Source organism: Kitasatospora sp. GP30 (genome assembly GCF_029892145.1).
GTDB classification, from domain to species: Bacteria; Actinomycetota; Actinomycetes; order Streptomycetales; family Streptomycetaceae; genus Kitasatospora; species Kitasatospora acidiphila.
Map to the genome: position 1 here is coordinate 1 of NZ_JARZAH010000024.1, position 113,004 is coordinate 113,004.

A 113,004-nucleotide genomic window follows, 5' to 3' on the forward strand; every position below is an offset into this window, starting at 1 on the left:
ACCTGACCGGTCAGATTCGACGCCATCACATTGACGTTGTCGGTGAGATCCTTCCACGTACCCGACACGCCGCGCACCGTCGCCTGCCCACCCAGATTGCCCTCGGTGCCGACGTCCCGCGCCACCCGGGTCACCTCGTCGGCGAACGCCGACAGCTGGTCGACCATCGTGTTGATGGTCTCCTTCAGCCGCAGGATCTCGCCACGGGCGTCCACCGTGATCTTCTGCGACAGGTCGCCCTCCGCGACCGCGGTGGCCACCTGGGCGATCGACCGCACCTGACCGGTCAGATTCGACGCCATCACATTGACGTTGTCGGTGAGATCCTTCCACGTACCCGACACGCCGCGCACCGTCGCCTGCCCACCCAGGATGCCGTCGCTGCCGACCTCGCGGGCCACCCGGGTCACCTCGTCGGCGAACGCCGACAACTGGTCGACCATCGTGTTGATGGTCTCCTTGAGCTCCAGGATCTCGCCGCGCGCGGCCACGGTGATCTTCTGCGACAGGTCGCCCTCCGCGACCGCCGTGGTGACCTGGGCGATGTTGCGCACCTGGTCGGTGAGGCGGCCGGCCATCGCGTTCACCCCGCGAGCCAGCTCAGCCCAAGCGCCCCGCACGCCGGGCACCTCGGCCTGGCCGCCGAGCCGGCCCTCGGTGCCGACCTCGCGGGAGACCCGGGTCACCTCGGCCGCGATCAGCGCCAGTTGCTCCACCATGCCGTTGAAGACCCGGTCGATCTCGCCCAGCAGCCCGTCGGCACTCTCCGGCAGCCGGACCGACATGTCGCCGTCGCGCACGGCCGTCAGGCCGGCCAGCAGCCTGCGCAGCGCCTCCTCGCCCCCCGGTCCGCCTGTCACTGCCGCTCGGGTCATCGGCCCCACCTCACTGCCGCTCAGCACTCCGCTTCACTCTCGAACAGCACCGCGCGGGGCACGTTCCGGCCTGGTCCACGGCGGTGGTCGACTGACGGGTGGTCATGTGCTGCTCCGTTCGTCAGGCGCGATCAGGGGTGGTGGCCTCGGCCTGCGCCACGCTGGCATGCACCTGGAAGACCTCCTCCGTGCCGGTCAGGGCCAGCAGCCGCAGCAGCCCGGACGCGGCGCCACCAGGTCGAGCCCGCCCCCGGCGGCCTGCGCGGCCGTGCGGGCCCTGAGGATCACGCTCAGGCCGGTGGAGTCGCAGAACCGCAGCCCGGCGCAGTCCACCAGGATGTACGGCCGCCGGCTGCGCACCTGCCGCTCCAGGGCGTCGCGCAGCAGTCCCGCGGTGTCCAGGTCCAGCTCGCCCTCCGGCGCCACCACGGCACCGTGTGCCCACGGCCGCACCGAGACGGTCATCGCCGGCTCGGTCTGCTCGTTCCGCGCGTCCATCAGAGCGCACCTCCGGTGCTTCCGGCGGGGCGTTTGCCCGGCGACCATCAGGACAAACGCCCTGCTGTGAGAATGCCGGAACGGGCTGGGCAGCCCCCCGAGGAGGGGCGCCATGAGACGCCCTTCGAGCGCGCGGACCGACGCTGGTCGGAGACCCTGCAGGAGGTCCGGGTAGCGCAGACCGGTGCCCAGATCCTGCACCGGCACTGAGCCCGGCGTCTCCGCTGCGTCGGCACCGGCACTGGGCCCGACATCCGGATCAGGCTGAGCCCGGGCGTCCGGATCAGTCGGTCAACTAGTCAACTGGTCAGTCGGATGGTCAGTCGGAGTCGAGGCGCTCACGCAGCTCCTTCAGGGTGGCCGCCAGCAACCGGGAGACGTGCATCTGGGATATCCCGACGCGGTCGGCGATCTGACTCTGCGTCAGATCGTCCCAGAAGCGCAGCACCAGGATACGCCGCTCGCGGTACGGCAGAGCCGCCAGCAGCGGTCTCACCGCCTCGCGGAAGTCGACCAGTTCGAGTTCCGCGTCCCGGTCGCCGAGTCGGTCGAGCAGCGAACTGCCCACCGGGTCCTCGCCATCGTGCGGGGCGTCCAACGAATCCGCGCGGCAGACCCGCCCGGCCGCCTGCCCCTCGGCCACCTGCGTCTCGTCCAGGCCCAGATCGGCGGCGATCTCCTCGGTGCGGGGCTCCCGGCCCAGGCGCTGCTGCAGGCGGTCGGAGCCGCGCACCACCGCCAGGTACAGCTCCTGCACGCTGCGTGGCACCCGCACCGGCCAGGAGGTGTCCCGGAAGTATCGCTTGATCTCGCCGGAGATGGTCGGGATCGCGTAGGTCACGAACTCCACGCCGCGGTCGAGGTCGTAGCCGTCGACGGCCTTGATCAGCCCGACCGTGCCGACCTGCAGCACGTCCTGCATCTCCTCCGGGCGGTGCCGGAAGCGGCCGGCCACGAAGCGCACCAGGGGCATGTTCAACTCGATGATGGTGCCGCGGACATAGCTGTAGGCCGCGGACTCGCGCTCCAGCCCGGCCAGCCGGGCGAACAGCGAGTCGCTCAGTTCACGGGCCTCGTCCTTGCCCATCGTGCGCAGCCGGGCCTGGCTGGGGCGCGGCGGCATCGGCGTGGTCGCGGGCCTCAGGGCAGTGGTCTCGGCGACGGCAGTCGCCGAAGCCGGCATGGCACTCATCTCCCGGGCATGGCAGGCGATACGCCCCGGGGCCGGCCGCTTGCGCACCGCTGCCCGTGGGGGATATCGAGAGTCGCCACCCGACTTCTGCAGGCGGCGACGAGTCGCGGTCGATCCGCGATCACTGAGTCCCCTACCCAGGCCCGCCACCCCCAATCAGCAGGGGCCGGCGTCGCGGGCCGCGAAGGTGTGCCCCCGTCACCGCCCGAGGGCGAGCAGTAGCAGGGTGACGCCGGCGTCCTGGGCGGCAACGATGATGGTTCACCGGCGCTCGGGCGGTCGGGTTGAGCGGTGCGAGCTGGTGCCGTCCGCCGATCTCCCCCACGCCCGGACTCTTCGGCTCATGGAGCTTGCCTAAAGGCTTTAGGCATGCACATAATCGCTTTCGTCAGATTGGAGAATGGTGATGGCACGGGCCGGACTGAGTGCGGATCGTTTGATCCAGGCGGGCGCGGAACTGGCCGACGAGGTCGGCTTCGAGCAGGTGACGGTCTCCGCGCTGGCACGCCGGTTCGATGTCAAGGTCGCGAGCTTGTACTCGCACCTGCGGAACTCCCAGGACCTGAAGACCGGGATCGCCCTGCTCGCCCTGGAGGAACTCGCCGACCGAGCGGCCACCGCGCTGGCCGGCCGGTCCGGCAAGGACGCCCTGTCCGCCCTCGCCAACGTCTACCGCGACTACGCCAGGGAGCATCCCGGCCGCTATGCCGCCGCCCAGCTCCGCCTGGACCCGCAGACCGCGGCCGCCAGCGCGGGCGTACGGAACGCGCAGCTGACCCGGGCGGTGCTGCGCGGCTACCACCTCTGCGAGCCGGACCAGACGCACGCCGTGCGGCTACTGGGCAGCACCTTCCACGGCTACGTCAGCCTTGAGCTGGGCGGCGGCTTCAGCCACAGTGCCCCCGACACCGAGGAGACCTGGACGCGGATCCTGGACGCCCTCGACGCCCTGCTCCGCAACTGGCCTACTTCATCGTCGAGTTGAGCGAGGTCGCCAAGTCACTGAGGCACTGAGTTGCCGAGTTGGCAGACCTCCCTCCCCCGACCCAGGACAGGCATTCGCCGATGAGCACCCCGACCCAGCTGACCACCACCCCCATCACCGCCGAACTGCTGCGCGGTGCCCTCGACTTGGAGCACACCGCGCACGGCGTGCTCCCGCACCGCCTGCCCGCCCGGGCTCGCGCGCAGTGTGCGGACCCGCAGTTGGCCATGGCGGAGTCCCAGCCGTCCGGCGTGCGGCTGGCCTTCCGCACCGGCGCCAGCGTCATCGAGCTCGACGCCCTGGCCACCAAGCGGGTCTACCCGGGTGCCCCGCCCCGGCCGGACGGCGTCTACGACCTGCGCATCGACGGCCAGTTGGCCGGGCAGGCCAGCCTGACCACCGGCAACACCCTGACCATCGACATGGCCGCCGGCACCGCCACTTCGCAACCCGGCCCGGTCGGTACCCTCCGCTTCGCCGACCTGCCGGCGGGCGAGAAGGATGTCGAGATCTGGCTGCCGCACAACGAGACCACCGAGCTCGTCGCCCTGCGCACCGACGGCCCGGTGGCGCCACTGTCCGACGGTGAGCGCACCGTGTGGCTGCACCACGGCAGTTCGATCAGCCATGGCTCCGAGGCCGCCAGCCCCAGCACCACCTGGCCCGCGCTGGCCGCGGCGGCCGGGCGGGCGCAGCTCATCAACCTGGGCCTGGCTGGCAGCGCCCTGCTCGACCCGTTCACCGCCCGGGCGCTGCGCGACACCCCGGCGGATCTGATCAGCGTCAAGCTGGGCATCAACGTGGTCAACTCCGACCTGATGCGCCTGCGTGCCTTCACCCCAGCCGTCCACGGCTTCCTGGACACCATCCGTGAGGGCCATCCGAACACCCCGCTGCTGGTCGTCTCCCCCATCCTGTGCCCGATGCACGAGGACACCCCCGGCCCCACCGGTTACGACTTCGCCGCCCTGAGCTCCGGCGAGCTGCGCTTCTGCGCCACGGGCGACCCCGCCGAGACCGCGACCGGGAAGCTCACGCTGCGCGTCATCCGTGCCGAGCTCGCCCGCATCGTCGAGCAGCGCGCCACCGAGGACCCCCACCTCCACCACCTCGACGGCCGCGAGTTGTACGGCGAGGCCGACGCCGCCCGGCTGCCGCTCCCCGACGGCCTGCACCCGGACGCCGCCACCCACCGCCACATCGCCGAGCGGTTCTCCGAACTCGCCTTCGGCGCCACCGGGCCGTTCGGGCGACCGGTGACGAGCTGAGCCCTCCGCGGCGGCGCTGCCCGGTGTGCTGGGCGTGCCCGCTCTGCACTGCGAACGCCCGCCGAACGCTCAGCAGTGCCGCCCACCGTGCTGGACACGCCCGCTCCGCACGGCGATCGCCCGCCAGAGCAGGAGCAGCACGGCAGCCCCGAGCAGGCCGCGTTTGAGCAGGTCCGGGTGCGGCAACCCGGCGCCGAGGGTGAGCGGTTCGGGCGTCGCTGCCACGGCGGCGTCGGCCTCGTTCGCGCGAAGAGTGCCCAGGTCGGTGCCGACCGAGGCGGCCAGCACGCCGAGTGCCGATTCGGGGTCGGCCGGGAAGCGGGCGATTGCGTCGCGCCGCAGCCCGTCCAGCTCGCTCCTGCTCAACACGGCGGAGGAGAGCCAGAGTTGCTGGTCGGCCAGGATGACGCAGGTGGGGCTGGGATCGTATCCGGTCAGGGCGAGGTCATGGCAGAGCCGGTCGGCCAGTTGCTGGGCTCCTCCGGCGAACTGTGCTGAGGGCGCCGGGAGTTGGGCCACGTAGAGGCCGCCGCCGGCGTCCTGCACAACGGTCTCCATCGCGGACGCGTCGGCGGAGTCGATGGCCTGCGGCAGGTAGACGGGGTCGTCCCTGAGGTCATCCTCGGCGCTCCGGAGCGCACCATCGCGCGGTGGTGGCAGCACCGACGGGGTGGCGGCAGGCGTCACCCGCAGGGCCGGCAGGACGAGTGGTGGGGCAGCGAGCTGGAACACGGACCGCACCGGTCTTCGCACCAGGGACAGCACTACCCCGGCCGCCCCCGCGACCGAGAGGGCCAACGCCGCCACGGCCAGCAGGCTGGCGAGTCGCAACGGTCTGCGCGATCTTCGACGCGGCATGGGCGATCACCCCTCCGCCATCGTCCTGCCGAGTCAACTGCTAAGCAAGAGGCAGGAGTTGTCGCAGTGGCGTCAATTCGCACACGGCCGCCGGCATGCCTCACGGGATGGCCCAGGAGAGCGGGACCCATGGGCGCGAAGCTGACCCCTTCACCGACCGACCCCGTCGCGAGCCAGCGGGGTCGGCGCCGTCCCAAGCCATGCCAACCCGTCCTCACCCGCACGGACCAGGCGAGTACCGGACCTCTCGACCGGCCGGGCGGCTACCATGAGGCCGTGCTCTCGGTGGTGGTGGCGCCCTGGCGGCGTGATCCGTTGGTCCTGCGCAACGCGCGGGTGCCGCACGAGGCTGCCAGCACCATGAAGATGGCCGTACTGGCGGCCCTGTACCGCAGCGGCCTCGACTGGGAGCTGCCGGTGCCGGTGGTGAACCGGCACCGCTCGGTGACCGGCGGCGAGTACGCCAACACCCGGGACTGGGACGGCGATCCGCTGCCGTGGCAGCGCCTCGGCGAGCGGGTGCCGCTGCGCTGGCTGGCCGAGCGGATGGTGCGGCACTCCTCCAATCTGGCGACCAATCTGTGCCTGAGTCAGGTCGGGGCGGCCGCCGTCGCACAGGTGTGGCAGCGGGCCGGGGCGGTGAGCCGGACGCCGCGGGGCATCGAGGACAAGGCCGCCCGCGAGGCCGGGGTGCACAACCGGGTGAGTGCGCTCGATCTGGTCCTGCTGCTGGAGTCGCTGGAGCCCGCGGTGCTGGCCATGCTGGAGCACAACGCGCACGGGGTGGACCTCGCGGCCGGCCTGCCGTCCGGCACCCGCCTGGCCGGGAAGAACGGCTGGCTTCCCGGGGCGCGGCACAGTGCCGCGGTGATCCACCCGCCCGACGCGCCGCCCTATGCGCTCGCCGTCTGCTACACCGGCCCGCTGGCCAACGGCGAGGACGTGCACGATCCCGCCGCCCGCCTGCTGGCCCGCATCTCGGCGGGGGTGTGGCAGCGGCGGCATGCCATTGCCACTGCTGCTTCCTGACGACTGGTCGGCACCACCGCTTGCCGTCAATGCGAGATTCGCCCGGGTTTCCGCATCGCGCCTTCGCTGAATTTCACGTGCCCGCCGGGAGACGTTCAAAGCGCTGTTGCGTTTGGTTGCGTGCCCCGATTTCCCCGCTACCTATGGTTTTCGCCGCGCCGCTGGGCGACCATGTCGCCGGAGCGCTGCGGGCCTGCCCTACCCGGGGCTGCCCCTCGATCCCCCTGCCTCACACCCCACCCCTGGAGACACCTACCGTGACTTCCGCCAGCCCGGCTCGCGCGACCCGAGCACTGCGCCGCCACCTGATCGTGGCGGCCGCCACAGCCGTGGCCCTGCTGGGCGGTCCGGCCGGCATCGCCGCCGCACCCGCCTCCGCCACCACCGTCACCAGCGCACCGGCCACTGCGGTGCTGACCGGTGCCCAGCTGTCCGCGTCCTGGACCGGCCCACTCAGTACCCGGGGCCGCTACATCGTGGACGCGGGCGGCAACCGGTTCAAGCTCAAGGCCGGCAACTGGTCGGGCGCCCAGGGCACTTGGGAGGGAAGCGGGGACGTCAACGACCCGGCGAACAACCAGGCCGGACAGGTGTCGCACAACATACCGCTCGGCCTGGACCGCGCGCCGATGGGCGAGATCCTGGCGGGCTTCCACAGCCTCGGCCTGAACGCCATCCGGCTGCCGTTCGCCAATGCGCTGATCCACGACACCAGCACCGTGCCGGACTCCGCCGTCGCCGCCAACCCGCAGTTGAAGGGCCTGACGCCGCTCCAGGTCTATGACGCCGTGGTGGCCGCGCTGACCGGTGACGGCTTCGCGGTGATCCTCAACAACCACACCACCAGTTACCGGTTCTGCTGCGGGCTGGACGGCAACGAGCGCTGGAACAGCGGCCAGACCACCCAGCAGTGGGAGGCCGACTGGCTGTTCATGGTGAACCGCTACAAGGCCAACAAGCGGGTGGTGGGCGCCGATCTGCGCAACGAGGTGCGTCGCGACACCTGGGACGACCCCAACTGGGGCATGGGTGACAGCCATGACGAGTACTCGGCGTTCGAGGAGGCGGGCAATCAGATCCTCCAGGCCGACCCGGACATGCTGGTCATCATGGAGGGCATCAACTGGCAGGGCATCCCGACCGCCATCACCGCCCACGGCCGACCCATGCTCACCCCGGTCGCGAACCTCTCCAACACCCTGATCAACTCGGGCAAGTTGGTCTACTCGGCGCACTTCTACGCCTACACCGGCCCCGCCAACACCGGTGCCAGCAGCGGCCTGGGCGCCACCAGCGACCCGCGCTACGAAGACTTCACCCCCGACCAGCTCGCCCAAGTGGTCAACCAGGAAGCCCTGTTCGTCACCCAGTCCGGCCAGCACTTCACCGCCCCGGTGTGGGTGAGCGAGTTCGGCGCGGCCGGGCGCGGCTCCACCGACACCAAGGAGCAGGCCTGGTTCGACAGTTTCACCGACATCCTGGTGAAGAACGACACCGATTTCGCCGTCTGGCCGCTGGTCGGCTGGACCGATGCCAACGGCAACCCGCAGGACAACTGGGCGCTGCTCGACTACACCAGCAGCGGCACCCAGCTCAGCCTCAACGACCCCGGCGACTGGCGGGCCGCCGACTGGAACAAGCTCGTCAACGCACCCTCGTACGGCGGCCAGGTGCCGCAGGTGAACCACTGGAACATGCTCGATCTCGACCACGGCGACCAGGACGTCTCGGCCACCATGCTGGCGCAGGGCGACTGGAGTTACGGCAACCGCAAGGGCAACTGCCCCGACACCGAGCGCCTGGTGGGCCTCGGCCGCAGCGACAGCCGCGGCCTCTGCACGGACGCCGGCCAACCGGCCACCACCGGGGGCCAGTTCACCACCGTCACCGACGAGCGCTATGTCACCGAGGGCGACTGGGCCTCCGGCTACAACAAACTCCAGTGCCCCGACAACACCTTCGCGGTCGGCTACAGCGTCAACAAGAACGCCATGTCGGCACTGCTCTGCGCGCCGTCCAGCCGCCCGCTGCCCACCGGCGGCCATGACGTCTGGTTCGACCACGGCGACAACCGGCCGACCAGCGGCGGCTCGACCGCCAGCGACTGGGCTCCCGGGTACTACAAGGGCCAGTGCGCCGACAACGAGTACGTCGCCGGTGTCGCCTACACCTGGCAGTGGCTGCAGTACGGCGTCCCGGACGCGCTGCTCTGCCGTCCGCTGAGCTGACATCGCACCAGCAGAAGGCGCCTGCGGCCCCTCAGAACGGCCGCAGGTCCGCCGGGCCAGTAGGCCATCACCGACAGCCTGGTGGGCATCCACTGCGCCGCACTGGCTCCGGGCGACTTCCAGATCCTGGCCGGGCACGGCGGCTCGATGGTGTGGTCGCCGCTGTCGAACCTGCTGCTCTACGGCCAGACCGCGACATCGCCGCCGCCAAGCAGGCCGGCAACTGGCGCTGGACGAGATCCGCCCCGCTGGCATGACCCTGCGCCCCCGACTGCCGCTACACACCACCCCGCCCCAGCCGCCCGCACCCACCACGCCCACCGCTCCCCCGGACCACCTGATCGCCCTCGACCTGGACGAACTCACCGCCACCCTCGACACCGGCTTCATCCAGCGACTCGGCAGCGGGGCCAATCTGCCCATCCCGTACCGCACAGCCCTTGCGGCGCTGGTGAGTTGACGATCAGCGCCGGGGCTTCACCGCATGTTCGAGTCGTACCCCTGATCCTGACAGGCCATCAGGAGGGTTCGCAAGAAGCCGCAAGCACTTGCGTGCGCGTCAACCGCCAACCTTGGGGGAAAGCCTTGATGACTGGGCGTCAGCTTGTGACGGGGATGCAAGGTGCCCCTGCACGTGCCATTGACATGTACGTGCAACCCTGCCTTAACCTGGCTGGCGCTACCAGTGGGTAGCGTCGGATTCGAACCGGGGCGCGGATTTTCGCGAACACCCTCCGCACAGCCTGTGAGGGTATCTTGCCGCGCCTGAATCCGGGAGTCGCCCCTGCCCCCAACTGCGCCGTGACTCAGCATCGGAGAGAGCCTGATGAGGCCGACGAGGCCCGCGTTGCCGCTGCCCGACGTCATCGTCGGGATCACCCCGTTCCATGAACCCGACGCCGGGCTCGCCGAGGCCGTGTGCCGCGCGGGTGGCCTCGGCGTGCTCGACCTCGGCCGGGGCGACCGCCGGGCCCGGGAGGAGCTCACCGCGCTGCGGGAACGCGCACCCGGGCGCTTCGGGGTCCGGATCGGACCGCAATGCCGGCTCACCCCCGAGGAGTTGCGCGGCGACGGCGCCGACCAGCCGGAGATCCTGGTGCTGCCCGCCGGGCTGCCCGGCTGGGAGCTCGCGGAACTCGCCACCGAGTACCGGCTGCTGGTGGAGGTGACCGACCTGGCGCAGGCGCTGTCCGCCGCCCGGGCGGGTGCTGCCGGGCTGATCGCACGGGGTTGCGAAAGTGGCGGCAGAGTCGGAGAGTTAAGCGCCTTCGTGCTGCTCCAGGAGCTGCTCGCGGAGCCGCTACTCGGGCTACCAGTGTGGGCCTGCGGTGGCATCGGCCCGTCCACCGCGGCCGCCGCCGTGGCCGGCGGGGCAGCCGGCGTGGTGCTGGACACCCAACTCGCGCTGCTCGCCGAGTCGGCCGCGCCGGACGAGGCGGTGGCCGCCCTGCGGGGCATGGACGGCTCGGAGACCGTCGTGGTCGACGGGGTCCGGCTGCTGCGGCGCGGTGGCACGGAGTTGATGGTGGGTCAGGAAGGCTTCCTGGCCGCTCGGTTCGCCGAGCAGTACGGCACGGTGGAGCGAGCGGTGCGCGCCGTGCGGGAGGCGGTGGCCGGGGTGCTGCGGGCGGTGGCCGAACCCGGCGCAGCCGATGCCCTGCTAGGGCCCGATGCGCCGCTCAGCCGGGCGCTCGGCACCCGGCTGCCGGTGGCGCAGGGGCCGATGACGCGGGTGAGCGATGAGCCCGGGTTCGCGGCCGCGGTGGCCAAGGCCGGTGCGCTGCCGTTCGTGGCGCTGGCACTGGCAGGCCCGGAGCAGACCCGAGAGCTGCTCGCCCGGACCGCCGCCGAGATCGGTGGACTCCCCTGGGGTGTCGGGGTGCTGGGCTTCGCGCCGGAGGAGGTGCGCAGCGCCCAGCTGGCCGAGGTGCTGGCCGCGCGGCCCAGCCATGCGGTGATCGCGGGTGGCCGCCCCTCGCAGGCCCGGGCATTGGAGCAGGCCGGGATCCGCACCTTCCTGCACGTGCCCTCCCCCGGGTTGCTGCGGCAGTTCCTGGAGGACGGCGCGCGCCGGTTCGTCTTCGAGGGTTCCGAGTGCGGCGGCCATGTCGGGCCGCGGCACAGCTTTCCGCTCTGGGAGGCGCAACTGGCCGTGCTGGCCGACTTCCTGAAGACGGCGAAGGAGCCGCAGTCGATCGAGGTGCTGTTCGCGGGCGGGGTGCATGACGAGCGGTCGGCGGCCATGGTGGCGGCGCTGGCCGCGCCGCTCGCCCAACAAGGGGTGGCAGCCGGGCTGTTGATGGGCACCGCGTACCTGTTCACCGAGGAGGCGGTGGCACACGGGGCGGTGCGGCCGGCCTTCCAGCGCCAGGTCTGCCGGGCGCGCGGCACCGAGCTGCTGCAGACCGCCCCCGGGCATGCCACGCGGTGCGTGCCGAGCCCGTTCACCGCGGAGTTCGCGCGCCTGAGCGCCCGGTTGCGGGACCAGGGCGTGCCGGACCGCGAGGCCTGGGAGCGGTTGGAGCGGCTGAACGTCGGCCGGCTGCGGATCGCCAGCAAGGGTGTGGACCGGGTCGACGGCGAACTGGCCCAAGTGGACGAGCCCGGGCAGCTGGCGCAGGGGATGTTCATGGCCGGGCAGGTGGCCGTGCTGCGTTCCCGGACCACCACGCTGGCCGAGCTGCACACCGCCGTCAGCAGCGGCGCGGCCGAGTACCTGACCGACCGGGCACGGCAGTTGACACAGGGCCGGTGGGAGGCGGAGAAGCCGGCTGCGGCGCCGCTGGAGATCGCGGTGGTCGGCATGGCGGGCATGTTCCCGCAGGCGCCGGACCTGCCCGCGTTCTGGGCCAACATCCTGGCGGGGGTTGACACGGTCACCGAGGTTCCCGCCGAGCGATGGGACCCGGCGCTCTACCACTCACCGGACGGCGGGCCCGGCACCACCCCGTCCAAGTGGGGCGGCTTCCTGCCGCGGATCCCGTTCGACCCGCTCAGCTACGGCATCCCCCCGGCCGCACTGGGCAGCATCGAGCCGGTGCAGCTGCTGGCCCTGGAGGCGGCCCGGCGGGCGCTGCTGGACGCCGGGTACGACGGCGGCGACGGCTCGGGCGGCCGGCCGTTCGACCGGTCCCGCACCAGCGTGGTGTTCGGCGCGGAGGCGGGCAGCGACCTGTCGAACGCGGGTGTGCTGGGCGCGGTGCTGCCGGGGTACCTGGGCGGCGCCGTGCCGCCCGCGATCGCCGAGCAACTGCCCCAGGTCACCGAGGACTCGTTCCCGGGCATGCTGGCCAATGTGATCTCCGGCCGGATCGCCAACCGGCTCGACCTCGGCGGCGGCAACTTCACCGTGGACGCGGCCTGCGCCTCCTCGCTCGCCGCCCTGGACGTGGCCTGCAAGGAACTGGTTGCCGGGACGGCGGACTTGGCGCTGTGCGGCGGTGCCGACCTGCACAACGGGATCAACGACTACCTGCTTTTCGCGTCGGTGCACGCCCTCTCGCCGACCGGGCGCTCCCGCCCGTTCGATGCCACCGCCGACGGCATCGCCCTCGGTGAGGGGGTGGGCTGCCTGGTGCTCAAGCGGCTGGCCGACGCGGAGCGGGACGGCGACCGGGTGTACGCGGTGATCCAGGGCATCGGCAGCGCCAGTGACGGCCGTTCGCTGGGCCTGACCGCGCCGCGCCCCGAGGGGCAGCGCGCCGCGCTGGAGCGCGCCTACCGCCAGGCGGGGTTCGGCCCGGCCGAGGTGGGCCTGGTGGAGGCGCACGGCACCGGGACGGTGGTCGGCGACCGTACCGAACTGGCCACGCTGACCCAGGTGTTCACGGAGGCGGGTGCGGCGCCTGGCAGTTGTGCGCTGGGGTCGGTGAAATCGCAGATCGGGCACACCAAGTGCGCGGCCGGGCTGGCCGGCCTGATCAAGGCAGCGCTGGCACTGCACACCGGCGTCAAGCCTCCGACCCTGCACCTGAGCCGGCCGAACCCGGCTTGGGAGGCAGAGCAGAGCCCGTTCGGCTTCCACGCCGAGGCCCGGCCGTGGGCGGTGCCGGCGGCCCAACGGGTGGCCGGGGTCAGCGCGTTCGGCTTCGGTGGCACCAACTTCCATGCGGTGCTGCGTGGTTACCAAGGCGCCACGCCGACTCACGGTCTGCAGGAGTGGCCGGCCGAGCTGTTCCTGTTCCGGGGCCCCGATCAGGCGCGTGCGCTACGCACGGTGACCGAGGTGCTGCGGCCGGCCGAGGCGCCGGGCGCACCGTGGCGGCTGCGCGACCTGGCGCTGGTCGCCGCCCGGCTGGCGGAGTCCGCACATGGACCGGTGCGGGTGGCGGTGGTGGCGGGCACGGTCGAGGAGCTGTGCGGGCTGCTGCGGCGGGCGCTGGCCGGGGAGAGCGACCCGGCGGCCGGGCTGCACGTGGCCGATGGGGAGAATCCCGGGCAGGTGGCCTTCCTCTTTCCCGGCCAGGGCAGTCAACGGCCTGGTATGTTCGCCGAGTTGTTCGCCGCCTTCCCGGGCCTGCAGCGGTATCTGCGGCACGGCGAGGGGTATGCGGAGGTGCTCTATCCGCCGACCGCGTTCACCGCCGAGGGTCGGGAGCGGCAGCGCGCCGCGCTCACCGACACCCGGGTGGCGCAGCCGGTGCTGGGCATGACGGGCTTGGCGGCCCATGAGCTGCTGGCGCTGGCCGGGGTCCGCCCCGACCTGGCCGGCGGGCACAGCTACGGCGAGTTGGTCGCGCTCTGCGCCGCGGGGGCGCTGGCCGCGCAGGAGCTGCCCGCGCTGAGCGCCGAGCGGGCGCGGGCCATCCTGGACGCGGTGGGCGCGGGGGCCGACCCCGGAGCGATGGCGGCAGTGACGGCCGGGGCCGAGCAGGTCCAACGAGTACTCACAGCGGGCGGCTTGGCGGGCCGGGTGGTGACCGCCAACCACAACGCACCCCAGCAGACGGTGATTTCCGGGCCGACGGCCGAACTGACCGCCGCGATGGAGCTGTTGCGAGAGGCGGGGTGCGGAGTCAAGCGGTTGCCGGTGGCCTGTGCGTTCCACAGTCCGCTGGTGGCCGGCGCGGGTCGGCGGTTTGCGGGCGCGCTGGCCGAACGGGTGGTGCGGGTACCGGAGTTCCCGGTCTACGGCAACCGTTCCGCGAGCCCGTACCCGGCGGAGCCGGACGGCGTTCGGGCGGAGTTGGCGGAGCAGATCGGCGCCGAGGTGCGGTTCACCGACCAGGTGGCGGCGATGTACGCGGCCGGCGCCCGGATATTCGTGGAGGCCGGGCCCGGTTCGGTGCTGACCCGGCTGGTGAAGGCCGTGCTCGGCGACCGGCCGCACCGCGCGATCTCCCTGGAGGCCCGGCGCGGCGGCCTGCCCGGGTTCCTCGACGCGCTGGCCGAACTGGCCGTCGCGGGCGTTCCGGTGCACACCGGCCGCCTGCTGCGCGGCCGCGATGCGGTGGACCCCGGGCGGGTGAAGGCCGCACGCCGCCCCGGCTGGACGGTGGACGGACAGCTGGTCCGCACCGCCGACGGCGAACTCCTGCCCGGTGCGCTCGCACCGGCCCGACCCGTACCGGAGGCCCTGATGGCACCGCAGCAGGCCGGCGGCAGACCGTCCGCCGGCGATGAGCTGATCGCGGATTTCCTGCGCAGCAGCCGGGAGTTGATCCAGGCGCAGCGGGATGTGCTGCTCACCTACTTCGGTGGGGCGCAGGGCGTGCCCGCGGTGGCTGCCGTCGCGGTCCCGGCGCCCGTCGCGATGCCCGTGGCGGCGTCCGTCGCAGTCCCGGTGGCGGCCACTGCCGTTGAGCCTCCGACCGCGGGGGCCACGGACCTGCTGGGCGTGGTGATCGAGGTGATCAGCGAACGCACCGGCTACCCCGCCGACATGATCGAGCCCGACCTCGACCTCGAAGCCGACCTCAGCATCGACTCCATCAAACGCGCCGAAATCGTCGGCCAACTCGGAAAGCGCCTCGGCACCGAACTCGGCGAACTGACCGACGACGAAATCGACGAACTCGCCCGCGCCCGCACCACCGCCGCCATCACCACCTGGCTCACCACCAGAACCGCCCAACCCCCGGCACCGGCCGCCAAGGCAGGAGCGATCACCGCATCCACCGTCGCCGGCCACGAACCCGCCCGGCTGCTGTTCCAGCCGGCACCCCTCGCCGCCCCGGACCCCGCGACCGCCCCGCCCCTGGCCGGCCAGCGGGTCGCACTGCTCGGCACCGGCCCCGGCGGCGCGGCGCAGGCCCTCGCGGCCCGTCTGACGGCCGCCGGTGCGCAGCCGCTCCTGGTGGACGGCGACCACCTGCTGTCGGACGCCGATGGCGCAGTCGACGCGGTCGTCATGCTGGACCCGCTCAGCGGGCAGGGCGCGCCCGTGCTGCCCGGCGCGGTGCCCGCCTTGCAGGCCGCGCTGGCCCGCGCGCCACGGCAGTTGCTCGCCGCCCGCCGCGCCGCGCCCGCCGACCACGCTCGGGCGGACGGCCTGCGCGGCCTGTTCCGCACCCTGGCCCGCGAGTACCCCGACCTGACCGCCCGACTCGTCGAGCTCGACCCGGCAGCGGACCCGGAGGCAGCGGACCCCGAGGCCGTGGCTCAGGCCCTGCTCGGCGAGCTGCTCGCCCCCGACCGCGAGCCGGTGGTGCTGCACACCCCAGCCGGCCGTCAGGCCCTCACCCTGGTGCCGGCACCGCTGGGCCTGCTGGGCAGCACGGGCGCCGGGCCGGCTGGTGACGGCGTGGCGGAGGCCGCCGCGCTGGGCCTGGACCGCGAGGCCGTGGTGCTGCTGGTCGGCGGCGCCCGCGGGATCACCGCGCGGTTCGCGGCCACCCTCGCCGCGGCGGCGCGCTGCCGCCTGGAGTTGCTCGGTCGCACCGCGCTCCCGGAGGGCCCCGAGGATCCGGCGACGGCGACCGCCCTGGACCGCACGGCGCTGCGGGCCGCGCTCGCCCGCCAGGGTGTGCCGCTGCCCGAGGTGGAGCGGACCGCTGCCCGGCTGCTGGCCGGCCGCGAGGTCACCGCGACCCTGGACGAGCTGGCCGCGCTCGGCGCGCAGGCCCGCTACCAGTCCGTGGACGCCGCCGACCCGGCCGCGTTGCGACAGGCGGTCAAGGAGGTCTACGCCGCGCATGGCCGGCTCGACGGCGTGGTCTACGCGGCGGGCGTGATCGAGGACAAGGTGCTGGCGGAGAAGGACCTGGAGTCGTTCCGGCGGGTGTTCGCCACCAAGGCCGAGGGGGCGCGGACCCTGCTCGACGCGCTCGCCGAACTCCCGGGCAGCGGGCCGCGGTTCACCGTGCTGTTCGGCAGCATCGCGGCCGCGCTGGGCAATCGCGGCCAGGCCGATTATGCGGCGGCGAACGACGCGCTGGAGGAGTTGGGTGCCCGCTGGGCGGCGCGGACGGGCCGCCGGGCGCTGACCGTGCACTGGGGCCCGTGGGCGCCGGACGGTGCGCACGGCGGCATGGTCTCCCCGGAGCTGGCGCGGGACTACGAGCGGCGCGGGGTACGGCTGATCGACCCGGCGGCGGGCAGCCTGGCGCTGTTGCGTGAGCTGGCCTGGGGTGAGGAGTCGGTCCGGTCCGTGGTCTACACGGCGTCGGGCTGGTGACCCCGGTGACGTCTGCGACGGAGCCACGTCCCCCCGTGGCCGTGATCGGCATGGCGGTGCTGTTCCCGGGCGCGCCCGATCTCGCGAGCTACTGGCGCAACCTGGTCGGCGGGGTGGATGCGATCACCGAAGTCCCGGCCGGGCGCTGGGATCCGGAGTACTACGACCCCTCGGGCGGCTCCGCTCCCGATCGCCTGTACTGCCGGCGCGGCGGCTTCGTGGACGGCCTGGCCGAGGTGCAGCCGACCAGGTTCGGACTGATGCCGAGCTCACTGCCCGGCACCGAACCGGACCAGCTGATCGCACTCCAGGTGGCCGCCGCGGCCCTCGCGGACGCCGGCGGCCCGGACCGGTTGCCCGATCGCAACCGGGTCGGCGTGGTGCTCGGCCGTGGCGGCTATCTGACTCCCGGCCTGGTGCGGCTCGACCAACGGGTGCGCAGCGCCCGCCAGTTGGTGCGCACCCTGAGCGAGCTGCTGCCGGATCTCACGCATAGTCAACTCGCGCGGGTGCACCAGGCGTTCGTCGACCGGCTGGGTCCGGACCGCCCGGAGTCGGCGATCGGGCTGGTGCCCAACCTGGCCGCCTCCCGGGTGGCCAACCGGCTCGACCTGCGCGGCCCGGCCTACACCGTGGACGCCGCCTGCGCCTCCTCGCTGGTCGCCGTCGACCAGGCGGTGGGCGAACTGGCCACCGGCCGCTGCGATGTGGTGCTGGCCGGCGGGGTGCACCACTGCCACGACGTGACGCTGTGGAGTGTCTTCGCCCAGCTGCGGGCGCTCTCCCCGAGCGAGCGGATCCGACCGTTCCACCGTGACGCGGACGGCATCCTGATCGGCGAGGGCACCGGTGTCGTGGTGCTCAAGCGGCTGGCCGACGCCGAACGGGACGGGGACCGGGTGTACGCGGTGATCCGCGGCACCGGTGTGGCCGGCGACGGCCGCACGGCCGGGCTGGCCAACCCCGATCCGGGCGGTCAGGCCCGCGCGGTACGGGCGGCCTGGCGGGCGGCCGGGCTGGACCCGAGGGCGCCGGGCTCGCTCGGGCTGCTGGAGGCGCACGGCACCGCCACGCCCGCCGGTGACTCCGCCGAACTCGCCACTCTGGCCGAGGTGTTCGGGCCAGCCACAAGCGACGATAAGTGTGCCGTGCTGGGCTCGGTGAAGTCGATGATCGGCCACACCATGCCGGCCGCCGGCGTGGCCGGGCTGGTGAAGGCGGCGCTGGCCGTGCACCACGGCGTGCTGCTGCCCACCCTGCACTGCGAGGATCCGCACCCCTCGCTCGCCGAAACCCGGTTCCGCACCATCGACGCGGCGCGCCCTTGGGAGACCACGGCGGGCGTGCCGCGCCGGGCGGCGGTCAACGCCTTTGGGTTCGGCGGGATCAACGCGCATGTGGTGCTGGAGCAGGCGCCCGACGCTCCGGTGCGCCGGTCCGCCGTGGTCGTGAGCGAGCCGGAGCGCGTGCTCCGGCTGGCCGCCGAAAGCCCTGAGCAGCTGGCCGAGTTGCTCGCGGGTGACGATGCGGCGGTACTGGCCGCTGCGCAAGGCCCGCTCAGTGGGCCCGCACCGCGCTGCCGCTTGGCGATCGCCGACCCGACCGCCAAGCGCCTGGCGCTGGCCCGCCGGGCCGTCGCCCGTGGCCGGGGCTGGCGCGGGCGCGGCGATGTGTGGTTCGCCCCGCGCCCGTTGCTCCGCGGCGCCGCCGGCGGTCGGCTGGCCTTCCTCTTCCCAGGCCTGGAGGGCGAGTTCACGCCCAGGGTGGACGAGGTCGCCGATCACTTCGGCCTCCCCCGGCCCACCGGCGATGCCCGAAGCGCCGCGGTGGCGGATGTGGGCCGGCATGGCGTCGGCGTGGTCGCGGTGGGGCGGTTGCTGGACAGGGTGCTGCGCCGGATCGGCGTGCGGCCGGACGCGGTGGCCGGTCACAGCGTCGGCGAGTGGACCGCGATGATCACCGGCGGGCTGTACTCCGGAGCCTCGGTGGACGCCTTCCTGGCCGCCTTCGATCCCGACTCGCTGCAGGTCCCCGGGCTGGCCTTTGCCGCACTCGGCGCCTCCGCCGAGCGGGTGCGGCAGGCGCTGGACACGGTCGAGGGCATGGCGGAGGTGGTGCTCTCGCACGACAACGCGCCGCAGCAGTCGATCGTCTGCGGACCCGAGCGGCCGGTCACCGAGCTGGTCCACTGGTTCCGTGCCCAAGGAGTGCTCGGCCAGCTGCTGCCGTTCCGGTCCGGCTTCCACACTCCCATGCTGGCACCGTACTTGGCGCCGATCCGGGCGGCGGCCGAGCGGTTCGAACTGCACCGGCCGAGCGTGCCGGTCTGGTCGGGCACCACCGCCGCGCCGTTCCCGGACACCGAGGCCGAGGTCCGCGCGCTGTTCCTGCGCCACCTGCTGGAGCCGGTGCGGTTCCGGCCGCTGATCGAGGCCATGTACGCGGCCGGGTTCCGGGCGTTCGTCCAGCTGGGCCCCGGGCAGCTGGGCTCGCTGGTGGGCGACACCCTCGGCGACCGCGAGCACCTGGTGGTCGCCGCCAACTCCGCGCAGCGCGACGGGCTGGCGCAGCTGCGCCGGCTGGCCGCCGCGCTCTGGGTGGACGGCGCGGAGCCGGACGCGGCGGCGCTGGAGCGGCGTTCCTCGGCACGCCTGACCGAGCGGACGCACCCGGCGGTGCGCCTGGACCTCGGCGGCGCACTGATATCCCTCGACGGGGCGGCGCTCGGCGAGCTGCGAGCAGAGTTGACGCAACATCAGCGGCCGTCCCTGCTGTGCGACTTCCCGCTGAGCGACTCTCCGCTGGCCGCCGAACTCGGCGCGCTGCTGAGGGAGACCGAACGCACAGCGGCCGAACTGATCCAAGCGGGGCGAACACCCCGACTTCCCCGGCCTGGGCGCCCATCCGAACCGGTCAGGGCAGGTCGGCCCCCCGAACCCGGCACGGCAGGCCGGCCCTCCGAACCCGTCACGGCAGGCCGGCCCTCCGAGCTGCCCTCAACCCCCGTGGCCACCACGCTGGCCGTCTCCACGACCGCGATGCCGTATCTGCTCGACCACTGCTTCTTCCGGCAGCGCCCGGAGTGGCCCGACCTGGTCGACCGCTGGCCCGTGGTCCCGGCCACCACCATCGTCCAGCACCTGATGGACGCCGCCGAGCGGGCCGTGCCGGGCGGGTTGGCGGCGCGCCTGCACGACCTGCGGTTCGAGCAGTGGGTCCCGGCCGCGTCCCCGCTGGAGGTGCCGATCACCTTGCGCCCGACCGGTCCGGCACAACTGGCCGCCGACTTCGGTGGGTTCGCGCGCGGAGTCATCGACCTGACAGACCGCCATGACGATCCGCCCGCTGCCTGGCCGGTTGCACCCGCCGGCGAGCGGACTCCCGAGTTGACCGCCGCCGGGCTCTACCAGGAGCGGTGGATGTTCCACGGTCCCGCCTTCCAGGGCCTGACCGAGCTCACCGCACTCGGCGAGCGGCACGTGCGCGGCGTGATCACCGCGCCGGCCGCTCCCGGGGCACTGCTGGACAACGTCGGTCAGCTGCTCGGCTTCTGGATCATGGCCACCCGCACCGATCGAACCGTGGTCTTCCCGGTCGGCATGCGGCGGCTCGCCTTCTTCGGTCCGCCACCGCCGCCCGGCACCCGACTGCACTGCCACATCCGGATCACCGCGCTCACCGACACCGTACTGGAGGCGGATGTACAGCTGCGGATCGGCGACCGGGTCTGGGCCGAGGTGCGCGGCTGGCAGGACCGCCGCTTCGACAGCCACCCCGATACTCGGCCGGTGGAGCGGTTCGTCGACCGCAACACCCTCGCCGGCCCGCGCCCCGGCGGCTGGGTGCTGGTCCATGAGCGCTGGCCCGACCTGGCCTCGCGCGACCTGATCATGCGCAACCACCTGGGCGCCGCCGAGCGCGCCCGCTACGAGCAGCAACCGCCGCGCGGTCGGCGGGCCTGGTTGCTGGGCCGGATCGCGGTCAAGGACGCGGTCCGCCGGCTGCTCTGGGCGCAGGGCGAGGGCCCGGTGTTCCCGGCCGAGATCGCCGTGGTCAACTCCCCTTCGGGGCAGCCGCAGGTGATCGGTGTGCACGGTCGCGTGCTCCCGCCGCTGGCGGTCTCGCTCGCGCATCGCGGTGAGGCGGCCGTGGCCCTGGTCCGCCCGGCCGAGGCCGGCCCGGTCGGCATCGACCTGGAGGAAGTCGCTGAGCGCACACCCGAGTTGCCGAAGGTCGCCCTGGGCGAGGCCGAGCAAGCGATCCTGATGGACCGTCAACTCACCACGACGGACTCAGCAGAGCTCTGGTTCACCCGCTTCTGGGCCGCCAAGGAGGCCGTCGCCAAGGCCGAGGGCACCGGACTGCGGGGCCGCCCGCGCGACTTCGCCGTCATCGCCGCCGAGCCGACCTCCCTGCTGGTCGCGGTCGCCGGCCCGGACGGCCCGCGCCGCTACACCGTGCACTGCGCCGAGCTGCACAACCCGCCCGGCCTGCCGCCGCGCCACTACGTGGTGGCCTGGACCGAGACGGTCAGCGCCCGCAAGGACGAGACCGTCGCCGCCCGCAATGAGAGGACTCCCCGCACGTGACCGGCACTGCGCAGACCATGGACCGGCAACCTCCCGGCGAGCAGGAGGTATTGGCCGAGATCACCCGGATGCTTGCCGCGATCCTGTCGGAGTACGGGCTGGACGAGTCCGAGGTCACCATGGACTCCCGGTTCACCGACGACCTCGAACTGGAGAGCATCGACCTGGTGACGCTGGCCGCGCGGCTCCAGGAACGCTGGGGCGAGCGGATCAACTTCGCCGAGTTCCTGGCGGGCATGGAGCTCGACGAGATCATCGGCATGACGGTGGGCCGGCTGGTCGCGTACGTGGTGGCGCGCCTGCGGCCCGAGACCGCCGAACGGAGCTGACCGGTGGCCGTGTTGGAGATCGACGGACTGCCGTTCCACGTGCAGCGGCTCAGCCCGGCCGACGGCCGACCACCGGCCGCCACTCTGGTCCTGGTGCACGGGCTGCTCACCGACAGCCTGGCCAGCTACTACTTCACCGTGGGGCCCGCCCTCGCCGCCGCCGGCGTCGAGGTGCTGATGTACGACCAGCGCGGCCACGGCCGCAGCGGACGCCCGCGCACCGGCTACCAGTTGGAGCGTTTCGTGGCGGACCTGGCCACCCTGCTGGACCGGTCGGTCCCAGTCGGCCCGGTGCACCTGGTGGGCAACTCGTTCGGCGGCACGGTGGCGTACGGCCTCGCCGAGCAGCGGCCCGACCGGGTGGCGAGCATCCTGGCGATCGAGTCCGAGCCCGCCTCCCCGGCCTGGGCGACCAAGCTGGACGGCATTCTGCGGCGGGCCGAGACCGAGCTGGTGAAGGCCGGCACGCTCGCCTGGGTGGCCGCCAAGCGCGGCGCGCACACGGCCCGGCTGGCCCGCTCGGCCGGCCGGCTGCTGGCGGCCACCTCGCTGGCCCGGGACATCCCGGCCAGCCGACTGCCCGGCGATGAGCGGCTCGCGGCGATCAGCTGCCCGGTGCTCGCCGTGTACGGGGCGGACTCGGACCTGGCCGAGCAGGCGGTCTGGCTGGCCGGGCTGCTGCCGTACTGCCGCACCGCCTTCGTCCCCGGGCAGGAGCACTCGGTGCTGGTGGAGGCTCCGGAGACGGTGCTGGAGCTCACCGTCGACTGGCTGCGCGAGCAGGGTGTGGTGCTGCGCGGCGCGGCCGCCTGCGGTCTGCAGCGGAGCGCGCGATGAGCAGGTTCCTGTTCGTCGTCCCACCGCTGGTCGGGCACGTCAACCCGGCCGTCGGGGTGGCGGCCGAGCTGGCGGCGCGCGGGCACCGGATCGCCTGGGCCGGGCTGCCTGAGGTGATCGGGCCGCTGGCCGGCCCGACCGCCGAGGTCTTCCGCTGCTCGGCGGGTCCGGACGGGCAGACTGCGGTGCGGCCGCCGGATCTGCGGGGCCCGGCGGCGCTGAAGTTCCTCTGGGACGGCTTTCTGGCCCCGCTGGCCGAGGCGATGGCGCCCGGGGTCGCGACCGCGGTGCAGCGGTTCGCCCCCGACCTGCTGGTGGTCGATCAGCAGGCGGTGGCCGGTGCCCTGGTCGCCGAGCGGCTCGGGCTGCCCTGGGCCACCTCGGCGACCACCTCCGCCGAGTTCACCGGCGCGCTGGACGGCATGCCGCTGGTGGCGGCCTGGATCCGCGACCGGCTGGCCGAGCTGCGCGACCGGGTCGGCGATCCGGGGGCCACCGGCGACCCGCGGTTCTCGCCGCACCTGGTGCTCGCCTTCACCACTCCGGAGCTGGCCGGCGGCTCGGTCGCGGGGCCGGTCCGGTTCGTCGGGCCGTCGATCACGGCGCGCCCCACCACCGCGCCGTTCCCCTGGGATTGGCTGGATCCGGCCCGCGCCACCGTGCTGGTCACGCTGGGCACGGCCAACACCGATGCGGGCAGCGCGTTCCTGACGGCCGCTCGGCAGGCGCTGCGGGAGCGGGCGGACCACCTGCAGGGCGTGCTGGTCGACCCGGGCGGGGTGCTGGGCGATCCGGCGCCGGACCGCGACCTGCTGGTGGCACGCGCCGTACCGCAGCTGGAGCTGCTGGCCCGCACCGCGCTGGTGGTCTGCCACGCCGGCCACAACACGGTCTGCGAGGCGCTGTGGCACGGCGTTCCGCTGGTGGTGGCGCCGATCCGGGACGACCAGCCGGTGGTGGCCGCCCAGGTGGCCGCGGCCGGTGCGGGCCTGCGGGTGCGGTTCGGCCGCACCGACGCCGCCCGGCTCGGCCAGGCCCTGGACACGGTGCTCGGCCATCCCGCCTACCGCACCGCGGCCCACCGGATCGGCGACTCGTTCCGGGCGGCCGGCGGCGCCGCGGCGGCCGCCACCCAGCTCGAACAGCTCCTCATCCCAGCCCGGCAGGAGGCCCCATGACCAGCACCGAGCCCCTGATCGCCGCCCTGCGCCCGGGCTACCAGGCCGAACTGGCTGACGGCACCGACCAGTTCTTCCACCCGAGGCGCACCGACTGCCCGTGGTGCGGCGCCACCCGGCTGCGGGTCCGGCTGCGCACCACCGACCTGCTCCAGCACAAGCCCGGCCGGTTCGTGCTCGACCAGTGCCAGGAGTGCGCGCACGTCTTCCAGAACCCCCGACTCAACGACACCGGACTGGCGTTCTACTACCGCGACTTCTACGACGGCCTCGGCGAGCAGCGGCTGGCCGGCCTGTTCGGCACCCGGGCGGCGGTCTACCGGGGCCGGGCCCGCAGCGTGCTGCCGTTCGCCGCCGCACCCGGCCGCTGGCTGGACGTCGGCACCGGGCACGGCCACTTCTGCGGCACCGCGCGGGAGTTGTTCAAGGACACCGAGTTCGACGGCCTGGATCTCAGTGCGGGCGTCGAACTGGGTGAGCGCGAGGGACGGTTGGCGCACGGCTACCGCGGTTCGTTCCCCGAGCTGGCGCCTGAGCTGGCCGGGCGCTACGACGTGCTGAGCATGTTCCACTACCTGGAGCACAGCGCTGACCCGGCCCGTGAACTGGCGGCCGCCCGGCAGGCATTGCGCCCCGGCGGCCTGCTGCTGATCGAGGTGCCCGACCCGCAGAGCCGCTACGCCCGGTTGCTCGGCCGCTGGTGGCTCCCCTGGCTGCAGCCGCAGCACCTGCATCTGGCGCCGCCGGCCAATCTGCGGGCCAGGCTCGGCGAGTTGGGCTTCACGGTGGTGCTGGAGCAGCACCGCGAACCGCATGACCCGCTCGATCTGCTGGCCGCCGGCTGGCTGGCGCTGGACGCGCTGGCCCCGCGCGAGAACGCCCCCTGGCTGCCCGGCACCCCGCCCGGCCGCCTGCGCCGCCTGCTGCGCACCGCGGTCTTCCTGGCGGGCGCGCCGGCCCTGCTGGTCGCCGCGCTGCTGGACCGCCTGCTGGCGCGCGGCGCGGGGCGGTTCGGGTTCTCCAACGCGTACCGGGTGCTGGCGCGGAAGGAGGCGTAGCGGGCGGCCGGGCTACGGAAACCCGACAGAGCGGGCGGCCGCGCTACGGAAGCCCGACGGAGCGGGCGGCCGGGCTGTGGAAGCTCAACGGAGCGGGCAACCCACGCACGGTGTCACTGCGCCGGGATCGTGCGCACCGGGTGCTTGCTGAGGATGGAGACCCGGTTGAAGGCGTTGATGGTGATGGCCACCCAGATCACCGCGGAGATCTGGTCGTCCGTCAGGACCTCGCGGGCGGCACGATAGGCGTCCTCCTGCAGGGCGGCGTCCGCAGGGTTGGTGGTCGCCTCCGCCAGGGCGAGCGCGGCGCGTTCCTGCGGGGTGAACAGTTCGGTGTCGCGCCATGCCGGGAGCGTGCCCAGTCGCTGCGCGGTGTCGCCCGCCTGTAGGGCGGCCCTGGTGTGCACGTTGAGGCAGTAGGCGCAGCCGTTGATCTGGGAGACGCGCAGGTTGACCAGTTCCACGAGCTTCCGGTCCAGCCCGGCGTCCGCCGCGCCCGTGCGGGCCGATTCGGCCGTGGCGCGCAGCGCGCGGTAGGCCTCGGGGCTCTGCTTGTCGATGAACACCCGCCGGTGCGTCGAGGTCGCGGTCACAAGGCTGGTCGCATCACTCACGGGAACTCCTCTTGCAGATCACTGTCGGACGGCGCTTCGCCATGGCATAGTAGTTGAATATAAAACCATTTTGAAGTGGGAGGGCGCACACCGTGACCACCGTCGAGACCGACCCCGTGGAGCCCCGCGGCGAAGCCCCGGACCGGAAGGCCTGCCCCCGAGTGGAAGTACTGCCCGCCAGGGACGTACCGCTGGGCGGACCCCGGGCGATGACGGTCCGGCGTACGCTGCCGCAGCGGACCCGAACGCTGATCGGCGCCTGGTGCTTCGTGGACCACTACGGCCCCGACGACGTCGCCGAGACCGGCGGGATGGAGGTCGCCCCGCACCCCCACACCGGACTGCAGACGGTCAGCTGGCTGTTCAGCGGCGAGATCGAGCACCGCGACAGCCTCGGCATCCATGCCTTCGTCCGGCCCGGCGAGCTGAACCTCATGACGGGCGGCCACGGCATCAGCCACTCCGAGGTGTCCACCCCCGCCACCACCACCCTGCACGGCGTCCAACTGTGGGTGGCCCTGCCGGAACGGCACCGCCACACCGCCCGCGACTTCCACCACCACGCACCCCGGCCCGTCCCCCTCGACGGCGGCGAGGCACGCGTCTTCCTCGGCACCCTGGCCGGCGACACCTCCCCCGTCCCAACCTTCACCCCGCTGCTCGGCGCCGAACTCACGCTCCACCCGCACGCGACCGTCACCCTCGCCGTGGACCCCGCCTTCGAGCACGGCCTGCTCGTCGACCACGGCGACATCCAGCTGGCGGACACCCCGCTGCACCCGGCCGAACTCGGCTACCTCGCCCCCGGAGCCACCATCCTCACCCTCACCAACACCAGCGACGAGCCGGCCCGGGCGGTCCTGATCGGCGGCCCGCCCTTCGAGGAGCAGATCGTGATGTGGTGGAACTTCATCGCATCCTCCGGCGAGGAGATCGCCCAGGCACGAGAGGACTGGGAGAACGGGGACCGCTTCGGCGAGGTGCAGGGGTATCCCGGGGAGCGCCTGCCCGCTCCGGCACTGCCGTCAACACCGCTGAAGCCTCGGGGAAATGCACGCTGACCTGGAGAAACGTCACGTCCGACGGACACACTGACGCAGCGCGTGGCCGACGCGGCGGCTGTCATCCAGGGCTGGTGGAGACCGCGAATGGCGCTCCGCGACGGGTCAGCGGACAGTCGCACTGAAAGCTGAATCATTCTCAGGTTTACGCGCGTATAACAGGGTCTGCTCGTACTGATGCTGACTTTTTTGCTGCGCCCACAGCCCAGTCGTGCAACGCCTCGATTGCCTGAGCTGACTCGCCGTCTTGGCGCTCCCAAGCCTCTGCCGCGACCACCGTCCCGAAGCAGCCCGCCGCCTCGCCGACGACCTCAAGAACGAGTAGTCACCCGCCTACCCATTCTGAGGCGCGCCGGCGCAGCCGTGTCCCCGCCGGCGGCGGATCCACCACCGGCCCCGGCCCGGCCACCTGCGAAGATCGCTGTCCGATGACCGGAGCGCGGTGATAGAAATCCGGCGTGCAAAAGACTCTTGAGCTCTACGACCTGCTGCGACTGATCGACGAGCGGTCGGCCACCTTCAGGACAAGTCCGCAGCTGTCCACCAGCAGGTGCCGCTTGCGGCCCCGCACCCGCTTGCCCGCGTCGTAGCCGCCAGGCGCAGCCGCTGACCAGGGCGTACAGCACGGTGTCGACGATCAGGCGACGCACGACTCAGACCCGGACCCTGCACGCCTACCTGCGCTGGCGCAACGCCAACGCACGCCACCGCGACGTCCTGGCCGCCGGGCGCAAGGAACGCGCCCGCATCCGCAGCGAGAAGAGCATCCGCTGGGGCGGACGCCCCCTCGCCACCGCGGCCTGAACGGCCCGGCGAACTGCGGTCAGAGCACCTAGAGTTGTGAAGCCCCTCCGTCGACAGGGAACTCCGCTCCCGTCGAGAAGGTCGCACCGAACGCCAAGTACGCCACCGCGGCGGCCACTTCCTCGGACGCCCCCAGCCGCTGCATCGGGTTCGTGCTCCGGTAGGTGTCCTTCATCATCTCGACGACGTCGGCAGGCAAGGAGCGGTCCAGGATGCCCGAGTCGATCGGCCCGGGGCTCACGGCATTGACGCGCACCTTGCGCGGCAGCAGCTCGCGGGCCAGGGTGCGCGTCATCGACCGCAGGGCTGCCTTGCTCGCCGAGTAGACACTGAGCGCGTCGAGGCCCAGGACGTTCACCACCGACGTGGTGAGGACCACGCCGCTTCCCTCGCGCAACAGCGGCGCCAACGCCTGCACCGTGAAGTACGGGCCCTTGGCGTTGACGCGGAACAGCGCGTCGTACATCTCCTCCGTCGTCGAGTCGAGCGGCGCGGACGCAGTGACGCCGGCGTTGACGAACAGCGCGTCCACCACGCCGAACCGCTGCTGGACCGTGCCGGCCAGCTCCTTGATGTCCTTCAGGGACGCGGCATCGCTGCGGACGGCGATCGCCCTGTCCCCCAACTGCTCCAGCGCGGCGTCCAGGGTGGATCGGGTACGGCCGGTGATCAGTACGTGCGCCCCACCGTCCGCGAACAACCGGGCCGTGGCCAGGCCAATACCGCTGCTCCCGCCCGTGATCACGATCTTCTTGCCGTCATAAGTGGTCATGCCCTCAAGCCAAATGCCCACCCGCACACCCTGTCCAAGACCTGTTCCGCATGCCGTCATGTCCCAGGCGCATGACGGCGCGCGACGTACCCTTGGCGAATGGACCTCGACCTGCGACTCGTGCGCTACTTCACGGTCGTGGCGGAGTACGGCAACTTCGGCCGGGCCGCCACCAGGCTCCACCTGGCGCAACCGTCGCTGAGCCGTCAGATCCAGCGACTGGAGGCTCAGCTCGGCGTCCGGCTGTTCGACCGCTCGCCGCAGGGCAGCAGCCTCACCGATGCCGGTCAGGCCTTCCTTCCCAGGGCCCGGATACTGCTCCAAGAGGCCGAGCAAGCCGCTCACACGGCCAGAGCCGCCGTCCAGCCCCGTACCATCACCGTCGGCTGCGCCGAGGGACTGGTCATCACCGTCTGCGTGCAGGAACTGCGCCGCCGGCACCCTGAGGGCCAGGTCCGCACCAGGCACCTCGACTGGCGGGACACACGCGCCCTCGCCGAGGGGCGGGTCGACGCCCTCGTCGCGTACAGGCCCCTGCCCTTGCCCACGGACGGCTTGCGGGTGACCAAACTCCATGAGGAGTCACGGGTACTGGTCACGTCGGCAAGTCATCATCTGGCGAACGAGAAAACCGTCAGCCTGCGGGCTCTGTCGGACGAGGAACTGGTCGGCTGCGTCAGCACTCCGGTCCTCTGGAGCACGCCCAAGCCCGTCGGCAACCGCCCGGCACCACCCCCGCCCGCGATCGACGACGCTTACGAGGACAAGCTGGAACTCATCGCCACCGGTCACTGTGTCGCGATCTTCCCTGCCGGCGATCGACGCGCTGCTGTGCGCGAGGACATCGCCCTGGTGCCCGTCATCGACATCGATCCCTGCGAGGTCGTGCTCGTCACGCGCGCTGACGACCCCAACCCGCTGCTCGGATCGCTGGAAGACGTCGCACGTACATTGCTCGGCACAGCCTCCCGACGGGAGAACGACGAACTGCCGGTCCACTGAACCCATTGCCTCTGCGCGGTGTTCCAGATGGCTGTCGCCGCGCTGCACAGTCAGCAGGCCTCGGGGGTGCGGGCGGGACTGGTGGCGGGGCGGGAGGAGTGGTCGAGCAGGCCGTTTTCGCCGTACGCGCGCCAGCGGGCGACCACTTGGCCAGGCAGCGGCGGGAGATCCCGGCTCCCGCAGCGACGTGCGCGATCGGACGTCCGGCGTCAACCCGCAGGCACAAGCGCAGACGTCCTTCGGGGGTCAGCGGTGCGTTCCGATGTCCCCTGCTGGTGGCAGTCCTGGACTCGGCGGCCGCGTTCACCGGGAGCCCTGGGATCTCAGGGCTCCCGGATGAACGGCTGTGCGTGGCGTCAGCGTGCGAACTTTGCGATGGCCGCCGGGGTGACGGGGGTGAAGAAGTTGACGAGGTTGCCGTCGGGGTCGCGGAACAGCAGCGACCGGTTGCCCCAGGGCATCGTGGTGGGCTCGGTGACGAACTCCGTCACGAAGCCGGTCAGGTTCTGGTGAACGCGGTCCACATCGTCGACGAGGAACTCGGTGATCACGCTGTGGTTGTCCGCCGGGCGGGCAGAGCCCGCGGCGAACAGCGGGACCGTGCGGATGCCGGCGATCGCAAGGGTGGCGCCCGCGCTCTTGAGTTCGGCGAAGTCCTCGGTGGCCCACGTCGCCGGCACCCCGGTGGCTCGCTCGTAGAACTCGACGAGGCGCGCGACGTCGCTGGTGATGATGCGGATCGAGACGAAGTCCATGGAGATCTCCTTGGCTCTGGTGAAAGCGTGCACGTCGCAGGCTAGGAGAAATAGTGGACAGAAACGGTCCTGTATTCGCCTAGGCTGTGAACATGCCTCGACCCACCGGCCGCGTGCTGACACTCCTGGAGCTGTTGCAGTCGGGCGGCACCCGGACTGTTGCCGAACTCGCCGACCGGCTCGGCGTCGAAGGGCGCACCGTGCGGCGGTACGTGGACCAGCTGATCGACCTCGACGTGCCCGTGGAGTCAGTGCGCGGCCGCTACGGCGGGTACCGGCTCGCGCCCGGCTACCGCTTGCCTCCGCTCATGCTCAGCGACGACGAGGCGCTGGCCGTACTGCTCGGCCTGGTCGCCGGCCGCCGAGCAGGGCTGACGACGACGGAGCACACGGCAAACGAGACGGCATCGGCCAAGATCCGGCGGGTGCTGCCCAAGCACACCGCCCGCCGACTCGACACACTCCTGGAAGCTCTCGCCTTCACGGATCAGCCCGGCGAGTTCGACACCCCGGACGCCGGGGTCTTGCTCACGATCGCCGATGCGGTGCGCCACCACCGACCGGTCTCGATCCGCTACACCGACCGCGACGGACGGCGCAGCGAACGCACACTGCACGCGTACGGGATCGTCGCCCATTCGGGCCGGTGGTACGTCACGGGCAAGGACGCCCAGATCAGCGAGGACCGAACCTTCCGGCTCGATCGCATCGCAGACGCGCGGACCCTGCCCGGCTCATTCGAAATGCCCGTGGGTCCCGGTCCGGCGCAGCGCGTATTGTCAGGATTCGCCACAGCCGAGTACCGGCACGAGGTCACCTTGCGGATCCACGGGACAGTTGAGCAAATCCGCGCCCACCTTCCCATCAGCGTCGCGGACCTGGAGGAGCACGAGCCCGCAGCCGGCGAGGACCGCGCGACCGAGCGCTGGCTGCGCGTCGAGCTACGGGCGGAGCGACTCGACTGGTTGCCTCCAGTACTCGCCTCACTCAACCGGCCGTTCGTCATCGAGCGCCCCGATGAACTCCGCGACCTCGTCATCGCGCTCGCCGATCGCCTGACGGCCTACGCCGCCGAGCATGACCGCGAGGAGCCAATGTCATGAGATGGCACACCTAGAGCCTCGCCGGCGCCGGGGTGGGGGTCGGCAGGTGCGGCAGGTGCGTGGTGGTCTGATTGTGTCGCAGGTCTGGACAGTGAGGGGGCGGTGGGTCAGTCTTCACCAGCATGACTCTCCCGTTCCCTCAGCATCCTTCCAGTGCCGTGCGCACCGCACTCTTCGAGGCGCTCACCGCAGTCGGTGGCGAGGCCGTCGCCCTGCTCACCGGCTGTCGCGGCGACACGCCGATTCCCGGCGCCGAGTGGACGGTTGCCGAGGCCGCGGCCCACCTGGCGATGGCCAACGAGCTGATGGCCGCATTGGCAGCCGGGGAGGAACGGCCGTACGGGGACGGCACTCCGGGCTCGCTGGCTGAGGCGAACGCGGTGTCGCTGGCCCAGCGACCCGAGCGGGACCCAGTCGTACTCGCGGAGGAGATCGCCCAGTGGGCACGGGAGTTCACGGTGGCAGCCGGTTCGCGTGCCGGTACCGAGCCGGTGGTGACCCCGCTGGGCCGGATGGACCTGGACACCCTGGGCGCTTACCTGTTGACCCACATGCTGGGCCATCTCTACGACATCGCCGTCGCCCTTCGGCGGCCGCATCCGATCGACCGGCAGCGCGTGGCGCTGACAATTCCGTTCCTGCGCGCGGCCATGCCGCTGGTGACGGATGCGCGCGCTGCGGCCGGCCACAATGCCTGCTACCGCCTGAAGGTGCGGGGCCTGTGCGGGTTCGCGGTGACGTTCACAGATGGTGTCACCGTAGTGAACGACGAGCCGCCGCGTCGCCCGGACTGCACCATCCTCACCGAGCCGGTGGCGTTCCTCCTGATCGCGTTGGGCCGTTACAGCGCCGCCGGCGCGTTCGCCCGCGGCAAGGTGTTCGCCTGGGGCCGCCGACCGTGGCTGGCCCTGGCCTTCCCCGGGCTGTTCGCCGCCCCCTGAGCCCCCCGGGCCTCGGCGGCCCATGTTGTCCTGATCGCTTCTGGTGCCTCGCCTGGCGATGGCGCGGTGGTGCGGCAGGCCGGTTCCCCGCTCGCCGTGGCTGGGGCGGCCATGGCACGTACCGCTGGTATCGACCCATGAACCCGTTGTTCGCGGCTATCACGGTTCCCGGCACCGCCAAGGAGGCAAATCTCATCGAAGATCTCGGGCACCCCACCAGCGCCAAGGAGGCCAACGCTTCGACGAGGTGCAGGGGTATCCCGGGGAGCGCCTGCCTGCTCCGGAGCTGCCGAAGGTGGTGCTGAAGCCCCGCGGAAGTGGGCGCTGACCCGCAGAAACGCCACGCCCGGCGGCGCGGATGACGAGGCGCGCTGGGCCCGATCGCCGGCCGGACCCAGCGCGCTGGCGGTACCGCTACTGAACGTCCACCCGGCCGACCTGGCCCAGTCGTCGGCCGGCCGGGACTCCCTCAAGCCTGCCGTCTCATAGCGATGACCGCGGCCCCCAGCACACACGCGACGGCGGCCGCGAGGTAGGCGAGGTGGTAGCCGACGAGTTGGTCCCCACTGCTCGCCGCGACCAGGACCATCACCGCCACTCCGACACTTGCGCCGATCTGCTGCGCCACGACATTCACCGCCCCCGCAACGGCATGCTGCTGCACGGGGACGCCGGTGAGCGCGGCGGACGTCATCGAGGGGAAGTTCAGCCCTTGGCCGATGCCGCTCAGCACCAGACCGGGCAGCACCTGCTGCACATAGCTGCCGTCGTGCGGTGTGCTCAGCCACAGCGCGGTACCGACCCCGATCAGGACGAGGCCGACAGCCATCAGCGTTCGCGGAGCGTGTCTGGCCAGCAGGCGTCCGGTGGCGAAGTTGGCGGTGAGGAACACGGCCAGAGACATCGGCACCAGCGCAAGACCGGACTCGAAGGGAGAGTAGTGCAGCATCCCCTGCAGATACAGCGGCGCGAAGAACAGCAGCCCGACCGATCCCGTGTACTGGAGGAACGCCGCCAGACTCGCGGCCCGCACCGATGTGATCCGGAAGAGGCCGAGCGGAAGCACCGGGTCGGCAGTGCGGTGCTCACGCACGACGAACAGCACCAGGAAGACCCCCGCCGCAGCGAGTACGCTCCAAGCCAACGTGCCGCCACTGCTCACGCCGACGATGAGCAGGGTGAGGCCGAGTGTTCCCGATATCGCGCCGGGCAGGTCCAGCCGACCGCTGTGCCCGGCGCTACCAGGTAGTCCGGCCCGCATCGCGGCCAGCACGGCGAGTCCCAGCAACACCGAGAACCACAGCACCGAACGCCAGCCGAGGAACTGGGTCAGTACGCCGCCCAGCAGCACCCCGCCGCTGAAGCTCGCGGCGCCGACCGCCGCGTACACACTGAGTGCTCGGTTACGCGCCGGACCGGCCGGAAACGCCTCGGTGAGCAGAGCCAGCGCGGCCGGCCCCGACAGGGCGGCGCCGATGCCTTGGGCGGCGCGCGCACCCAGCAGCACCATGATGTCGGGAGCCAGCCCCCCAACCAGCGCGGACACGGTGAACAAGGCGACACCGACGCCGAACACCCGCCGTCGTCCGAGTACGTCGGCCAGTCGGCCACCCACCAGCAGGAAGCCGGCGAACGTGACGGCGTAGGCAGTCATGACCCACTGGAGCGTGGTGTCGTCCAAGCGAAAGCGCGCTCCGATGGACGGTAGGGCGGCGTTGAGCACCCCAAGACCGCTCACGTCCAGTGCGAGCGCCCCTGCCAGCACTCCGAGTGCCAGTCCCGGCCGACGCAGCGGCTTGTCCGTGGTGTCGGTCATCTTGTCCGTGGTATCGGTCATACGAGCCTGCCGGCGCAGTCGTGGCGGGTGAGTACCCAACCGGGATGGTCGCTGCGCTGCGAGGAACGTCCGGCTAAGGAGCTGATCGTGCCGGCTGACGCCGTCTCAAGATTCTCAACGTCCATGCGGATCAGCTTGCATTGGTCACTCATCTGCTGTCTACCCTCACCCGCACGTATGTGGAGCCGCCCTCCATGGGGTCATGCGCCTACCATCGACCGAGGCGCGCGACACGACGGGGGGACCGCTGAGCCAAGGCACGTTCCCGAACTGCCGGCAGCTCCAATTCAGGTTGCGTGACGCCGGGTTGAATCAGTCGATTCATGCCACCAGCCGCTATGAGCAGGCCAGGAGGGCCAGGCAGAGCCTGACTTCACGTCGTGTGCGGTGCGTTCGGCAGTTGCGCGCGAACTCGCCGCGGCTGCCCTCCGGTCGCTCTCCAAGGTGTGGCAAGCCCGGTAGTGGGCGTAGGGCGAAGCCGCCGGATCTCAGCCCGGCCCGCCACGCCGATCACGCTCTTTGGACCGCAAGCGGGCGGCACTCCGCCCTCGGTCACCGCAGCTTGGTCGATGACAAAGACCGCACGCCACGGGCACCACCGCCCTAGAGCCGGTCGCATAGCAGGCGAGTGTCTACGAAATGGGGCAAAGCTCGGACGGCCCGCTTTGTCTGGTTGTGGCCCGAGAAAACCCGAGTAGGGCCTCCGAATCGAGTTGCCCTTCCGCCACGCCGGTCAGCAAGAACGCTCGACACCGCAACCGGTCGGCACTTGAACAATCCTCTGTTGAACCATGCCGGAAGAGACTGAACCGGCCACTTCCGGGTCAGATCTGGCCAGTACTCCTTCTGCTCACGGATCATAACTTGTCCCACCGCTCACAGTATGGCAGCCTGACGTTCACTGATCGAGCACCGCATGATTGGTGAACTACCGGCAGTGATACCGAATCAGATCCCGACCTGATTCGGCCAGGCTGATTCATCGGGGGTAGGTTCGCGGTGAACGTACCGTTTTTCGACAGCCACGCCTTTGTGTCCGGAGTGGGACGGGCTGTCCGGCACCACACGGATCTCACTGCCCTGACTGGGATTCCTCGTTCTTCTCGGGCTCGCCGTGTTCCCGTTCGACCGATGGGGCCATCACATCGCCGTGTGCAGCCGGGCACGGTCCAGTAAGCGCATTCATACCGAGAGCAACGGCGCAGACTCGCTACCAGCGAAAGCAACCGAAGAGCTGTCCGGTGAGGACTGGGAGCCCGTTGCGCTCGACACGGCGGAGCTGAACCTGCCGTGTCATGAATCATGCCCATGGCCGGCTGCCCAGGCCCTGGTCGGCCATGTCGAGAACCGCCGGCCCGGCCGTGTGCGCCGGCACGGCCAAGCCGCGGTCATCTCAATCCGCTATTGCGTGGCTGACGGACTCTCGCGCCATCAATCCGCCGACGGAAACCTCTACCAGCTCATTCCATCCGCCCCGCCGAGGAGCCGACATGCCCCAAGACCGCGGAGCGCGTGATTTACGCGCCGTAGTAGACTTCCTGATTTCTCGCGTCGTCGAACTGCTGGACGTATCCGAAGACGCAGTGGATCGTTGGACGCCGATGCACCAGTACGGACTGGACTCGGCGAAGTCGATGGCTCTTGCCGCCGCATTGTCTGAATTCCTCGACTGGCGGGTTCCGATCACCTGGATGTGGCAGTACCCGACCGTCGACGCGCTGTCCCGTGCGCTCGTTGATGGTCCACGGGTCGCCGAGCCCGCCCCGAGCACCGACCGCGGTACGGCACCGCGTGAGCCGGTCGCGATCGTCGGCATCGGCTGCCGGTTCCCTGGAGGACCGGACCCGTCCTCGTTCTGGCGGCTGCTGGTCGAGGGCGGCGACGCCGTTGGGCCGGTACCGGCTGGGCGGCGCGAGCTCCTGGGCGACGCAGTGCGCTGGGGCGGGTTCATCGACGGCATCGACCGGTTCGATCCGCTGTTCTTCGGCATCTCACCCCGCGAAGCCGTCCAGATGGACCCTCAGCAGCGCCTGGTGCTGGAGCTGGCTTGGGAGGCGCTGGAGGACGCGGGTATCGCGCCGCACAGCCTGGTCGGCAGCGACACCGGCGTGTTCATGGCCTCCTGCTGGGGCGACTACGCCGCTCTGGCGCACTACCGCGGCCCCGACAGCCAGATCACCCCGCACACCGCGACCGGCATGCACGACGGCATCATCGCCAACCGCGTCTCCTATGTCCTCGGCCTGCAGGGCCCGAGCATGGCGATCGACGCCGCATGCGCCGGATCGCTGGTCTCGGTGCACGTGGGATGCCAGTCGATCTGGCTGGGCGAGAGCGAGCTGGTGCTGGCCGGTGGCGTGAACCTGAGCTTCGTCTCCGACTACTACACCGCCATGGACCAGATGGGCGCGCTCGCCCCGGACGGCCGCTGCAAGTCGTTCGACGCCCGCGCCAACGGCTACGTCCGCGGTGAGGGCGCCGGCGTCGTCGTGCTCGCCCCGCTGAGCGTGGCGCTCGAGCGCGATCTGCCGGTGTACTGCCTGATCAAGGGCAGCTCCTCAAACAACGACGGTCTGAGCAACGGCATGACGGCGCCGAACCCCCAGGCGCAGCAGAAGATGCTCCGCACCGCCTACCAACGGGCGGGCATCGCACCGCACTTGGTGGACTACATCGAGTGCCACGGCTCCGCGACACCGCTGGGCGACCCGATCGAGGCCAACGCCATTGGCGCGGTCCTGGGCGGCGACCGCGCGGAACCGCTGCGGCTCGGTTCCGTCAAGTCCAACGTCGGGCACCTGGAGGCCGCCGCCGGCATCGTCGGCCTGGTCAAGCTCGCGATGTCGATGCGCAACGGCGTGCTGCCGCCGAGCCTGCACTACAGCGCGCCGAACCCGCAGATCATGTTCGACGAATACCGCCTCACCGTCCAGGACCGGCTGACACCGTGGCCGAGACGGTCCGACGCCCGCCGGGGCGGCGTCAGTTCGTTCGGCTTCGGCGGCGCGATCTGCCATGTCGCCGTCGAGGAACTGCCGCGCCCCGAGAACGGGCTCCTGCTGCTGGCCGCGGACTCCCGGGAGGCGCTGGCCGAGCGGGCCCGGGCGCTGCGTGACGAGACCGACCTGCGCGACCTCTGCAGCCGGATGCCCGGCGACGGCCCGTTCCGGCTCGCGGCCACCGCCCGCGACATGGCCGAACTCAGGGCCCAGCTCGACGCCTTCGGCAGTGGGACCACGGCCGCCGGACTGAGCACCGGGGAGCAGGCCGGGCGCAAGCCGCGGGTGGCGTTCCTGTTCTCGGGCAACGGGTCGCAGTGGGTGGGCATGGGCCGGCAACTGCTCGCCGGGATGCCGGTGTTCCGCCGGTCCATGATGAAGTCCGCCCAGCGGATGCGGGAGTTGCTGGGCTTCTCGCTCGTCGACCAACTGCTGGCCCCGGACGGCCGCCTCGACGACATGGACGTCTTCCAGCCGCTGCTGTTCTCCATGCAGGTGGCCCTGGCCGAGGCCTGGCGCTCGCTGGGGGTGGAGCCGGACGTCGTCGTGGGGCAGAGCGTCGGCGAGTTCGCCGCCTCCCACATCGCCGGTGCACTCGACTTCGACGACGCCTCCCGGCTGGCCGCCCAGCACGGCCGGCTCCTCCAGCAACTGGCCGTGGGGCGCGGCGAGGGCATCGTGGTCATGACCGCCGCGGACGAGGTGGAGCCGCAGCTGACCGGCCGGCTCACCGTCTCCGGCCGCAACGGCCTGCGCTCCACCCTGGTCACCGGCACACCGCAGGAGATCGACGGCCTCGTCCAGCGGCTGACCGACCAGGGCGTCACCACCCACCGGGTGCGGATGGGCCACGCCCCGCACTCACCGCTGGTCGACCACGTGCTCGCCCCGCTGAAGGTCGAACTCGACGGCATCAAGCCCAGGACCGCCCGGATCCCGATGATCTCGACGGTCACCGGCGGACTCGTCGACGGCGCGGAGCTCGGTCCTGACTACTGGGCGGCCAACCTGCGCCAGGAGATCCGGGTGGTCGACGCCCTGACGGTCCTGCGCGACCACGACATCGACGCGGTGATCGAACTCAGCCCGCACCCCCTCTTGCTCAAGTCGGTGTCGGAGATCCTGCCGGCGGCGGCCACCCTGCCCTCGCTCCGGCGCGGTGCCGACGAAGCCTCGACCCTGCTCGGCTCGCTCGGTGCCCTGTACACCGCCGGACTTCCGGTCACGGCCCACCCGTTCCTGGCCGGCGACCGGGGACGTCACACCGCCCCGCGCCTGCGCGACGCCGCGGCCGGTGAGCAGGTGCACCTGGTCACCGTCACGGCACGGACGGCGGGCGCGCTGACCGACACCTGCCGCGAGCTGTCCAACCACGTCGAACGCGACCCGGGCCTGCGGGTCAGCGACCTCGCCTACACGCTCGCCGCCAGGCGCACCCACTACAGCCACCGGATCGCCCTGTTCGCCCGCACCCGGCAGGACGTCCTGGACGGACTCGCCCGGATCGCCGCCGGCGAGCCGCACCCCGACCTCGTCACGGGCCAGGTCTCCGGCAGCGTCGACCGGCGGGTGGCGCTGGTGTTCTCCGGCGGCGGCACCCAATGGGTCGGTATGGGCCGCGAGTTGCTGCGCTCGAACACCGTCTTCCGCAGCTGGATGAGCGCCTGCGACGCCGCGGTGCGCGCGGCCGGCGGCTGCTCGGTGCTCGACCAGCTCGCCGCCCCGGCCGCCCAGGCCAGGTACGAGGAGATGGACTTCCAGCAGCCCGTGCTGTTCGCCCTACAGGTCTCGCTGGCGAAGGTCTGGCTCGACCTGGGCATCGAGCCGGCCGCCGTCGTCGGGCACAGCCTGGGCGAGGTCGCGGCCGCCTGCGTCGCCGGCGCGCTGTCGTTGGACGACGCCGCCCGCGTCGTGGTCGCCCGGTCGCACCTGCTCGAGCGCGAGGCCGCCGCGGGCGCCATGATCTCGGTCGACCTGCCGGAGGCGGAGCTGCTGCCCCGGCTCGCCCGCTACGCCGAGCACGCGGCCATCGCCGTGGTCAACAGCCCCACCAGCGCGGCGGTCTCCGGCTCGCCGGAGGCCGTCGACGCCCTGGAGGCCGACCTCAAGCGGGACGGGATCTCCACCAGGAGGATCCGGGTCGAGCGGCCGGTGCACAGCCCCGGCATGGACCCGCTGATCGAGCCGCTGCGCGAACGCATCGACGGCATCACCCCGCTGCCGCACCGCATCGACTTCCATTCCACGGCGCTGGCCGACACGGTGAACCCGGCCGCCGACGTCGACTACTGGGTGCACAATCTGCGCAACCAGGTCCGGTTCGCCGAGACCATCGGTGCGCTGGTCGACCAGGGCATCGGCACCTTCGTCGAGATCGGCCCGCACGAGACGCTGCGCGGTGCGGTCGAGGAGATCGCGCTGACCCGCGGTGCCCGGGTGCACGCGATCAACTCCCTGCGGCGCGACGGGAGCGATGTCCGCTCCCTGCTGGGCGCCGCCGCGTCGTTGTACGTCAGGGGCCTACCGCTCACCTTCGACTCGCTGTTCGGCGACGATGTCGAGGTCGTGGAAACCCCGCTCGTCCAGTGGCAGAAGGACCGCTACTGGATCGACACCGAGCCCCGCCGGGCGCTCGTCCCGGCACTGGCGCCGACCCCGGCCGGCGACACCGCGGCCACAGCCGAGGCCGGTCCGATGGATCACCAGCCGAAGGCGGAGCGGCCGGTGACGGAGCGGCCGGTGGCGGACGTCGTCCTCGCCGAGCTCGCCGAGGCGCTGGGCGTGCCGGTGAGCAGGCTCGACGTGCACGCCGGCCTGCGCGACTTCGGCCTCGACTCGATGCTGGCGATCCGCCTCGTCAACAGGATGCAGGCGCTGTTCGGGCACCGGGTGTCGCCGGTGGTGTTCCTGGACGGCCGGACCATCTCCGAGGTCGTCGGCCACTTGACCGAGACCCTCGCTGGACCGGCCGCGCCCGCGGCTCCGCCGCCCGCACCGCTTCCGCTCCAGGCCCCGCCCCGCGTGCCCGAGCCGGACCGGACGTTCCTCGAGGAGCTGTCCGAGCTGGACGCCGAGGAGCTGCTGGAAGAGCTGGACGCCCGCGGGCTGCTGGAGGCCACCGACGCACCGGCGTTGGAGCAGCTGCGCGCCGACGGCCTCGGCCTCGAACTGGCGCCGGCGTCGCACGGCCAGGCCTCGCTGTGGTTCATGCAGATGGTCGCGCCGGACGCCGTGCCCTACAACTTCATGGTGACCGCCCGGATCCGGGCCGCGGTCGACGAGAAGGCGCTGGATCGTGCCGTGCGGGCCGTGCTGGAGCGGCATCCCGCGCTGCGCACCCTCTTCGTGGAGGCGGGCGGCCGCCTGTACCAGGTCATCCTGGACGAGCCGGTGTACGAGTTCGTCGTGGTGGACAGCTCCGGCCTGGACGACGAAGAGGCCCGCGAGGAGCTGGCCTGGCACGGGCACCAGCCGCTCGACCTGGACAACGGGCCGCTCGTGCGGATCGTCCTGATGGCGCGCGGGCCGGCCGATCACTACCTGCTGGTACTCGTCCACCACATCGCCTCGGACGCGGCGTCGGCCGACGTCATGATCCGCGAACTCCAGGAGCACTACCAGGGCGCCGATCTCGCCGACCGCGCGCCGGCTGCCCCGTACACGGAGTTCGTCGCGTGGGAGCGGCGGTGGCTGGCCGGGCCTGCGGCGGGCGCGGCGCTGGACTGGTGGTCCGGGGTGCTGGCCGATCCGCCCGCCCACCTCGACCTGTCCGCCAAGGAGCGGCCGGCGGGCGTCACCTATGAGGGCCGCGACCTCGCGTTCCGCTGGAGCGCCGAGGAGACGCGCCTGCTGCGGGAGTTCGCGGTGCGGGAAGGCGTGTCGATCAGCACCGTGGTGCTGGCCGGGTTCTTCGCCACGCTCCACCGTGCGGTCGGGGCCGAGGATTCGGTGCTGGCCACCGCCATCGCCCAACGGGCCGAACCGGGTTGGGAGTCCGCCATCGGCTACTACCTCAACACGGTGCTGGTCCGTGCGAAGCCTGCCGGCGACCGCAGCTTCCGCGACCTGCTGCGCGAGGTCCACGCTTTCTCGCTCGGCCTCCTGGAGCACATGAACTATCCCCTCGACCTGTTGGCGTCCCAGCTGAAGCCGCCGCGGGCCGAGGGCCGCTCCCCGTGGTTCGACGTGGTGGTCAACTGGCTGTCCTCGGAGGCGTTCCCCCGGTCCGTCAAGCTCTTCCACGGCGTCGGTGACACCCTCACACCCGACGGCGCGCTGCCGCTCGAGCCGCTTCAAGTGCGCAGGCACTTGGCCAAGTTCGACCTCGAGATCTCGATGGCCGACATCGACGGCGAGGTGGCGGGCCACGTCCAGTTCAAACCGAGCTACCTGGAAAGGCAGACCGTGACGGCACTGCTCGCGCTGTACCGCACCGTGCTCTTCGACTCGATCGCCCAACCCGACCTGGCCCTCGGCGACATCGCGCCGACCGGCCTCCCCGAGGAGACGGACCAGTGACCGAAGCCCTGCACTGCGCGTTCGTCGAGCTGGCGGCCAAGACCCCCGAGGCGATCGCGGTCTACTCCGATGCGGGCGTCCTGACCTACGGCGAACTGAACGAGCGGTCCCGGGTGTTGGCCGAGCGGCTCACTGCCGACGGCGCGGGACCGGGCGTCCCGGTCGGCATCTGCGTCGAGCGCGCCCCCGACCTGCTCGTCGGCATCCTGGCGGCTCTGCGCACCGGTTCCTGCTACCTGCCGCTGGACCCGAACTACCCCGCCGACCGGCTGGCCTTCATGGTCCAGGACAGCGGGACCCGCCTGCTGCTCACCACGCCCGCGTCCCGGGCGAGTTGCCCGCCCGGCCCGACCGTGGTCGTGCTGGGCGAGACCGTGGTGACCGAGCCCGGCACGAAGCCCGTGGCAGTGGTGCCGGGCGACACCGCGTACGTCATCTACACGTCGGGCTCCACCGGTACGCCCAAGGGCGTGGCCGTCCGGCACAGCGGGTGCGTGGCGATGCTCGCCGAAATGGACCGGGTCCTCGAGGGCTGCGACCTGAGCGGCGTCTCGGCGGCCAGCTCGGTCTGCTTCGACCTGTCCGTGATGGAGATCTTCAACGCGCTGTGCCGCGGCGGTGCCGTCGTGCTCGTCGAGAGCGCGGTGCACCTGTCGGAGAGCCGGTACGCCGACCGGATCACCCACCTGAACGTCGTCCCGTCGGTGATGAACGGCCTGCTCGATGCCGGAGCCGTGCCTGCGAACGTGCGCACGGTGGTGTTCGGCGGCGAGGCCCTGCGCCGCAAGCTGGTGGACCGGACCTACCGGGAGACCGGCGCCGACCGGGTGTTCAACGCCTACGGCCCCACCGAGGGAACCGTCTTCTGCTCGTTCGGGCCGGTGTCCGAGGACGGCACCGGCGAACCGACGATCGGCCCGCCGACGGCCACCGACCGGGTCTACGTGCTCGACGGGAACCTGGAGCGGCTCCCGGCCGGCGAGTCCGGCGAGCTCTACCTCGGCGGCGCCGGCCTCGCGCACGGCTATGTCAGCCGGGCGAGCACCACGGCCGAGCGCTTCGTACCCGACCCGTTCCGCCGCGGCGAGCGCATGTACCGCACCGGAGACGTCGTCAAGTTCACCGACGGCGGCGAACTCCAGTTCCTCGGCCGCACCGACCACCAGGTCAAGTTGCGCGGCTACCGCATCGAGCTGGAGGAGGTCGAGGCCCGGCTGACCGGCTGCCCCGAGGTCCGGGAGGCCGCCGCCGTCGTCCGTGGCAGCCGGCTCGTCGGTTACGTGGTGCCCGCGGGCGACGGCGCCGCACCGGACGGCCCCCGGCTGGACACCGGCCTGCAGAGCGCCATCACCGGCAGGCTCGCCGTCGAACTGCCCGACTACATGGTGCCCGCGACGCTGGTGTTCCTGACCGCCCTTCCGCTGGGGCCGGGCGGGAAGCTCGACCGCAACGCGCTCCCCGAGCCGCCGGCCGCCGACCCCGGCGGGCCCCTGACGGCCGCCGGCTCGCCCACCGAGGTGGCGCTGTCGGAGATCTGGGGCCAGTTGCTGGGCCTCGAGCCGTCGGGCATCGACGTGCACGCCGCCTTCTACGACCTCGGCGGCGATTCGCTGCTGCTCGTCCGTCTGGCCCGGCTGATGACCCGGCGCTTCGACCGCCGGGTCCGGGTGCCCGACCTCTTCAGCTTCCGCGACATCTCCTCCCTCGCCCGTTGGCTCGACGACGAGAGCGGCGCCGCCCCCGAGGTGGTCCAGTCGGCCCGCCTGCGCGCCAGCGCCCGCCGTGCCGCGTTGCGCGGCCGCGGCGCCGCCGGCCGCTGAGTCACCCCCACTCGATACGAAGCAGGAGCCTTCCCATGACCGACAGCCCCGAGCAGGACTACGACCCGGGCGATGTGGCCGTCATCGGCATGTCCCTGCGGGCGCCCGGAGCCCGCACCAAGGAACAGTTCTGGGACAACCTGGTGCACGGCAGGGAGTCCGTGTCGTTCCTGGCCGAGGAGGACATCCATGTCGACGAGACGCTGATCCACAGCCCGTTCTACGTGCGGGCCTGCGGCGTGCTCGACACGTACGACAAGTTCGACCCGTCGGTGTTCGGCATCAGCGACCGGATGGCGGCCGCGATGATGCCCGAGAACCGGCTGTTCCTGGAGAGCGCGTGGGAGGCGCTCGAGGACGGCGGCTACGACCCGGACCGGCTCAAGGCCGAGATCGGCATGTACGGCGCCAACAACCCGCAGACCGCCGCGCTCTACAGCTCCCCGCCGGACCGGGTGTCGGTCGGCCCCGAGGCGATCGAGGCCAGCCTGGCGTGGTCGCCGGACACCATGACCTCCAACGCGCTGTACTACATGGGGCTCACCGGCGAGGCCGTCACCGTCGCCGCCGTCTGCGCGGGCTTCCACTACGCGGTGCACCTGGCCTGCCAGTCGCTGCTGCTCGGCCAGACCGACATGGCGATCGCCGGCGGCTCGATGGTCCGCCTGCCGCACCCCCGGGGCCACCTGTGGGAGGAGAACCGGGTCCTGTCGAAGGACGGCCACTGCCGCCCGTTCGACGCCAACGGCACCGGCACCGCGCTGTCCAGTGGTGTCGTCACCGTGCTGCTGAAGCCGCTGGGCCGGGCCGTCGCCGACCGCGACCACATCTACGCCGTGGTCAAGGGCTCGTCCGTCAACAACAACGGTGTCAGCGCGATGGCGTACGGCCTGGCCCAGCCCGAGCGGCTGAGTGCGTGCATCGCGGGCGCCATGGAGGTGGGCGGCGTCACCCCGGACACCGTGTCCATGTACGAGGCCAACGGTCTCGGCCTGCCGATGACCGACGAGCTCGAAGTGCACGCGGCGAGCATGGCGTTCGGGAAGCAGACCGCGACCACCTCGATCGGCGGAGTCAAGGGCAACGTGGGCCACGGCGGCGTGGTGTCGGGCGGCTTCGGTGCGATCAAGGCCGCGCTGGCGCTCTACCACAAGCAGCTCCCGATGACGATCAACCTGACCGAGGTCAATCAGGACATCGACTTCCCCAGCACCCCCTTCGTACCGCAGCTCGAAGGAGCGGACTGGGAGCCGGAGGCCGGCATCCGCCGCGCGGGCATCACCTCGATCGGCGGCGGCGGCTACAACGCGCACCTGCTGCTGGAGGAGGCGCCGACGGCCACCGGGCGCGCCCCCGAGCACGAGGGCAGGGCCCGGCTGGCCACCCTGTCCGCCATGGACGACGACGCGCTGGCCCGGCAGCGCGCGCGGCTGCGGGCCTGGTTGGAGGCCAACCCCGAACTCCGCCTGGACGACGTCTGCTTCAGCCTCAACCTCGGCCGCAAGGTGATGGCGCGGCGGTGGGCGGTCGTGGTCCGCAGCCGCGCGGAGCTGATCGCGGCGCTGTCCGAGGACGCCGCACGCGGCCCGGCCACCACGACCGCCGCCGCCCCGCAGGCGGACCCCGGTTCCTTCTCGCTGGGCGACAACGGGATCGTGCCGTCGGGCACGGACGCGCAGGCGCTGTCCGACCTGGCCGCCGCCTGGGTGACCGGCCGACAGGTGGACTTCGACGCCCTGCACCTGGGGGAGGCCAGCCACCGGGTGCCGCTGCCCACCTACCCGTTCCTGCCGCGCCGGTTCTGGCGTACGGACTGGTGACCGTGAGCACACCGGCACTGGACACCTTGGACCTGGGCGACCCGGCCACCTTCGCGGGCCGTGACCTCGACGGGTTCTGGCGCACCCTGCGGGACACCGCCCCGCTGCACTGGAACCCTCCGGTGGACGGCCGTCGGGGATTCTGGGTGCTCTCCCGCCACGACGACATCCTGGCCACCTACCGGGACGACGTGAACTTCACGTCGGAGCGCGGCAATGTGCTGGTCACCCTCCTGGAGGGCGGCGACGCCGGGGCCGGCCGGATGCTGGCCGTCACCGACGGGCACCGGCACCACGAGCTGCGCAAGATCCTCCAGCGGGTGCTCTCGCCGAGGGTGCTCGACGAGGTCGCGCTGACGGTCCGGACCAACACCCGGCAGTGGATCCGCGAGGCGGTCGAGGCCGGCAGCTGCGACTTCGCGGAGCAGATCGCCGGCCGGATCCCGATGACCACGATCTCGAACCTGCTCGGCCTGCCCGAGCAGGACCGGGACTACCTGCTCAGCCTGACCAGGACGGCGTTGTCGGCCGATGACGAGGACGTCGACGAGGTCGACTCCGAGGTCGACTCCGAGATGGCCCGCAACGAGATCCTGATGTACTTCATGGACATCGTCGAGGAGCGGCGCGGGTCGCCGGGCGACAATGTGATCAGCAGACTGATCGGCAGCTCCATCGACGGTGTTCCGCTGTCCGACGAGGACATCGTGCTCAACTGCTACAGCCTGATCATCGGGGGCGACGAAACCAGCCGGCTCACGATGATCGACTGTGTTCACACGCTCGCAGCCCAGCTCGAACAGTGGCGGCGGCTCAAGCACGGCGAGGTCGCGGTCGAGACAGCCGTGGACGAGGTGCTGCGCTGGGCCTCGCCCACGATGCACTTCGGGCGCAGCGTCGTACGGGAGACCGAACTGCACGGCGTACGACTGCGGCCGGGCGAGATCGTCACGCTTTGGCACGCCTCCGGCAACCGGGACGAACGGGCCTTCGCGCGGCCCGAGGTGTTCGATCTCGGCCGTACCCCCAACAAGCACCTGGCCTTCGGCTACGGCCCGCACTTCTGCGTCGGCTCGTACCTGGCCAAGGTGGAGATCGCCGAACTACTCAAGGCCCTGCGGGACTTCACCACCGGATTCGAGCTGACCGATGAGGCGCTGCGTATCCGGTCCAACTTCCTGACCGGGTTCTCCACGATGCCGGTGCGGTTCAAGCCCGATCACTGCGGACTGAAAGAAGTCGACTGATGAACGGGACGGCTTGACACCGACAACACCTGACCAGCGATCACAGGAGTGCGGATGAACATCTACGTTTCGGGACAAGGGGCATTCGCGGTACAGGTCGCGGAAGCCCTGCTGGACGAGGGATACAAGATCGTCGGCGTAGCCGCCCCCCGGCTGCGCAAGGGGCGGTCCGACGAGAGCAACGCGATGTCCTGGGACCGCCTGCGCTCCTGGGCGTACCCCAGGGACATCCCGTGGACGGACTCGGCCGAACTGCGCGCGATGCACGTCCCGGACGGAGTGGACATCATCGTCGCGGCGCATTCACACGCTTTCCTCGGCCGCCACACGCGCGCCAGAGCCGCTGTCGCCACCATCGGGTACCACCCCAGCTTGCTGCCCTTGCACCGCGGCCGGGACGCGATCCGATGGACGATCCGCGACGGCGACAAGGTGACGGGCGGGAGCGTCTACCATCTCACCGAACGCACCGACGCCGGCCCGCTCGCCGCCCAGGAGTTCCTGTTCGTGCCCCCGGGGTCGACCGCGCAGAGCCTGTGGCGCGATCACCTGGCGCCACTCGGTGTGCGATTGCTTTCGAAGGTGGTCGCCGACCTCGCTGCGGACCGGCGGATCGAGGTCCCCCAGGACGAGAAGCTGGCGACCTGGGAGCCCGCGATGGGCGCGCCACCACTGTTCAAGCCCGAACTCATCGCGCTGCCCGGAACAGCACAGGTCGACGGCAGCAAGCGGGCACTTCACGACCGGTGAGGGCCGTGTGCCACTCGAAGCCGCAGCCCTGCGCGCAACTGAGTACTTTTCAATCTGGAGTTGCGGCTCACGGGGCTGACTCGGCTACGGCTTGCGGGCGAGGGCCCCGTGCATCTGGACGTGCTCGTCGGGCAGCGCGGCGGACTCCTCGTCCGGCTGCCAGCGGTGCACCAACTGCACGCCGGGGTCGAGGAGTTCCAGCCCGGCGGAGGTGAGGAGCGCCGCCACCTCGGCCCGGGTGCGGGCCCGCGCCGGGATGCCGCGCGCGGCGTAGACGGCCAGCCCCTCGGTGACCTCCGTCGGGTTGCTGTCCGCCGTGACGGTGGACAGCGCCAGCAGGCTCCCCGAGGCAAGCGGAGCCATCAGCTCCCGGATGACGGCACGGGCCGCGTCCTCGTCGGTGACGAACTGCAGGATGGCGAAGAGACTGACCACCACCGGCTGTTCCACGTCGAGGATCTGACGCACCTGCGACGAGGCGGCGATGGCCCGGGCGTCGTGCAGGTCCGCGTCGACGTAGCTGGTCCGGCCCTCGGGTGAGCTGGTGAGCAGCGCCCGGGCGTGCACGAGTACCAGCGGGTCGTTGTCCACGTACACCACTCGGGCGTCCGGGTGCACAGCCTGCGCGACCTGATGGAGGTTCGGCTCCGTGGGCAGTCCCGTTCCGAGATCCAGGAACTGGCGAATGCCGTGCTCGGCAGCCAGGTGGTGGGTCATGCGCCGCATGAACTGCCGGTTGGCGCGCATGGAGACGGGCAGGCTCGGCCACACCTTGACGATCTCCGCTGCGGCTTCTCGGTCTGCCGGGAAGTTGTCCTTGCCGCCCAGGAAGAAGTCGTAGATGCGTGCGGAGTGCGCCACATCCGGGCGCAGCGCCGATATCGACTGCCCTTCCGGCTCGCTGGTCCGCATCCAGTCCTCACTCCGTGCCATCATCCACCCCTGGTCCACCATCAAATCGATCACGCGTGCCGCCCGCACACACGCAGCACGCATCATGGCACGCCGCCGCGTTCACCGCACGAGACACCCCGGAAACGTCTTTCACCCGCCGCACCCTTACAGCCCCGACTCGCCGACGGCCAGCCAGTCCTCGACGGCGGCGACGTGCACCATGGCAACGCTGGAGGCGAGTTGGGCGTCTCGTTGGACGAGTGCGCGCCAGATGGCCTCGTGCTCGCGGTGGGCCTGTTCGCGGGCGGGTGCGTGGTGGGTGCCGCGCACGATCCGCAGCCGCTGGGTGTGGGTGGAGAGAATGCCCAGCAGTGTCGAGAGGACCGGGTTGCCGAGGGAGTCGGCGATGGCACGGTGGAACTCGATGTCCAGTCTGATGAATTCCTGGATGCGGATGGCTGCCGCGCTCCGGTCGAGGATCGCCCGCAGCTCGGCGAGCTGGTCATCGGTCAGCATGCCTGCCGCGAGGGCGGTGACCTGTGGTTCCAGCAGCCGCCGGACCTGGAGGAGTTGCTGCGCGGTGTGGCCGTGGGACACGTCGGCTGCGAATGCCATGCTCTCCAGGAGCAGGTGCGGTTCGAGTCCGGAGACGTAGGTGCCGTCGCCCTGTCTGGGAACGAGGATCCGCAGTGCCGTCAGCGCCCGGACGGCTTCGCGCAGGGAGTTGCGGGACAGACCCAGTTCGTCGGCGAGGTCGGCCTCGTTGGGTAGCCGGGATCCGGGCTTGAGGATGCCGGAGACGATCATTTCCTTGATCTTCTCGATGGCTTGGTCCGTTACCGCCATGATGTCGTTCCCTTCGCTGTTCCTCGTGCGGGCAGTGTCGGGCGCCTCCCCGCGGTGTCCGTCGGGGCCGGGGCGGTACGGCCGAGTCCTCTCCCAAGTGGCCCGCACGCCCCGGTGGCTGTCAGGCCGGCAGGTCCGTCACTCCTGCTGCTCACCGGAGGCGAAGCGGGAGATGATCAGGGCGACGATGATGATCGCGCCGTTGAGGAACTGGTTCCACAGCGGCGGCACGCCGGCGAGCGTCATGACGTTGACCACGAGCTGGAGGGTCAGCACGCCGGTGAGGGCGCCGAAGAGGGTGCCGCGTCCGCCGTTGAGGCTGACGCCGCCGATGACCGTGGCGGCGAAGACCTGGAAGATCCAGCCGTTGCCCTGGTCGGCGGAGATGGAGCCGTAGTGGCCGGTGTAGAGGATGCCGGCGAATGCGGCGAGCAGGCTGCCGAGGATCAGGACGATCCAGGTGATCCGGTCGACGCGGATGCCGGCCGCACGGGCGGCCTCGGCGTTGCCGCCGATCGCGTACAGGGCGCGGCCGTGGCGCAGCCAGGCGAGGGCGCAGCCGCCGATCAGGAAGAGGAGGGCGCAGGTCCAGATGGCGGCCGGGGCGCCGAGCCAGCTGGTGCGGCCGAGGTAGGTGAAGGATCCGGGCACGTTGACGATGGACTGCCCTTGGGAGATGGCGACCTGCAGGCCACGCAGCAGGGTGAGGGCGCCGAGGGTGACGATGAAGCCGTTGAGGCGCAGTTTGAGGATGAGGAAGCCGTTGACGGCTCCGATGAGGGCGCCGATCAGCAGGCAGAGTGGGATGGCGGCCCAACTGGGGAAGAGTCCGATGCCGTTGAACCGGGCTCCGTGGTCGGGCAGGACGAGCCAGACGGCGATGACCGGGGCGACGCCGATGGTGGACTCCAGGGAGAGGTCCATCTTGCCGGTGATGAGGATCAGGGCCTCGGCGAGCACGAGCAGGCTCAGCTCGGTGGCTTGCTGTCCGACGCCGAGGAGGTTGTCCGAGGTGAGGAAGGCGGGCGAGACCGCGAAGCCGATGATCCCGAGGACGAGCAGGACCGGGAGGAGGGAGAGGTCGCGGTAGCGGGCGAGGTCGAAGCTGCGACCCGCGGGGGCGGGGACGGCGGGTGCGGTGTGCTCGCGGGTCTCAGTGCTGGGTGACATGGCTTTCCTTGGTGGTGGTCGGGCCGGTGGTGGTCGGGCCGGCCATGCCCTCCATGGCTGCGACCAGTTGTTCGTCGCTCCAGCCGTGGGCGAACTCGGCGACGACCCGGCCCTGGAACATGGCCACGACCCGGTCGCAGGCCCGCAGGTCGTCGAGTTCGTCGGACACGATCAGGGCGGTCTTCCCGTCGTCGGCGACGCCGCGGATGGTGCCGAGCAGGGATTCCTTGGACTTGATGTCGACGCCGTTGGTCGGCCGGATGGCGACCAGGACCTGCGGCTCGGTGGCCAGCGCGCGGGCGATGACGACCTTCTGCTGGTTGCCGCCGGAGAGGGCGGAGACGGGGGTGGCTGGTCCGGGCGTCTTGATGTCGAGAGCGCTGATCATGCGCTGCGCGAAGGCCCGGGTGCGCGAGGGAAGGACGGTTCCGCACGGTCCGAGCTGGTCGGTGACGGTGAGGGTGGCGTTCTCGGCGACGCTGCGCTGCGGGACCAGGCCCTGGATGTGACGGTCCTCGGGGACGAACCCGATGCCGGCGGCGAGCGCGGCGGGGACCCGGCCGGTGCGCACCGGGCGGCCGGCGACGGTGACCGTTCCGTGCTGCGGGCGGTGCAGGCCCGCGAGGGACTCGCCGAGCTGCACGTTGCCGCTGGCGGCGGCCCCGGCGAGGCCGACGACCTCTCCGGCCTGTGCCGTGAGGGTGAAGTCCTGGTAGGCGCCGGCCAGGGTCAGTCCTGCGACGTCGAGCAGGGTATCGCCCCCGGTGCGCGCCTCGCTTCGGACGGTCCAGCCGGGTTCGGTGCCGCGTCCTCGCTCGCCGGTCATCGCCTCCACCAGGGCCTGCCGGCCGAGTTCGGCGACCGGGGCGGTGACGATGTGCCGGGCGTCGCGGTAGACGGTGACGGTGGCGCAGAGGTCGTAGACCTCCTGCAGGTGGTGCGAGATGAACAGGAAGGCGACGCCCTGCTGTTGGAGCAAGCGCAGCTTGTCGAACAGTCGCTCGATGCCGCGGGCGTCGAGCTTCGCGGTGGGCTCGTCGAGGATGATGAAGCGGGCGCCGAACGACAGGGCCCGCGCGATCTCGACGAACTGGCGCTGTTCGACGGTCAGTTCCTCGGCGCGTGCGGTCGGGTCGACGTCCACGCCGTAGTCGGCGAGGAGCTCCGCGGCGCGGCTGCGCAGCTGCTTCCAGTTGATCGGGCGGAATGCGCCGCCGCCCTGGCGGTCCGAGCTGTGTCTGTTCAAGAAGAGATTCTCGGCGACGGTCAGCGCGGGGATGATGGTCGAGCGCTGGTAGACACAGGCGACCCTGGAGCGCCAGGCTTCGGTGTCACCGGGGGCCGGGGCCGACTCGCCGTTGAAGCGCAGCGTACCTGCGTCGGGGCTCTGCAGGCCGGTGAGGATCGAGACGAGGGTGGACTTGCCCGCGCCGTTGCGGCCGACCAGGGCGTGCGATTCGCCGGGAGCCACCGAGATGCGGGCGTCGCTGAGCGCGACCGTGGCCCCGAAGCGCTTGCTGATTCCGTCGGCCTCGACGACGGGGCCCCGGGTGGGGCTGGGGTCCGCCATGGTGGCGTGTCCTTTCCGCGGGGTTCCGTGAGCGGCGGTCCTGCCGGAGCTCTGCCGCTGCTCACGGCTGGTCATGGGGACTACTTGCTGACGTTGTTGCCCCAGAGGGCCTTGTCGTCGACGTTGTCCTTGGTGACCAGCGGCGCGGGGAGCTGGTCCTCCAGGCCGTTCGGCAGCTGGATGATGGTCGACTGGTGGTCGGTGGGGCCGGGCTGGAAGGTCTTGCCCTCGGCCGCCGCCTCGGCGTAGAAGAGCGCGTACTTCGCGTAGAGGTCGGCGGGCTGCGAGACGGTGGCATCGATCTCGCCCTTGCGGATGGCGTCGAACTCGGCCGGGATGCCGTCGTTGGAGATGATGGCGATGTGGCCGGGCTGTCCCGCGGGCTTGAGCAGGCCCTTCTGCTGGAGCAGGGCGAGGGTCGGCTGCAGGAAGACGCCGCCAGCCTGCATGTAGATGCCGTTCAGATCCGGATTGGCGGCCAGGGTGGACTGGAGCTTGGCGGAGGCGACGTCGCCCTTCCAGTCGGTGGCCAGCTCGATGACCTGGATGCCGGGGAACTCGCTCTTCATGCAAGCGGCGAACGCCTCGGAGCGCTCGCGCCCGTTGATGGAGTCGAGCGCGCCCTGGAGCTCCGCGACCTTGCCCTTGCCGCCCAGTTGCTTGCCCAGGAACTCACAGGCCTTGGTGCCGTACGCCTTGTTGTCGGCACGCACGACCATGTAGACGTTCCCCTTGTCGGGGCGGGTGTCGACGCTGACCACCGGGATCTTCTTCGCCGACAGCGCGTCCAGTGTGGAGGCGATCGCGCCGGTGTCCTGAGGGGCCATCACGATCGCCTTGGCGCCGGTGTTCTCGAAGACCTGGACGTTGGCGACCAGCTTGGTCACGTCGTTGTTCGAGTTGCTCACCGGCAGCGCGTTGAGGCCCTGGGAGGAGACGTCCTGCTTGACGTACTGCGCATAGGAGTTCCAGAAGTCGGAGTCCGCACGGGGCAGGTCGATGCCGATCGCGGGCTTGCCGCCCGCGGAGCCGGACCCGCCGGAGCGGTTGCACGCTGTGGCGAACCCCGCGAGGACGACCGCTGCGGCCGCTGCGGCCGCGATTCTCGAGGAGCGAGGCTTCATGGTGCTATCTCCTTGGCTGGTATGGCCGGTGCCCTGCGGAGGCGGTGGGGGGTGGGTACGGCACGCTGGGACGAGGCGTCTGGCCGGTTCCGACGAGGCGGCCCGGGACATGGTGGAGCCCGTGGAACAGCCGTGGTGAAGCCACAATCATCGGAGCAGTTGCGGCACGAGGACCATACGAGCTGCAAAACCAGGCTGACAAGAGAAGACCTCGGATGATTCCCAACTGTGACTTTTTGGTCTCAAAACCACTCCACGGCAGTCAACTTGGCCACATCAGCTGCGCCGCCAGGGCAACGACAGGGCGGTAACAGCAAACATCGGATGACTACCTTGCGGTTTGCCATGGCCGCTCGTATGGTCATCGCACTGCACATTCATCCGATGTGTCGGCCGTCGAGGGCGTTCGCCTTCCAGCCGACGGGAGGTCAGCCATGAAGCTACTGCGGATCGGAGCGCCCGGAGCGGAGACTCCGGCGGTCCGCACCGACGACGGTCAGACGTTCGACCTCTCGGGCCTGACCGGCGACATCGACGGAGAGTTCTTCGCGGCCGGCGGCATCGGCAAGGTCCAGGCGGCGCTGGCCGAGGGCTCGCTGCCCCTCCTGGAGACGTCCGGCCTGCGCATCGGCGCTCCCGTCGCCCGTCCGGGCAAGGTGGTGTGCGTCGGCCTCAACTACCGTGACCACGCCGAGGAGACCGGTGCCGCCGTGCCCGAGCGGCCGGTGGTCTTCATGAAGGACCCCGCCACCGTGTCGGGGCCGTACGACCGGGTGCCGATCCCGCGCCGCTCGGTGAAGACGGACTGGGAGGTCGAGCTCGCCGCGGTCATCGGCCGCAAGGCCCGCTACCTGGCCGACCCGTCCGAGGCCGCCGCCCACATCGCCGGCTACGCGATCAGCAACGACGTCTCGGAGCGGGAGTTCCAGCTCGAGTACTCCGCACAGTGGGACCTCGGCAAGTCGTGCGAGGGGTTCAATCCGCTGGGCCCCTGGCTGGTGACCGCGGACGAGGTCGGGGACCCCCGGACGCTGCGTCTGCACCTCGCCGTCAATGGCAAGGTGCGGCAGGACGGCGACACCAAGAACATGATCTTCGATGTGGCCTACCTGGTCTGGTACTTGAGTCAGTACATGGTGCTGTACCCCGGCGACGTCATCAACACCGGCACTCCGGCCGGTGTGGCCCTCGGCCTGCCCGGCAACCCGTACCTGCGGTCAGGCGATGTCGTCGAGCTGTCGATCGACGGCCTCGGCTCCCAGCGTCAGACCTTCGTGAGCGCGTGAAAGGCACCCCATTGTCCGCAACCACGGCGCGGATCACCGCCGTTGACACCTACGACATCCGCTTCCCGACCTCGCGGGAGCTGGACGGCTCCGACGCGATGAACCCCGACCCGGACTACTCCGCCGCCTACGTGATCCTGCGCACCTCGTCGGACGGCCCCGAGGGCCACGGCTTCACCTTCACCATCGGCCGCGGCAACGACGTCCAGGTCGCCGCCATCGACGCGCTGCGCGACCACATCCTCGGCCGCCCCGTCGCCGAGCTGTGCGACGACCCCGGCTCGCTCTCCCGCGCCCTGATCGGCGACAGCCAACTGCGCTGGCTCGGACCGGAGAAGGGCGTGATGCACATGGCGATCGGCGCCGTGATCAACGCCGTCTGGGACCTGGCGGCCAAGCGCGAGGGCAAGCCGTTGTGGCAGCTCCTCGCCGACGCCGACCCCGCATGGCTGGTGGGCCAGATCGACTTCCGCTACATCAGCGACGCCCTGACCCCCGACGAGGCGCTCGACCTTCTCCGCAACGGCAAGGAGGGCGCCGCCGACCGCGCCGCCGAGCTGCTGCGGCGCGGCTACCCGGCGTACACCACCTCCCCCGGCTGGCTCGGCTACTCCGACGAGAAGCTCACCCGCCTCGCCAGACAGGCAGTCGCGGACGGCTTCACCCAGATCAAGCTCAAGGTGGGAGCCGACCTCGAGGACGACATCCGCCGCTGCCGTGCCGCGCGAGCGGCCGTCGGCCCGGACATCCGCGTGGCGATCGACGCCAACCAGCGCTGGAACGTCGCCGAGGCGATCGAATGGACGAAGGCGCTGGCGGAGTTCGACCCGTACTGGATCGAGGAGCCCACCAGCCCGGACGACGTCCTCGGCCACGCCACCGTCCGACGCGGCGTCCACCCCGTCAAAGTCGCCACCGGCGAACACGTGCAGAACCGCATCGTCTTCAAGCAGCTGCTCCAGGCCGACGCCATCGACATCCTCCAGCTGGACTCGGCCCGGGTCGCCGGTGTCAACGAGAACCTCGCCATCCTGCTGCTCGCCGCCAAGTTCGGCGTCCCGGTCTGCCCGCACGCGGGCGGCGTCGGCCTGTGCGAGCTGGTCCAACACCTGTCGATGTTCGACTACGTCGCCCTGTCCGGAACCACCGAGGACCGCGTCATCGAATTCGTCGACCACCTCCACCAGCACTTCCTCGACCCGGTGGTGATGGACAACGGCCACTACCAGGTGCCCAGTCGGCCCGGCTTCTCCGCCACCATGCACCAGGCCACCATCGACACCTACACCTACCCCGGCGGCTCGTTCTGGGCGGCCGACCTGGCGACCGACACGACGGAGGCACACGCGTGACGACCGATCTCGACGGGCTCACCGCCCTGGTCACCGGAGGCGCCTCCGGCATCGGCCTGGCCACCGCCCACCTGCTCAGCGAGCGCGGTGCCCAGGTCGCCGTCCTCGACCTCGACCCGAGCGGCGCCCTTCCCCCGCTGCGCCGCTTCAACGCCGACGTCTGCGACGACCGCGCCGTCCGCGCAGCCGTCCAAGGGGCGGCAGAGGCACTCGGCGGAATCGACATCCTGGTCAACAACGCCGGCATCGGTGCCGCCGGTACGGTCGAGGACAACCCGGACGAGCAGTGGCACCGCGTCCTGGACGTCAACGTCCTCGGAATCGTCCGCACCACCCGGGCCGCCCTGCCGTACCTGCGCGACTCCGCGTCCGCCTCGGTGATCAACACCTGCTCGATCGCCGCCACCGCGGGCCTGCCGCAGCGCGCGCTGTACTCAGCCAGCAAGGGCGCCGTCCTCTCGCTGACCCTGGCCATGGCCGCCGACCACGTCCGCGAGGGCATCCGCGTGAACTGCGTCAACCCCGGTACGGTGGACACCCCGTGGGTCGGGCGCCTGCTCGACGCCGCCGCGGACCCGGCTGCCGAGCGTGCCGCGCTGGGCGCCCGCCAGCCCACCGGGCGCCTGGTCACCGCCCAGGAGGTGGCCGCCGCCATCGCCTACCTCGCCTCCCCCGCCTCCGGATCGGTCACGGGCACCGCGCTCGCCGTCGACGGCGGCATGGCCGGCCTGCGACTGCGCCCGGCCGAACGGTGAACACCATGGACGCGCCCCGGGTCAGGCTCGGCCGCAGCACGGTGACCACCACCCGTCTGGCCCTGGGCGGCGCGGCACTCGGCAACCTCTTCTCCCCGATCGGCGATGCCGCGGCCACCGCCGCCGTCGACGCCGCCTGGCAGGCCGGCCTCCGCTCCTTCGACACCGCGCCGCACTACGGCCTGGGCCTGTCCGAGCGCCGACTCGGCGCCGCGCTGCGCGGGCGGCCGCGCGCCGAGTACAGCATCTCCACCAAGGTCGGACGGATCCTCGAACCGCTCCCCCACCCGGCCGGCGACGACCTGGCGAACGGCTTCGCCGTCCCGGCGACCCATCGGCGACGCTGGGACTTCACCGCCGACGGCGTACGGCGCAGCCTGGAGGAGAGCCTGACCCGCCTCGGGCTCGACCGCGTCGACGTGGTGTACCTGCACGACCCGGACGACCACCTCGCGCAGGCCCTGAACGAGGCCTACCCCGCCCTGGAGCGGCTGCGTTCGGAGGGGCTGGTCGGGGCGATCGGCGCGGGCATGAACCACTCGGCGCCGCTCGCCCGCTTCGCACGGGAGACCGACGTGGACGTGGTGCTGCTGGCCGGCCGTTACACGCTCCTTGACCAGTCGGCGCTGACCGACCTGCTGCCGGCGGCTGCCGCGCGCGGGGTGTCGGTGGTCGTGGGCGGGGTGTTCAACTCCGGCCTGCTCGCCGATCCGGGGCCCGGAGCGACGTTCGACTACGCGCAGGCGCCGCCGCCGCTGCTGGCCCGTGCGTTGGAGCTGCAGCAGGTGTGCGAGCGACACGGCGTACCGCTGCGCGCCGCCGCGGTGCGCTTCGCCTTCGGGCACCCGGCGGTGGCCGGCGTCCTGGTCGGGGCGCGCAGCGCCGGGGAGATCACCGACGCAACCGAGCAGTTGGCCGCGCCGATCCCCGCCGCGCTGTGGGAGGAGCTGCGCGCCAGCGGCCTGCTGCCCGCAGGCGTCCCCGTCCCCGAAGCCCGCGGGGAGGCAGCATGAGAGTCGCTCTGCACACCCGCATCAGGCCCGACCGGGTCAAGGAGTACGAGAGCGCGCACCGGGCCGTGCCGGACGAGCTGACTTCCGCCATCCGCGCCGCCGGGGTCAGCACCTGGACGATCTGGCGCAGCGGGTGCGAGCTGTTCCACCTGCTGGAATGCGAGGACTACGGGCGGCTGCTCGCCGAACTGGAGCACCTGCCGGTCAACATCGCGTGGCAGGCCCGGATGGCCGACCTGCTCGACGTCGTGCACGACTACTCCGCGGACGGGGCCGGGGCCGGGTTGCCGGTGGTGTGGCAGCTGTGAGCGGACTTCCGATCGTCGACGCGCACCATCACGTCTGGGACCTGACGGTCCGGGACCAGCCGTGGATCAGCGGCGCGGCACTCGCCCCGCTGCGCCGCTCCTTCTGCCTGGACGACCTGCGCCCTGCCGCCGAGGCAGCCGGCGTGACCGCCACCGTGCTGGTGCAGACCATCACGGTCGCCGAGGAGACGCCGGAGTTCCTCGCCTTGGCCGACGGTGACCCACTGGTCGCCGGCGTGGTCGGCTGGACCGACCTGACGGCACCGGATGTCGCCGACGCCCTCGCCCGACTGCGCGAACTCCCCGGCGGGGACCGGCTGGTGGGCATCCGCCACCAGGTGCAGGAGGAGCCCGACCGCAACTGGCTGCTGCGTCCCGACGTCCGCCGGGGCCTGCTGGCGGTGGCCGGGGCCGGCCTCGTGTACGACCTTGTCGTCAAGCCGCACCAGCTTCCGGCGGCGATCGGCGCGGCCGCCGGCCTGGCCGGGCTCACCTTCGTCCTCGACCACCTCGGCAAGCCGCCGATCGCCTCGGGAGAGCTCGAGCCGTGGGCCGATCGGGTCCGCCGTCTGGCGGCTCTGCCCAACACGGTCGCCAAATTCTCCGGGCTGCTCACCGAGGCCGCGCCCGGGGCAGGTGTCGACGACCTGCGGCCGTATGTCGACGTGGCCATGGAGGCGTTCGGACCGCACCGGCTGATGTTCGGCTCGGACTGGCCGGTGAGCACCCTGGCCGCCGACTACGGGCAGACGGTCGACGCCACCAAGGAGCTGCTCCGGCTCGCCCGGCTCAGCACCAGCGAGCAGGCCGCTGTCCTCTCCGGAACCGCGACCGGGGTGTACGGGCTCGGTCGATAGCGCAGGCTTCGGGGGCGGCACCCGAGCAGCAGCCCGCGAAGGTCAGGCGGAGGGGCCGGTGCCAACGGGTTCGGGCGGCCCCGGTGACAGGACCGCACCCGAACCCAGCACCTCGCGCAGCCACTCCTCCACCCCGGCGACGTGCACCGTGGTCCAGGCGTGCGCCAGGTCGGGCCGGTGGGCGGCGATGGCGTCCAGGATGGCCCGGTGCTGCTCCCGGGTCCGCTGCACCGAGCCTTCCTCCGTGACGCCGCGCCAGATCCTCGCGCGGGTGGTGGGGCCCGAGAGCCCGTCCACCAGCGAGCACAGCACCTGGTTGCCCGAGCCGGCAGCGATCAGCCGGTGGAACTCGAGGTCGTTGGCGATCAGTTCTTCCAGCGTGGCGTCATCGCCCAACCGGTCGAGGACGGAACGGAGTTCCGCGATCGCCTCGTCCGACATCACCCGTGCGGCCATCGCCGCGGCGGCCGGCTCCAGGATGCGGCGCACCTCCAGGAACTGCAGCACGGTGTCGTCCTGGTGGAAGTCGACCACGAAGGCCAGCGCGTCCAGCAGCAGGTCCGGCTCCAGGCTGGTCACGTAGGTGCCGTCGCCCTGCCGCACGTCCAGGACCCGGATCAGCGACAGCGCCTTGACCGCCTCCCGAAGCGAGTTGCGGGACAGGCCCAGCCTGGCCGCGAGGTCGGCTTCCTTCGGCAGGCGCGAACCCGGGCTCAGCTCGCCGCTGACGATCATCGCCTTGATCTTGTCGATCGCCTCATCGGTGACTGGCACACGCCCCGCCTCTCATGGCAGCCGAACATCGGAGCTCTCCATGATAGGCGGGTCGACCTGTCGTCCCGAGGGGGCCGATGACCGCGATCGGCACCCTTCGCCCGGCCGTTTCCCTCCGGATCATCGGATGGCTGGTGGCGTCCCATCGGACGGTCGTTCCGGGGGAAGTCGCGCTGTCGCACGGACAGGCGCCCGGGTCGCCCGCCGTGGGGGTGGCGGGCGACCCGGGCCGTCGGTCGGGTGAGCGATCAGGGCAGGTGCCAGATCTGGTTGGCGGAGGCGGTGCAGTCCCAGAGGATGAGCTGGGTACCCGCCGGCCCGGAACCGGCGTCGTCCAGGCACCTGCCGGACTGCGGGTTCTTCAGTGTGCCGTCGGTCTGAGGCTGCCAGACCTGGTTGCCGCCGCCGTCGCAGTCCCACAGCTCGATCTTGGTGCCGTCAGCCGTACCACCGCCGGTGCTGTCCATGCACTTGCCCATGGTGCGCAGGGTGCCATCGCTGGAGACGGTCCACTGCTGGTTCGCGGCGCCGGTGGTGCTGCAGCCCCAGACGATGATCGGGTTGCCGTTGGTGGTGGAGGCGCCGGAGTCGTCCGCGCAGAGCCCGTTGACCCCGGTGATCCGGCCGGCGTGGTCAAGGCCGATCTGGACCTTGCCCAGGTGGCTGACCGCCGTGGCCGGGGTGCCGGTCACCTGACCGAACGTCATGCCCGAGACGGGAGCGGAGACCTGCTGGACCAGGTAGGACTTCCCGGCCGTGGTGGGGATGGAGAACTGGCCCGCGGTGGTCGGGCCGACCACGACCGTCGACTCGTCGGTGCCGTCGACGACCTCGATGCTCTGGCCCGGCCACGGGTTGCGCATGGTGATGCTGCTGGTGGAGCCGGCGTGGATGCCCACCGTGCCGATGACGCCGCTGTGGACCTGGACCGAGACGGTGCTCCCGCCGTGGATGTACTGGGTGCCATCCGCGTCCCAGCCCGCGGGCAGCGCGGGGGCGATCCGCAGCAGGCCGTCGTAGTCCTGGACCAGCGACTCGTTGACGGCGAGCGCGACGTTGGCGGCCTGCTCGATGTAGGGCTCGGTGCCGCCGGACTGGCCCCACAGATTCGCCATGCCGTCGGGGTAGGTCTGGTACTGCTGGGTCAGCGCGGTCAGATCGGAGGCGACCTGCGAACCGAGGCCCAGACGGGCGGCGTCCACCGCGTCGAAGCTCCAGTCGTTCGCGTGGACGTTGACCCGGCTGTCGTAGGTGCGCTGCGCCAGGGAGAGCAGCGGCGAGTTGTCACCGACCAGGCCGTAGGGCCAGACGGCGTCGAGGTCGTCGTTCTCGGAGTTGTGGACGGTCGCGGTGGGCTGGGAGGACTGGCCGAGCACGTCGGTGCCGGAGGCGTCGGCGGAGGCGGTGAGGTTCTGCTGGTGGGTGGCGGCGTCGGTGCGCGGGTAATCGGGGATCTGCCCGATCGCCGTCTGCAGCCGGGAGACCAGCGACCTGTCGGTGTTCAGGGTCTGGGCGGCGGCGATGGTGGCGGGGAACAGCGCCTTCATCGCGTCGATCATGTTGACCGGATCCTGCACGTTCCACTGGTTCTCATGGGCGTTGGCGACCGCGTGGCGCTTGCCGTCGCTTCCGACGGTGGTGTAGCCGAGCAGGAACTCGCTCGCCTGCTGCATCAGCGGGTAGTTCGCGGTCAGGAAGCTCCGGTCGTTGGTGGTGAGGTACTGCTGCCAGACCCACAGGGCGACCTCGGCGCCGGAGGAGACGGTCCGGCCGTTCCATGTGCTCAGGGCTTGGTCACAGGAGGTGTCACCGAACGGGTTGCCGTCGTTCTGGAAGCCGTTGCCGTTGAAGCGCATCGTCTCCGGCACGCAGATGCCCGGCAGGCTGCTGCCCATGTAAGTCCTGGTCCACGCTTGGATGTTGGCCAGGTTCGAGGTGTAGAGGTCGAACACGCCGGAGTTGAGCGAGGACGCGCCGGCGCCGATGTTCGCGGCGACCTGGCCGCGCAGGTTCCAGAACCAGTACGCGGCCGGGTACCAGTTCTGGGTGTCCTGGGAGAAGTTGAACAGGTCGCCGACGCCGGCCTGGGAACCCGGGAGCGGGCCGCGGGATTCCTCGGCGGTGGTGAAGTAGTAGAGGGTCCGCAGCTTCTCCAGGTAGTTGGCGGTGCCGTCGGCCGAGGAGAGCTTCACCAGGCCGAGGTTGGCCCAGTAGGTGTGCCACCAGGACAGGTGCCCGGCCTGCAATGCGCCGGCGGTTGCCGACGCATCGGTGCCCAGCACGGTGGCGGCGGTCGAGGCGGCGTCGCCGCCGGTCCACTGCGGGCTGCCGACCAGGACGCGGAAGCTGCCGTCGGCGTTGGGGGTGAAGTCGACCTTGACGGTCTGCGGGTCGGCGACCGTCGCGGTGACGTTGCGTCCGCCGGCGGTCAGCGCGGCCAGCGAGCCGAACGTCCGGCCCGAGCCGGTGGTCGCGGTGTTGTCCACCCAGGTCTCGGCGAGCGTCGCGACGCTGCCGGAGGCCGCGGCGGTGGGCGTGCGCCCGGACCAGAGGTTGACCGTCGCCGACTGCGTCGAGTTCGGGTCCGCACCGGTCACGTCCACGACCAGTTCGTCCTTGTCGGCGCGGACGTAGACCGTCGCGGTCATGCCGCCGCCGGACTCGCGCAGCATGCCGTCGTACGGGTCCACGGTGGCCGAGAAGTCGGAGGCGCCGGTGATCCGCGACAAGCCGGGAATCTGCAGCCAGCCGGGAGACTTGCGGCCGGGCAGGGTGTCGGCGCGGTTCAGCTGGGCGGTGAAGCCGCCCGCGGCCCAGACCGCGGCGCCGAGGGTGCCGTTGCCGAGCGGCATCGACTGGCTCGCCGCCGTGTTCGGGCTGCCCAGGACGATGTCGGCCTCACGGACCAGGTTGGGGGTGTCAACGGAGAAAGCGCCGTTGGACCAGGCCGTCGTCGAGGCCACTGCGGTCGCCGAGGCGGGCGCCAGCGCTACTGCCGCGCTGGCGAGCGCCAGGGCGACAACGGCCCTTGCTATGCGTGCACTTCGCATCGTTGCGGTCCTTCTGTGGGTGGGAACCCGGCCGGGGTGGGCAGACCGACTGCTCGCGTGTCACAGCGGAAGCGCCTACGACCGGCGGGGGATGCCGATCTGCAATCCGCCGGGCTGCGGCACGCAGGACCTTACAAGTCCGACTCCTCAGCCGACAAGAGGAAGGATCGGATGAATTTTACTGGGACGCCGACCGTCATGAGGCCGTCGAAGTCCACCCCGGCAGCTCAACAGCCAAGTCATTCCCTACGAGTAGAGCACTTGAAGGCTTCTTCGGCCTTTCTCGCACCCATGGACGCCAGCCAAGCGCACAGCAACACATCGGATGTCTAGAAGCAGAATATCCGCCTACGCGATCAGGAGCGGAGCGCTCCCTTCATCACCCGCCCCGTACCCGGAGCTCGGCGAGCGAGAGGCAGTTCGTCCCGGCGGCGAGCCTCCTTGGGCATCTGTTGATTTTTCAACTACAGTTCTCTTGCGGCCCCCACCCGGGACCCACCCCGAGGCAGGACAGACGCGCTCAGCGGAGGAACCAATGGAGCAGATCGTCAGCGACAACGCCGAGAAGTCCCGGTTCGAGATCCACGACGACGGGGAACTCGCCGGCTTCGCCGAGTACCACCGCTTCGGCGAGGAGATCGCCTTCATCCACACCGAGATCGACCCCCGGTTCGAAGGCCGCGGGCTGGGCAGCCGACTGGCGCGTGCCGCGCTGGACGCGGCACGCGAGCAGGGGCTTGCCGTCCTGCCCTACTGTCCTTTCATCCGCGGCTGGATCACCAAGCACCCCGAGTACGCCGACCTGATCCCCACCTCCCACCGCGCCCGCTTCGGCCTGTGAACCACCGCCCGGCGGCGCACCGCTGCCCCCAGAGGCCGGCCACCGTCGGATCGGCGTCCGCCGGGCTCGCCATGCAGTGGTCCGGCAGGACGGTGCCATCGTCGGGCAGGGCGACCACCCCCAGCTGACCGCCGCCGGCGGCGCCCATGCGCGGCTGCGCGGGGCCCCCATCGGACCGGATGGGCGTGGCGGCACCCTGATGGTCCGTCGCCTGGCGGCGTGACGGCTGCCGGCGCGCAACTCCCGGGCTACGGCAGCTCGAAGGCGCCGGGAGGCCTCCCGCGTCAGCGCCTGCCCCGCCCGCGGCGGAACAGGCCGAGCAGGCGGCGTAGCGGTCGGCGGGAATCAGCCAGGGACAGTCGGGCGGCGATGAGGTTGATCTCGCTGGTGACGGCCTCATCGCTGCGGCGGCCCAGGGTTTTCACGGATGCGTCGAAGTTGGCTTCGTACAGCTGGACGGCGCGGCTCAGGTCGCCCGCCCGATAGCACGCGCCCGCCAGGTAGCCGCGAGCGATGATCGTCTGGTGGTCCGCTTCCCCCAGTGTCTGCTCGTAGTCGGTGAGCGCCGTGTCGAGCAGTTGGACGGTTTGCAGGACATCTCCCGCCTCCTCGTAGCACAAGGCAAGAAGCATGCGGCTGATCAGGGTGCTCGGGTGGGCGGCGCCGGCCGCCTCTTCGCGGCGCGCGACGTTGATGTGCAGCAGCGCTATCGCTTGCCGGGGATCGCCGGCCTGCTGGTGGACGACCGCCAGGTTGTCACGGCTGGTCAGGGTGGCCCAATGGGTGGCGCCGAGCGAGTGTTCGCACCCGGCAAGTGTCCTCTCGAAGAACTCCCTCGCAGCCGAGAGGTTCCCAGCCTGAAGGTATGCGCTGGCCAGATACTGACAGCTGCCCAACGTGTCCATGTGGAACTCGCCGAGCAGCATGATGCGTTGCGTGAGGTTGATCTCGAACATCTCGATCGCTGTGCGGATCCTCCCGGCGAACTGGTAGGCAAGGGCGAGGTCGGCCCAGGAGAACAGGGTGTAGGTGTCCGCCGGACCGAGCACCTCCATGCACTGTTCGAGCGCGGTCTCCAGCAGTGGGACGGCGCGCTGGAGGTCGCCCGCGTCGCGGTACACGGTGCCGATGTTGCGGCGGTTGACCACGGTCGCCGGATCCATGGGGCCGAGTAGGCTCTCACGCAGCCGGAGGTTCTCTTCGAGCAGGGCGGTGGCACGGGGCAGATCCGTGGATCTACAGCTGACCGCGACCGCGTCACGGCTGGCGATCGTGTCGGCGTGGGCGGTGCCGAGCACCAACTCGCGATGAGCGAGGACTGCTTGGTGCAGCGGCAGGGCACGGCCGCCCTCGCCCTGCTGGTTCAGGTGCTCGGCGGCGTCCGTGTACAGCTGGATCTGGACGGCGGAGTGGCTACCCGGGGGCGTCGCGGCGGCAAGTGCGAAGACGTGCGGCAGGAGAACCCGTAACTGCGCGTCCTGCGGGTCGTGCTGGCGGCCTTCTGGGTACACCGCGTGCACCAGCACCTGTTCAGCCGTACCCCGCCCCCGGGGATCGGTGCGAAGCACCATCTGGACCAAGCGGTGCACGGTCACGGCCGCCCCGTCGAACGCGACCATGCTGTAGGCGTTCAGCAGGCCCAACGCGCCCTCCAGGTCCATGGAGTGCGTGGTGAGCGGGGCCAGCAGGGTGCTGGGGAAGCCATTGGGGTCGAGCCAGGCCAGGGTGTGCAGGACGGTGACGGCCAGTTCGCTGCGGTCGGCGATGGCCTGGAACGTCACGTCCCAGATGCGGGCAATGGTCCGCTGCGGGTCTGAACCCTCTGCGGCTTGATCCAGCCTCAGGCCGAGGCTGTCGCGGTAGCCGGCGACGGCGCCGCCGCTGTGGCGAAGATAGGCGCCTGCCTGCTCCAGGGCCAGCGGCAGGTAGCCGAGGTCGGCGGCGAGAGCTTCCGCGTCATGACGTTGCCGATCGGTGGGCGCCTGTCCTTCGAAGGCCCGGCCGCACAGCAGGTCGGCGGCGGCCTGTGGGGCGAGGAGGCCCAACGTCAGGCTGGGAGCGACGTTGTGCCAGCCGGCGGCTTTGCGGCTGGTGGCCAGGTGGTGTCCGCCGGTCAGCGCCCCGAGATAGCCGAGCAGGTGGTGCGGCTCCTCGACGTTGTCGTAGATCAGCAGCCAGCCGGGGTGCCACTGGAGCCAGCTGGTGGCCCATATCGTGCGTTGGTCGGGCCGTGTGGTGGTCGCCAGCGTCGGGTGGAGGTGAACGGCCAGGTCTGCCAGGGCCGCGTCGATGCGACTTGGCGAGGTGGCATTGATCCACCACACCACGGTGTAGTCGTTCCGGTAGGTGTGGGCGTAGTGCAATGCGAGCGTCGACTTGCCGACCCCGCCCATCCCGTGCACCGCCTGCCGCGGCGTGACGGCGGCCCCGCGCTGCCCGGTGAGCAGTTCCCGCAGCCGTCTCAGTTCCTCGGAGCGCCCGACGACCCGGTCAGGAGGGGGACCGGGCAGGTTCCCGGCGCCCGGTGGGGCCGGGACGTCCCGCGCGGACCGGATCTCCGGAAGGTTCAGCACCGTCACGGAGGAGTCGTCGCCGGTGATGGCCAAGCCGATGTGCCCGTTGGCGGCGAGGGAGCGCTGTCCCGATGCGCTGGTCACTTCTCGACGTGGCTGTTGTCACCGGTGATGGCGGTGCCGATGGATCCGCCGGCGGCGACGGATCTCTCCCCGGATGCGGTGACGTCGCCCCTTGGGGCGGGCATCGCCGCCATCACCTCCCGCAGTAACGCGGCGTCATCCCTCAGCGCGCGCCGGATCTGCTGGCGCAGCGCGCCGGCGGCGTCCGCGTTGCCGGGCTCGTCGGCCGCCTTGCGCACTGCCGTTTCAAGCTCCGCTTGGCCCTGCGCGTCGCGGCGGTGCCAGACAGCGCGCAGGAGCCGTCGCCCCACGTTGGCGGTGGCGTCCGCGGCCGCGTTCTCGGCCCGGGTCAGCACCGCGCTCCCGTACGCTCCCAACGCGGCGGTGACGTAGGGACCTGCCTGCTCCACCACTTGCACGATCTCGGCGCTCATGCCGTGCCTCCCCCACCGGATGACACCAACCAGATGACACCACCCTAATACGCCACTTGCCGGGGTGGTGAGGTCACTCCTGCTGCGAACGTTCCAAGGAGGACTGACGCGCTCTTGACGGAGATCCGATGGAGTCTCAGGTTACTTTCAGGTAGCTTTCAGTTTCGATCAGTTGAACAGCCATCAAACTCCCTGAAGGAACCCTGTGCTCCGTCAGCAGCCCCACCGCCTGGGCCGCGCCGCGTCCGTCGCCCTGGCCACCGCCGTCCTCGCCGCCGTCCCGGCCGCCCCCGCCTTCGCCAACTCCCCTGCCGCGCCCGGCCCGCAGGGCACCGTCCAGGCCGACGCCCCGACCCCGCACCTGGACGCCGTCGAGCAGACGCTGCGTCAGCTCTCCCCCAGCTTGGAGGGCACCGTCTGGCAGCGCACCGCCGGCAACGCCCTTGACGCGCCCGCGGGCGACCCGGCCGGCTGGCTGCTCCAGACGCCCGGCTGCTGGGGCGACCCGGCCTGCACCGACCGGCCCGGCACCCAGCAGTTGCTGGCCCGGATGACCAGCACGATCGCCTCCGCCACCCGCACCGTCGACATATCCTCGCTCGCACCGTTCCCGAACGGCGGCTTCGAGGACGCCATCGTGGCCGGCCTCAAGTCGGCCGTGGGAGGAGGCAACAAGCTGCAGGTGCGGATCCTGGTCGGCGCGGCCCCGCTCTACAACATCACCGCGCTGCCCACCCGGTACCGCGATGAACTGGTGAGCAAGCTCGGCGACGCGGCCGGCAGCATCACCCTCACCGTCGCCTCGATGACCACCGCCAAGACGGCGTTCTCCTGGAACCACTCCAAGTTGCTGGTGGTGGACGGGCAGCGGGTGATCACCGGCGGCATCAACGGCTGGAAGGACGACTACCTCGACACCACCCACCCGGTCTCCGACGTCGACCTCGCACTGAGCGGCCCGGCAGCCGGCACGGCCGGCCGCTACCTGGACACCCTGTGGGACTGGACCTGCCGCAACACCGGCCTGCTCTCCGCCGCCTGGTTCGCCGCCTCCAACGGCGCCTCCTGCGACCCGACGCTGGAGCACGACGCCAACCCGGCGCCCGCCGCCGCGACCGGCAGCACCCCGGTCATCGCGATCGGCGGCCTCGGCGTCGGCATCCGGAACGCGGACCCGGCCTCGACGGCCCCGTTCAACGCCGCCACCGCCCCGGACGTCAGCTGCGGCCCGATCGGCGTGCACGACTACACCAACGCCGACCGCGACTACGCGACCGTCAACCCGGAGGAGAGCGCGCTGCGCACCCTGGTCGCGAGCGCCACCAGCCACATCGAGATCTCCCAGCAGGACCTGAACGGCACCTGCCCGCCGATGCCGCGCTACGACGTCGCGCTGTACGACACCCTGGCGGCCAAGCTCGCGGCCGGCGTCAAGGTGCGGATCGTGGTCAGCGACCCCGCCAACCGCGGCCTGGTCGGCAGCGGCGGCTACTCGCAGATCAAGTCACTCAACGAGGTCAGCGACACCCTGCTGAACCACCTGGCCGCCCTGACCGGCAGCAGCCAGAGCGCGCACACCGCGATGTGCCAGAACCTGCAGCTCGCCACCTTCCGCGCCGCCGCCACCCCGACCTGGGCCGACGGCCACCCGTACGCACTGCACCACAAGCTGGTCTCGGTCGACGGCTCGGCCTTCTACACCGGCTCCAAGAACCTCTACCCGGCCTACCTCCAGGACTTCGGCTACATCGTCGAAGACCCCACCGCCGCAAGCCAGTTGGACGCCAACCTGCTCACCCCTGAGTGGCAGTACTCGCAGGCTGCGGCGACCTTCGACTACACCCGCGGCGTGTGCGGCTGAGCACTTCCCCGAGCACGGCCCTCGCGCCCTCGGGCCGGTCGATGGACGGACGTCACGACCACAGCTCCGCAACCTCCTGCCGCAGCGCCTCACATGCCTTACGCTCGGAGAGGCGCCGCGCCACGCTGCGGCGGGAGGGCCTGATCGATATGACAACTCCGGGGGAACAACCGGCGTTTGCGGCAGGTGGCGTGCCTGCGTGGCCGTGGGCCGCGCCCGGCTGGGTGGTCGCGCCGCCTGCGCCGAAGCCGGGGACGGTACCGCTGCGCCCGCTGGATCTGGGGGACATCGTCAGCGGGGTGCTCGCCACCGTCCGACGCTATCCGGGCTCCCTCTACTACCCGTTGCTGGTCGTGGCGCTCGGCTGCGCCGGGTTGTTCAGCGGTTGTGCCGGCCTCGCCTACGCCGAGGTCGGTCCGCTGCCGGCGTCGCACCGGATGACCGACCATCAACTGGTCGGTCTGACAGTGGCATCGGCCGTGCTCGTCGTGCTCTTCATGCTCTTGGCCGTCATCGCCTCGGCCATCACCTCGGCGGTCGGCACCGTCGTCGTGGGCCACGCGGTGCTGGGCCACCCGCTGACGGCCCGGCAGGCCTGGAGCCGGGCCCGAGGCCATGTCTGGCGGGTGGTCGGCGTCCAACTCCTGGCCGCCATCGCAGCCCTCGGGATCCTGGTCGGCTCCTTGCTCCCGAGCGTCCTGCTCTACTTCGTCGCCAGTCCCATCGCAGCCGCCTACGGTCTGCTGCTGCTGGTCCCCGGCCTGGGCGGCGCCGTCTACGTAGGGGTGCGGCTGGTTCTCGCGGTGCCGGTGCTGGTGTTGGAGGAGCAGCGCCCGGTCGCCGCGCTCCGGCGCGCCTGGCAGCTCAACCGCGGTGCCTGGTGGCGCAGTCTGGGCATCCCGTACCTGGTCAGGATGATCGGCGATCTGGCCGTTCGGGTGGCGATGACCGTACTGGCGATGGCGGTGTCCCGGTTGCTGGCCTCCGATTCCCTGGACGGCGCGCAGGCCGGTCTTTCCATCTGGCTGTCCGAGGCCGGCTTCACGATGCTGGTCCTGGTCGTCTGCCTGGCCGTCGCCCTCCTCATGGCGGTCCGGGCGCCGCTGGCTCCCCTGAGCTACGGGCTGCTGTACCTCGACCGGCGGCTGCGGCTGGAGGACCTCGGTCCCACCCTGGCCGCCGCCGCGGGCACCGGAAGGACGTTCGGGCACGGCTGGTGAGCCGCGGCTCACCGCCCGGCCTGACGGGAGTTGATGAGCAGGCTGGGGCAGTGTCGGCGCATCGCGTCGGTGACGGACTCGGGTTGCCGGCGCAGGTCGGAGAGCATGATGACCGGCACGACCAGCGGGCTCGGCTGGCCGCTCGACAGCTGCTGCTTGCGGCGCAGCATGACGGTCACCCAGGGATGCCCCGGCGCGCTGGGCCAGACGCCCGCGATGTCCGGCCAGGGGAGGTATCCGAACCGGACGTACTCGATGCCGTCGTCGGTGATCCGCAGCGGCGGCTTCCGGCGGAGGTAGGTCCGGCGGGCGTAGTGGAAGAGTAGGCCGCCGGTCATGGGTCCCAGAAGGCTGCCCCAATGGCCGACGGGTAGTGGCGGAAGCAGGACTGGGAGCGCGATGAGCGCCACGACCAGTCCGACGCCGAGCAGCACCAGCCACCAGGTGACCAGCAGTCTGCTCACGGACGGGCGGAAGACCGTGACCGGGCCGGTGGGCTCGGGAGGCAACGGGCGCATCGCGGTGGGTCGTTGGGTGCGCAGCTCGGCGTCGGCCTGCGCGTCGCATGGCGCTGCCTCGGTGACAACGACGAGGAGGTCACCGCGTCCGTCCGCCTGGTCGACGCCGTGGTGCGGCACGGTGACGACGGTGCCGTACGGGGTGTCCGGCGGGATCTGGACGGCGACCCACTCGTCGGTGGGCGCCCGCAGCGAGACGGTGGTGCCGTACAGCCGCTCGGTATGACTGATCGGCAGCTCGACCGTGAGGTGGTCGTCGCAGCGGCCGAAGACCGGGTCGGGCTGGACGTGGACCGTCACCAGCAGATCGCCGGCCGGGCCGTTGCCGGGGCCGGCGAAGCCCTGCCCGGCCAGGCGGATGCGCCGGCCATCGGCGACACCACGCGGCAGCACGGTGTCGACCGTGCGGTGCTGCGGCCCGCAGCCGCTCCCCTGGCAGCTGTCGCACGGCTGGGCGCCGATCCGTCCGGTGCCGTCGCAGCCGTCGCAGCGGGTCGGGACCCGGAGCAGGACGGGAGTGTCGCGCAAGGACTCCCGGAAGGTGACGGTGGTGTCGGCGGTGAGGTCACGGCCGCGCAGGCCGACCGCGCTGTTCCGGGCGATCACGAAGTCGCCGGCCTGATCGCCGGCGCGGGAGCCCGGCTCGGGTTTGCCGTCCCGGAGCAGCCGCTCGGCGACCACCTGGAAGAGCGGGCCCAGCCGGATGCCCTCGCCCTCACCGGGGATCCCGCGCTCGACCGCGTCGATCAGGTACTTGGTCAGATAGGTCTGCGGGGTGGCCGCCTCGCTCTCCAGCTGGTGCCACGCCTGGACGTGCGGGCCACTGGCCATGATCAGGTAGAAGCCCTTGGCGGCGGGCAGTGTCGGGCCGGCCGAGAGCCGGCCGCCCGTCTCGGCGGCGAGGCCGGCGAAGCAGCAGTCGAGAACGGCGATCTTGGTCTTCGCGCGGCTGATCTGCAAGGCGTTGCGGACCTGTTCGAAGGTCAGGCTCGTGGTGTTGCGGAACCGGGCCTCCGTGCTGGAGTCCCCCAGAGCCAGGCAGAGCTGGTCGTTGAAGTCGTACTGGCCGTGGCCGACGAAGTAGAAGAGGGCGACATCGGTCGCGTCGGCGAACTCCTTGACCAGCTGGTGCGGCAGGGCGCCCAGGGACGGCCGGTTGGGGAACGCCGTGATCCGGTCTTCGGGCCAGTTGCACAGCGGTCCCGTGAGCATCGTCCTGAAGCGGTCGAAGCTGTTCTCGGCGGCCGGTACGCACAGGAGTTCGGCGTAGTCCCAGGCCCCGATCAGCACGGCCCGGGAGTTGGCGAACTCGCCATCGAGAGCGTCAGCCATTCAGCGCCTTGTCGACGAGCCGCAGCGCGTCCTCCGCGTTGCTGGCGTTGACCTCGACCTCAAGGTCTTCCCGCTTGATCGTGACCGTGACGTCCGTGCGGCGGGAGCGGATGAACTCGGGGATCGTGCCGACGGCGGCCGCCAGCACACCCCCGCTGGCGGCCGCCACCTGCAGGAAGTCCCAGACGCCCAGCTCACCTTGAACCGGTGCGCCCGCCTGCTGCACCACCTCCAGGCCCGGCATCCGAACCAGCAGGGTGCGCAGGGCCCGCAGCTCGGCCGGGTCCGACACCCGCAGCTCGATGGTGACCATGCCGTGCTCCCCCGGATGCCGTGTACGCGATGACAGGAGAAAGCAGTACCACAACGCGCCGACGGCGGAAACCCTTCGTACGTAGGCTTATTGAGGCTCCAGCGATCCTGGGCACGCGCCGTCACGCCGGCGGGGTCGCGGCGGTAGGGTCGGCCCGGTGCCACCCGCCGGGGAAGAGGTTCGCAGCGAGGAGTCGGCCAGTGTCGGTGTACGGGATCATCAGCGTCTACCGCGCCGTGGAGTACGAGTACTCGGCAGGCAGTTACAAGGTGCTGATCGACGGCGTGGTCGCGGGCACGGTCCGCATCGGCCGCACCGTGGAGCTCCCGGTCACTCCCGGGAGCCACCAGGTGCGACTTGCCCAAGGCCTGGTCGCCAGTCTCCCGCTGGTCCTCGATGTCGAGCCCGGCGGCCGCCACCACCTGCTGGCGCGGAGCAACGGCAGCTGGCCGGGCTCGCTCCGCCCGAAGCGCGCTCTCAAGCTCACCACACTCTCCGCGCCGGGCGCTTGACGATCGGCCCGGCCGCTCCGTGTTGGCCCGCCCACGAAGCCCGGCGCGGCACGGGCCTCGATGCGGTCGCCGCCGCCCTCGGCCTCGACGAGGACGGCGCGCGCCGCGTGCCGGCCCGCTTCGGCCGCCGGGGCCCTTACAGCTGAGACCCGGCCGAGCCGCCATCACCCCGGTTCCGTGGTGGCATACCCGGAAGCCCAGCCCGGCGCATGACCGTCGATCCGGCTGCCTCTTCGGGCGTTCCCGGCCCGGCTTGCGACCTTCCGGGCCGGGCGGGAAAGCGCCTCCTGGCCCGGCGCATGACCGCCGGCTCGGTGCGCCGCAGCAGCCAGTAGACCAGCAGGCCGTAGGCCAAGCTGAGCACCAGCAGCATCCCGGTACTCAGCCACCAGGCCCCCGCGCTGTGCCGGAACAGCGGATCGGCGGCCAGGCTGTTGCCGGGCGCGATGGCCCGCAGATCGACGGTGGCTGCCATCGCCGCCATCGCCCAGCGGGACGGCACCAACCAGGAGAGCTGTTCGAGTCCCGGCACCCCGTGCAGGCGCAGCTGGGTGCCGGTGAAGACGACCTGCACGATGGCCAGCAGCACCAGCAGCGGCATGGTGGCCTCCTCCTTGCCGACCAGCGCGGAGACCAGCAGGCCCAGCATCATTCCGGCGAAGGAGAGCAATGCCATCACGATGACGATCTCGGCGAGCGGCGGCATCAGGACCCCGCTGCCGCCCTGGGGTTTGAGCCGCACTCCGGCCAACGCGACCATGGTGAGCACCACGGCCTGAACCACCGTGACCGTGCCGAGCACCACCACCTTCGAGCAGAGGTAGGCCGATCGGGAGAGCCCGACGGCGCGCTCCCGCCGGTAGATCACCCGCTCCTTGACCAGCTCGCGGACCGCGTTGGCGGCGCCGGTGAGCACCCCGCCGACGCAGAGGATCAGGAGCGCGCTGAACGCACTGCTCTGGGTGAGTTTGCCGCCGGCCAACGCCCGGGCCAGCACGCCCATCACGAACGGCAGCGCGATCATGATCACCACGAAGGTGCGGTCGGCGGCCAGCGCGGCGGTGTAGCGGCGCACCAGGGTGCCCAACTGACGGTCCCAGCGCTGCGGTTGCGGGGGTGGCATGGCTGGTACGACGGGACGCGCCCGGCGTCGCGCGGGCAGCGTGGACCTCAGGCTGCGCTGCCCGGGCGGTACAGACGGCACGCTGGGCTGCTCGGCCGGCCCTGCCGGCGCCACCCCGACCGGCCCGGACGGCGGCACCCCGCCGTCCTCGGCCGACCCCGACGGCTCCGCCCCGGCCGGCGCCGACGGCGGCAGTTCGGCCGGCCCGGACGGCACGGCCGAGGCTTCGGGCCGCTCCATGGGCGCGATGTACCGGCGGTACGCGGGCGAAGCGCGGTACTCGTCCTCCCAGTCGCGGTCCTCCTGGGTCTCGAAGTTCTCGAACGCCTCCGGCCACTGCGAGCAGCCGAAGTACTCCAGGGCGTCGCCGGGCGGTCCGTAGTAGGCGGTGCGACCGCCCGGGGCGAGCATCAGCAGACGGTCGCAGAGGTCGAGGCTCAGCACGCTGTGCGTCACCACGACGACGGTGCGGCCGTCGTCCGCCAGGGCCCGCAGCATCTGCATCACCGAGCGGTCCATGCCCGGGTCCAGCCCGGAGGTCGGCTCGTCCAGGAAGAGCAGCGACGGCTTGGTGAGCAGTTCCAAGGCCACGCTCACCCGTTTGCGCTGGCCGCCGGAGAGGCTGGAGACCACCAGGTCGGCCCGCTTGTCCAGGCCCAGTTCGGCGATCACCTCGTCGACCCGGGCGGTCCGCTCGGCCGCCCCGGTGTCGCCGGGGAACCGCAGCTCGGCGGCGTAGCCGAGGGCGCGCCGAACGGTCAGCTGGGTGTGCAGGATGTCGTCCTGCGGCACCAGCCCGATCCGGTGGCGCAGTTCGGCGTAGTCGCGGTAGAGGTCACGACCGTCGTAGCGCACCGTGCCGCCGTCGGCGGGGCGCAGCCCGGTGAGCGCGTTCAGCAGGGTGGACTTGCCCGAGCCGCTCGGTCCGGTGACCGCCAGCAGGCAGTCCTGGCCGACCGGGAAGCTGATCCCGTCGAGCAGCCGGCGGTCATCGTCGACCGTGACCACCAGGTCGGCCACATCGAGGGTGATGTCGCCGGTGTCGACGAACTCCTGGAGTTCGCCGTCGACCAGGCAGAACTCGGAGTGGCCGATGCCCAGCAGGTCCCTCGGGCCGATCACGGCCTGCATCACCGGTTGACCGTTGAGGTAGGTGCCGTTGTGGCTGTGCAGGTCGGTGATCGCGTACCGGCCGTCGCCGGTGGTGTGCAGTTCGGCGTGGTGGCGGGAGACCTCGAGGTCGGTCAGGACCAGGTCGTTGTCGGGTGCGCGACCGATCCGCAGGGTGCGGGCGACCAGCGGATGGATGCTGGTGGGCGGCCGGTAGGAGCCGGTGATGGCGGTCAGTGCGGTGGGGCGCGGGACGGCAGGCTGCTGTGCGGGTGCCACGGTGAGCTCCACCTCGGGGCCGTCGCCCGGGCTGCCGAACCGGATGACGCTGTCGGCGCCCAGATCGAGGCGCGAGATCCGGCGGCCCTCGGACCAGGTGCCGTTGGCGCTGCCCAGATCGTCCAGCATCCAGTGTCCGTCGCCGAGGTGCAGCACCGCGTGATGCCATGACACCCGGGGGTCACTGAGCGGGATCTCGCTGACCGGGTCGCGGCCGACGTGGTAGGAGCGGCTCGGGGTGAGGACCCGCGAGCCGCCGGCGCTCGTCAGTACCAGGTCCGGCGCGATGGGCGCGACCTGTCGCTCTCCCATGTCTTCGACCATAAACCCTCCGGCACACCGGGGCTTCCAGTGCTCAAGTGGAAGGCTGCGGGGCCTGGTGCTGCCAGACGTGGGCCGGGGGCAACGGCACCGCGGCCCTCGCCGTCTTAAGAACCCAGCGGGCCCGCCGGGCTCGCCGTCGTGCTCGACACCCGGCTGAGCTCCACCAACCCGATCGCCGCCAAGGCCGCCGCCGCCCTGCACGCCACCGAGGCCGCCGCGGCGACTTGAGCAGGGTAGCGGCGTGGCGGGGCGGTACGGATCGGCTGATCCGTACCGCCCTTTCCGCATCGGCTGCGGGCGCGTAGGGATCGGGGCTTGCCACCGGCCGGCCCCTTGCCGGAGAACTCCCAGACGGTGCTGTCGGATGCACCGTCGGGGGACAGACAGCCAGCGGCCGGTTCCGTCGAAGGCAAGCCGGGTGATCGCCGCGCCGCAGGTGCGTGGCACGGGAGGTGGCGGTGCGTCAGCCGACCGTCGTGACGGCTCTGAGGCAGGTGGCGCAGATGCCGGTGAGTTCGACGGTGTGGTGGACGTCGGCGAAACCGGACAGCTCGGCGACTCGGTCGGCCCAGGCCTCGACTGCGGTGGAGTCGACGGGTTCGCTCAGGCCGCACCGGCGGCAGATCAGATAGTGCTGGTGATCGGTGCCCGGCCGGTAGCGGAAGAGCCGCTCGCCGTTGGTGTCACGCACGACATCGGCGCGGCCGGCGGCGGCGAGCGCGGTCAGTGCCCGGTAGACGGTGCTCAGGCCCACCCGGGATCCGGAGGCGCGCAGGCCGGCGTGCAGTAGTTGGGCGCTGACGAAGTCCTCGCAGGCGGCCAGGGCCCGCAGGATCTCGGTGCGCCGAGGGGTCAGCCGGCCGAAGCCGTTCTCGTCTGCCCCGGGCCGCTCGGTCACGTTCTGCCGCCGTTCGCCGGCCCTGCTGAAGGCCGTCGTCGGCACGCTGATCTTCGCCTCGGTCACGGATCTTCTCCCCGGTGTCGCGACACGGCTCAGGCGGGCGCCAGGACGGCTGTCATAACGCGGTTACTCCTCGCACTGCGGGCCTACCCGCGGCAGGGCCCGACTCCGGTGGGCGAGTTCCACGCTAGTTGGAAACGGTTTTCATAGCCAGCCACTATTGACATGAGATGAAAACCATTACCAAATCTTGACCGGCATCGCGGCGGCACCGCAACGCAATGAGATCAACCGGGCATGATCCGCTGCACGCCCATGCCGGCCCTCGATCCACCGAGGCCCCGCCGGGCCGACTTGACACGACGTCAGGATACAAACCACAGTCGGATTCGTAAATGGTTTTCATCTTCGATAGACATGGCAGCGACAGCAGCACACCTCAGTCAGCCCGCCGTTCGCCCCTCTCCGGGCAACGAACAGGGCGACCATGAACATCGAGGAAGGCCGGCAGAGATGGCAGACGCGACAGCACTCGGCGTGCCCGTGAGTGCGGAACTCGCCGAGGACTGGGTGGACCGCTGGGAGCGGCAGCAGGAACGCTACGCGGTCGAGCGCGAGGAGCGGTTCACCGTCATCACCGACGCCGTCGAGCAGGTCGTCGGATCACGCGAGAGGCCGCTCATCGTGGACCTCGGGAGCGGGCCCGGTTCGCTCGCCGCACGCATCTCGGCGCGGCTGAAGCATGCCGAGATCGTCGCGGTCGACATCGATCCACTCCTGCTCGCACTGGGCCGCGTCCACCACCGGGAGGCCGCCCGCTACGTCGAGGTGGTCATCGGGCAGGCGGACTGGCTCAAAGCACTGGCACTGGACCGCCCCGTGGATGCGGTGGTGTCCACGACGGCGCTGCACTACCCGTCGGCCGGGGCGTTGCTCGGGATCTACCGCGATCTGGCAGGCGCACTGCGGCCCGGCGGCATCCTGGTCAACGGAGACCATCTGGTCCCCGAGGAGCCCGAGCTCGCGGCGCTCGCGACCGCGGTCGGCCGACGGCGCGCCGGGCGGCGAGGCGTCGACGAGATCGAGGACTGGTCGGCCTGGTGGACCGCGATCGGACGGATCCCCGAGTTCACCCACCTGCTCGCGGCCCGGGAACGGCAGCTGCCGCCCTGCGAGGGCGATGGAAACGGCTTGTCGGCGGCCCAGCATGGCGAGTTGCTGCGCGAGGCCGGCTTCCGCCAGGTCGGTTCGGTGTGGCAGTACGGCATCAGTTCGGTGCTCGTGGCCCTCCGCTGATCGAGCCGCGCATCCGATCGCCCCGCCCCTGACGGCGGTGCCCTTGAAGGTGGCGACCGGCTGTGCGTGACTGGAGGGAGCAGCAGTGGCCTGGTCGACATCGAGGTGCCCCGGATGGGATTCATCGGCACAGTGGGGCTGGTACTCCACCCCGAGCGGACCTGCGCGCCCACCGTGGAGGCCGTGACCCGTTGGAGCCGGGCCCGGGGGACGAAGGTCCTGGGGCTGGCGGCGGAGGTGGGACGGATCGGCTGCGAGGCCATTCCGGTCGAGGCCGAGGAGATGGTCACCAGCGCCGACCTGATGATCAGCCTCGGCGGGGACGGCACCATGCTGCGCGCCATGCGGCTCGCGACCGGGGGCCACGCGCCGGTCCTGGGCGTCAACGTCGGGCGCCTGGGCTTCCTCGCCGAGGTCGACATACCGGAACTCCCGGCCGCGCTGGACGCCATCGACGCCCACCGTTTCACCGTGGAAGACCGCTCCGGCGTCCACGCCCGCTTCGGGGCTGCCCAGGAGACGGCACTCAATGACGTCGTGCTCCTGCGCAGCCCGGGACACAAGTCCGCGGCGGTCGCCGTCCGGGTCCAGGGCGAGCCCTTCGTGGCCTACACCGCCGACGCGGTCGTGGTCGCCACGCCGACCGGCTCCACCGCGTACAGCTTCTCCGCCGGCGGCCCGATCGTCTCCCCCAACGCGGAGGGGCTGCTGATCACCCCCGTGGCTCCACACGCCGCGTTCAACCGCTCCGTCTTCCTCTCCAGCGGCGAGCGACTCGCCCTGGAGGTCTTGCCGCACAGCGGCGACCTCGCCGTCGAGGCCGACGGCCGCCTGGTCGGCCACATCTCGCCGGGCGGCGTCGTCGAGGTGACCATGCTGCCCGCCGCCGCCCGCGTCGTGCGACTCGGTCAGACCACCTTCTACCAGCGGGCCCAGCGCAAACTCCGGCTCACCGGCTCGGCGGAACACGGCTGATCCTCCGACCCGGCGGACTGTGTGACGCACATCACATCGCATGGTGCGAACTTCGGCGCGCGCCGCGCATCCAGTACGTGTCGTCCATCATTCACCGAGGATCGCTGAGGACTGTTCACGATGGGTTATCTGCGCGGCTTCGTCCCCTGGATCGTCTCCGCCGCCGTCTCTGGCTCCGACTGGCGCTGGGGCGCGACCGGCGGGCTCCTCTCGGGGCTGCTGCTCCTGCTGCAGGACCGCCGACGCGGCGTCGGTCTCGACGCGCTGATCCTGGAGATCAGCACGGTCGTCTACTTCGCCGCCGTCGGCGCGGTCGCCGTGGCCGCACCGCACTCGGCGCTGTCGAACCACACCGACGTCGTCTCGTTCGCCTGGCTCGCCCTCACGGCCTGGGGAACGCTGGCGATCCGCCGCCCCTTCACCCTCGGCATCGCCAAGCGGCAGACGCCGCAGGCGTATTGGGACCAGCCGGGGTTCCTGCGGGTCAACGACCACATCACCGCCGCCTGGGGTGCGGGCTTCACCTTCATCGCCGTCACCTTGGCCGTCTGCGGCGCGGTGCACGCCCCGGGCTGGGTGGGCATCGCCGCACATGTCGTCGGCCTGCTGGCCCCGGCCGTGTTCACCAAGGCCTACCCGGCCCGCGTGCAGGCCCGGCTCCAGGCCCACGGTCAGAGCCAGGGTCAGGCACCGGTCACGGCGTCGGCGCCCGGCCCGGCCCGATGAGGCGGGGAGGCGACATGACCGACACGGACACCCCGCCGCACTACCTCCGCGGCCGCTTCGCGCCGGTGCCGGAGGAGCACAGCGCCGTCGACCTCACCGTCCGGGGCACCCTGCCGCCCGAGCTGAACGGCCGCTACCTGCGCAACGGCCCCAATCCGCGGCCCGGCGAGGACAACGGCCACTGGTTCACCGGCCCCGGCATGCTGCACGGCATCCGGCTGCGCGACGGGCGCGCCGAGTGGTACCGGAACCGGTGGATCCGGACCCGGGAGCTGGCCGGCCATCCGTTCCTGCACCGGGACGGCAGTCTCGACCTGGCCGCCACCCCCGCCAACACCCACGTGATCCGCCACGCCGGCACCGTGCTGGCGCTGTGCGAGGTGGGGCTGCCCTACTGGGTCACCGCGGAGCTGGAGACCGTCGGCCCGTACGACTTCGGGGGGCGGCTCACGACGGCGATGACCGCCCACCCCAAGGAGGATCCGGTCACGGGCGAACTGCACCTGTTCGGTGCGGGGTTCACCCCGCCGTACCTGACCTACCACCGGGTCACCGCCGAGGGGCTGCTGCTCGACAGCCGCCCGGTCGAGGTGCCGGGGCCGACGATGATGCACGACTTCGCCGTCACCGAGCACCACGTCATCTGGCTGGACCTCCCCGTCGTCTTCGACCACTCCCTCGTCGGAAGCCGGCGCATGCCCTACCGCTGGGACGACGGCTACGGCGCGCGCCTCGGCGTCATGTCGCGCGCGCCTGGCGACGGCGCGGTGCGCTGGTTCGAGGTGGACCCCTGCTACGTCTTCCATGTGGGCAACGCCTACGAGGACGCGCGGGGCCGGATCGTGCTGGACGCCGTGCGCTACGACCGCACCGGCTTCCAGCGGACCTGGTCGCGGATCGGCGGGCCGGGCCGACCCGCCGGGCTCGCCGCGTCCGCCCGGCCCGCGTCCGTCCTGCACCGCTGGGCGCTGGATCCGGCCACCGGCCGCGTCGCCGAAGCCCGACTGGACGACCGTGAGGCCGAGTTCCCCACCCGCAACGAGACCCGCACCGGCCGCCCGAACCGCTACCTCTACACCGTCTCGGGTGGTGGCGTCGTCAAACACGACCTGGCCCACGACGCCACCCGCGTCCACGCGACGCCCGCCGGCCGCCACGCCGGCGAGGCGGTCTTCGTGCCGGCGGCGGACGGCGGCGACGAGGACGCGGGCTGGCTCCTGTCGCTGGTCTCGGACGACAATGGCGGGGCGGGGGAACTACTCGTCCTGGACGCGGCGGAGCTGACCGTCCAGGCCGTCGTGGAACTCCCCCACCCGGTCCCGGCCGGCTTCCACGGGAGCTGGCTGCCCGAGGACGTCGGACGGCCTTGATCCCCGTTCGATGTTCCGATGGTTCGTGACCCGTCGCCACGGAGGCACCCAGGCATGGCACCGCTCACCTCGCCCACGGACGAGCAACTCACCCGCAGGGCCCAGGCCGGCGAGACCGGTGCCCTCGGCCTGCTGCTGGCCCGCCATCAGGCGCCGATGCGCGCGGTCGCGCTGAGCCTGCTGGGCTACGGCCCCGACGCGGAGGACGCGATGCAGGACGCGGCGCTGACCGCGCTGCGCCGCATCGGCGACGTGCGGGACCCCGCAGCCGTCGGCCCGTGGCTGCGGGCGATCGTGCGCAACGCCTGCCGGATGCGCCTGCGCGCCTCCCGGGAGACGCCGGGCCTGGAGGGGCTGGAGGGCCTGGCGGGGCTGGACGGTCTGGACCGCCTGGCCCTTCCGGGCCGCGAGCAGGCGCTCCCCGAGCGCGTTGTCGAGCAGCACGCGATGCGCGACTGGATCTGGGGCGCGGTGGAGGAGTTGCCGCAGCAGCTGCAACTGGTGCTGATGCTGCGGCACTTCAGCGGCGTCAGCACCTACCAGGAGATCGCGGCCGCCTGCGAGGTGCCGGTCGGCACGGTGCGCAGCCGGCTCAGCCAGGCCCGCTCGAAGCTGGCCCAGGTGCTCGTCGCGACCGCGGCGCAGTCGCACGACGACACCTCGGCCCGGGTCGAGGAGAGCCGGCACGAGGCCGTGGCGACCCTGGCGGCCGCCGAGAGCGGCACCCTGCCCCGGGAGATCGCCGAGCGGTGGCCGACGCAGTCGCAGATGATCGGCAGGTTCGCCCAGCCCGGCGAGCGGATCCACCCCGGCCCGGTGCTGTGCCAGGTGCTGGAGAAGGGCGTGCGCCAGCAGGTGCGCCACGTCGTGGCCAGCCGGGACATCACCATCTGGGAGATGGACGTGGTCAACCCGGCCGACCTCGAGGACCCCTGCCCGCCGAGCCTGGTCTGGCTGATGTTCCGCCGCGACGGCCGCGTCCAGAAGCTCTCCGTGGTCTTCCCCGCCCCGCCGCGCTGAGCGCGGCCTTGCGCCTTGACCCGTTGCGTGCGGTCAAGCCGCCGTCGGGAGGGCCGGACGACGACGGGGGCGGATCAGGAAGGTCGCGGCGTAGACCGCGGTGGCGGTGGCCATGATGGCGAAGCTCGGCGGGAGCTCGGGGGCTTCGGCGCTGAGCAGCAGGCCGCCCCACATCTCGGCGACCGCGAGGCCGGCGGAGAGCGCGAGGGCGTGGAAGGGGCGGTCGGTCAGGCGGATCGCGGCGCCGGCCGGTGCGGCGAGCAGGCCGAGGAGCAGTAGGGAGCCGACCGCCTGGGTGGCTTCGCCGGCAGTGGCGCCGACCAGGGCGAGGAAGCCGAAGCCGAGCAGCCGTACGGGCACGCCGCGGGCGGTTGCGACGGCTTCGTCCACGGTGGCGAAGAGCAGCGGGCGGGCGATCAGCAGCAGCACGGCGCTGATCGCGGCGGCGATCAGCACGGCGAGCTGGGTCTGGCTGGTGCTCAGGCCGAAGATCGAGCCGAACAGGACGCTGGTTCCGGCACCGCCCTGGGCTCCGCTGCGAGAGGTGGTGTAGATGGTGAGGAAGAAGGCGCCGAGGCCCAGGATCCAGGCGAAGGCACTGCCGATCACCACGTCGTCGGGCCGGCCGCGCCGCCCGAGCCCGCCGAGCAGCAGGCCGACGCCGATGGTGGCGGCGAACAGCCCGAGCCGCAGGTCGTAGCCGCCGGCCAAGGCCGCCATCGCGCCGGTGAACGCGACATGGCTGAGTGCGTCGCCGGTGAAGATCTGGGCACGCAGGACGAGGAAGTAGCCGACCAGGCCCGCCGCGAGCGCGATCGCGGTGCCGGCCAGCAGCGCGTGCTGGAAGAAGGGCTGGGTGAGCATGTTCATGCCGCACCGCCGATCGAGAGCGGGGTCCGGCCGCGGTGGCGGGAGCGGCTGAGCGCCTCGTGCGCGGCGCGGCCGAGGTGGGCCAGGACGTAGCCGGTGAAGGCGATGGTGGTCACGAAGAATCCGAGCGGATAGGGCTGGTAGTAAGCGGCGATCAGACCCAGCCAGCAGGAGGCGAAGCCGATCAGCACGGCGAGCGCCAAGCTGCGGCCCGGTCGGGAGGTGAGCTGCTGGGCGGTGGCGGCGGGTATCACCATCAGCGCGAAGACCAGCAGCGTTCCGGTGATCTGGCTCGCTTCGGCGGTCGCCGCGCCGAGTAGGACGAGGAACACGGTGGACAGCAGGCGCACGGGCACGCCGCGCCCGGCGGCCACCTCGGGGTCGATGGTGGCGAAGAGCAGCGGCCGTCCGATCACCGCCAGGACGGCGAGGACGACCGCGCCGACGACCGCCAGCAGGGTCACCTGGCCGGTGGTGATGCCGAGGAAGCTGCCGAAGAGCAGCGCGGTGGGCCCTTCCAGCAGGCCCTTGTAGAGACTGATGAACAGGTAGCCGCAGGCGAGTGCGAAGGCTTGCACGGTCCCGGTGACGGCGGACTCCTCCGCTCCGGCGTCGCGGCCCTTGCGCCCGAGTGCGGCGATCACCAGCGCGGCGGCCACGCAGAAGCCGAAGTAGCCCAGGCTGGTGCTCACGCCGAGCAGGATCGCCAGCGAGGCGCCCGGGAACGCGGCGACGGACAGCGTGTGTCCGGCGAAGGTCTGCCGGCGCAGCACCATGAACCAGCCGACCGCCGCGCAGACCACCGAGACGATCGCACCGGCACGGAAGGCGTTGACCATGAAGGGGTACGCCCACATCTCCTGGAAGTCGGCAAGGAGGTTCCAGGAGAAGACGGGTGACGTCGCGTCAGAGGCCAGCAGCATGGCCACCTCCCGTGCCGGGCTCCGAATGGCGGTCACCGTGGCGGTCGCTGTGCAGCGCGGGAGCCTCGGGCTGGCCGACCACCACCAGGCGACCGTCCGAGGTGCGCAGCACCTCGACCGGCGTGCGGTAGAGGCGGGTCAGCGTCTCCGAGGTGATCACCTCGGCCGGAGTGCCGGCGACGGCGCCGCCCTCGGCGATGTACACCACCCGGTCCAGGTGGTGGAGTATCGGGTTCACGTCGTGCGCGACCATCACCACCGACACCTGCTCCTGGTGGCAGATCCGGCCCAGCAGTGCGGCGATCGCGCTCTGGTTGGGCAGGTCCAGGCTGTCCAACGGCTCGTCCAGCAGCAGCACTTGGGGGCGCCGTATCAGGGCCTGCGCGATCAGCAGCCGCTGCTGCTCACCGCCCGAACACTGCCCGATCGGCCGGTGCGCGTACGCCGAGGCGCCGACCAGTTCGACGACCTCCTGGACGCGTTCACGGGCCGCGCGGCGTTTGGCGCGGCCCAGGCCCGGGACGGGGATCCCCCACCGGTCCCCGTCCAGGCCCAGGCGCACCACGTCCACCCCTCGGATGCGCACGCTCGCGTCGAAGCTGCGCCGCTGCGGCAGGTATCCCACGGCCGCGTTGCGGGCGCCCGGCGCGCCGCCGAGGACCCGCACCTCGCCGGCTGCCGCCGGAAGCACGCCGAGCAGCACCTTGACCAGGGTGGACTTGCCCACTCCGTTGGGGCCGAGAACTGCGGTGAACTCCCCCGCCCCCACAGTCAGATCGACACCCGACCACAGGGTCCGCCCGCCAACGCGCACGGCTGCGCCGCGCAGCGAGAGCACCGGCTCGGTGCCTGACGCGGGCCCTGTTGATCGAGCGCTGGGGCCCATGGCCGTACGGACCTCTTCGGTCGGGTGGAGACTCACTTGCCCGTCGCCGCCTTCAGCGCGTCCGCGATGCCCTGCAACTCGCCGGTCTGCCAGTCCTGGAAGGTGGCGGAGGCCGGCGCGAGGGTCTCGGTGACCTGGGCGACCGGGATGCCCTGCGCCTTGGCCGCGTTGACCTGGGCCACCACGTCGGGGTTGGAGTTCTGGGTGTTGTAGACGTAGATCTTGATCTGCTTGCCGCTGATCTGCTGGTCGATGGTCGCCTTGTCGGCAGCGGTCGGGTCGGTGCCCTCGCTCTCCGCGTCCAGGAACGTCTCCGGAGTCAGCATCTTCAGCCCCATACTCTCGGCGAGCGGGGTGACGATCGACTCCGAGGCGCCGATCGGGGTGTCCGCGTACTTCGCCTTGATGTCCGACTCCAGTTGGTTGTACTTGGCCAGCGTCTGGGTCTCGAAGGACTGCTTCTGGGAGTCGAAGTAGGCCGCGTCGGCCGGGTCTATCTTCTTGTAGTCGGCGGTGATCTGGTCGATCACCTTGTACACGCTGTCGTGCGAGTACCACTGGTGCGGGTTGTCGCCCTCCTTCTTCCCCACCAGATCACCGACCTTCAGCACGGTGCGTCCGGAGGCCGGGTTCGAGGCCAGCAGCTTGTCGGACCAGGCGTCGTAGCCGATGCCGTTGGTGATCGCGTAGTCCGCACCCGCGACCGTGCGGCCGTCCGCGGCAGTCGGCTCGTAGGAGTGCGGATCGGTGTCCGGGTTGGTGATGATGCTCGTCACCTTGGCGTGCTCGCCACCGAGCTGGGTGGCGATGCTGCCCCAGAAGTTCTCCGCCGCCACCACCTGGATGGTCTTGGAGCCGCCCGTGCCGGAGGAGCTCGTCTTCGCCGGCGAGGAGGTCGAACAAGCGCTGGTGGCCGCGAGGGCGGCGACAGCGGCGGCGCTCAGCAGCAGGCGGGCGGGGTGTCTGCGGACGGAGCGGGGCAGGACGACGCGCATGGCGTGGGTACTCCTCGGGGCTGTTGCTCATCACGAGCATCCGGACCCCGTGTGGAGGGGCCCGTCTCGGCTGGACGACACCCACGCTAGTCGGAAACGATTTTCAAAACCAGGCTGATTGACGTTGAGATGAAAATCATTACCGAACCTTGACTTGGGTCGGCCCCCAGAGTCCAGGGAGCCGTGAGGCTCGCACCCGCCCGGACGCCAACGACCAGGAGTGCTGCTGACACCCACCCCGGCTCGGCCCGGACTCCGTCGCCGAGGTCTCCTCGGCCGACTCCCCGGGCTTCTGATTGTCCGATAGAGGGGGTCGCTATCGAAGATGAAAACCGTTACGGTCGTTCACGCTGCCGCAACACTCCATGGCGGGCAGCACGTGCACCGGCCACCACCCGGCCGGCGCAGGCGCCGACGCGCCTGCCACCGATTCCACGGGGGGATCAGATCCATCGATGAACGAAGCCCTTTTTCTTGAGCCACGGCTGGAGCCGCGTCTCGCGGACCTGATCCGCACTCCAGGACTGCTGCACAGCCTGGTCAGCGCGCTCGGTTCGCCGCTCAACGTGCTGCTGCCGGAGCAGATGGCCGACAACCTCCAGCGCTTCCGGGACACTTACCGACGCCACCACCTCTCGGGCGAGGTGTACTTCGCGCACAAGGCCAACCGTTCAAGCGCCTTGGTGCGCCACCTGGCCGCCACCGACGCGCGCCTGGACGTCGCCTCGCTCGGGGAGCTCCAGCACGTCCTGGGCTCCGGCTTCACCCCGGAGCGGGTGATGGCCACCGGACCGAAGAATCCCGAACTCCTCTGGCTGGCCGCCCGCACCGGGATCACCGTCAACGTCGACTCGCACGCCGAACTGCGCGGCCTCGCGCGACTGGTGGCCAAGCACGCGCTGCCCCGGGTCAAGGTCCTGCTGCGCTTGTCCTCCTTCGAGGCCGCCGGGACCAGGCAGCTCTCCCGGCCGAGCCGGTTCGGCTCGCCGGTGCGCGAGCTGGACGCGCTGCTCGACCTCGTCGAACTGCACCGCGACTGTGTGGAACTCATCGGTGTGGCCTACCACTTGGACACCATCGGGCTGCCGGAGAAGGCCGTCGCGCTGGAGGGGTGCGTCACCGTCCTGAACGAGTGCCGCCGTCGCGGGATGTCACCCGGGATCATCGACATCGGCGGCGGCTTCGGCGTCAACTACCTGGCCGACGGCGACCAGTGGGACCGCTACACGAGCGAGCTGACCAACGCCGTCCTCGGCCGCCGGCCCCCGCTCACCTGGCAGCGGCACGGCTACGGCCTGCGCAGCGAGAACGGCACGCTGCGCGGCACCCTCGGCCTGTACCCGGCGTACCGTCCGGTCGCGGGCGACCGGTATCTCGACGCCCTGCTGTCGCAGCCGGCTCCCTCGCTGGGACGGCCGCTGGCGACCCTGCTCCTGGAGAACCTCTTCGACCTGTGGACCGAACCGGGCCGCGCCCTGGTCGACCAGTGCGGCCTCGCCGCCGCCCGCGTCCTGGAGGTCAGGGGCACTGGTGACGGCGGCCACCTGGTCCGCCTCGACATGAACGCCTCCGACGTCAGCCTGGAGGAGCACGGGGTCCTGATGGACCCGATCGTCGTGCCGTCCGGCCCGCGCCCGGCGGATCCTGCGGGCGCCCCGGTCGGCGTGCACCTGATCGGCAACCTCTGCCTGGAAGCCGACCTGATCACCCGCCGGACCGTGTTCCTGCCCGCGCTGCCCGAGCCCGGCGACCTGATGGTCTTCGCCAACACAGCCGGCTACTTCATGGACTTCAGCGCCGATCACGCCCTGCACCAACCCATCGCCCGCAAGGTCGCCGCCTGGCAGCAGGACGGCAGCTGGCAGTGGTGCCTCGACGAGCAGTACTGGCCCATCCGTACGGGGGAGAACGCATGAGGTACGACAGCATCACGGAGGTCATCGGCGACACGCCGCTGGTCCGCATCGATCCGGCCGTGCACGGCCTGCGCAACATCGACCTCTACGCCAAGTTGGAGATGCTCAACCCGTTCGGCTCGGTGAAGGACCGCGCCGCCTGGCACATGGCCCAGCCCGGCCTGGCCGAGGCGGTCGCCGAGGGCCGCACCGTGGTCGAACTCTCCAGCGGCAACACCGCCAAGGCGCTGGCCGTCATCGCCGGCATGCACGGTCTGCCGTTCAAGAGCGTCACCAACCGGATGAAGGTCCCGGAGGTCAAGGACCTGCTGCTGCTCCTCGGCGCGCAGATCGAGGAACTCCCGGGCCAGGCCGAGTGCCTGGACCCGACGGACACCGAGGACCCGCTGACCCGGATCCACCGGATGCTCTCGGACGGTGAGGGCGCCACCGAGGAGACCGGCGGATTCCTGCACACCGACCAGTACTTCAACACCCGCAACATCGAGGCGCACGCCACCGGAACCGGTCCGGAGATCCTGCGCGACCTGGACGGCCGGGCACCCGACTGGTTCATCGCCTGCGTGGGCACCGCCGGCTCCTCCACCGGCGTCGCCCGGGTGCTGCGCGAGCACGATCCCGCGGTCGGGGTGATCGGGCTGGTCGCCCACAAGTCCGACTTCATCCCGGGCATCCGCAACATCGATGAGGTGCACGAGGTCGGCCTCTTCGACCCGGCCACCTACGACACGCTGGAATCCGTCACGGCCGATGAGGCGATCGACGGCATGCTCACCCTGGTTCGCCGCTGCGGCATGCTCGCCGGCCCGACCGGCGGTGCCGCGTACTTCGGCGCCGTCCGCCACCTGCGGCCGCTGGACGAGGAGTTGACGGAGCGTAAGACGGCGGTCTTCATCGCCTGCGACCGCGTCGAGAGCTACATGAGCTACGTCCGCCAGCGCCGACCCGAGCTGCTGAACCAGCCGCCGCACAAGAACTCCGTGGCCGGCGTCACCCAGGACGAGCTCCGGGCCGTGCGGACCATGGAGATCGATGAGGCCCAGAAGTGGATCGCCGAGCAGCGCCCGCTGATCCTCGACCTGCGCGGCCCTTACGCCTACGCCGCGCTGCACATCGAGAACTCGGTCAACATCGTCGACGAGCTCTTCGACACCCTGCTCCAGGGCGGTTTGCCGGTCGGCACCGGACAGCCCGTCCTGCTCGCCTGCCCGGTCGGCGAGAAGTCCACCCGCTACGCCGCGCTGCTCACCCGGATGGGCCACCCGGACGTCCGCAGCCTGGCCGGTGGCATCGTCGCCTGGCGCGATGCCGGCGCACCGCTGGTGAGGCACTGAGATGGCCCGCACCCCGCTTGACCGGCTGGGCGGCATCCTGATCGACCCGGACCTCCTCGACTGGCAGCGCGGCCTGCGCGCCCAGTTCCCCCTGATCGCCGGCCGCCCCGATGTCGCCTACCTCGACAGTGCGGCCACCTCGCAGAAGCCGCAGGCGGTGCTCGACGCCGTCCACCACTACCTCACCACCGGCAACGCCAACGCCGGGCGCGGCACCTACACCTGGGCCAACGAGACCACCGCGATGGTGGAGCGCACCCGGGACCGGATCAAGCGCTTCCTCGGCGACCCGGAGCCCGCGGCTTCGGGTGTCCACTTCACCAGCGGCACCTCCCAGGGCCTGCGCGTCGTGGCCCTCGACTGGCTGCCGGAGCTGCTCCGGGACGGCGACGAGATCATCGTCCCGTTCGCCGACCACCGGGCCAACGCCGACCCCTGGCTGGAGGCCCAGCAGTTGCTGGCCCGCCAGGGCGTCACCATCCGCGTCCACCCGCTGCCCTACGAGGCCGACTCGCACGACTACGACCAGGCCGCACTCGCCCGGCTGGTCAACGAGCGCACCCGCTTCGTCGCCGCCACCCACGTGCACCACGTGTACGGCAACGACATGAACGTGCACCGCATCCGGGAGGTGGTCGGGCCCGCCGTGCCGATCTGCCTGGACGCCGCCCAGAGCATCGGCCACCTGCCCGTCTCGGTGGCCGACCTCGACGTGGACTTCGTGGTCTTCTCCGGCCACAAGGCGCTCGCCCTCCCCGGCACCGGCGCGGTCTGGTCGCGCGACCTGCGCGGGCCGCGGCTGCGCCCGGGCGGCTGGGCGGGCACCCCGAACACCGCCGGCATCGCCAGCCTGCACGCGGCTCTGGACTGGCTGGACAACGCCGGACTGGACCGGATCGAGCAGTGGACCCTCGCCCTCTCGGCCCGCCTCACCGACGGTCTGAGCCGGCTGGAACCGTACGAGGTGCTGGGATGCCAGGCCAGCCTCACCGCGGATTCCCAAGTCCAGCGCCGGCACAGCCTGGTGACCTTCCGCCACCGCTCGATCAGCTCCAACGACCTCGGCTTCATCCTCGACAGCCACGGCGTGATGGTCCGGGCCGACGGCCACTGCCAGGGCGGTCAGGGCGAACAGGAGACTTCGGTGCGCGCGAGCCTGCACGTCTACAACACCCCGGCCGAGATCGACCGGCTGCTGACCGCTCTCGCGGAGCTGCGATGACCCCGCCTGCGAAGGACCGTGACATGGATCAACCCGCCCAGAACCCGAGCACGTTCGACCACGTCGTGGTGATGGTCGACGTCTATGCCCCCACCATGCGCCTGGCCCAGGGGTTCCTGGACGCCGGAGCGGTGTGCGTGCGGGTGCAGAGCACTCCCGAGGCGCCGCCGGTCTACCGCGCGCCGTTCCCCGTCGGACAGTTCCGCGACAACATCGTCCACCACGGCGACTTCGAGGCGACCCTGCGTGCCGTGGCCGCCCACGACCCCGCCGTGGTGATCACCGGTGGCGAGTCCGGGGTGGAACTCGCCGACCGGCTCTCCGAGGCGCTCGGCCTGGCGACCAACGGCACGGCGCTCAGCACCGCCCGGCGCGACAAGTACCTGCAGATCGAGGCGGTCAAGGCGGCCGGCTTGCGCGGGGCCCGCCAGCTGCTGGCCACCGATGCCGACCAACTGGCCGACTGGCACCGGCAGATCGGCGGCCAGGTCGTGGTCAAGCCGATCCGCAGCGCCGGCAACGACGGCGTCACCTTCTGCACCACGCCCAACCGGTCGGCAGCGGCCTTCGGCACCGTTGCGGCAGCCACCAACATCTTCGCCCACCGCAACGAGGCCGTGGTGGCCCAGGAGTTCCTGCACGGCACCGAGTACGTCGTCAACACGGTCAGCCGGGACGGCCGGCACCGGGCCACCGACGTCTGGCGGTACACCAAGCTCTCCGCCAACGGCGTCAGCGAACGGATCAGCGGAGCCGTCTCGGTCCCGCCCGACGACCGGCACCGGGACGAGCTGGTCGCCTACGGCTTCGCCGTACTGGACGCCCTCGGCGTGCGGCACGGACCCGCCCACCTGGAGATCATGCTGACCCCCGACGGGCCCTGCCTGGTCGAGGCCGGGATCCGGCTGTGCGGCGCCGACACCGCGTACTACGCCGAACTGGTCACCGGGGAATCGCAGGTGCTGCGCACCGTCCAGGCCTACCTGCGCCCCGAGGAGTTCCTCGCCACCCACGACGAGCCGCACCACGTCGAGCGGCACGCCGCGATGGCCTTCCTCACCTCTCCGGTCGAGGGCATCCTGCGCTCGTACCCGCTGTTGAAGCACGTCGAGGCACTGCCGAGCTTCCACAATCTCCAGTTCGCGGTGAAGCCAGGGCAGTTCCTGCCCCGCACCGTGGACGACAGCTCCGAGCCGATGCTGATCGGCCTCACCCACCGGGTGGCCGCAGTCGTCGCCAGGGACCTGAACACCGTCAACTACCTGGACGGCCACGGCTTCTACGACCTCGAACCCGACCGGAGCAGCACATGACCGGTCGGCCGCACATCGCCGTTCTGCACCGCTGGCGGGACCGCTACGCCGAGTACGAGCGCTACCTGGACCACGACCGGTACGCCGTCAGCTACCTCACGACCGAGGTCGGCGCTCCCGCCGTACCCCGTGGCGCGGCCGAGGTCGTCATCGTGCCCGCCACCGACGAACTGCCGTTGGTCCGAAAGGAGCTGGAACGCCTCGCCGCACGCCACGGCCCGTTGCGGGCGGTGGTCGCGCTCAAGGAGGACGACCTGCTCGTCGCGGCCGAACTGGCGGCCGGACTCGGCGCACCGGGGCGCAGCATAGGTCAACTGCTGCCGTTCCGCGACAAGTTGCTGATGGCCCGACAGGTGGCTGACGCGGGTCTGACGGTTCCCCCCTTCGCCCCGGCGCCCGACCCGCAGGCCGTGGCGGGCTTCGCCGCCCGGCACGGCTGGCCGGTGGTCCTCAAGCCCCGGACCGGAAGCTCCAGTGCGGGTGTGCGGATCCTGCGCGGACCGGAGGACCTGGCTGCTGCCGACTGGTCTGGGGTACCGGCGCTCGTCCAGGCGTTCAATCCGCACCCGATCCACCACGTCGACGGCGTCTTCGACGGCCGGCGGCTCGGCCCGTGGCGTGCCTCCCGCTACCTCGACACCTGCCTCGACTTCCGGACCGGCACCCCGCTGGGCTCCGTGGAGGTGGACGACCCACGGACCCTGCGGGCCATCGAGGAGTTCACCACCGCCGTGCTGCGGGCACTGACCGACGCCCCGACCGTCCTGCACCTGGAGCTCTTCCTCCAGGGCGACCGCTGTTCCTTCCTGGAGGTCGGCGCCCGCGTCGGAGGTGCGGAGATCCCGTTCCTCTGGCGGGAGTTGCACGGCTACGACCTGATGGAGGCGGCCTTTCGGATCGCGGTCGGCGAGCGGCCGCGGGCAGCGGCCGACCCGGCCCTCGGGTCCCGGGTCGGCGGGTGGCTGCTCGCCCCGCTGCCGGCCGCCCGACCGTGCGTGATCGAGCAGGCGACCCCGATGGTCGGCCGCTCCCCGGGCCCGTACGCCGAGTCGGTGCCCCGCCCCGGCGAGCTGGTGCCGGCCGCGGACGCCTACTACGAGCACGTCGGCGGCCGCTTCCGCTTCGCCGGTCCGAGCAGCGCCGCCGTCAAGGAGGCGATCACCGCCACCGCCCGTGACTTCCGGGTGACCGCCCGGCCGGTCGCACCACCTGAGTTGACCGACCATCACGCAGAGAGGAGCCGCCGGTGACAGCGTTCGCGCAGTACGGCCGGATCTGGCGAGTCCCCGGCGCCCCACTCCTCCTGGTCGGCGGAGTGGTCGCCCGGCTGGGCCAGGGCGTCACGGTCATCGCCTGGCTGCTGGTGATCCAGCAGACCACCGGCAGCTTCGGCCGCGCCGCCCTGGTCGCCGCCATGACCTCGCTGGCCACCGCCGCAGCGGCCCCCGTCGGAGGCCGGCTCGCCGACCGGTTCGGGCCCGGTCGGATCCTGCCGGTCTTCGCCGTCGGCTACGCGGCCACCCAGCTGGCCCTGCTGACGGCCGTGCTGATGCGCGCACCACTGCCGGTGCTGTGCGTGGCGGCTCTGCTGTCCGGCGCGGCCTTCCCCTCCATCTCGCCCGCGCTGCGCGCCTCCTGGGCCAAGCTGACCGGCCCCGGAAGCGGACGGGAGGAGGCGCGCACCGCCGCCATGGCCGCCGAGTCGGCGCTCTTCGAGCTGGTCTTCGTGGTCGGCCCGCTGCTGCTGTCCGGTTTCATGCTGGTGGCCGGTCCGTTGGGCCGGGCCTGCCACAGCTCGGCCGGCGTCACCGGCCCCGCCGCCGCGCTGGTCGCCGCGGCGCTCTGCACCGGTGTCGGCACGGTCGTGGTCGCCCGGGGCGCCGCCATGAGGGGGCTGCGGCCGAGCGGGACCCGCGCCCGGACCCGTGGGCTCGGCCCGCTGCGTGCCCCCGGATTCCCGGCCCTGCTGTTGTGCGCGGCGGGAATCGCCTTCTCCTTCGGCGCATCGCCGGTGGCCATCGCGGCCTTCACCAAGCAGCACGACGGCGCGGCCGCCGACAGTTCCGCCGGTGTGCTGATCGCGGTCTGGAGCATCGGCAGCGCAGTGGCGGGCCTCTGGTACGGCACCCGGCAGTTCCGCACCCCGCCGGTGCGGCAGTTCGTGCTGCTGCTGATCGGGCTCGCGGCCGGCTACGCGCTCTGGGCGTTGATGCCCGGCTCCCCCGCGCTCGGCGGACTGCTCCTACTCAGTGGAGCGGTGATCGCCCCGGCCCTCACCGTCGAGGCCAACCTGGTGGCCAGGCTCGCCCCGCCCGAGATGCTCAACGAGGCCTACACCTGGCTCACCACCACGAACCTCTCCATCGCCGCGCTCGGCTCCGCCGTCACCGGTGCGGTCGTCGACCAGCCGTCGGGGCCCGTCTGGGGCTTCCTGGCTGCTGCGGGCGCCGCTGCCTTCGCCGCCGCGGTCGCGGCCTGGCCGGGCGCTCTCGCCGCAGCACGGCAGCCGGCGGAACCGCCGGAAACCGCACCTGGTCCGGGCGCGCTGGCCGGCGCCACGGAGAGCTGACCGCAACGACGGCCAAGCCCTGACCGCGCTGCGAACGCCGCCCGCAGCACTACTTGTGGTCCGGGCCGATAGCCGTTCAGCTGTCGGCCCGGACCACGAGGTTGCTCGGCGCTTCGCCCTAGGCGTGGGAGTGGTCGTGGTCCTGCAGGAGCTCGTACTCGTCCCACGCGGTTGGGGGCACCTCCCGGCCGAAGGCTGGGGGATGGTCCTCGAACGCCATCCAGGCGTGCGGCCCGGCCGCGTGCTCGGCGTCGTCCAGCAGGCAGTGGGTGAGCGCGGCCCGCAACTCGCCCTTGCGCAGGCCGGTGCCGATGAAGACCAGCTCCTGGCCGCTCTGCACCTGCTCCGCGCCGAGGCCGGTCAGCGCTGTCGCATCGGTGAGACCGGCCAGGTCTACCGCCGGCCCCAAGGTCGAGCGCATGCCGGAGGGTTCGAAGCGGGCGACCGAACCCGCCTGGGACCACAGGCCGGTGACGGCTGGTCGGGAGGCCAGCCAGAAAGAAGCCCTTCGAGCGCAGCACCATGCCGAACTCCCCCGTGTCCGGCCGGCGGCTCACCACGCCGGACACCGAGGGCCCTGGCCGCTCAACGCGCCGCCGCATGTGCCAGGATGACGCCAGTGTCGATGCTGATCTTGAAGCTGTTCCTCGCACCCGGGCTGGTGGTCGCGTCGTCTCTGGCCGGACGCCGATGGGGGCCTTCACTGGCGGGCACCCTGGTAGCCATGCCGATCGTGGCCGGGCCGATCCTTGGCATCACCTGCCTGGAGCACGGCCCGTCCTTCGCCGCCCGCGCGGCCGGGGCTTCACTGTTGGGCCTGGTGTCGCTGGCCCTTTTCACGGTCGTCTTCGCCAAGCTGTCCCAGGCGTCGCGGACCCGACACTGGGCGGTCACCCTGCTGGTGGCCTGGGCGGGATGCCTCGCCGCGGACCTCGTGCTCTCGCTCCTCGCGGTGCCGCCGCTCGTCGCTCTGTGCCTGTCACTGACAGCAACCGCCGTCGGCGTGAAGGCGCTTGCCCGGATCCGCACCGAGGCGCTACCGCCGGCACCGGCGCCACCGCGATGGGACCTGCCGGCCCGCGGCGCCGCCACCGCGCTGCTGGTGACCGCTCTGACCACTGCCGCCTCCCAGCTCGGACCCGACCTGACGGGCGTGCTCGCCCCCTTCCCCATCGGCACCAGCGTGGTCGCGACCTTCGCACTCGCGCAGGGCGGCCCTGCCGTGGCAGTGGCGACACTGCGCGGTGTGCTTCGCGGCCTCTGCGGCTTCGCCGCTTTCTGCTTCCTGGTCGCGGCCCTGGCCAAGCCCCTGGGCGGCGCTGCCGCCTTCGGCATCGCCGCAGCCGGCACCCTCGTCCTCCAACTCGGCCTCGGCCGACTGCGGACGGCGCTGACGGCCCGCCGAAGCACCCTCTCCCCTCGCGCAGGCCGGCTTCTGCCTCGTCGGCCGGCTGCGGGTCCGGGCGAGGATGACCACGAGGTGAGTGCGGCCGGGTAGGCGATGGCGAGTCGGTCGGCGCGCTGGGCCGGGCCGCGCCACAGTCCGAAGCCGCCTCCCGCGCAGCCCCCGCAGCATCGAGACCGCGCGGGAGGCGGCTGCCAAGGGGGTGGGGCCAGATCTAGCCGGTACGAGGGATGTTCTGCGGCGCGTGATCGGCGCGGCTAGCGTGGCCTGGCGGCCCGAAAGCCGCGCTTTCCACGACTGACCCGAGTGAGGCGTACGTCCATGAGCCTGAGCATCCGCAACCGGATCCCCGGCACCGTCACCTCCGTCACGGCCGGCGAGGCCATGTCCACGGTGAAGGTCCGCCTGGCCGGCGGTCAGGACATCACCGCAGCGATCACCACCGACGCCGTGACGGACCTCGGCATCGCCGAGGGCACTGCCGTCAAGGCGCTCGTGAAGTCCACCGAGGTATCGCTCGCGACCGCCCCGGTCGAGGGCATCTCGATCCGCAACCAGATCGCGGGCACCGTCACCGACGTCGCCACCGACGTCGCCACCGGCGGCGCCATGGGCTCCGTCAAGGTCGACGTCGAGGGCGGCGAGCTGACCGCCGCCATCACCAAGGAAGCCGTCGAGGCCCTCGGCCTGACCGCCGGCACCTCCGTCGTGGCTCTGATCAAGTCGACCGAAGTCTCACTCGCCACGGCCTGAGCCACTCCCCCGCCGGCGTCCGCACCGGCCCGATGAACACCGGGCCGCAAGTGTCCCCAGGTGACCCGGCCCCGGCTGCCGCGTACGGCTGCACCGGAAGCCGGCACCCGCGGCCACGGCCGCAGGCCCGGTCCCCGCCGCCGGCTGCGCGAGACGGCCGCCGCCGGCAGCTCGGGGTCAGTAGACGTCGCGGACGTAGCGCTTGTCGCTCGCGAGTTGGCGGACGTACGTGGCAGCGGCCTCCTCGTCCATGCCGCCATGGGCCGCGACGATCTCCCGCAGGGCCTGGTCGACGTCCTTGGCCATCCGACCGGCGTCGCCGCAGACGTAGAAGTGGGCGCCGTCCTGGAGCCAGCGCCACAGGCGCGGGCCGTGCTCGCGCATCCGGTCCTGGACGTAGATCTTGTTGCGCTGGTCGCGCGAGAAGGCGACATCGAGGCGGTCCAGGTGGCCGCAGGCACGGTACGCCTCCAGCTCGTCGCGGTGGTAGAAGTCGGTGGCCTCGCACTGTTCACCGAAGAACAGCCAGTTCGGGCCGGTGTGGCCGCGGGCCTGACGGTCCTCCAGGAAGCCGATGAACGGCGCGACGCCGGTACCCGGGCCCACCATGATCATCGGCGTGGCGGGGGCGGCGGGCGGCCGGAAGTGCGGGGAACGCTGGACGAACACCGGTACCGGGCCGTCGTCGGCGCAGTCCGCGAGGTACGTGGAGCAGACGCCCTTGCGGTCCCGGCCGAGGTCGTTGGTGTAGCGGACCACGGACACCGTGAGGCGCACCTCGCTCGGGTGTGCCAGCGGGCTGGAGGCGATGGAGTAGCGGCGGGGCTGGAGCCGCTTGAGGACTCCGACCCATTCTGCGGCGCGGGCCCGGACGGGGAACGCGCCGATGACGTCTGCGGCCTGCCGACCCCAGCTCCACTTCGCCAGTTCGCCCTTGTTGCCGGGTCGCAGCAGGCGCTTGAGGTCGCGGTCTCCGGTGCGCTCGGCCGTGAACCTGAGCAGTTCCGGAGTGATGCGGGCGATGTCGAGGCGGGTCCGCAGGGCCTCGCCGAGGGGCAGGTCGCCGCTGTCGGGCAGCGAGACGGTCTCGTCGGGGTCGAGGCCGGTGAGGGTCAGCCACTCAGCGACGAGTGCGGACCCGTTGGCGGGCCACACGCCGAGAGCATCGCCGGCCTCGTACGCGAGTTCGCCTCCGCGGGTGTCGAAGGCGAACTGCCGGACTTCCTTCAGCGATCCCGGCAGGCTGAGCACGCGGTTACCGATCAGGAGAGTTGCGAAGGGAGCGGCCTTCGAATAGGTGGCGGGCCGGCTCGCGGGGACTGCGGCCGGCGCCGTGGTGACAGCGGGAGCAGGCGTGACGAAGGGGGCTGCGGCGGCCGCCGCCCCCGCGTTCGCCGTGGCTGCCGGACCCGGCGCCGGCTGCCGCTCGGCTGACCTGGCGAGCGCGGCGGTGACCTGGTCGAGCCACCGAGCGGCGGCCTCGTCGTCGTCCGGTTCGCAGTCGGTGCGAGGGTGCAGGCGGGTGGCACCGAGTTCGGCGAGACGCTCGTCGAGGCGGCGGCCATGGCCGCAGAAGTCGTCGTAGCCGGAGTCGCCGAACGCCAGGACGGAGTACCGCACACCCTCCAACCGCGGGGCGTTCGCGGCGCTGAGGCCCTGCCAGAAGTCGGCACCGTTGTCAGGGGCGTCGCCGTCGCCGAACGTGCTGGTGACGATCAGCAGGTCGGTGTCGCAGGTGAGTTGCTCGGGGGTGGCGTCGGCCATGGCGAGCAGGGTCGGGGCGCGGCCGGCCTCGGCCAGGCGGGCGGCGGCGGTGGCGGCGTACTCCTCGGCGTTGCCGGTCTGCGAGGCCCACAGGACGAGCAGGTTCCGTGCCGGGGCGGCGGCGACGGGAGCGGCGGTCGGGCTCGGGGAGAGCGGCGTCACGGTTGCGGGGGTGAGCGAGGCCGGGGCGGCGGTCCGGGAGAACATGCCGGCCAGCACGCCGTCGACCCACAGCGCCGTCCCCGGGTCGAAGGGTGCGTTCGCGGGCAGCACCGGGACCCCGCCGGGCGGGGCGAGTACGACTCCGGAGAGGTACCCGGACAGGTAGCGGCGCTCCGGCTCGTCAAGGGCCGGCGGGGTGAGGTCGGCGATGCCGAGCAGCGCGGCGAGGGCAGGGACGGCAGCAGACAGGCCGCCGGTCGCAGCCGGAGCAGGGGCCGCGGCGGCGGCCTGCGGCAGGGCGGGCGGGCTCTGCGGCTGCTGCGCCGGGGTGGCCGGGTCGGCGGTGGCCGGCACCGGCGCGGTCTCCTCGGGTACGGGGGCGGGAACGACGCGCATCGCCACGGCGCAGACCTTGTACTCCGGCTGGAAGGAGATCGGGTCGATGGCGTCGTTGGTGACGGCGTTGATGCTGAGGTACTCGCCGAAGAGGTCGTTCCAGTGGAAGGGGGCGAAGCAGTTCCCGGGGCGGACGCGGTCGGTGACGACGGCGGGCAGGACGGCGCGGCCGCGGCGGGAGACGACCTCGATGTGGTCGCCGTCCCGGGCGTCCATCGCGGCGGCGTCCTCGGGGTGGACTTCGACGAACGGGCCGGGGTTGAGCTTGTTGAGCTTGGCGACCTTGCCGGTCTTGGTGAGGGTGTGCCACTGGTGCTGGAGGCGGCCGGTGTTGAGGGCGAACGGGTAGTCGTCGTCGGGAAGTTCGGCGGCCGGCAGGTGCGGGCGGGGGAAGAACTGGGCGCGCCCGTTCGCGGTCGGGAAGACGAGCCGCGGCCGGGTGCCGTCCTCGCGCTCCAGCAGGGTCTGGCTGACGCCGTCGTTGAGGTAGCGGATCGGGTTGCGGTCGCTTCCGTCCGGGGTCGGTGCCGGCCACTGCACCGGGGTCTCGCGCAGGCGCTGGTAGCTGACGCCGCGCAGGTCCCAGCCGGTCTTCGGGTTCCAGGCCCGCTTGAGCTCCTCGAAGACGTCCTCGGCGCTCGCGTAGCTGAAGGCCGCGGCGAAGCCCATCTCGCAGGCGACCCGGGCGATCAACTGCCAGTCGGGCAGCGCCTGCCCGGGCGGGTCGACGACGCCCTGGACGAGGGTGAGGTTCCGCTCCGAGTTGATCATGATGCCGTCGGACTCCGCCCACAGCGTCGCGGGCAACACGACGTCCGCGTACGCGTTGGACTCGGTGTCGGCGAACACGTCCTGGGTGACGACCAGTTCGGCGGCCTCCAGACCGGCGATGACGGTCCTGCGGTTGGCGACCGAGGCGACCGGGTTGGTGCACATGATCCAGCAGGCCTTGATGTCGCCGGCCGCCAGCCGCTCGAACATCTCGACGGTGCCGCGGCCGACCTCGGTCCGCAGCGTGCCCGACCCGACGCCCCACAGCTCCTCGATGAAGGCCCGCTCGGCGTCGATGAGGACGGAGCGCTGGCCGGGCAGGCCAGGCCCCATGTAGCCCATCTCGCGACCACCCATCGCGTTCGGCTGGCCGGTCAGCGAGAAAGGCCCGCTGCCGGGGCGGCAGATGGCGCCGGTGGCGAGGTGCAGGTTGACCAGGGCGTTGGTGTTCCAGGTGCCGTGGGTGGACTGGTTGAGGCCCATGGTCCAGCAGCTCATCCACTCGCCGGCCTCGCCGATCCACTGCGCGGCCTGCCGGATGTCCGCCTCGGGGATACCGGTGATCTCGGCGACCTTCTCCGGCGGGTAGTCGTCGAGGAAGCCGGGCATGGCGTCCCAGCCGTCGGTGTACTCGGCGATGAACTCCGGGTCGGTGTGCCCGTTCTGGACCAGCAGGTGCAGCAAGCCGTTCAGCAGGGCGAGGTCGGTGCCCGGCCTGATCCGGAGGAACAGGTCGGCCTTGTCGGCGGTGGCGTTGCGGCGCGGGTCGACGACGATCAGCTTCGCCCCGGCGGACTTGATCCGGTCCATCATCCGCAGGAACAGGATCGGGTGGCAGTCCGCCATGTTGGCGCCGATCACGAAGAACGCGTCCGCGCGGTCGAAGTCCTGGTACGAACCGGGCGGGCCGTCCGCACCGAGCGACAGCTTGTAGCCGGAACCGGCGGACGCCATGCACAGGCGGGAGTTGGACTCGATCTGGTTCGTCCGCACGAAGCCCTTGGCGAGCTTGTTGGCGAGGTACTGCGCCTCCAGCGACATCTGCCCGGAGACGTAGAAGGACAGGGCGTCCGGACCGTGCTCGTCCAGGATCGCGCGCAGCCGCCCGGCCACCGCCGTGATCGCCGTGTCCACATCCGCCTCGGCGGGCCCGGCGCCGCGCTCGGTGCGGATCAGCGCCGTGGCGGCCCGCCCGTCGGCGGCCATCATGTCGGCGCTGGTCGAGCCCTTCGTGCAGAGCCGCCCGAAGTTCGTCGGATGCTGCTTGTCGCCCGAGGTCTTCTTCGCGGTGCGCCGCCCGGTGGCGGCGTCCCGGCCGATCTCCAGCACGATCCCGCAGCCGACGCCGCAGTACGAGCAGACCGTCCGCACGCTGTCCGCCTTCGAGCCTGGCGTCGTCACCGGGACTCCCTCCCCGAGGGTCGCAGTCCCCACCGGGCGCGCGGGGCGGCACGGCGGGCGGTGGGAGGTTCCCACGATCAGCACACTAGGAAGGCCGCATTAACGGGCTGTCACGGCGTGTGGGTGCGGAAGGTTAACCCGACCGCACTGTGTGCCTCGCCCGCCTGTGAGCCCTTGGCCACAGGTGCGGCTTGGCAGGCGGGATGCCCGGGGGCAGTGCAGTCGGGTGGTCGTCCGCCGCCGCCAGCGGGAACCGACCTGTCGCACGACGCGTCTTGTGTGCCATGGCTTCTGACGAACAGCAGGATGACGCGAGCGTGCCCGAACGCCGCCCGCCGAAGTCGCCCGCCACGCGCGACGCGTCTGCTCGTCCCGTTCCCAGGAGCCAAGGGGATGCCCAGGGTGAACCACTGGTCGGCGAGGCCACGACGAGCAGGTGCCACATCAGAGATCCCTTGCCCTGCTGTGACATGACGCGCCGTGCGGCGGCTGTTCCGGGGCGGCGCGATGGCGCCAGGCTGTCCGTGTGAGGGGGATGCACGCGGGCCCGCAAGCCCTGCTGGGCGCGCGGCGGGCTCAGGGACCGCTGGCGGCGAGCACATCGCCGGTGGTCTGCGCACGGCGGAGCAACGTGAAGCGCACCGTCCCGTCCTCGGCGATGTCGAAGCCGTACACCGCAGGTGCGGGCAGGCTGTTGTACTGGTAGGGCGTGGAGAAGTAGTAGGCGCCCGTGTCCAGGAGCGCGACGACGTCTCCGGGCTCCAGGAGCGGCAGCGCCTGCGAGCGGCCCACGAGATCGCCGGCGAAGCAGCACGGCCCGGCGACGTCCTGCTTGGTCAGGACGCCGTCCTTGGGCAGCCCGTCCTCGCCGTACGCCGCGAGGCGCAGCTTCCAGGCCTCGGGAGCGAGCGCGGTGCGGGCGGCGACGTGCGCGCCGGCATGGGTGATCGCGATCGGGGTGCCGCCGGCCGTCTTCGTGTACTCCACTCGTGCCGCGATGAAGCCGTTCTTCGCCATCACCGAGCGGCCGAACTCCGTGACGACTTGATACTCCCCGCTGAACAGGGCGGGGGCGGCGGCACGCAGGTGGGAGACGTGGTCGTGGAAGCTGGGGGTGTCGTCCTCACCGGCGAAGTTGACCGACAGCCCGCCGCCGACATCGATGCCGACGATCTGCTGCCGGCCCGCTGCAGCGTTGACCGCCTCTGCGAAGCGGACGATCCGTGCGATGCCCTGGGCCGTGAGCTCCAACGCGCAGCCCTGCGAACCCACGTGCACGTGCACCCATCGCAGCCAGGGCCGTCGGCGGTAGGCGTCGAGCAGCCGTTCCCGGCTTCCCTCGTCCTCCAGCGGGATGCCGAACTTCGACGAGAGCGATGCGGTGCTGACGGCTTCGATGGCTCCGCTGCCGTTCTGCGGGTTGATCCGGATGCCGATGTTCGACCTGGAGCCACCGCGCTCCATGAACTCGTCGACGCGGGCCAGCTCCTGGAAGTTGTCGATGTTGACGGCGATGCCCAGGCTGAGGGCGTGCGCAAGCTCCTGGCGGGTCTTGGCCGGCGAGTCGAAGATCATCTCATCCGGCCGGAAGCCGGCTGCGACGGCCTGGGCCAGCTCACCGGCGCTTGCCACCTCGCAGCCCATTCCGTGGTCGCGCAGCAGTCGCAGCACCGGCACCAGGCAGTTGGCCTTGGCGGCGAAAGCATGCCGCACGGGCACCGCGCTGGGCCACGCGCGGTGCAGTGACGCCACACTCTCGCCGACCCCCGTCAGGTCAACGAATGCGGCCAGGCCTGCGTCGTCACGATCCAGCAGCCCCTGGCTCACGGCGGCGTGCACCGCGAGATTCCTGCGGTACGACCGGTGCTCACCCATGTGACCCGTCTCCTCCTCGGACACCGAACAGCAGCGCGGCGGCCGGGATGATCGCCGCGTCGCAAGAAGGATGTGGCCCGGCGGTTCGAATCGGCTTCATTGAGCGCGCCGAGGATCTCCCCGTCGAGTCGTTCCTCCGGACGCTCACTCGCCGAGCCGTACTGGCGATGCCGGTGGCCGAGGCGGGGGCCTCCGGCACGGATACCGATGTGCCTCATGACCATCCCCGCTGACCTTCGGCGTGGGAACCGTCCGGGACCCGGCGCACCGGCCGGGCCCCGGACGATGTGAGTCGCCCTGGCGGGGTGGGTCAGGAGAGCAGGCCGTTGTAGTCCGGCAGCTTGAAGGTCTGCTCGGCGTGGCCGCCGTCGATGTCGGTCCAGTTGTTGCCGACGTTGGCGATGATCGTGTAGCCCTCGTTCTCCACCTTGATCCGCTCGTTCGTCTTGAACTGCTGGACCGGCTCGAAGAGATCGCCCAGGTCGCGCCCGCGCAGCTCGTCCACGGTGTAGCCCGCCTCGCTCAGGCTGTGGCGGGTGACCGGGTCGATGAAGTCCAGCCGCGCGGTGACGAAGATGATCGCGACTCCGCGCGAGTGGGCGTACTGCGCCAGCTGCACGACCGGTGCGATGCCCGGCATCGTGAACGGGTGGAAGTGCGTCGCGAGCGTGGTGTTGTCGATGTCGAACACGATCGCGAGGTGCTGGTCCGTGGGCTGGGCCGTGCGCTGCTCGACGTAGGCGCGGGCCGGCGCGATCGCGGTGCTCACATCGGTCAGCCACTGCGCCTCGGTCACGGTGCCGGCGCTCGCGGTGCCGGCACTCGCCGGGGCGGCCGGGGCGACCGCTGCCGGGTGCGCCGGGGCGGCGATCGCGGGGGCGGCGAGGCCGGTGCTGATGGCGACTGTCAGGGCCGCGGTGGTGACGAACTTCGCCTTGATGCTCATGTCTGGGATGAGGCCTTTCTTCTGCTGAGGCGTCAACCGGCTTGTGGTGCGGCACTCGGGGTCGCGGTGCCAGTGAGCCGGCTGTGCGCAGGTGCAGGACGCGTACGAAGGGATGGCTGCGGGGTGCCACCAGGGCATGCCGAGTGCAGCCCATTGGGCGCCACTAAAACTAGAGTCAGTAGTTTTAGGTCGGCATGAACGTACACCAGTCCGCGTTCACCGTCCGACGCGGGGGTGACAGTAGGCAGAGGGGTGCGGCGCCGAAAGCTGAAATGGCGTCAGCTGTGGTGCTGGGTCCGCAGGTTGTTCAGCGTTTCCTCGAAGCCGCGGATCAGGATGGTGAGGCCGGTTTCGAAGGCCAGGTCACCGAGGCGGAGCGGATCCGCGAGGGCGGGGTCCAGGCCGGGCACCAGGCCCTCGCTCTGCACCTGGCGCGGCAGGCCGAAGTCGAGGGCCGCGCCGGTGAGGAAGTACTCGAGGCACTGCACGATCGGCGCCATGCGGTCCTCCGGCCAGCCCGCCTCGCGCAGCACCGCGAAGGCGCTGGTGTAGCTCTGGAGTGCGGCGATGGACTGGGTCGGCCGCATCACCAGCAGTGGAACCATGTTCGGGTGGGCGGCGAACGTGGCGCGGTAGGCGCGTGCCCAGCTGTCGAGAGCGGCGGTCCAGGGGCGGATGGTGGGGTCGAGATCCATCTCGGCGACGATGAGCTCGCTGACCCCGTCGATGATCTCGGCACGACTGGAGACGTAGTTGTAGAGGGACGGGCCCTTGACGCCCAGGCGGGCCGCGAGGCGGGTGGTCGACAGGGCCTCGGCGCCCTCCTCGTCAACCAGGGCGAGAGCGGCTTCCATGATCCCGTCCCGGGTCAGCATCGACCGTGACGGTCTGCCCATCTCGCCCTCCTCTCACTGTCCGAGTCCGTCCGCCCCGGCATTGGGCCGCGAACGCGGACCAGTGTACGTTCTCGCCAGGCGAAACTACTGGCTCTAGTTTTCTGGGGCGCCAGGTGGATCCTGCCTGATGGCCCCCGGTGCCGACAGGCATGCTCGCGGAAATCGACGTTCTTCACGGGCTCGGGGGGGGCGGTCGTGCGGCAACTCAGCGCCGCATCGACGACCTGCCCGGCCGAGACTTTCGCAGTGAATCCGACGCCGGCTTCACGAGACGCGGGCAAGCTCAACATCGGTCACTCGCAGGGCCGTTTGCGGTCCGCGGCCAGTGATTCCGCCGCCGTCCGGGCGAGCTCGGCGAAGAACTCCGCCAGGGCTTCCGGCACCTCGGGGCGCAGGCGGTAGTAGGTGAAGCGGCCGTGCGGCTCAGACTCCACGATGCCGGCCTCGCGCAGCACCCGCAGATGGTTGGACAGCGCGGTCTGTCGTGCCCCCGTCTCCTTGATCAGGTGATTGGTGCACAGGGCCGCCTGCGCGAGCAGCATCACGATGCGCAGGCGCAGAGGTTCACCCAGTACTCGAATGAGGTCGCCCTGCGTCAGCGTCGCCTTGTCGGTACCTGATGTCAGCATGCCTCGATTATCACACATCACTCCAGCCTGATACCACTCTTGCCTGATATCACTGCACCGTGATACGTTTCGGATCCTCCGCCGCCCTGGACGCCGAGCGCCACCTGGCCTCGCTGGCCGACCTGGAGGCCCTGGCCGTCACCGCCGTCGCCGCCACCGTCTGACCGGACCTGCCCCCACCACCCATCCGAACCATCCGACTACACCCGAATCACCCGAGTCACCGACAGATCGAGGACATCCCCCATGGCCGGCACCACCATCACCGCAACCGACAGCAACTTCGAGGAGCTCGTGTTCCAGAGCGACAAGCCCGTCCTGGTCGACTTCTGGGCCACCTGGTGCCCCCCGTGCCGGATGATCGCCCCCACCCTGGACCAGATCGCCGCCGAGCACGGCGACCGCCTGACGGTCGTGAAGGTCGACATCGACGAGAACCCCGCCCTCGCCGCCCAGTACGGGATCATGTCCATCCCGACCTTGAAGGTCTTCACCGGCGGCAAGCCCGTCAAGACCATCGTCGGCGCCCTGCCGAAGGACCAGCTCAAGCGGAACCTCGCCGACTTCATCGGCTGACCACCCCACACATGGCGCCGGGCCGCACCGGACCCGGTCGCCAACCCACTCCGCCGGTGTGGGCGCCCGGCGCCCGCACCGGCCTGTACACCCGCACGGCAAGCAAGAACCGCAGAGAGGACATGAGGGCCGGGATGCGCATCGAGATCTGGGCGGACGTGGTCTGCCCCTGGGCCTACATCGGCAAACGCCGGCTGGAGGCGGCCCTCGCCGATCCGGCGCTGTCCGCCCGGGACATCGAGGTCGTCTGGCGCCCGTACCGGATCAACCCGACCGCCCCGCCCCAGGCCGTCCCCGTGGAACCGGCCCTGCGCGACCCGCTGGTCGACGCCACCGCAGCCCGGTGCGCGCCGGACCCTGCGACTGCGGAGGACCAGGTGCCCATCTCCCGGATCGCAGCCGCAGAAGGGCTGGGGCCCGCCTGGGGTGCGGCCTGGCGATCCAGCAGCCACGACGCACACCGCCTCCTCGCCCTCGCCCATGAGCACGGCGGCGGCCCGCTGCAGGACACCGTGGCCGAGCACCTGATGCGGGCACACTTCGTCGAGGGCCACGACATCAGCGCGCGTGACACGCTCCGGACGATTGCGACCACCGCCGGATTCGCCGAAGGCGCCGCGCTGATCGACACCGACGCAGCCGACCGCGCCGTCCGGGAACTTCGTCTGATCGGCAAGGCGCGGGGCATCAAGACCTCCCCGACGATCGTCGTCGGAGACCGGGCCCTGGCCGGCGCCCAACCACCCGACGTCATCGCCGACTTCCTCGCCACCGCAGGCCCGAACCGCGATGTGCCTGAAGAGGTCGGGCGCCTGCGGTACGCCGAGTCCCTCCTCGAACTACGCGACCCGCTCGGAGCGCTCACCCTGCTCCAACCGCTGCTCGACCAACACGGCGACGACCTCAACGTACGTCGCCTCGCCGCCCGCGCGTACTTCACCTCCGCCCAGCTCGGCCGCGCCCGGCACACCCTGGAACAGCTGGTCACCGACCTGCCGGACGACTCCTACCTCCGACTCATGCTCGGTCGCACCCTTCAGCGCCTGGACCTGGACGACCAGGCCGCTCCACACCTGAAGATCGCTGCCGCCATGACACCCGAGTTCGCCTGATCGACAGCAACCCGGTCACCGGCACCCACGCCTGCCAAGCCGCAGTTCCCGTACGCGCGCCACACCCGCAAGGACACCGCACCATGACCGACCCCCGCCCCGCCACCATGCCCGCCGTCGGATACCTCGCCAACCTGCCCGTGGAGGACCCCGAGAGCCTGCTCGACCTCGAACTCCCGGTCCCCCAGCCCGGACCGCGCGACCTCCTGGTCCAGGTCGAGGCCATCGCGGTCAACCCCGTGGACTACAAGATCCGCCAGAACGCCGACCCGGGCGGCGAGCCGCGGGTGCTCGGCTGGGACGCGGCGGGCACCGTCGTCGCGGTCGGCGCGGAGGTGACGCTGTTCGAGGTCGGCGACGAGGTCTACTACGCCGGCGCGCTCGACCGGCCGGGTGCCAACTCCCGTTTCCACGCCGTGGACGAGCGGCTGGTCGGGCTCAAGCCGGCCACCCTCACCTTCACCGAGGCCGCCGCCCTGCCGCTGACCGCGCTGACCGCCTGGGAGGGGCTGTTCGAGCGCCTGGGGCTGCGGTACGGCGCCCTCGACGAGACCGGCACCCTGCTGGTCACAGCCGCCGCGGGCGGGGTCGGCTCGATCGTCATCCAGCTGGCGCGGACGCTGACCGGGCTGACCGTGATCGGCACCGCGTCCCGCCCGGAGTCGGCCGCATACGCCCGCCGGATGGGCGCCCACCACGTGATCGACCACCGGCGGCCGCTGGTGGAGCAGTTGACGGAAGTTGCCCCCGGCGGCGTCGACCACGTCTTCAGCACCGCCGCCACCGACCGGTACCTGGCGGCCTACGCCGAGGCGCTCAACCCGTTCGGCCAGATCGTCGCCATCGACGACTTCGACACCCTCGCCATCGGCGCCCTCAAGCCGAAGAGCATCTCATTCCACTGGGAGCTCATGTACACCCGGTCGATGTTCCGCACCGCCGACCAGCAGATGCAGCATCACATCCTGGACCGGGTCGCCCGGCTGGTGGACGCCGGACTGCTCACCACCACCGCGACCCGGGACCTGGGCCCGGTCAACGCAGCCAACCTGCGCGAGGCCCACCGGCTACTGGAGAGCGGGTCGGCGATCGGCAAGACCACGCTGACCGGGTTCTGAGCCACAACGCCCGGAGCCGCTACCCCTGTTGAGGCCGTTGTTGTTCCGGCCCTGCTGGTTGACCCGGCCGAGCAGCTCGATGGTGCTGGACTGCTCGAACATGGTGTCGGCGGTGACGGTGCAGTTGGACCAGCCGCCGTCGCCCACGATGGTGTACGGGGCGTCATAGAGCTCGTCGGTCCAGCGGATCGGCGTGGCCGAGCAGCATCTGGCGCAGGCAGGTGCCGGTGCGGCCACCTGCCCTCCCGTCACCGGTCGCCACCGCGCTGCCGGGCTCACAACAGGGCGGTCTCCTTGTCGGCGCGGGGCGGGTCAGTTACCGTCTCGGTCCTGCTGTGGCGTACAGCACGGTGCCGGTCGCCAGCAGGGCCCACGCGGTCGCGGTGGACGCCGTCGTGGCGGGGGAAATGATCATCCAGCTGCCCACCTCTCCCGCGGTGCCGGGCGGAACCGGGACGAGGAGGGTGAACGCGAGCCAGCCGGTCGGCAGGGTCCATCCGAACGGCGGCCCGCACAGCACCGCCCCGAGCGCGGCCAGGCCGACCAGGCCCGCGCTGTCCCGGACGACGAGCGCGGCCGGGGCGAGCGTCGGCCCCGCCGCTTGGACCGCCAGCAGCGCCACCCCGGCGACCGTGCCGATCAGCAGCACGTGCGCCGCCCGCCGGGGCATCCACCGGATCGCGGCCGTCCGGTCCAGCGCGGCATCCTGCCCGCCGAGCCCGACGGAAGCGGCCGCCACGTTCGCGGTGAGGAGCAGGGCCGCGATCCCCAGGTCCGCCGGGCCCTTGCCGCTGCCCTGGTCGAGCGCCCACACCGCCAGCGCGACGAGCGTGACCGCGGCGGCCGAGGTGGGCACCTGCCGTGAACGCGCGTACAACAGCAGCCATCTCATGGGGAGGTCTCCCCCGTCAGCGCCGTGAGCTCGTTCTGGCAGGAGAGCGCGGCGGCATGCACCTGGGCGATCCGCGAGCGCTGCTCGGCCGGCGGCAGGGCCGCCAGTTTCTCCCAGGCGACTTCGGCGTTCGCCCATGCACGCTGCGCGTACTCGTCGGTGTCCGGTTGCTGCAGCGGTTCGAGCTGGTGATCGCCGAGGGCCCAGCTCGCGGCGATGCTCTGTGCGGGGATGTCGACCAGCCCCCCGCCCTCCCAAGTAGTGCTGGGTGAACAGTTCGGTGCCAGGCCCTGGGCGACCAGGAGGCGGGTCAGTCCCGCCCCCGCTGCATGGGCGATCAGCGGGTCGTCGTAGTCGATCAGCACCACGTCGCCGGAGAGTCGGCGCTCGTCGCCGAGCGCGCGCAGCTCGGTGTCCTCGCGCACCGAGTTCGGCGCCTTGTCACCCAGGGCGTCGTGCAGCACGCGCAGCGCCTCCTTGCCGCGTGGCGCGAGTTCGGGCAGGTGTGAGTGGTTCGCCCGGGTCACGCACACCGGTCCGTCGCAGACCAGGGTGGCGGCGGTCTTGTCGACGACGTAGGTGTCGCGCGGAGCGGCCGGGAGGATCAGCACGGCCAGGGCCGCCCCGGCCAGGGCGGGGGCCACCGCAAGCAGTCGGGTCCGGCGGGTCGCGGCCGACAGCAGTGCGAAGCCGGTGGCGAGCAGGCCGAGCAGCCAGAGCGTCTGGCCGAGGTGCACGGAGTCGGACAGGGTCAGCAGCATCTCCCGCGGATCCGCGGTCACCGGGGACAGCAGGGCGAGCCGGTTCGGCGCGACGCCTGACGGCAGTGCCTCCTCGTTGTTCTGCCGCAGGAGGCTTATCAGCAAGAGGAAGAGCACCGTCAGGGCCGGCGGGGTGAGCACGGAGGGCAGGGCCCGCGCGACGCCCATGCCGAACACGGCCGCCGCGACGAGGGCCAGCGCTGCCACGAGCGAGATCGGCAGCCAACCGGGACTCGTGTAGGTGGTGGCGCCGAGGGACACCTGGACTCCGCCCACCAGGAGGAGGAGGCCGAAGCCCGACGCCAGCACGAGGGCCATCGCACCGGCCGGCAGCGCCGCACGGCGCCAGGCCGGCAGCGGCGTGGTGGTCAGCAGTTCGGCCATCCGCGAGCGGGAGTCGCGCAGCCCGTACACCGCCCCCATGCCCACCACCAGCGGCCACCAGAAGCCCAGCAGGTACCGGGTCCACAGGGCCATCGCGGTCCACTGGGCCGTCCACCCCGCGGTGCCCTTCCACCAGATCCCGTCGATCAGGCAGAGGACCGCCAGGCTGCCGCCCAGGACGACGACGCCGGGCCACGGGGCGACGGAACGCTTCAGCTCGATGTGCAGCACCCGCCCGTTCACCAGCTGCCCCTCTGCTGCTCGGAGCCCTGCAGCAGCGCCGAGTAGCCGCGCTCCAGGGGGCTGTCGCCCGGGTACTCGGAGCCGCCCGCCGCCGCCAGGACCTCCGGGCTGCCCTGGAAGACGAGGCGGCCCTCGGCGAAGAGCACCACGTCGGAGCAGGCGGCCGCGACGTCCTCGACCAGGTGGGTGGAGACGACCACGCAGGCGTCGCGGCCCAGCTCCTGCAGCAGTTCGCGGAAGCGCAGCCGCTGCGCCGGGTCCAGACCGGCCGTCGGCTCGTCCAGCAGCAGCAACTCAGGGTCGTTGACGATGGCCTGGGCGATGCCGGCGCGACGCACCATGCCTCCGGACAGGGTCTTCATCCGCTGGTCGGCGTGGTCGGCCAGGCCCACCCGCTCCACGGCGCGTTGGACGGCCGCGGGGATGTCCGCCTTGGGAACCTCCTTCAGCCAGGCCATGTACTCGACGAACTCGCGCACCGTGAAGCGCTTGTAGTAGCCGAACTCCTGCGGCAGGTAACCGATCCGGCGGCGCAGGCCACGTAGGTCGCCCAGCCCGCTGATGGAGGTGCCGCACAGTCGCAGTTCGCCCTCGGCGGGGCGCAGCACGGTGGCCAGGGACCGGATCAGGGTGGTCTTTCCCGCTCCGTTGGGTCCCAGGAGGCCGTGGGCGCCGGTGCCCAGCGACAGGTCGAGCCCGTCGACGGCCATCTTCTTGCGTCCGGCTCGTACTTTCAGGCCGGTGGCCTGGATCTCCCAGGCGTAGGTCTTCGGCGCGGTGTCGGCCGCGCTCGTCGCGGGTTGCATGCGGTGGTCCCTTTCGAGGGTCAACGATGGTTGCGCACTGCTGAGTACGCGTTTCTGCGGGCGATCACGGTGCCGGTGCCGAGCGCGAGGAGCACAGCCCACACGGGCAGTTGGTCCGGCTGCAGGACGAGGGGGACGCGGCCGGTGGCCCAGGCGGGTGCCGCGATGAGGGCTCCCCATCCGGCCACCAGCGCGACGGCGGCGCGGGTCACACCGATGACGCTGCCCAGTGCCAGGGCGGTGGAGGTGAAGGCGAAGGAGGGCAGCAGCCACTGCGCGGCCGTCGTGGCTCCGGTCAGCCATCCCCCTACAAGGAGCACGGGCACGACCACCGCAAGGACGGCGGTGGTGCGCCGAAGGAGCAGGGGCAGACCGGCGCACGCGGTGGAGGCCGTCAGTTCGTGCGCCGGGTCCAGGGCGCGCGACCACGATGCGGCGGCAGCGCACAGCGGCAGCACCGGCGCGATCAGCACCATGGGCGAGGCCCCACCGAAGGCCGGCGCCCCAGCCCCGTCCAGCAGCAGCGCCAGCAGGGCGACAGCGACGGTCATGGCCAGCCACGGGGCCATGACCGGAGTCAGCCAGGTCGACACCCACCTCGGGCGCGCTCGCCGCGCGGGCGCCTGGACGGCCGCGTCCAACTGCGGTTCCAGACCGGCCCGGACGGCGTCGACGAGCGCGGCGATGCCCGGCGCCCCGGTGGCCGCGGAGGCCGCCAGACGGCTCCGGCACAGCGCGCACGTCTCCAGATGGGCCTCCAGCGCCCATACGGTGTCCGCGGCCATCGCCGTATCACCACGTGCGTACGCGTCGATCAACCGCATAGACGCATGGTCCGTGCTCATGCCAGTGCCTCCCGCATTGCGATCCGGGCCCGGCGGGCACGGGTTTTGACCGTGCCTTCGGGCAGTCTGAGCAGCACTGCTGTCTCCCGCACCGAAAGCCCGTCAAGCACCATGGCCTGCAACACCTGCCGCAGTTCCGGGGCCAGTTGCCGCAGGGCGTCGCCGACCTCGCCGCCGACGGTCGCGGCCAGTACCTCGTCCTCCGCCGCGGGCACCACCGCCCGCTCGGCGGCGGCGGCCGGCGGTTCGGCGTGGTGAGCCCGGCGCCGGAACGCATCAACGAGGCGGCGCGCCGCGATCGTCCACACCCACCCGACACCCGTCCCACCGATCGCGCTCCCGGCGAACGCGCCGGCCGCGCGCCACACCGCCAGATAGGTCTCCTGCATGACCTCGGCGACGATCTGCTCGTCCGCGCAGCGGCGGCGCAGCCGCACCGCCAGCCACGGCGACGTGCGGCGGTACAACTCGTCGAACGCCCCGCGGTCACCCCTGGCCACCAGCCGGAGGAGGTGCTCCTCGTCCAGCTCGTCCAGTGCTCTCCTACGTGATCTCACACCAGCCAGACGGCCGCTGCGGCGCGCAGGTTCTGCGTCTGCCGTGATCTGCGTCACGGTGTCACGTGCGGAGGTTTGTGATCCCGCGAGGCCCGGTCGCCGACTTCGATCCGGCTCATGACGAATCCTGGCGTCTCGCGGTGCTTCAGCCTCCTCGACGCAGCCCTGGCTTCGTACAGGCCCACCGGACCGGCCCGGCAGAAACCGAGTCGATCTGCCATATCGTCAACTCGCCTCACCAGCAGCATACTTGTGAATGCCTACTCGGCATCGGAATCGAAGATGCGTCAAAGTGTCAGGCAACAGGGGACGAACGCCGGGCGAAGACCCCGGTTTCTAAAAAATCTCAGCACGCCCACCTTGAGCGGCACCCGTTTCGCGGCGACTATACGGGTGCATGTCATCCGACCAGCACAGTTTGCTCTGAGCGGAGGCGTATCGATGCGAAAGTGGAAAAAGAGATCGGCGATGGTGGGCGTGCTCGCCGTCATCGCAATGGCGGGGGCCTCGCTGACCGCGGCCGAAGGAGCCGGAGGACACCCCACGACCGGCGTCGGCTCGTGCACGCTGAAGGGGTGGAACCCGGCGACCAGCCCGACGAACGCCAAGAACCTGCCGGTAGGTCAGCGTCCGCAGACCTACAAGCCGGACGACTTCGACTGCAGCGGCGCCAAGTTCGCCGCGCCCGGCGTGGAGTTCGCGAAGTTCCCGCAGCCGAAGGACTTCAAGATCACCGACAAGAGCACCGTACAGACGGCCGGCGGCAAGCAGTCGGTCGTGGGGCAACCCACCGCGGCGGTGAACCCGCTGGCGCCGTACTTCCCGCCGTTCCAGCACTTCGTGGTGATCTACCGGGAGAACCACACCTTCGACGACTACCTCGGCGACTGCGCGACCACGGTCGGCGCCGGCTGCAACGGCCAGGTGGAGAGCACCAACCACATCAGCTCCGTGCCGCAGCTGCACAACCTGGCCAAGACCTACGCGCTGTCCGACTCGTACAGCACCGGCACCCAGCCGCCGTCCGGTCCCAACCACTGGTGGCTGTTCTCGGGGCAGTCCTCGTCCAGCAGTCAGCAGCAGTCCTACCCGTCGAACGGCACGCAGTTCGACCGCTTCCTGGGCAGTGACTCCGGCCCCACGGACGAGGGCACCAACGCGTGCACGACTCCGACCGGCAGCAGCAGCGGCACCAGCCCGTACACGTTCATCATGAACGGCGACTTCTACTGGATGCTCAGCAGCGGCAGCGGCTACTGGAAGAACCCGGCGGACGGCAAGCTCGAAGTGCTGCCGCCCAACCGTCCGGGCACGAACATCCCTGAAGAGCTGCACGCCAACGAGTACACGTGCCAGAACCAGAGCATCCCGGACAGCACGGTCGCCAACGACTACATCAACTTCATCAACACCAACGGGATGCCGGCCTACAACTACGTCGAGCTGTTCAACGACCACCCTGGCACCTACCAGGACATCTCCGGTAACGACACCGCGACGAACAACATCGTCAACGCCATCGAGGGCAACCCGACCTACAAGAACAACACGCTGATCGTCGTCACCGAGGACGACACCCAGAACGGCAACAACGGCCCCGACCACATCAGCAACACCTACCGCGTGCCGCTGGTCGTCATCGGGCCGTCGAGCTACGTCAAGCAGCACTACATCTCGCACGTGGCGTACACCACGAGCAACGTGCTCGCGGCCATGGAGCGCACGATGGAGAACGTGCACTCCGGCGTCATCGACCCGAACGACAACCTGGGCCCGTCCACCTTCCCGATGACGACCGCGGACCAGGCCGCGCTCGGCGACCCGCTCGAGGACTTCTGGGTCCAGGGCTCGACCCCGCTGTCCGCCAAGGCGACAGGGTCCCCGACCACCGGCAACGCACCGCTGACGGAGAACTTCACCGGCTCGGCCACCGGCGGCACGGCCCCGTACACGTACAGCTGGAACTTCGGTGACGGGACCACCAGCACGACCCAGAACCCGAGCCACACCTACAGCACCGCGGGCACCTACACCGCGACCCTGACCGTCACCGACAGCGCCTCACCGGCCAACACCGCGACCTCGCAGGTGACGACCACGGTCAGCGCCGTCGGCAACCCGCTGGCGGCCAGCGCCTCGGCCACCCCGACCTCCGGCCAGGTGCCGCTGAGCGTCGGCTTCACCGGCACGGGCACCGGTGGCACCCCGGGGTACAGCTACAGCTGGAACTTCGGTGACGGGACCACCAGCACGACCCAGAACCCGAGCCACACCTACAGCACCGCGGGCACCTACACCGCGACCCTGACCGT

Annotated in this window: 83 protein-coding genes and 5 pseudogenes; 50 read left to right on the top strand and 38 right to left on the bottom strand. The window is 71.4% G+C overall.

The annotated features are described in order from the left end of the window. The coding region (locus tag P3T35_RS26890; RefSeq protein WP_280708062.1) for a HAMP domain-containing protein at positions 1-875 on the bottom strand (875 nt) is incomplete at its 3' end. A 195-nt stretch (positions 876-1,070) separates the two neighbouring features. After that, on the bottom strand, positions 1,071-1,373 hold the full coding sequence (locus P3T35_RS26895) for an STAS domain-containing protein (RefSeq protein WP_180356241.1): 303 nt from the start codon (positions 1,371-1,373) through the stop codon (positions 1,071-1,073). Between the two features lie 72 nt (positions 1,374-1,445). Between P3T35_RS26895 and P3T35_RS26900 the strand changes: the two are divergent. Beyond that, positions 1,446-1,571: pseudogene (locus tag P3T35_RS26900) on the top strand (DUF6328 family protein); the annotation flags it as partial. Between the two features lie 121 nt (positions 1,572-1,692). Here P3T35_RS26900 and P3T35_RS26905 read toward each other — a convergent pair. After that, entirely contained in the window at positions 1,693-2,556 is an 864-nt protein-coding gene (locus P3T35_RS26905; protein WP_280708065.1) for a SigB/SigF/SigG family RNA polymerase sigma factor, read from the bottom strand. Between the two features lie 415 nt (positions 2,557-2,971). Between P3T35_RS26905 and P3T35_RS26910 the strand changes: the two genes are divergently transcribed. Both P3T35_RS26910 and P3T35_RS26915 read left to right on the top strand, forming a co-directional pair. Continuing rightward, positions 2,972-3,550, top strand: coding sequence for a TetR/AcrR family transcriptional regulator (locus P3T35_RS26910; protein ID WP_101378345.1), 579 nt, complete (start codon positions 2,972-2,974; stop codon positions 3,548-3,550). Between the two features lie 80 nt (positions 3,551-3,630). After that, a complete protein-coding gene (locus tag P3T35_RS26915) occupies positions 3,631-4,818 on the top strand; it encodes a GDSL-type esterase/lipase family protein (RefSeq protein WP_180356242.1) in 1,188 nt (395 codons plus the stop codon). Positions 4,819-4,887: 69 nt separating this feature from the next. Here P3T35_RS26915 and P3T35_RS26920 read toward each other — a convergent pair whose 3' ends face one another. After that, positions 4,888-5,649, bottom strand: a complete 762-nt coding sequence (locus tag P3T35_RS26920) for a hypothetical protein (RefSeq protein ID WP_101378346.1) — start codon at positions 5,647-5,649, stop codon at positions 4,888-4,890. A 303-nt stretch (positions 5,650-5,952) separates the two neighbouring features. Here P3T35_RS26920 and P3T35_RS26925 point away from each other — a divergent pair, with 303 nt between their 5' ends. From P3T35_RS26925 to P3T35_RS26965, 9 genes are all read left to right on the top strand, one after another. Further along, the gene (locus P3T35_RS26925; RefSeq protein ID WP_101384733.1) at positions 5,953-6,705 is read left to right on the top strand and encodes a serine hydrolase; all 753 of its coding nucleotides are present in this window, start codon (positions 5,953-5,955) and stop codon (positions 6,703-6,705) included. Positions 6,706-6,962: 257 nt separating this feature from the next. Then, positions 6,963-8,933, top strand: a complete 1,971-nt coding sequence (locus tag P3T35_RS26930; RefSeq protein ID WP_280708072.1) for a cellulase family glycosylhydrolase — start codon at positions 6,963-6,965, stop codon at positions 8,931-8,933. A gap of 253 nt (positions 8,934-9,186) precedes the next feature. Beyond that, positions 9,187-9,393, top strand: coding sequence for a hypothetical protein (locus P3T35_RS26935; RefSeq protein ID WP_143676683.1), 207 nt, complete (start codon positions 9,187-9,189; stop codon positions 9,391-9,393). Positions 9,394-9,759: 366 nt separating this feature from the next. Next, positions 9,760-16,548, top strand: a complete 6,789-nt coding sequence (locus P3T35_RS26940) for a type I polyketide synthase (protein WP_280708075.1) — start codon at positions 9,760-9,762, stop codon at positions 16,546-16,548. A 35-nt stretch (positions 16,549-16,583) separates the two neighbouring features. Further along, positions 16,584-21,137: a type I polyketide synthase gene (locus P3T35_RS26945; protein ID WP_280708077.1), complete on the top strand. Its 4,554-nt coding sequence runs from the start codon at positions 16,584-16,586 to the stop codon at positions 21,135-21,137. 17 nt (positions 21,138-21,154) lie between these two features. Beyond that, the gene (locus P3T35_RS26950; protein WP_101384735.1) at positions 21,155-21,466 is read left to right on the top strand and encodes a phosphopantetheine-binding protein; all 312 of its coding nucleotides are present in this window, start codon (positions 21,155-21,157) and stop codon (positions 21,464-21,466) included. 3 nt (positions 21,467-21,469) lie between these two features. Beyond that, positions 21,470-22,303 carry an alpha/beta fold hydrolase gene (locus tag P3T35_RS26955; RefSeq protein ID WP_101378350.1) on the top strand — a complete coding sequence of 278 codons (834 nt, stop codon included), beginning with the start codon at positions 21,470-21,472 and terminating at the stop codon, positions 22,301-22,303. Further along, a complete protein-coding gene (locus P3T35_RS26960) occupies positions 22,300-23,481 on the top strand; it encodes a glycosyltransferase (protein ID WP_101378351.1) in 1,182 nt (393 codons plus the stop codon). The genes P3T35_RS26955 and P3T35_RS26960 overlap by 4 nt, the downstream gene beginning before the upstream one ends. Further along, on the top strand, positions 23,478-24,539 hold the full coding sequence (locus P3T35_RS26965; RefSeq protein WP_180356243.1) for a class I SAM-dependent methyltransferase: 1,062 nt from the start codon (positions 23,478-23,480) through the stop codon (positions 24,537-24,539). The genes P3T35_RS26960 and P3T35_RS26965 overlap by 4 nt, the downstream gene beginning before the upstream one ends. Before the next feature lie 113 nt (positions 24,540-24,652). Here the strand turns inward: P3T35_RS26965 and P3T35_RS26970 are convergent, their stop codons facing one another. After that, positions 24,653-25,153: a carboxymuconolactone decarboxylase family protein gene (locus tag P3T35_RS26970; protein ID WP_280708080.1), complete on the bottom strand. Its 501-nt coding sequence runs from the start codon at positions 25,151-25,153 to the stop codon at positions 24,653-24,655. A 116-nt stretch (positions 25,154-25,269) separates the two neighbouring features. Between P3T35_RS26970 and P3T35_RS26975 the strand changes: the two genes are divergently transcribed. Beyond that, the gene (locus tag P3T35_RS26975; RefSeq protein ID WP_280708133.1) at positions 25,270-26,214 is read left to right on the top strand and encodes a pirin family protein; all 945 of its coding nucleotides are present in this window, start codon (positions 25,270-25,272) and stop codon (positions 26,212-26,214) included. 648 nt (positions 26,215-26,862) lie between these two features. Then, positions 26,863-27,018, top strand: a pseudogene (locus P3T35_RS26980) (IS630 family transposase); the annotation flags it as partial. Positions 27,019-27,046: 28 nt separating this feature from the next. Here P3T35_RS26980 and P3T35_RS26985 read toward each other — a convergent pair. Then, positions 27,047-27,790, bottom strand: a complete 744-nt coding sequence (locus P3T35_RS26985) for an SDR family oxidoreductase (RefSeq protein ID WP_101378355.1) — start codon at positions 27,788-27,790, stop codon at positions 27,047-27,049. Positions 27,791-27,889: 99 nt separating this feature from the next. Between P3T35_RS26985 and P3T35_RS26990 the strand changes: the two genes are divergently transcribed. After that, entirely contained in the window at positions 27,890-28,792 is a 903-nt protein-coding gene (locus P3T35_RS26990; protein ID WP_101378356.1) for a LysR family transcriptional regulator, read from the top strand. Between the two features lie 86 nt (positions 28,793-28,878). On the opposite strand, the pseudogene P3T35_RS26995 reads toward P3T35_RS26990, so the two are convergent. Continuing rightward, a pseudogene (locus P3T35_RS26995) lies at positions 28,879-29,099 on the bottom strand (leucine zipper domain-containing protein); the annotation flags it as partial. A gap of 49 nt (positions 29,100-29,148) precedes the next feature. Next, a complete protein-coding gene (locus P3T35_RS27000) occupies positions 29,149-29,547 on the bottom strand; it encodes a VOC family protein (RefSeq protein WP_101378357.1) in 399 nt (132 codons plus the stop codon). Positions 29,548-29,639: 92 nt separating this feature from the next. Here P3T35_RS27000 and P3T35_RS27005 point away from each other — a divergent pair, with 92 nt between their 5' ends. The 3 genes and pseudogenes from P3T35_RS27005 to P3T35_RS27015 all read left to right on the top strand — a co-directional run. Next, complete coding sequence (locus P3T35_RS27005) at positions 29,640-30,650, top strand: YafY family protein (RefSeq protein ID WP_101384737.1); 1,011 nt, start codon at positions 29,640-29,642, stop codon at positions 30,648-30,650. 158 nt (positions 30,651-30,808) lie between these two features. Beyond that, positions 30,809-31,591, top strand: coding sequence for a maleylpyruvate isomerase family mycothiol-dependent enzyme (locus P3T35_RS27010; RefSeq protein WP_280708084.1), 783 nt, complete (start codon positions 30,809-30,811; stop codon positions 31,589-31,591). Positions 31,592-31,814: 223 nt separating this feature from the next. Beyond that, a pseudogene (locus tag P3T35_RS27015) lies at positions 31,815-31,919 on the top strand (pirin family protein); the annotation flags it as partial. 141 nt (positions 31,920-32,060) lie between these two features. On the opposite strand, the gene P3T35_RS27020 reads toward P3T35_RS27015, so the two are convergent. Then, complete coding sequence (locus P3T35_RS27020) at positions 32,061-33,407, bottom strand: MFS transporter (RefSeq protein ID WP_101384738.1); 1,347 nt, start codon at positions 33,405-33,407, stop codon at positions 32,061-32,063. A gap of 1,511 nt (positions 33,408-34,918) precedes the next feature. On the opposite strand from P3T35_RS27020, the gene P3T35_RS27025 reads away from it, so the two are divergent. Genes P3T35_RS27025 through P3T35_RS27045 form a run of 5 tightly spaced genes read left to right on the top strand, consistent with a single transcriptional unit; the run spans position 34,919 to position 46,582 of the window. Continuing rightward, positions 34,919-40,945 carry a type I polyketide synthase gene (locus P3T35_RS27025; RefSeq protein ID WP_101378359.1) on the top strand — a complete coding sequence of 2,009 codons (6,027 nt, stop codon included), beginning with the start codon at positions 34,919-34,921 and terminating at the stop codon, positions 40,943-40,945. Then, positions 40,942-42,765 (top strand): non-ribosomal peptide synthetase, encoded by a 1,824-nt coding sequence (locus tag P3T35_RS27030; RefSeq protein ID WP_101378360.1) that lies wholly within the window; start codon positions 40,942-40,944, stop codon positions 42,763-42,765. The genes P3T35_RS27025 and P3T35_RS27030 overlap by 4 nt, the downstream gene beginning before the upstream one ends. Positions 42,766-42,800: 35 nt before the next feature. Beyond that, positions 42,801-44,585: a type I polyketide synthase gene (locus tag P3T35_RS27035; protein ID WP_101378361.1), complete on the top strand. Its 1,785-nt coding sequence runs from the start codon at positions 42,801-42,803 to the stop codon at positions 44,583-44,585. Then, entirely contained in the window at positions 44,582-45,832 is a 1,251-nt protein-coding gene (locus P3T35_RS27040) for a cytochrome P450 (protein WP_101378362.1), read from the top strand. The genes P3T35_RS27035 and P3T35_RS27040 overlap by 4 nt, the downstream gene beginning before the upstream one ends. Before the next feature lie 54 nt (positions 45,833-45,886). Then, complete coding sequence (locus P3T35_RS27045; RefSeq protein WP_101378363.1) at positions 45,887-46,582, top strand: formyltransferase family protein; 696 nt, start codon at positions 45,887-45,889, stop codon at positions 46,580-46,582. Positions 46,583-46,666: 84 nt separating this feature from the next. Here P3T35_RS27045 and P3T35_RS27050 read toward each other — a convergent pair whose 3' ends face one another. From P3T35_RS27050 to P3T35_RS27070, 5 genes are all read right to left on the bottom strand, one after another. Continuing rightward, entirely contained in the window at positions 46,667-47,494 is an 828-nt protein-coding gene (locus P3T35_RS27050; protein ID WP_218976610.1) for an SAM-dependent methyltransferase, read from the bottom strand. A 147-nt stretch (positions 47,495-47,641) separates the two neighbouring features. Continuing rightward, a complete protein-coding gene (locus tag P3T35_RS27055; RefSeq protein ID WP_101378364.1) occupies positions 47,642-48,322 on the bottom strand; it encodes a FadR/GntR family transcriptional regulator in 681 nt (226 codons plus the stop codon). A gap of 138 nt (positions 48,323-48,460) precedes the next feature. Further along, positions 48,461-49,492, bottom strand: a complete 1,032-nt coding sequence (locus tag P3T35_RS27060) for an ABC transporter permease (protein ID WP_101378365.1) — start codon at positions 49,490-49,492, stop codon at positions 48,461-48,463. Beyond that, on the bottom strand, positions 49,476-51,062 hold the full coding sequence (locus tag P3T35_RS27065) for a sugar ABC transporter ATP-binding protein (protein ID WP_101378366.1): 1,587 nt from the start codon (positions 51,060-51,062) through the stop codon (positions 49,476-49,478). The genes P3T35_RS27060 and P3T35_RS27065 overlap by 17 nt, the downstream gene beginning before the upstream one ends. A gap of 80 nt (positions 51,063-51,142) precedes the next feature. Beyond that, a complete protein-coding gene (locus tag P3T35_RS27070; protein WP_101378367.1) occupies positions 51,143-52,186 on the bottom strand; it encodes a sugar ABC transporter substrate-binding protein in 1,044 nt (347 codons plus the stop codon). Between the two features lie 434 nt (positions 52,187-52,620). Here P3T35_RS27070 and P3T35_RS27075 point away from each other — a divergent pair, with 434 nt between their 5' ends. Genes P3T35_RS27075 through P3T35_RS27100 form a run of 6 tightly spaced genes read left to right on the top strand, consistent with a single transcriptional unit; the run spans position 52,621 to position 57,757 of the window. Beyond that, positions 52,621-53,472: a fumarylacetoacetate hydrolase family protein gene (locus tag P3T35_RS27075; RefSeq protein WP_101378368.1), complete on the top strand. Its 852-nt coding sequence runs from the start codon at positions 52,621-52,623 to the stop codon at positions 53,470-53,472. 11 nt (positions 53,473-53,483) lie between these two features. Continuing rightward, positions 53,484-54,824: an L-fuconate dehydratase gene (locus P3T35_RS27080; RefSeq protein WP_101378369.1), complete on the top strand. Its 1,341-nt coding sequence runs from the start codon at positions 53,484-53,486 to the stop codon at positions 54,822-54,824. Further along, positions 54,821-55,579: an SDR family oxidoreductase gene (locus P3T35_RS27085; protein ID WP_101378370.1), complete on the top strand. Its 759-nt coding sequence runs from the start codon at positions 54,821-54,823 to the stop codon at positions 55,577-55,579. The genes P3T35_RS27080 and P3T35_RS27085 overlap by 4 nt, the downstream gene beginning before the upstream one ends. A 5-nt stretch (positions 55,580-55,584) precedes the next feature. Next, positions 55,585-56,592: an aldo/keto reductase gene (locus tag P3T35_RS27090; RefSeq protein WP_101384740.1), complete on the top strand. Its 1,008-nt coding sequence runs from the start codon at positions 55,585-55,587 to the stop codon at positions 56,590-56,592. Further along, entirely contained in the window at positions 56,589-56,900 is a 312-nt protein-coding gene (locus tag P3T35_RS27095; protein WP_101378371.1) for an L-rhamnose mutarotase, read from the top strand. The genes P3T35_RS27090 and P3T35_RS27095 overlap by 4 nt, the downstream gene beginning before the upstream one ends. After that, positions 56,897-57,757 (top strand): amidohydrolase family protein, encoded by an 861-nt coding sequence (locus P3T35_RS27100; RefSeq protein ID WP_101378372.1) that lies wholly within the window; start codon positions 56,897-56,899, stop codon positions 57,755-57,757. The genes P3T35_RS27095 and P3T35_RS27100 overlap by 4 nt, the downstream gene beginning before the upstream one ends. Before the next feature lie 42 nt (positions 57,758-57,799). Here the strand turns inward: P3T35_RS27100 and P3T35_RS27105 are convergent, their stop codons facing one another. Then, entirely contained in the window at positions 57,800-58,531 is a 732-nt protein-coding gene (locus P3T35_RS27105; RefSeq protein WP_101378373.1) for a FadR/GntR family transcriptional regulator, read from the bottom strand. 248 nt (positions 58,532-58,779) lie between these two features. Then, positions 58,780-61,581, bottom strand: coding sequence for an RICIN domain-containing protein (locus tag P3T35_RS27110; protein ID WP_143676684.1), 2,802 nt, complete (start codon positions 61,579-61,581; stop codon positions 58,780-58,782). Between the two features lie 325 nt (positions 61,582-61,906). Here P3T35_RS27110 and P3T35_RS27115 point away from each other — a divergent pair, with 325 nt between their 5' ends. Further along, positions 61,907-62,422 carry a GNAT family N-acetyltransferase gene (locus tag P3T35_RS27115; RefSeq protein ID WP_101378375.1) on the top strand — a complete coding sequence of 172 codons (516 nt, stop codon included), beginning with the start codon at positions 61,907-61,909 and terminating at the stop codon, positions 62,420-62,422. A 284-nt stretch (positions 62,423-62,706) separates the two neighbouring features. Here the strand turns inward: P3T35_RS27115 and P3T35_RS27120 are convergent, their stop codons facing one another. Beyond that, entirely contained in the window at positions 62,707-64,815 is a 2,109-nt protein-coding gene (locus P3T35_RS27120; protein ID WP_143676685.1) for a tetratricopeptide repeat protein, read from the bottom strand. Between the two features lie 260 nt (positions 64,816-65,075). After that, positions 65,076-65,492: a hypothetical protein gene (locus tag P3T35_RS27125; RefSeq protein ID WP_101378377.1), complete on the bottom strand. Its 417-nt coding sequence runs from the start codon at positions 65,490-65,492 to the stop codon at positions 65,076-65,078. Between the two features lie 205 nt (positions 65,493-65,697). On the opposite strand from P3T35_RS27125, the gene P3T35_RS27130 reads away from it, so the two are divergent. Beyond that, complete coding sequence (locus tag P3T35_RS27130; RefSeq protein ID WP_101378378.1) at positions 65,698-67,353, top strand: phospholipase D-like domain-containing protein; 1,656 nt, start codon at positions 65,698-65,700, stop codon at positions 67,351-67,353. 191 nt (positions 67,354-67,544) lie between these two features. Continuing rightward, positions 67,545-68,573, top strand: coding sequence for a hypothetical protein (locus P3T35_RS27135; protein ID WP_101378379.1), 1,029 nt, complete (start codon positions 67,545-67,547; stop codon positions 68,571-68,573). 8 nt (positions 68,574-68,581) lie between these two features. Here P3T35_RS27135 and P3T35_RS27140 read toward each other — a convergent pair whose 3' ends face one another. Both P3T35_RS27140 and P3T35_RS27145 read right to left on the bottom strand, forming a co-directional pair. Beyond that, positions 68,582-70,423 carry a DnaJ C-terminal domain-containing protein gene (locus tag P3T35_RS27140; protein ID WP_101378380.1) on the bottom strand — a complete coding sequence of 614 codons (1,842 nt, stop codon included), beginning with the start codon at positions 70,421-70,423 and terminating at the stop codon, positions 68,582-68,584. Then, positions 70,416-70,736, bottom strand: coding sequence for a hypothetical protein (locus tag P3T35_RS27145; protein ID WP_101378381.1), 321 nt, complete (start codon positions 70,734-70,736; stop codon positions 70,416-70,418). Before P3T35_RS27145 ends, P3T35_RS27140 begins: the two co-directional genes overlap by 8 nt. 200 nt (positions 70,737-70,936) lie before the next feature. Here P3T35_RS27145 and P3T35_RS27150 point away from each other — a divergent pair, with 200 nt between their 5' ends. Further along, the gene (locus tag P3T35_RS27150) at positions 70,937-71,248 is read left to right on the top strand and encodes a hypothetical protein (RefSeq protein WP_101378382.1); all 312 of its coding nucleotides are present in this window, start codon (positions 70,937-70,939) and stop codon (positions 71,246-71,248) included. A gap of 136 nt (positions 71,249-71,384) precedes the next feature. Here the strand turns inward: P3T35_RS27150 and P3T35_RS27155 are convergent, their stop codons facing one another. Together P3T35_RS27155 and P3T35_RS27160 are read right to left on the bottom strand one after the other, a co-directional pair. Next, positions 71,385-74,072: an FHA domain-containing protein gene (locus P3T35_RS27155; RefSeq protein ID WP_280708104.1), complete on the bottom strand. Its 2,688-nt coding sequence runs from the start codon at positions 74,070-74,072 to the stop codon at positions 71,385-71,387. A 475-nt stretch (positions 74,073-74,547) separates the two neighbouring features. Continuing rightward, a complete protein-coding gene (locus P3T35_RS27160; protein WP_348533439.1) occupies positions 74,548-75,048 on the bottom strand; it encodes a Fur family transcriptional regulator in 501 nt (166 codons plus the stop codon). A gap of 450 nt (positions 75,049-75,498) precedes the next feature. Here P3T35_RS27160 and P3T35_RS27165 point away from each other — a divergent pair, with 450 nt between their 5' ends. The 5 genes from P3T35_RS27165 to P3T35_RS27185 all read left to right on the top strand — a co-directional run bounded on the left by P3T35_RS27165 (position 75,499) and on the right by P3T35_RS27185 (position 80,372). Next, positions 75,499-76,281 (top strand): class I SAM-dependent methyltransferase, encoded by a 783-nt coding sequence (locus P3T35_RS27165; protein WP_101378383.1) that lies wholly within the window; start codon positions 75,499-75,501, stop codon positions 76,279-76,281. A gap of 66 nt (positions 76,282-76,347) precedes the next feature. Next, entirely contained in the window at positions 76,348-77,256 is a 909-nt protein-coding gene (locus tag P3T35_RS27170) for an NAD(+)/NADH kinase (protein ID WP_218976611.1), read from the top strand. 120 nt (positions 77,257-77,376) lie between these two features. Beyond that, a complete protein-coding gene (locus P3T35_RS27175; protein WP_101378385.1) occupies positions 77,377-77,982 on the top strand; it encodes a hypothetical protein in 606 nt (201 codons plus the stop codon). A gap of 14 nt (positions 77,983-77,996) precedes the next feature. Next, positions 77,997-79,352, top strand: coding sequence for a carotenoid oxygenase family protein (locus tag P3T35_RS27180; RefSeq protein WP_101378386.1), 1,356 nt, complete (start codon positions 77,997-77,999; stop codon positions 79,350-79,352). Between the two features lie 54 nt (positions 79,353-79,406). Beyond that, positions 79,407-80,372, top strand: a complete 966-nt coding sequence (locus P3T35_RS27185; RefSeq protein ID WP_101378387.1) for a sigma-70 family RNA polymerase sigma factor — start codon at positions 79,407-79,409, stop codon at positions 80,370-80,372. A 33-nt stretch (positions 80,373-80,405) separates the two neighbouring features. Here the strand turns inward: P3T35_RS27185 and P3T35_RS27190 are convergent, their stop codons facing one another. The 4 genes from P3T35_RS27190 to P3T35_RS27205 are packed head-to-tail and all read right to left on the bottom strand — an operon-like array spanning position 80,406 to position 84,046. Beyond that, entirely contained in the window at positions 80,406-81,242 is an 837-nt protein-coding gene (locus P3T35_RS27190) for a metal ABC transporter permease (RefSeq protein WP_101378388.1), read from the bottom strand. Next, a complete protein-coding gene (locus P3T35_RS27195; RefSeq protein ID WP_101378389.1) occupies positions 81,239-82,165 on the bottom strand; it encodes a metal ABC transporter permease in 927 nt (308 codons plus the stop codon). The genes P3T35_RS27190 and P3T35_RS27195 overlap by 4 nt, the downstream gene beginning before the upstream one ends. Next, entirely contained in the window at positions 82,149-83,087 is a 939-nt protein-coding gene (locus P3T35_RS27200) for a metal ABC transporter ATP-binding protein (RefSeq protein ID WP_280708108.1), read from the bottom strand. The genes P3T35_RS27195 and P3T35_RS27200 overlap by 17 nt, the downstream gene beginning before the upstream one ends. Beyond that, complete coding sequence (locus tag P3T35_RS27205) at positions 83,084-84,046, bottom strand: zinc ABC transporter substrate-binding protein (RefSeq protein WP_101378391.1); 963 nt, start codon at positions 84,044-84,046, stop codon at positions 83,084-83,086. The genes P3T35_RS27200 and P3T35_RS27205 overlap by 4 nt, the downstream gene beginning before the upstream one ends. A 455-nt stretch (positions 84,047-84,501) precedes the next feature. Here P3T35_RS27205 and P3T35_RS27210 point away from each other — a divergent pair, with 455 nt between their 5' ends. The 6 genes from P3T35_RS27210 to P3T35_RS27235 are packed head-to-tail and all read left to right on the top strand — an operon-like array spanning position 84,502 to position 92,400. Continuing rightward, on the top strand, positions 84,502-85,962 hold the full coding sequence (locus tag P3T35_RS27210; protein ID WP_101378392.1) for an alanine racemase: 1,461 nt from the start codon (positions 84,502-84,504) through the stop codon (positions 85,960-85,962). Continuing rightward, positions 85,959-87,296 (top strand): pyridoxal-phosphate dependent enzyme, encoded by a 1,338-nt coding sequence (locus P3T35_RS27215; RefSeq protein ID WP_101378393.1) that lies wholly within the window; start codon positions 85,959-85,961, stop codon positions 87,294-87,296. Before P3T35_RS27210 ends, P3T35_RS27215 begins: the two co-directional genes overlap by 4 nt. A 1-nt stretch (position 87,297) precedes the next feature. Next, positions 87,298-88,518, top strand: a complete 1,221-nt coding sequence (locus P3T35_RS27220) for an aminotransferase class V-fold PLP-dependent enzyme (protein ID WP_101378394.1) — start codon at positions 87,298-87,300, stop codon at positions 88,516-88,518. 23 nt (positions 88,519-88,541) lie between these two features. Then, entirely contained in the window at positions 88,542-89,831 is a 1,290-nt protein-coding gene (locus P3T35_RS27225; RefSeq protein ID WP_218976612.1) for an ATP-grasp domain-containing protein, read from the top strand. Further along, positions 89,828-91,081, top strand: coding sequence for a biotin carboxylase (locus P3T35_RS27230; RefSeq protein ID WP_101378395.1), 1,254 nt, complete (start codon positions 89,828-89,830; stop codon positions 91,079-91,081). The genes P3T35_RS27225 and P3T35_RS27230 overlap by 4 nt, the downstream gene beginning before the upstream one ends. Beyond that, the gene (locus P3T35_RS27235) at positions 91,078-92,400 is read left to right on the top strand and encodes an MFS transporter (RefSeq protein WP_101378396.1); all 1,323 of its coding nucleotides are present in this window, start codon (positions 91,078-91,080) and stop codon (positions 92,398-92,400) included. The genes P3T35_RS27230 and P3T35_RS27235 overlap by 4 nt, the downstream gene beginning before the upstream one ends. 118 nt (positions 92,401-92,518) lie before the next feature. Here P3T35_RS27235 and P3T35_RS27240 read toward each other — a convergent pair. Continuing rightward, a pseudogene (locus P3T35_RS27240) lies at positions 92,519-92,942 on the bottom strand (GTP-binding protein); the annotation flags it as partial. 77 nt (positions 92,943-93,019) lie between these two features. Here P3T35_RS27240 and P3T35_RS27245 point away from each other — a divergent pair. Next, entirely contained in the window at positions 93,020-93,898 is an 879-nt protein-coding gene (locus P3T35_RS27245; protein WP_218976613.1) for a hypothetical protein, read from the top strand. 228 nt (positions 93,899-94,126) lie between these two features. Then, on the top strand, positions 94,127-94,558 hold the full coding sequence (locus P3T35_RS27250) for a TOBE domain-containing protein (protein ID WP_101378397.1): 432 nt from the start codon (positions 94,127-94,129) through the stop codon (positions 94,556-94,558). A 177-nt stretch (positions 94,559-94,735) separates the two neighbouring features. Here the strand turns inward: P3T35_RS27250 and P3T35_RS27255 are convergent, their stop codons facing one another. The 5 genes from P3T35_RS27255 to P3T35_RS27275 all read right to left on the bottom strand — a co-directional run bounded on the left by P3T35_RS27255 (position 94,736) and on the right by P3T35_RS27275 (position 103,398). Next, entirely contained in the window at positions 94,736-99,052 is a 4,317-nt protein-coding gene (locus P3T35_RS27255) for a bifunctional nitrate reductase/sulfite reductase flavoprotein subunit alpha (RefSeq protein ID WP_101378398.1), read from the bottom strand. Between the two features lie 576 nt (positions 99,053-99,628). After that, entirely contained in the window at positions 99,629-100,927 is a 1,299-nt protein-coding gene (locus tag P3T35_RS27260) for a diaminopimelate decarboxylase (protein ID WP_101378399.1), read from the bottom strand. A 310-nt stretch (positions 100,928-101,237) separates the two neighbouring features. Then, positions 101,238-101,873 carry an HAD family acid phosphatase gene (locus tag P3T35_RS27265; protein ID WP_101378400.1) on the bottom strand — a complete coding sequence of 212 codons (636 nt, stop codon included), beginning with the start codon at positions 101,871-101,873 and terminating at the stop codon, positions 101,238-101,240. 278 nt (positions 101,874-102,151) lie between these two features. Further along, on the bottom strand, positions 102,152-102,769 hold the full coding sequence (locus tag P3T35_RS27270) for a TetR/AcrR family transcriptional regulator C-terminal domain-containing protein (protein ID WP_101378401.1): 618 nt from the start codon (positions 102,767-102,769) through the stop codon (positions 102,152-102,154). Positions 102,770-103,062: 293 nt separating this feature from the next. Continuing rightward, the gene (locus P3T35_RS27275) at positions 103,063-103,398 is read right to left on the bottom strand and encodes a metalloregulator ArsR/SmtB family transcription factor (protein ID WP_101378402.1); all 336 of its coding nucleotides are present in this window, start codon (positions 103,396-103,398) and stop codon (positions 103,063-103,065) included. Positions 103,399-103,644: 246 nt separating this feature from the next. Between P3T35_RS27275 and trxA the strand changes: the two genes are divergently transcribed. From trxA to P3T35_RS27290, 3 genes are all read left to right on the top strand, one after another. Further along, positions 103,645-103,974 (top strand): thioredoxin, encoded by a 330-nt coding sequence (gene trxA / locus P3T35_RS27280; protein ID WP_101378403.1) that lies wholly within the window; start codon positions 103,645-103,647, stop codon positions 103,972-103,974. Between the two features lie 134 nt (positions 103,975-104,108). Continuing rightward, the gene (locus tag P3T35_RS27285; protein WP_101378404.1) at positions 104,109-105,086 is read left to right on the top strand and encodes a DsbA family oxidoreductase; all 978 of its coding nucleotides are present in this window, start codon (positions 104,109-104,111) and stop codon (positions 105,084-105,086) included. A gap of 107 nt (positions 105,087-105,193) precedes the next feature. Continuing rightward, positions 105,194-106,204 (top strand): zinc-binding alcohol dehydrogenase family protein, encoded by a 1,011-nt coding sequence (locus tag P3T35_RS27290; RefSeq protein WP_101384744.1) that lies wholly within the window; start codon positions 105,194-105,196, stop codon positions 106,202-106,204. Here the strand turns inward: P3T35_RS27290 and P3T35_RS27295 are convergent. The 6 genes from P3T35_RS27295 to P3T35_RS27320 all read right to left on the bottom strand — a co-directional run bounded on the left by P3T35_RS27295 (position 106,154) and on the right by P3T35_RS27320 (position 110,692). After that, a complete protein-coding gene (locus P3T35_RS27295) occupies positions 106,154-106,441 on the bottom strand; it encodes a hypothetical protein (RefSeq protein WP_143676687.1) in 288 nt (95 codons plus the stop codon). The two genes, P3T35_RS27290 and P3T35_RS27295, sit on opposite strands and share 51 nt — an antisense overlap. A gap of 79 nt (positions 106,442-106,520) precedes the next feature. Continuing rightward, the gene (locus P3T35_RS27300) at positions 106,521-107,096 is read right to left on the bottom strand and encodes a hypothetical protein (protein WP_101378405.1); all 576 of its coding nucleotides are present in this window, start codon (positions 107,094-107,096) and stop codon (positions 106,521-106,523) included. Continuing rightward, positions 107,093-108,484, bottom strand: coding sequence for a hypothetical protein (locus tag P3T35_RS27305; RefSeq protein WP_101378406.1), 1,392 nt, complete (start codon positions 108,482-108,484; stop codon positions 107,093-107,095). The genes P3T35_RS27300 and P3T35_RS27305 overlap by 4 nt, the downstream gene beginning before the upstream one ends. Next, entirely contained in the window at positions 108,481-109,290 is an 810-nt protein-coding gene (locus P3T35_RS27310; RefSeq protein ID WP_180356244.1) for an ABC transporter ATP-binding protein, read from the bottom strand. The genes P3T35_RS27305 and P3T35_RS27310 overlap by 4 nt, the downstream gene beginning before the upstream one ends. Positions 109,291-109,310: 20 nt before the next feature. Next, positions 109,311-110,135 (bottom strand): zf-HC2 domain-containing protein, encoded by an 825-nt coding sequence (locus P3T35_RS27315; RefSeq protein WP_180356245.1) that lies wholly within the window; start codon positions 110,133-110,135, stop codon positions 109,311-109,313. After that, positions 110,132-110,692 (bottom strand): RNA polymerase sigma factor, encoded by a 561-nt coding sequence (locus tag P3T35_RS27320; protein ID WP_180356246.1) that lies wholly within the window; start codon positions 110,690-110,692, stop codon positions 110,132-110,134. The genes P3T35_RS27315 and P3T35_RS27320 overlap by 4 nt, the downstream gene beginning before the upstream one ends. Positions 110,693-111,133: 441 nt before the next feature. Between P3T35_RS27320 and P3T35_RS27325 the strand changes: the two genes are divergently transcribed. Then, positions 111,134-113,004, top strand: a 1,871-nt coding sequence (locus P3T35_RS27325) for a PKD domain-containing protein (RefSeq protein ID WP_280708130.1), incomplete at its 3' end; no start/stop codon positions are given.

Excerpts from the sequence above, each read along its gene's own strand:
- P3T35_RS27190 (WP_101378388.1), bottom strand. The coding sequence starts at position 81,242 with ATGAACATGCTCACCCAGCCCTTCTTCCAGCACGCGCTGCTGGCCGGC.
- P3T35_RS26895 (WP_180356241.1), bottom strand. The coding sequence starts at position 1,373 with ATGGACGCGCGGAACGAGCAGACCGAGCCGGCGATGACCGTCTCGGTG.
- P3T35_RS27045 (WP_101378363.1), top strand. The coding sequence starts at position 45,887 with ATGAACATCTACGTTTCGGGACAAGGGGCATTCGCGGTACAGGTCGCG.
- P3T35_RS26985 (WP_101378355.1), bottom strand. The coding sequence starts at position 27,790 with ATGACCACTTATGACGGCAAGAAGATCGTGATCACGGGCGGGAGCAGC.
- P3T35_RS26905 (WP_280708065.1), bottom strand. The coding sequence starts at position 2,556 with ATGCCGGCTTCGGCGACTGCCGTCGCCGAGACCACTGCCCTGAGGCCC.
- P3T35_RS26960 (WP_101378351.1), top strand. The coding sequence starts at position 22,300 with ATGAGCAGGTTCCTGTTCGTCGTCCCACCGCTGGTCGGGCACGTCAAC.
- P3T35_RS26950 (WP_101384735.1), top strand. The coding sequence starts at position 21,155 with ATGGACCGGCAACCTCCCGGCGAGCAGGAGGTATTGGCCGAGATCACC.
- P3T35_RS27225 (WP_218976612.1), top strand. The coding sequence starts at position 88,542 with ATGGATCAACCCGCCCAGAACCCGAGCACGTTCGACCACGTCGTGGTG.
- P3T35_RS27025 (WP_101378359.1), top strand. The coding sequence starts at position 34,919 with ATGCCCCAAGACCGCGGAGCGCGTGATTTACGCGCCGTAGTAGACTTC.
- P3T35_RS27155 (WP_280708104.1), bottom strand. The coding sequence starts at position 74,072 with ATGGGAGAGCGACAGGTCGCGCCCATCGCGCCGGACCTGGTACTGACG.
- trxA (WP_101378403.1), top strand. The coding sequence starts at position 103,645 with ATGGCCGGCACCACCATCACCGCAACCGACAGCAACTTCGAGGAGCTC.
- P3T35_RS27270 (WP_101378401.1), bottom strand. The coding sequence starts at position 102,769 with ATGGGCAGACCGTCACGGTCGATGCTGACCCGGGACGGGATCATGGAA.
- P3T35_RS27070 (WP_101378367.1), bottom strand. The coding sequence starts at position 52,186 with ATGAAGCCTCGCTCCTCGAGAATCGCGGCCGCAGCGGCCGCAGCGGTC.
- P3T35_RS27145 (WP_101378381.1), bottom strand. The coding sequence starts at position 70,736 with ATGGTCACCATCGAGCTGCGGGTGTCGGACCCGGCCGAGCTGCGGGCC.
- P3T35_RS27115 (WP_101378375.1), top strand. The coding sequence starts at position 61,907 with ATGTCTAGAAGCAGAATATCCGCCTACGCGATCAGGAGCGGAGCGCTC.
- P3T35_RS27060 (WP_101378365.1), bottom strand. The coding sequence starts at position 49,492 with ATGTCACCCAGCACTGAGACCCGCGAGCACACCGCACCCGCCGTCCCC.
- P3T35_RS26910 (WP_101378345.1), top strand. The coding sequence starts at position 2,972 with ATGGCACGGGCCGGACTGAGTGCGGATCGTTTGATCCAGGCGGGCGCG.
- P3T35_RS26935 (WP_143676683.1), top strand. The coding sequence starts at position 9,187 with ATGACCCTGCGCCCCCGACTGCCGCTACACACCACCCCGCCCCAGCCG.
- P3T35_RS27210 (WP_101378392.1), top strand. The coding sequence starts at position 84,502 with ATGAACGAAGCCCTTTTTCTTGAGCCACGGCTGGAGCCGCGTCTCGCG.
- P3T35_RS27250 (WP_101378397.1), top strand. The coding sequence starts at position 94,127 with ATGAGCCTGAGCATCCGCAACCGGATCCCCGGCACCGTCACCTCCGTC.
- P3T35_RS27000 (WP_101378357.1), bottom strand. The coding sequence starts at position 29,547 with ATGGACTTCGTCTCGATCCGCATCATCACCAGCGACGTCGCGCGCCTC.
- P3T35_RS27075 (WP_101378368.1), top strand. The coding sequence starts at position 52,621 with ATGAAGCTACTGCGGATCGGAGCGCCCGGAGCGGAGACTCCGGCGGTC.
- P3T35_RS27165 (WP_101378383.1), top strand. The coding sequence starts at position 75,499 with ATGGCAGACGCGACAGCACTCGGCGTGCCCGTGAGTGCGGAACTCGCC.
- P3T35_RS27185 (WP_101378387.1), top strand. The coding sequence starts at position 79,407 with ATGGCACCGCTCACCTCGCCCACGGACGAGCAACTCACCCGCAGGGCC.
- P3T35_RS27205 (WP_101378391.1), bottom strand. The coding sequence starts at position 84,046 with ATGCGCGTCGTCCTGCCCCGCTCCGTCCGCAGACACCCCGCCCGCCTG.
- P3T35_RS27180 (WP_101378386.1), top strand. The coding sequence starts at position 77,997 with ATGACCGACACGGACACCCCGCCGCACTACCTCCGCGGCCGCTTCGCG.
- P3T35_RS27260 (WP_101378399.1), bottom strand. The coding sequence starts at position 100,927 with ATGGGTGAGCACCGGTCGTACCGCAGGAATCTCGCGGTGCACGCCGCC.
- P3T35_RS26915 (WP_180356242.1), top strand. The coding sequence starts at position 3,631 with ATGAGCACCCCGACCCAGCTGACCACCACCCCCATCACCGCCGAACTG.
- P3T35_RS27055 (WP_101378364.1), bottom strand. The coding sequence starts at position 48,322 with ATGGCGGTAACGGACCAAGCCATCGAGAAGATCAAGGAAATGATCGTC.
- P3T35_RS27005 (WP_101384737.1), top strand. The coding sequence starts at position 29,640 with ATGCCTCGACCCACCGGCCGCGTGCTGACACTCCTGGAGCTGTTGCAG.
- P3T35_RS27140 (WP_101378380.1), bottom strand. The coding sequence starts at position 70,423 with ATGGCTGACGCTCTCGATGGCGAGTTCGCCAACTCCCGGGCCGTGCTG.
- P3T35_RS27275 (WP_101378402.1), bottom strand. The coding sequence starts at position 103,398 with ATGCTGACATCAGGTACCGACAAGGCGACGCTGACGCAGGGCGACCTC.
- P3T35_RS27220 (WP_101378394.1), top strand. The coding sequence starts at position 87,298 with ATGGCCCGCACCCCGCTTGACCGGCTGGGCGGCATCCTGATCGACCCG.
- P3T35_RS27285 (WP_101378404.1), top strand. The coding sequence starts at position 104,109 with ATGCGCATCGAGATCTGGGCGGACGTGGTCTGCCCCTGGGCCTACATC.
- P3T35_RS27120 (WP_143676685.1), bottom strand. The coding sequence starts at position 64,815 with ATGGGCGGGGTCGGCAAGTCGACGCTCGCATTGCACTACGCCCACACC.
- P3T35_RS27050 (WP_218976610.1), bottom strand. The coding sequence starts at position 47,494 with ATGCGGACCAGCGAGCCGGAAGGGCAGTCGATATCGGCGCTGCGCCCG.
- P3T35_RS27090 (WP_101384740.1), top strand. The coding sequence starts at position 55,585 with ATGGACGCGCCCCGGGTCAGGCTCGGCCGCAGCACGGTGACCACCACC.
- P3T35_RS26940 (WP_280708075.1), top strand. The coding sequence starts at position 9,760 with ATGAGGCCGACGAGGCCCGCGTTGCCGCTGCCCGACGTCATCGTCGGG.
- P3T35_RS27125 (WP_101378377.1), bottom strand. The coding sequence starts at position 65,492 with ATGAGCGCCGAGATCGTGCAAGTGGTGGAGCAGGCAGGTCCCTACGTC.
- P3T35_RS27265 (WP_101378400.1), bottom strand. The coding sequence starts at position 101,873 with ATGAGCATCAAGGCGAAGTTCGTCACCACCGCGGCCCTGACAGTCGCC.
- P3T35_RS27020 (WP_101384738.1), bottom strand. The coding sequence starts at position 33,407 with ATGACCGACACCACGGACAAGCCGCTGCGTCGGCCGGGACTGGCACTC.
- P3T35_RS27215 (WP_101378393.1), top strand. The coding sequence starts at position 85,959 with ATGAGGTACGACAGCATCACGGAGGTCATCGGCGACACGCCGCTGGTC.
- P3T35_RS27300 (WP_101378405.1), bottom strand. The coding sequence starts at position 107,096 with ATGAGATGGCTGCTGTTGTACGCGCGTTCACGGCAGGTGCCCACCTCG.
- P3T35_RS26990 (WP_101378356.1), top strand. The coding sequence starts at position 27,890 with ATGGACCTCGACCTGCGACTCGTGCGCTACTTCACGGTCGTGGCGGAG.
- P3T35_RS27175 (WP_101378385.1), top strand. The coding sequence starts at position 77,377 with ATGGGTTATCTGCGCGGCTTCGTCCCCTGGATCGTCTCCGCCGCCGTC.
- P3T35_RS27035 (WP_101378361.1), top strand. The coding sequence starts at position 42,801 with ATGACCGACAGCCCCGAGCAGGACTACGACCCGGGCGATGTGGCCGTC.
- P3T35_RS27095 (WP_101378371.1), top strand. The coding sequence starts at position 56,589 with ATGAGAGTCGCTCTGCACACCCGCATCAGGCCCGACCGGGTCAAGGAG.
- P3T35_RS27065 (WP_101378366.1), bottom strand. The coding sequence starts at position 51,062 with ATGGCGGACCCCAGCCCCACCCGGGGCCCCGTCGTCGAGGCCGACGGA.
- P3T35_RS27310 (WP_180356244.1), bottom strand. The coding sequence starts at position 109,290 with ATGCAACCCGCGACGAGCGCGGCCGACACCGCGCCGAAGACCTACGCC.
- P3T35_RS27230 (WP_101378395.1), top strand. The coding sequence starts at position 89,828 with ATGACCGGTCGGCCGCACATCGCCGTTCTGCACCGCTGGCGGGACCGC.
- P3T35_RS27290 (WP_101384744.1), top strand. The coding sequence starts at position 105,194 with ATGCCCGCCGTCGGATACCTCGCCAACCTGCCCGTGGAGGACCCCGAG.
- P3T35_RS27195 (WP_101378389.1), bottom strand. The coding sequence starts at position 82,165 with ATGCTGCTGGCCTCTGACGCGACGTCACCCGTCTTCTCCTGGAACCTC.
- P3T35_RS27110 (WP_143676684.1), bottom strand. The coding sequence starts at position 61,581 with ATGCGAAGTGCACGCATAGCAAGGGCCGTTGTCGCCCTGGCGCTCGCC.
- P3T35_RS27315 (WP_180356245.1), bottom strand. The coding sequence starts at position 110,135 with ATGAGCACGGACCATGCGTCTATGCGGTTGATCGACGCGTACGCACGT.
- P3T35_RS26965 (WP_180356243.1), top strand. The coding sequence starts at position 23,478 with ATGACCAGCACCGAGCCCCTGATCGCCGCCCTGCGCCCGGGCTACCAG.